The organism is Odoribacter lunatus, assembly GCF_943193135.1.
In the GTDB taxonomy this organism is placed as follows: Bacteria; Bacteroidota; Bacteroidia; order Bacteroidales; family Marinifilaceae; genus Culturomica; species Culturomica lunata.
This window is the reverse complement of record NZ_CALPCZ010000007.1, coordinates 1-96482: the sequence shown is the minus strand read 5'-3', so window position 1 is coordinate 96482 and position 96482 is coordinate 1. Positions and strand designations below refer to the sequence as shown.

At 43.3% G+C, this 96482-nt stretch carries 76 protein-coding genes and 2 tRNA genes; 40 read left to right on the top strand and 38 right to left on the bottom strand.

Translation table 11 applies throughout. The features are described from left to right. The 7 genes from NFR61_RS04815 to tsaD form a co-directional block, all read right to left on the bottom strand. A partial coding sequence (locus NFR61_RS04815) for a hypothetical protein (RefSeq protein WP_251621140.1) occupies positions 1-188 on the bottom strand: 188 nt, incomplete at its 3' end. A gap of 274 nt (positions 189-462) precedes the next feature. After that, positions 463-1323, bottom strand: coding sequence for a hypothetical protein (locus NFR61_RS04810; protein ID WP_251621138.1), 861 nt, complete (start codon positions 1321-1323; stop codon positions 463-465). Between the two features lie 81 nt (positions 1324-1404). After that, on the bottom strand, positions 1405-2628 hold the full coding sequence (locus NFR61_RS04805; protein ID WP_251621130.1) for a site-specific integrase: 1224 nt from the start codon (positions 2626-2628) through the stop codon (positions 1405-1407). Between the two features lie 264 nt (positions 2629-2892). Continuing rightward, positions 2893-2965, bottom strand: a tRNA-Gly gene (locus NFR61_RS04800). A 7-nt stretch (positions 2966-2972) separates the two neighbouring features. After that, a tRNA-Tyr gene (locus NFR61_RS04795) sits at positions 2973-3058 on the bottom strand. A gap of 99 nt (positions 3059-3157) precedes the next feature. Further along, positions 3158-4087: an NAD(P)-dependent oxidoreductase gene (locus NFR61_RS04790; RefSeq protein WP_251621128.1), complete on the bottom strand. Its 930-nt coding sequence runs from the start codon at positions 4085-4087 to the stop codon at positions 3158-3160. 10 nt (positions 4088-4097) lie between these two features. After that, on the bottom strand, positions 4098-5117 hold the full coding sequence (gene tsaD / locus NFR61_RS04785; protein ID WP_251621126.1) for a tRNA (adenosine(37)-N6)-threonylcarbamoyltransferase complex transferase subunit TsaD: 1020 nt from the start codon (positions 5115-5117) through the stop codon (positions 4098-4100). Between the two features lie 211 nt (positions 5118-5328). Between tsaD and NFR61_RS04780 the strand changes: the two genes are divergently transcribed. Beyond that, complete coding sequence (locus NFR61_RS04780) at positions 5329-9690, top strand: translocation/assembly module TamB domain-containing protein (RefSeq protein WP_251621124.1); 4362 nt, start codon at positions 5329-5331, stop codon at positions 9688-9690. A 1-nt stretch (position 9691) separates the two neighbouring features. On the opposite strand, the gene NFR61_RS04775 is transcribed toward NFR61_RS04780, so the two are convergent. The 3 genes from NFR61_RS04775 to NFR61_RS04765 form a co-directional block, all read right to left on the bottom strand. Beyond that, positions 9692-11356, bottom strand: a complete 1665-nt coding sequence (locus NFR61_RS04775; protein ID WP_251621123.1) for a nucleoside kinase — start codon at positions 11354-11356, stop codon at positions 9692-9694. A gap of 15 nt (positions 11357-11371) precedes the next feature. Continuing rightward, complete coding sequence (locus tag NFR61_RS04770) at positions 11372-12310, bottom strand: lytic transglycosylase domain-containing protein (RefSeq protein ID WP_251621122.1); 939 nt, start codon at positions 12308-12310, stop codon at positions 11372-11374. 571 nt (positions 12311-12881) lie between these two features. Next, positions 12882-15788, bottom strand: coding sequence for a glycine-rich protein (locus NFR61_RS04765; protein WP_251621121.1), 2907 nt, complete (start codon positions 15786-15788; stop codon positions 12882-12884). Between the two features lie 513 nt (positions 15789-16301). Here NFR61_RS04765 and NFR61_RS04760 point away from each other — a divergent pair. Continuing rightward, on the top strand, positions 16302-16751 hold the full coding sequence (locus NFR61_RS04760; protein WP_251621120.1) for a GatB/YqeY domain-containing protein: 450 nt from the start codon (positions 16302-16304) through the stop codon (positions 16749-16751). 17 nt (positions 16752-16768) lie between these two features. Here NFR61_RS04760 and NFR61_RS04755 read toward each other — a convergent pair whose 3' ends face one another. The 4 genes from NFR61_RS04755 to NFR61_RS04740 form a co-directional block, all read right to left on the bottom strand. Next, entirely contained in the window at positions 16769-18118 is a 1350-nt protein-coding gene (locus NFR61_RS04755; RefSeq protein WP_251621118.1) for a deoxyguanosinetriphosphate triphosphohydrolase, read from the bottom strand. 141 nt (positions 18119-18259) lie between these two features. Next, positions 18260-19567: an acetyl-CoA hydrolase/transferase family protein gene (locus NFR61_RS04750; RefSeq protein WP_251621116.1), complete on the bottom strand. Its 1308-nt coding sequence runs from the start codon at positions 19565-19567 to the stop codon at positions 18260-18262. Positions 19568-19666: 99 nt separating this feature from the next. Then, positions 19667-20119, bottom strand: a complete 453-nt coding sequence (gene smpB / locus NFR61_RS04745; protein WP_251621114.1) for an SsrA-binding protein SmpB — start codon at positions 20117-20119, stop codon at positions 19667-19669. A gap of 4 nt (positions 20120-20123) precedes the next feature. Then, complete coding sequence (locus NFR61_RS04740; RefSeq protein ID WP_251621107.1) at positions 20124-20705, bottom strand: hypothetical protein; 582 nt, start codon at positions 20703-20705, stop codon at positions 20124-20126. Positions 20706-20931: 226 nt separating this feature from the next. Between NFR61_RS04740 and NFR61_RS04735 the strand changes: the two genes are divergently transcribed. The 16 genes from NFR61_RS04735 (at position 20932) to NFR61_RS04660 (ending at position 40430) form a co-directional block, all read left to right on the top strand. Next, positions 20932-21387, top strand: a complete 456-nt coding sequence (locus NFR61_RS04735; RefSeq protein WP_277613054.1) for a division/cell wall cluster transcriptional repressor MraZ — start codon at positions 20932-20934, stop codon at positions 21385-21387. A gap of 9 nt (positions 21388-21396) precedes the next feature. Next, the gene (rsmH, locus tag NFR61_RS04730; protein WP_251621103.1) at positions 21397-22305 is read left to right on the top strand and encodes a 16S rRNA (cytosine(1402)-N(4))-methyltransferase RsmH; all 909 of its coding nucleotides are present in this window, start codon (positions 21397-21399) and stop codon (positions 22303-22305) included. A gap of 11 nt (positions 22306-22316) precedes the next feature. After that, positions 22317-22691, top strand: coding sequence for an FtsL-like putative cell division protein (locus NFR61_RS04725; RefSeq protein WP_251621101.1), 375 nt, complete (start codon positions 22317-22319; stop codon positions 22689-22691). 4 nt (positions 22692-22695) lie between these two features. Continuing rightward, on the top strand, positions 22696-24801 hold the full coding sequence (locus NFR61_RS04720) for a penicillin-binding protein (protein WP_251621099.1): 2106 nt from the start codon (positions 22696-22698) through the stop codon (positions 24799-24801). Positions 24802-24804: 3 nt separating this feature from the next. Continuing rightward, on the top strand, positions 24805-26265 hold the full coding sequence (locus tag NFR61_RS04715; RefSeq protein WP_277613053.1) for a UDP-N-acetylmuramoyl-L-alanyl-D-glutamate--2,6-diaminopimelate ligase: 1461 nt from the start codon (positions 24805-24807) through the stop codon (positions 26263-26265). 5 nt (positions 26266-26270) lie between these two features. Then, positions 26271-27521, top strand: a complete 1251-nt coding sequence (gene mraY / locus NFR61_RS04710) for a phospho-N-acetylmuramoyl-pentapeptide-transferase (RefSeq protein WP_251621097.1) — start codon at positions 26271-26273, stop codon at positions 27519-27521. Positions 27522-27538: 17 nt separating this feature from the next. After that, positions 27539-28879 carry a UDP-N-acetylmuramoyl-L-alanine--D-glutamate ligase gene (gene murD / locus NFR61_RS04705; protein WP_251621095.1) on the top strand — a complete coding sequence of 447 codons (1341 nt, stop codon included), beginning with the start codon at positions 27539-27541 and terminating at the stop codon, positions 28877-28879. A 16-nt stretch (positions 28880-28895) separates the two neighbouring features. Continuing rightward, entirely contained in the window at positions 28896-30131 is a 1236-nt protein-coding gene (locus NFR61_RS04700; protein ID WP_251621094.1) for an FtsW/RodA/SpoVE family cell cycle protein, read from the top strand. A 13-nt stretch (positions 30132-30144) separates the two neighbouring features. Then, the gene (gene murG, locus NFR61_RS04695; RefSeq protein ID WP_251621092.1) at positions 30145-31257 is read left to right on the top strand and encodes an undecaprenyldiphospho-muramoylpentapeptide beta-N-acetylglucosaminyltransferase; all 1113 of its coding nucleotides are present in this window, start codon (positions 30145-30147) and stop codon (positions 31255-31257) included. Then, positions 31242-32630 (top strand): UDP-N-acetylmuramate--L-alanine ligase, encoded by a 1389-nt coding sequence (gene murC / locus NFR61_RS04690; protein ID WP_251621090.1) that lies wholly within the window; start codon positions 31242-31244, stop codon positions 32628-32630. Before murG ends, murC begins: the two co-directional genes overlap by 16 nt. Before the next feature lie 6 nt (positions 32631-32636). Beyond that, a complete protein-coding gene (locus NFR61_RS04685) occupies positions 32637-33362 on the top strand; it encodes a cell division protein FtsQ/DivIB (RefSeq protein WP_251621088.1) in 726 nt (241 codons plus the stop codon). A gap of 16 nt (positions 33363-33378) precedes the next feature. Then, a complete protein-coding gene (locus NFR61_RS04680) occupies positions 33379-34539 on the top strand; it encodes a cell division FtsA domain-containing protein (protein ID WP_251621086.1) in 1161 nt (386 codons plus the stop codon). Positions 34540-34563: 24 nt separating this feature from the next. Continuing rightward, entirely contained in the window at positions 34564-35850 is a 1287-nt protein-coding gene (ftsZ, locus tag NFR61_RS04675; protein WP_251621084.1) for a cell division protein FtsZ, read from the top strand. 24 nt (positions 35851-35874) lie between these two features. Further along, positions 35875-37008 (top strand): cell division protein FtsZ, encoded by a 1134-nt coding sequence (ftsZ, locus tag NFR61_RS04670; RefSeq protein WP_251621082.1) that lies wholly within the window; start codon positions 35875-35877, stop codon positions 37006-37008. A gap of 9 nt (positions 37009-37017) precedes the next feature. Then, on the top strand, positions 37018-38808 hold the full coding sequence (locus NFR61_RS04665; protein ID WP_251621080.1) for a DEAD/DEAH box helicase: 1791 nt from the start codon (positions 37018-37020) through the stop codon (positions 38806-38808). Positions 38809-38912: 104 nt separating this feature from the next. Beyond that, positions 38913-40430: a lipopolysaccharide biosynthesis protein gene (locus tag NFR61_RS04660; RefSeq protein WP_251621078.1), complete on the top strand. Its 1518-nt coding sequence runs from the start codon at positions 38913-38915 to the stop codon at positions 40428-40430. A gap of 119 nt (positions 40431-40549) precedes the next feature. Here NFR61_RS04660 and NFR61_RS04655 read toward each other — a convergent pair whose 3' ends face one another. Next, positions 40550-41500: a glycosyltransferase gene (locus NFR61_RS04655; RefSeq protein ID WP_251621076.1), complete on the bottom strand. Its 951-nt coding sequence runs from the start codon at positions 41498-41500 to the stop codon at positions 40550-40552. Between the two features lie 121 nt (positions 41501-41621). Here NFR61_RS04655 and NFR61_RS04650 point away from each other — a divergent pair, with 121 nt between their 5' ends. Genes NFR61_RS04650 through NFR61_RS04625 form a run of 6 tightly spaced genes read left to right on the top strand, consistent with a single transcriptional unit; the run spans position 41622 to position 47790 of the window. Beyond that, on the top strand, positions 41622-42977 hold the full coding sequence (locus NFR61_RS04650) for a bifunctional cytidylyltransferase/SDR family oxidoreductase (protein ID WP_251621074.1): 1356 nt from the start codon (positions 41622-41624) through the stop codon (positions 42975-42977). Positions 42978-42981: 4 nt separating this feature from the next. Further along, positions 42982-43797: a LicD family protein gene (locus NFR61_RS04645; protein ID WP_251621072.1), complete on the top strand. Its 816-nt coding sequence runs from the start codon at positions 42982-42984 to the stop codon at positions 43795-43797. Then, the gene (locus tag NFR61_RS04640) at positions 43787-44761 is read left to right on the top strand and encodes a nucleotide-diphospho-sugar transferase (protein ID WP_251621063.1); all 975 of its coding nucleotides are present in this window, start codon (positions 43787-43789) and stop codon (positions 44759-44761) included. The genes NFR61_RS04645 and NFR61_RS04640 overlap by 11 nt, the downstream gene beginning before the upstream one ends. After that, positions 44761-46029, top strand: a complete 1269-nt coding sequence (locus tag NFR61_RS04635) for a glycosyltransferase family 4 protein (RefSeq protein WP_251621061.1) — start codon at positions 44761-44763, stop codon at positions 46027-46029. Before NFR61_RS04640 ends, NFR61_RS04635 begins: the two co-directional genes overlap by 1 nt. Next, positions 46026-46778: a glycosyltransferase family 2 protein gene (locus NFR61_RS04630; protein ID WP_251621059.1), complete on the top strand. Its 753-nt coding sequence runs from the start codon at positions 46026-46028 to the stop codon at positions 46776-46778. Before NFR61_RS04635 ends, NFR61_RS04630 begins: the two co-directional genes overlap by 4 nt. Before the next feature lie 13 nt (positions 46779-46791). Beyond that, on the top strand, positions 46792-47790 hold the full coding sequence (locus NFR61_RS04625) for a glycosyltransferase (RefSeq protein WP_251621057.1): 999 nt from the start codon (positions 46792-46794) through the stop codon (positions 47788-47790). 23 nt (positions 47791-47813) lie between these two features. Here the strand turns inward: NFR61_RS04625 and NFR61_RS04620 are convergent, their stop codons facing one another. From NFR61_RS04620 to topA, 4 genes are all read right to left on the bottom strand, one after another. Beyond that, the gene (locus NFR61_RS04620) at positions 47814-48749 is read right to left on the bottom strand and encodes a UDP-glucuronic acid decarboxylase family protein (RefSeq protein ID WP_251621055.1); all 936 of its coding nucleotides are present in this window, start codon (positions 48747-48749) and stop codon (positions 47814-47816) included. Continuing rightward, positions 48746-51178, bottom strand: a complete 2433-nt coding sequence (locus NFR61_RS04615; protein WP_251621053.1) for a YfhO family protein — start codon at positions 51176-51178, stop codon at positions 48746-48748. The genes NFR61_RS04620 and NFR61_RS04615 overlap by 4 nt, the downstream gene beginning before the upstream one ends. 79 nt (positions 51179-51257) lie before the next feature. Further along, on the bottom strand, positions 51258-53369 hold the full coding sequence (locus NFR61_RS04610; protein WP_251621052.1) for a peptidylprolyl isomerase: 2112 nt from the start codon (positions 53367-53369) through the stop codon (positions 51258-51260). Between the two features lie 122 nt (positions 53370-53491). Beyond that, a complete protein-coding gene (gene topA / locus NFR61_RS04605; protein WP_251621050.1) occupies positions 53492-55801 on the bottom strand; it encodes a type I DNA topoisomerase in 2310 nt (769 codons plus the stop codon). Between the two features lie 199 nt (positions 55802-56000). On the opposite strand from topA, the gene NFR61_RS04600 reads away from it, so the two are divergent. Next, positions 56001-56615, top strand: coding sequence for a hypothetical protein (locus NFR61_RS04600; protein ID WP_251621048.1), 615 nt, complete (start codon positions 56001-56003; stop codon positions 56613-56615). 22 nt (positions 56616-56637) lie between these two features. Continuing rightward, positions 56638-57330, top strand: a complete 693-nt coding sequence (locus tag NFR61_RS04595) for a hypothetical protein (protein WP_251621047.1) — start codon at positions 56638-56640, stop codon at positions 57328-57330. Positions 57331-57447: 117 nt separating this feature from the next. On the opposite strand, the gene NFR61_RS04590 is transcribed toward NFR61_RS04595, so the two are convergent. The 9 genes from NFR61_RS04590 to NFR61_RS04550 all read right to left on the bottom strand — a co-directional run bounded on the left by NFR61_RS04590 (position 57448) and on the right by NFR61_RS04550 (position 67935). Continuing rightward, the gene (locus NFR61_RS04590) at positions 57448-58065 is read right to left on the bottom strand and encodes a lipoprotein signal peptidase (RefSeq protein ID WP_251621046.1); all 618 of its coding nucleotides are present in this window, start codon (positions 58063-58065) and stop codon (positions 57448-57450) included. Further along, a complete protein-coding gene (locus NFR61_RS04585) occupies positions 58062-58442 on the bottom strand; it encodes a TraR/DksA family transcriptional regulator (protein WP_251621045.1) in 381 nt (126 codons plus the stop codon). The genes NFR61_RS04590 and NFR61_RS04585 overlap by 4 nt, the downstream gene beginning before the upstream one ends. A gap of 53 nt (positions 58443-58495) precedes the next feature. Then, complete coding sequence (gene ileS / locus NFR61_RS04580) at positions 58496-61921, bottom strand: isoleucine--tRNA ligase (protein ID WP_251621044.1); 3426 nt, start codon at positions 61919-61921, stop codon at positions 58496-58498. A gap of 87 nt (positions 61922-62008) precedes the next feature. Further along, positions 62009-62467: a helix-turn-helix domain-containing protein gene (locus NFR61_RS11225; RefSeq protein WP_420910100.1), complete on the bottom strand. Its 459-nt coding sequence runs from the start codon at positions 62465-62467 to the stop codon at positions 62009-62011. Positions 62468-62683: 216 nt separating this feature from the next. Continuing rightward, on the bottom strand, positions 62684-63952 hold the full coding sequence (locus tag NFR61_RS04570; protein ID WP_251621042.1) for an aspartate kinase: 1269 nt from the start codon (positions 63950-63952) through the stop codon (positions 62684-62686). Between the two features lie 11 nt (positions 63953-63963). Next, complete coding sequence (gene cbiB / locus NFR61_RS04565) at positions 63964-64914, bottom strand: adenosylcobinamide-phosphate synthase CbiB (RefSeq protein ID WP_251621040.1); 951 nt, start codon at positions 64912-64914, stop codon at positions 63964-63966. Next, positions 64904-65914: a pyridoxal phosphate-dependent aminotransferase gene (locus NFR61_RS04560; protein ID WP_251621038.1), complete on the bottom strand. Its 1011-nt coding sequence runs from the start codon at positions 65912-65914 to the stop codon at positions 64904-64906. Before NFR61_RS04560 ends, cbiB begins: the two co-directional genes overlap by 11 nt. 10 nt (positions 65915-65924) lie before the next feature. After that, entirely contained in the window at positions 65925-67403 is a 1479-nt protein-coding gene (locus NFR61_RS04555) for a cobyric acid synthase (protein WP_251621036.1), read from the bottom strand. Between the two features lie 10 nt (positions 67404-67413). Further along, positions 67414-67935 carry a histidine phosphatase family protein gene (locus NFR61_RS04550; RefSeq protein WP_251621034.1) on the bottom strand — a complete coding sequence of 174 codons (522 nt, stop codon included), beginning with the start codon at positions 67933-67935 and terminating at the stop codon, positions 67414-67416. Between the two features lie 84 nt (positions 67936-68019). On the opposite strand from NFR61_RS04550, the gene cobU reads away from it, so the two are divergent. From cobU to cobC, 4 genes are read left to right on the top strand one after another with little or no spacing between them, the layout of a single operon-like run. Beyond that, positions 68020-68538 carry a bifunctional adenosylcobinamide kinase/adenosylcobinamide-phosphate guanylyltransferase gene (cobU, locus tag NFR61_RS04545; protein ID WP_251621032.1) on the top strand — a complete coding sequence of 173 codons (519 nt, stop codon included), beginning with the start codon at positions 68020-68022 and terminating at the stop codon, positions 68536-68538. A gap of 20 nt (positions 68539-68558) precedes the next feature. Continuing rightward, entirely contained in the window at positions 68559-69599 is a 1041-nt protein-coding gene (gene cobT, locus NFR61_RS04540) for a nicotinate-nucleotide--dimethylbenzimidazole phosphoribosyltransferase (protein ID WP_251621030.1), read from the top strand. Between the two features lie 2 nt (positions 69600-69601). Further along, the gene (gene cobS / locus NFR61_RS04535) at positions 69602-70348 is read left to right on the top strand and encodes an adenosylcobinamide-GDP ribazoletransferase (RefSeq protein WP_251621154.1); all 747 of its coding nucleotides are present in this window, start codon (positions 69602-69604) and stop codon (positions 70346-70348) included. 2 nt (positions 70349-70350) lie between these two features. Beyond that, positions 70351-70896 carry an alpha-ribazole phosphatase family protein gene (gene cobC / locus NFR61_RS04530; protein WP_251621152.1) on the top strand — a complete coding sequence of 182 codons (546 nt, stop codon included), beginning with the start codon at positions 70351-70353 and terminating at the stop codon, positions 70894-70896. Here the strand turns inward: cobC and NFR61_RS04525 are convergent. Together NFR61_RS04525 and NFR61_RS04520 are read right to left on the bottom strand one after the other, a co-directional pair. Then, the gene (locus NFR61_RS04525) at positions 70868-71464 is read right to left on the bottom strand and encodes a flavodoxin (RefSeq protein WP_251621029.1); all 597 of its coding nucleotides are present in this window, start codon (positions 71462-71464) and stop codon (positions 70868-70870) included. The genes cobC and NFR61_RS04525 overlap by 29 nt on opposite strands. 67 nt (positions 71465-71531) lie before the next feature. After that, positions 71532-71693 (bottom strand): hypothetical protein, encoded by a 162-nt coding sequence (locus tag NFR61_RS04520; RefSeq protein WP_251621027.1) that lies wholly within the window; start codon positions 71691-71693, stop codon positions 71532-71534. Between the two features lie 81 nt (positions 71694-71774). Here NFR61_RS04520 and NFR61_RS04515 point away from each other — a divergent pair, with 81 nt between their 5' ends. The 5 genes from NFR61_RS04515 (at position 71775) to NFR61_RS04495 (ending at position 78022) form a co-directional block, all read left to right on the top strand. After that, positions 71775-73022 (top strand): Nramp family divalent metal transporter, encoded by a 1248-nt coding sequence (locus NFR61_RS04515; RefSeq protein ID WP_251621026.1) that lies wholly within the window; start codon positions 71775-71777, stop codon positions 73020-73022. 102 nt (positions 73023-73124) lie between these two features. Further along, positions 73125-73700 (top strand): 30S ribosomal protein S16, encoded by a 576-nt coding sequence (locus NFR61_RS04510; protein ID WP_251621025.1) that lies wholly within the window; start codon positions 73125-73127, stop codon positions 73698-73700. Continuing rightward, positions 73585-74250, top strand: coding sequence for a ribosome maturation factor RimM (gene rimM, locus NFR61_RS04505; protein ID WP_251621150.1), 666 nt, complete (start codon positions 73585-73587; stop codon positions 74248-74250). Before NFR61_RS04510 ends, rimM begins: the two co-directional genes overlap by 116 nt. A gap of 254 nt (positions 74251-74504) precedes the next feature. Further along, on the top strand, positions 74505-77042 hold the full coding sequence (locus tag NFR61_RS04500) for an adenosylcobalamin-dependent ribonucleoside-diphosphate reductase (RefSeq protein WP_251621024.1): 2538 nt from the start codon (positions 74505-74507) through the stop codon (positions 77040-77042). 44 nt (positions 77043-77086) lie between these two features. Continuing rightward, entirely contained in the window at positions 77087-78022 is a 936-nt protein-coding gene (locus NFR61_RS04495; RefSeq protein WP_251621023.1) for a bifunctional riboflavin kinase/FAD synthetase, read from the top strand. On the opposite strand, the gene NFR61_RS04490 is transcribed toward NFR61_RS04495, so the two are convergent. The 8 genes from NFR61_RS04490 to NFR61_RS04455 form a co-directional block, all read right to left on the bottom strand. Further along, positions 78023-79264, bottom strand: coding sequence for a DcaP family trimeric outer membrane transporter (locus NFR61_RS04490; protein ID WP_251621022.1), 1242 nt, complete (start codon positions 79262-79264; stop codon positions 78023-78025). Positions 79265-79736: 472 nt separating this feature from the next. Then, on the bottom strand, positions 79737-82562 hold the full coding sequence (locus NFR61_RS04485) for a glycine rich domain-containing protein (RefSeq protein WP_251621021.1): 2826 nt from the start codon (positions 82560-82562) through the stop codon (positions 79737-79739). 566 nt (positions 82563-83128) lie between these two features. Then, a complete protein-coding gene (locus NFR61_RS04480) occupies positions 83129-84679 on the bottom strand; it encodes a glycine--tRNA ligase (protein WP_251621020.1) in 1551 nt (516 codons plus the stop codon). A 17-nt stretch (positions 84680-84696) separates the two neighbouring features. Continuing rightward, positions 84697-86460: a Na/Pi cotransporter family protein gene (locus tag NFR61_RS04475; RefSeq protein ID WP_251621018.1), complete on the bottom strand. Its 1764-nt coding sequence runs from the start codon at positions 86458-86460 to the stop codon at positions 84697-84699. A 117-nt stretch (positions 86461-86577) separates the two neighbouring features. Further along, on the bottom strand, positions 86578-87657 hold the full coding sequence (mnmA, locus tag NFR61_RS04470) for a tRNA 2-thiouridine(34) synthase MnmA (protein WP_251621016.1): 1080 nt from the start codon (positions 87655-87657) through the stop codon (positions 86578-86580). Further along, positions 87654-88409, bottom strand: coding sequence for a tRNA (guanosine(46)-N7)-methyltransferase TrmB (trmB, locus tag NFR61_RS04465; protein ID WP_251621015.1), 756 nt, complete (start codon positions 88407-88409; stop codon positions 87654-87656). The genes mnmA and trmB overlap by 4 nt, the downstream gene beginning before the upstream one ends. Before the next feature lie 9 nt (positions 88410-88418). Continuing rightward, positions 88419-88871 (bottom strand): gliding motility lipoprotein GldH, encoded by a 453-nt coding sequence (locus tag NFR61_RS04460; RefSeq protein ID WP_251621013.1) that lies wholly within the window; start codon positions 88869-88871, stop codon positions 88419-88421. An 11-nt stretch (positions 88872-88882) separates the two neighbouring features. After that, positions 88883-89773: a S66 peptidase family protein gene (locus tag NFR61_RS04455; RefSeq protein ID WP_251621011.1), complete on the bottom strand. Its 891-nt coding sequence runs from the start codon at positions 89771-89773 to the stop codon at positions 88883-88885. 79 nt (positions 89774-89852) lie between these two features. Between NFR61_RS04455 and metG the strand changes: the two genes are divergently transcribed. The 5 genes from metG (at position 89853) to fmt (ending at position 96174) form a co-directional block, all read left to right on the top strand. Further along, positions 89853-91886, top strand: a complete 2034-nt coding sequence (metG, locus tag NFR61_RS04450) for a methionine--tRNA ligase (RefSeq protein ID WP_251621147.1) — start codon at positions 89853-89855, stop codon at positions 91884-91886. 18 nt (positions 91887-91904) lie between these two features. Further along, complete coding sequence (locus NFR61_RS04445) at positions 91905-93218, top strand: YihY/virulence factor BrkB family protein (RefSeq protein WP_251621010.1); 1314 nt, start codon at positions 91905-91907, stop codon at positions 93216-93218. A gap of 61 nt (positions 93219-93279) precedes the next feature. After that, entirely contained in the window at positions 93280-93657 is a 378-nt protein-coding gene (locus NFR61_RS04440) for an START-like domain-containing protein (protein WP_251621009.1), read from the top strand. A 128-nt stretch (positions 93658-93785) separates the two neighbouring features. After that, the gene (locus NFR61_RS04435) at positions 93786-95219 is read left to right on the top strand and encodes an LptF/LptG family permease (RefSeq protein ID WP_251621008.1); all 1434 of its coding nucleotides are present in this window, start codon (positions 93786-93788) and stop codon (positions 95217-95219) included. Then, positions 95206-96174: a methionyl-tRNA formyltransferase gene (gene fmt / locus NFR61_RS04430; protein ID WP_251621007.1), complete on the top strand. Its 969-nt coding sequence runs from the start codon at positions 95206-95208 to the stop codon at positions 96172-96174. The genes NFR61_RS04435 and fmt overlap by 14 nt, the downstream gene beginning before the upstream one ends. The last annotated feature ends 308 nt before the right edge of the window (positions 96175-96482 follow it).

The window sequence follows — 96482 nt, the reverse complement described above, 5'->3', positions numbered from 1 at the left end:
GCGAGTTTGTATTTTACAATCTCGTTACTTCCTGCCAACTGGAAAGACTGTACGCCTTTCTCCGGCTGGATTAATTTAGCTTTCTCTATCGGCGTTTCTGCCAGTTGGGCTATATGTTCTTTTAGCCCCTTGATGATACTCTCTTGGGAGAGAATATCCATCGGCTTGCTTGCAGGCTTGGATTTCAAACGTGCAAGTTTGTTTTCTGCATTGATTAATTTTTTTCTAATTCTTTCATGCTTAGCATGTTGTTCAATTCATTAGTAATTTTTTTCATATACTAATTTTATTAATTAACTCTTATTTCAGTTAAGAGCTTACTGACAATCCACTTTACTTAGGATTGCGTTACAAAAATCAAATAAATAAATGGGGGGTATATGTAACAAAAAACATGACAGGAGTTGTTCCCATTACAGAGTATGGGAATTGTAGAGGAGCAAATATTGGGGTATGGTATGATTAATAATAAAGGCTTACACTGTCAGGCTCATAATCCTTGTACCGTTTCCATATAGCTTTAAAATAGTCGTTTGAATATAGGATGTTCTCATTGGAAACAATGCCGGTGAAGTACCAAAAATGGGCAATAAGTTCTTTCTGCTTTTCAGATACCTTTGCCCCTTGCCTTTTACCCATTGGGAGTATCTTGAAAAAATCAATAAACATTTTTGCAGAAACAAAAGCCCAAATACCATTGGATGTTGTTTGTGTTTCTTCTGTTACTGGGCAGGCATGGAGTTCACGGCAGTTGTAGTTCGCTTTATAATTATCCCATAATTGAGCTAATAATTCTATGGCAAGTTGATTGTCAATAACATATTGTTTCTTATTTGCATAAAGTACAAGCCGCTGTTTTGTTTCAGAATCTGACCTGACAGCCTCGCTGAAAGAGGTAAGTTGTTCCATACAGCTTGGGGTTACTTTTATACCATTCATACATTCTCCCCAAGTATAATCATATATAAATCTTAATAGATGCCAAAATTTTTCAGAATCCAAGTTGATTTTCTTGTCCCTAAGTAATTCTTGCATTTCTTTATTCTTTTGATAGGCTGCATAGGTAAATGAGCCTTTCAAAGAGAGGCTTTGTTTGTATTGTTTAAAAGTCTTGCCTTCAGGAATGATAAGATTCTTATACTTATCACGAAATTCTTCTTCTTCCATTTCACTATGATTATAGTGTTTTAGGTACACTTCCGGAATATCGGAGGGATATTGTATCGCTTCTCCGGTTTCTTCATCTATTTCAAATGAATTTAAATATTTAAAACAATACAGTTTTACGTACTCTAAACATTCATCATCTATCTCTAATATCATGATATTAAATTTAAAGAGACAATAAAGGTAAAAAAAATCCCCCCTCACTCCAATTTTAAGGAAGTGAGAGGGGAATAAACATTAATTAGTTGTTTGTTCTAACTGTGTGGATAATTTTAGCATATGATTACTTACGTTTTTATTAATGACTTGGGCGTATGATTTTTGTGTAATACTGATGTTGGCGTGACCAAGTAATTTGCTTACTATCTCAATAGGAACATCATTATAAAGTAAAATGGTTGAAGCAAATGTTTTGCGTGCCGTATGGTGTGTTAGATGTTTTTTTATACCAACAATATCGGCTATCTCTTTTAGATAACTGTTCATCTTCTGATTACTCATTGTTGGTAAAATATACTCTTGTTCGTTTGACAAACGGTATTTTTCAATAATTCGTTTAGCTTGTGGCAGTAATGGTATATTGATTTCTCGTTGTGTCTTTTGGCGTATCATCTTAATCCAATCCTGACCGTCAAATCCTTTTATAATATGTTCAGGCTTTAGATTGAATGCTTCATTGTAGGCAAGTCCTGTATAAACGGAAAACATATAATAGTCACGTACTTTTTCAAGTCTCTGTTGTGCAAATTCATAGTTTTCAAGGTGTTTTACTTCCTCTTCTGTCAGGAATACCAATTGTTTTACTTCCTTTAGCGGTTTATAACCTTTAAAGGGATGTTCTGCAATGTACTTGTATTTTACAGCCAGTAATACTATTTGATTTACACGTTGCACAATTTTATTGACTGTAATAGGTTTGTGTTTTTTGTGAATCAATAGATATTCTTGGAAGTCTTGGATAAATTTAAAGTCTAATCTTTTAAATGGAATATCCTGTGCATTGTAGTTGTGTTTGATGTAATCTTGTGTATGTTGGCACACTTCTTTAAATTTCCTGAATGTTCGTATGGTGTATTCACTGCCTACAAGTTTTTCCATTTTGCTAAGTCGTTCTTTGAATAGTTTTAGTAAGGTGGGTGAATTGTCTGCATACTGTCCTGTAAAAATTAGGTAGATGTCGTTTAATGTATAGTTGTCTTGAGATTCAATGATTAGTTTTGTTTCTGCATTGAATAATTTACTGCGTATTTGCTCTAAATGTGTATTGATTGATTCTGATTCAGAGGTTTTCCCTTTTGCTTTCTGTTTGGTTTTATCCCAATCTTTGGGGAGAACATATAAGCCTGTTGAGAATTGTTTTATGTTTTTGGCAATAGCAATTCTACAATAGATAGGTGCTTCTCCTTTATTAGTCAATTTAGAGTTCATAGAATAAAAGGATACTTGCAATTTTTTAATCATTTTTAGTATAGTGTAATTCGCTGATAGCTAATAGAAAAGTGCCAAATTTGCAAGAAATAATTATGTTAATCAATTTCTTGCAGTGCTACCACTTGAAATAAGCTAAAATACCCTCTATTTTGTCCTTTTTACTACTGTATTACAAACAACAAAATACATCTATTAGAAAGATGGTAAAATTATATATATCTAATATTCAGATTGTTGTAGTAAGTAAAGGACAAACAAAAAAGGCAGTTGCTTTTGTAACTGCCTTTTTCGGAGAGCGGAAAACGGGACTCAAACCCGCGACCCCCAGCTTGGAAGGCTAGTGCTCTATCGACTGAGCTATTTCCGCATAAGTTTGGTGGGGAGAGCAGGATTCGAACCTACGAAGACATAAGTCAGCAGAGTTACAGTCTGCCCCAGTTGGCCGCTTTGGTATCTCCCCAATGTTAAAAAGAACTCTTGTTTTTTAACGGGGACAAATATAGAGCATATTCTCTAATCCACCAAAAAAATAGAATAATTTTTTTATTTTTTTGTGGTACTAATTGACGATGTTCGTCGGGTGTCCTGCGAGGAAGTTACGGATGTTTTGTAGGGCTTCCGCTCCGGTGGCTATCCGGCAGTCGATGGTTGCCGTTCCTACATGCGGAAGGAGGATGACGTTATCAAGGTGATAAAGTGTTTCTGTGATATGCGGTTCCTGTTCAAATACATCCAGTGCGGCTCCTTTGATTTGTTGCTGCTGCAAGCATTCGGCTAAAGCTGCCTCGTCGATTACTCCGCCTCGGGCGGTGTTGATTAAAAAGGCGGAAGGTTTCATGAGGGTTAATTCTTTTCTGCCGATGAGGTGCCTGGAGTCTTCGTTCAGGGGTGTGTGTATGGAAATGAAATCCGATTCCTGCAACAATGTGTTCAATTCTACCCGCCGATAGCCGGGGACTTCCGTATGGCGATTGTAATATATGATATTCATTCCGAAGGCGCTTGCTTTTTGTGCCACGTTTTGTCCGATGCGTCCCATGCCGATGATGCCGAGTGTTTTGCCTTCCAATCCGGTACCTAAGTTTTTCATGGCACCCCACAGGCTTTCTTTTTCTAGCCGGACGCGGCGGTCAAGTTCCGCAATTTTGCGGGCGGCGCCGAGCAGTAGTGCCATACATAGTTCTGCGGTGGGATTGCAGACGGATTGGGGAGTGTTGCATACGGAGATTCCCTTTTCCCGGGCATATCGAATATCCACGTTGTTGTAGCCTACGCCATAGTTACTGATCAATTGTAATCTTTTTCCGGCATCGATGATGTCCTTATCAATGGGACGACAGAAAATGCTTAGTAAAATATCGTAGTCGGGAAGAAGCCGTATGATTTCTTCTTTGCTCATTTCGTCGCCTTGCGGAAAGGTGACATCCCAGTTTTCGGGGAGGTGGGCGAAAGGTTCGCGCGGGATGTTGTAAGTGACCAGTATTTTCATGTTTTGTTGTTTAATCTAAACTTGTGCGGGCAAATGGAACGGCGTCCAGTTGGATAAATTGTCCGGCAAGATATTTGTAATAACCGGAGACGGCGACCATGCCGGCGTTGTCAAGCGAAAAGCCCAATCGGGGGATGAAAACTTCCCAACCGGCTTTTTCGGCTTCTTGGTGTACGGCGTGTTGTAGTCCGGAGTTGGCGGAAACGCCCCCGCCGATGGCGATTTGTTTTATGCCGGTCTGTTTGGCTGCTTTTTTCAATTTGGACATGAGGATGTCAATGATTGTTTTTTGCAGGGAGGCGCATAAATCCGGCAGGTTTTGTGTTATAAATTCGGGATTTTTTTTCAGTTCATCCCGGATAAAGTACAGGAAGGAGGTTTTTAAACCGCTGAAGCTATAATCCAGCCCGGGTATTTGAGGCTTGTTGAAGCTGAAGCGGTCGGGGTTGCCTGTTTGTGCCAGTTTGTCGATAACAGGGCCTCCCGGGTAGCCCAGTCCCATGACTTTGGCACATTTGTCGAAAGCTTCACCGGCGGCATCGTCAATGGTTTGCCCTATCATTTCCATCTTCAGATAGTCGTGTACGACGATTAGCTGGGAATTACCGCCGGAGACCAGCAAGGTTAAGAATGGAAAAGAGGGATGCCGGCTTTCTACGCCGGGTTCTTTGATGAAATTGGCCAGGATGTGGGCTTGCAGGTGATTGACTTCAATCATCGGAAGTTGCCGTGCGATGGCAAAACCTTTGGCAAAAGAGGTACCGACTAACAGAGAACCCAGCAGACCGGGACCGCGGGTGAAAGCGACGGCATCGATTTCTTCCGGGGAGACGTTTGCTTTTTTCAAAGCCTGGTCTACGACCGGGATAATGTTTTGCTGGTGTGCTCTGGAAGCAAGCTCCGGAACGACGCCCCCGTAGGCTTCGTGGACTTTTTGGCTGGCAATGATGTTGCTTAGTATGACTCCGTCTTTGAGGATGGCTGCCGAGGTGTCGTCACAAGAGGATTCGATTCCGAGAATGATGGTCATAATTTTTTGGTTTTGAATGTCGAAAGAGGGTAATCTTTAACTCTCAATCTCTTTCAAATATGGTGCAATATTAATATTTTTGTGAGCAAACTAAAACTGTGCGGATATAAAAAAGTTTTTTCGGATATTATCTTTTTGGCTGGCGGGGACGTTGGGTATCCTTCTTTTGGTGTATGCCTTGTTGCATACTTCTGTCGTACAGACTTATCTAGTGAAGTATTTTACCGCGCAACTTGAATACAGGACGGGTGTGAAGATTCGTGTCGGAGGTGTGGATTTTCGTCCGATGAGTTCTTTGTTGCTGAAAGACATGTTATTGACGGATTACCGCAATGATACGTTGTTATATTGTGACCGGGTGGAGGTGAAGGTGGAATCGTTTAATTTGGCTTCCCGGAGTTTTACGGTAAAGGAGCTTGTTTTAAGACAGGCTTATTTTAATTTGTGGATAGAACGGGGAGAGGAGCGGGCTATTATGAATCTGGATGTGTTTTTGGATGCTTTGCAGGAAGGGAAAGGAGAAACGCCGGCTTTGGGAAATAACTCGCCGGAGTGGATTGTGGATGTGGAGCGTATAAAGATACGGGATTCCCGCTTTGTTTATAAAGAGGAGCAGTATGTGCCGTTGGAGTATGGGATAAACTGGACGGATGTTGCGTGTTCTCATGTGAATGCCGATATTACGGAATTGGATTTTTCGGAGGATAAATTGCGGGCGAAAGTGACGGGATTGGGATTGACGGAGAAGTCCGGTTTTGTCCTGAAGGAATTAAATGCCCGCATGGAGATTGCTGATTCTACCCTGTTGATTACCGAAGGGGAGATTATGACGGAGAGAAGCCGTTTGGTGCTGGAGCGACTGGCTTATAACTGGGTGCCCGGGCGTCGGGACTGGAAGTATTTTACAACTCGGATGCAGCAATATTATAAATTGGGCTTTTCTTCGGTGAGCTTTATAGATTTGGCCTATTTTAATGAGAAATTGCGCGGAATAGAGAATACGGTGAGTTGTACGGGTGTGGTTACGAATACCGTTAATCGTTTGGAGGGGCGGGATTTGTGTATAGCTTTCGGGGAGAGTAGCGTGGTGTATGGGATGTTTAAATCTCATGGTTTGCCGGACTTTTGGCATACGGTGTTTGAAATAGATTTCCGGAAAGCTTCATTGACTCCGAAAGATTTGGAAACTATTTATCTGCCGTGGTTAGGACATGCGATTTCCGTGCCGGAGCCGTTGCATCATTTTAAAGAGTTTGAGGTTGAAGGGAAGTTGAAGGGAACGGTAGAAGATTTTATTTTAAATGTGAAGAGTAATACGCCGGGAATGCGGGGGGATGTGGAATTGGTTTACTCTCCTTGCGAAAAAATGGAGAATGGTGATTGTTCCCTGTTGGCGGGGAATTTTAGTTTTCCGGTGGTGAATTTCGGGAGATTGAGCGGGCTTTCGCTGTTCGGCCTGGGGGCGATGTCGGGTAATTATAGCGGGCGAAGCGATTCCGCCGGTATGAAAATGAATGTGAAGAGCGATATTCATCATGTAAACGTCAATAAAGGGAAATGTGAGGGGATAGATGTGTTTTTGACGTATGAAGATGAGCAACTGAATCTGATGTCTTCTGTCCGGAATGAGGGGGTGGATATAGGGGTGATTTTGAGTTGTGATACCCGAGACAGTGTTTCTTTTTTAAGTTCCAAAGGACATTTTTTTGTAGATAGCCTGAACCGTTTCGGTTGGTCGCTTACGGGGCAGGAAGAGCGGTTTCGTACATTGTTTGATTTGGTATATGCCCGAAAATCGGAGCAGGAGAATTTTTCTCATTTGAATCTGACAGATTTATTTTATGCAACACTGTCAGACAGTTTTGCCATAGAACGAGTGAGTTTTGAAAACCGGGGGGTATCCGATTATTATGTAACCAACCTGTTGTCGGACGTCATGGATATGCAGATAGAGGGGCATTATGCTTCTATTCGGCCGCTTGATTTCACGCTGGATTTGTTGAAGGAATATTTGCCGGCTTATGCTTCGGAACGGACAAGGAGTGGGAGGCAACAGGAGGAGGAAATGGATTTCCGGTATACGATTGATACAAAAGATTTGAACCGGGTGTTGCGGGTATTATATCCGGACGTATACGTCGCGGATGGGACGCGGATTTATTCGGATTTTGACAAGGACCGGAATGAAATTTATTTGTCGGTCACTTCGGATAGTTTGCATTACGGCATGTTTGGTTTGCGGAATACCAAAATGGAGTTAAAAGGAGGGGAAGGTGAATTGGCGATGGTGTGGAAGTCCGACCAATTGAGTTATACGAATTGGAGCCGGATTTACAACATGAGGAATGAATGTTTGCTGAGCAATAATAAAATCCGCACTAAATTGCAATGGTGCAACTGGCAGGCACAGACGTATAGCGGTGAGCTGGCCGCCGATGTGGAACTGAAGGCGGTATCGAGAGACTTGTACAGAGCGGAGGCGAAAATTCATCCGGGGGTGATTGTCATTTCGGACAGTATCTGGAATGTGGCGGCTTCCGAAATAGTTTGGGAGGGAAAAGAGTTTGTGATAGATAATTTTCTTTTAAAAAGTGGGGAACAGTATTTTTCCGTGAACGGGCGAATTTCCGAAAAACCGTCGGATAGCTTAACTATACGGTTGAATGAGTTTAATCTGGCGGAGTTAAATCGGCTTGTATTGGAGAGCGGCGTGAATCTGTTTGGGGTGATAGACGGGCAGGTGGTTATGCAGGATTATTACAAGGATAAACTTTTGTATTCTGATATAGCTGTCCGGGATTGGGGGTTCAACCGGGATACGCTGGGAAGCTTGGAATTGATGTCATTTTGGGATGCGGACAGCAGCCGGATGGTTATCCGGGCGGAAAACAGGGTGAAAGACGAGGTGCCGATGAGGATAGCGGGTATTTATGAGCCGGTATCGGATAGTATAGATGTAAGACTTGTATTGGATAAATTGGGATTGGAGCGTGTCGGAAAATATGCGAATGAATATTTCAAGTATAGCAAGGGAAATCTGAACGGGGACATGCGTATTACGGGGACTGTTGCCGTACCTGAGATAACCGGACATCTGTATTTCGATTCATTGTCTTTGTTCAGCCGGGATTTTAATACGAGTTTTACCGTGAACGACAGTATTTATGTAGAGCATAATCGTGTTTATCTGAAAGATTTTGTCATTTGGGATGCCGAAAATAATCGGGCGGAGTGTTCCGGTTATTATTTATTAACGGATAAAAGTTATGATTTGAATGTTTCGTTCCGGAATTTTTTGCTGATGAATACCGGATATGAGAACAGTGAAGTATTGTACGGACGTATTTACAGTAGCGGGTATGCGCGAGTGCAGGGAAAAAACGGGGTTATGGAGGTAATGGCGAATGCCCGTCCGGAAGGAAATTCGGAATTATACATACCGTTGGCTTCCGCCGTGTCGGAAGAGGACGGTGCGTTCTTGCATTTTGTAAACCGGAATCAACCGGAAGATTCCCGCAGGAAAGTGCCTGCAACCAAGAGCAGTATATTGTTGAACGCCAATCTGGAGTTGAATGATAATCTGAAAGTGCAAATCGTATTTGACCCGACAATCGGGGATGTTTTGAAGACAACGGGTGAGGGGAATATCAAAATAGACCTGGACCAGGACGGCGAGATTAATATGCTGGGGGAATACCGTATTACGAAAGGAAGTTATTTATTTACGCTGGGAGGTGTTTTTAATAAGAACTTTCAGTTGCGTCAGGGGGGGAGTATCAAATGGAACGGTTCTCCGTATGATGCCACAATAGATATTAATGCGGTATACAATCTGAAAACTTCTTTGAACGAATTGCTCGCCAGTACGAACTCACTGATGGACCGTTCGACAAAAGTGCCGGTAGAGTGTATCTTGAATCTGAGTGACAACATTACAAATCCGCTGGTAAAGTTCGATATTAATTTCCCTTCATTGGACAGCCAGACAAAGAGTTTCATTCAGAGTCTTTTTTCCAGTCAGGATGAAATCAATAAGCAGATTTTCTCATTGTTGATGTTGAATAAGTTTTATAAGCCGGATTATATGAACAGTACGGATTTGGAGGAAAGAAACATGGGCTATCAGGCGGGAGTAACCACGGCAACGGAAATGGTATCGCGGCAATTGTCCAGATGGCTGTCGAAAATCAGTAATAATTTTGATATTGATTTCTCTTATCGTCCGGGTGACAATATTACTTCCGATGAGATAGAATTGGCGTTGTCTACGCAATTGCTGAATGATCGGGTCACACTGACCGCTAACGGCAACATGGATGTCGGCAATACAAAGGGTGTGGGGACTAATTCGGGGAATAGTAACAATATTGCCGGCGATTTTGACGTAGACGTGAAACTGAATAAGCAGGGTACATTGAAATTAAAGGCTTATTCTCATACGGACGAGAAGATTATATACAAGAATAACACTGAGACAATTCAAGGTGTCGGTATTTCCTACCAGGAAACCTTTGATACATTTAAGGAGTTGGTTAATAAATATTTCGGCTTTTTGAAAAGACGAAAACAGTAATTTAATATTTAAAACTGCTTCCTCCTAAAAACTCCCTCAGAATAGACGTATTAGGTATATCTTTGGAAGAAATAGCTTTGATGTACGAAAGGAATTTCAGCAACCGCAATGCTTTGGAATGTTCCGGATATTGCTCCATGACTTCTCTTAAAAGCGGTTCCGCCTGTGCTTTAAGTGCGCCTAATTCATAAATCAGGGCGGAATTGAACATGATATCGGCTTCTTCCTGGTAGGGAACGATGTGTTCCTCTTCGCCTTTCAGGACACTTTCCCACCGTTTCAGCGTTTCCAGGGCGGAATAATTCCGGTATTTGTAATCTCTCACCATACGACGCAGTAACCGGTTGTCCGCCGGTTTGATGATATTGTGGTTGTCTATCGAAATCGAAGTGAGGGCGGAAACAAATATCTTAAACAGGTTTTCTGCCGGCAGCAGTTGGGTAAGCTGGGGATTCAATCCGTGAATACCTTCAATGACAAGCACATGTTCCCGGTCGATTTTTACTTTCTCCCCGTCATAGTAGCGTAATCCGGTGTCAAAAGAAAATTTGGGGATTTCAACCTCTTCTCCTTTCAGCAGTCGGAGTATATTGTCCGTAAATGTGCGTATGTCGAGGGCATTTATGGATTCAAAATCGTATTCTCCGTTCTCATCGCGGGGGGTATCTTCCCGATTGACAAAATAATTATCCAAAGAGAGGGTGACGGGTTTCAAACCGTTTACCATTAACTGTGTACCCAGCCGTTTGCTGAATGTGGTCTTGCCGGAAGAAGACGGACCGGCAATCAGGATGACTTTTATCTTTTCTCTGCGGGCATGGATGGTGTCGGCAATAAAAGAGATTTTCTTTTCATGCAGCGCTTCGCTGATTCTGATAATATCCCCGGAATATTTGTTATCAACAATGTTGTTTAACGTGCCGATGTCATTGACTTTTAAAATCTTGCCCCAGCGTTTGTGTTCGTCGAATATTTGCAGCAATTTATCCTGTCGGACAAAAGGACGCACTTGTGCCGGATTTTTACGGTCGGGCAGGCATAGCAGCATACCGTCATGGTATGGTTGTAAATCGAATGTTTTCAGGCAACCGGTAGAAGGAGCGAGGGTTCCGTAAAAATAGGCAGGGGTATCCTCGATATAATATACGGATGTATACAGCCGCCCGCGGGTTTCCAGCAATTCGCTTTTGTCTTTCAGTCCCGATTCTTGAAAGAGTGAAATAGCCTTTGCCGTCGGCAGTTCTTTTCGTATAATCGGGCAATCCCGGGCGATGATTTCCCGCATAGCCTGTCGGATATTGTCAATCGTTGATGCAGAGGAAGCCTCCGTTTGGTCTGCGATGCGGCAAAAAATGCCGTTGGATATATAATACTCCGCCACGAAAGTTTTGTGCGGAAACAACCGGTTAATAGCTTTATAAAGCACGAAAAGCAACGAACGGGTGTAAATGCTGTAACCGTCGAGACTCGTGACATCAATAAAATTTACCTGTTTGGGCATCAGGATGATATATTGCAAATCCTGTACTTCATTATTCACGAGAGCTCCCAATATATTTTGGTGATTTTGAGGAAAAATGACCTTTTTAGCGTCATACAGCGTGCTGCCCACTTCAATCTGATAACTTTTTCCTGTATTTTCACAAAAGATTTCTACTTGTTTCATGGTATTCCTTTCTGTTTATCTGTAACGTTCGGTATGAACGGGAATAGCAACTTCGTAAGTCTTGTGTTTCGGGTTCAGTAAATCGGATTTACGGAGCCAGGGATTAAAACGTTTTAATGTTTTATAGGAAATATGATGTTTTTTGGCGAATTCCGTCCATTCATTTACCGGCCCGGAAACCTTTACCGTTTTTATCTCTTCGGTAGGGTAGGGTGTCACGTTCTCAAAATGATATAACTCCGGGTGACTCATAATCTGTTTGAGAGCCAATATCCGGAAAACGTACCGTTCCGTTTCCTCGCCTAAAAGCAGGTTGTAATAATCGGCCTCTTTTTGGATAGTCATTTGAGTTTGCAACATATTGCAGCCGGCATTATACGAAGCGGCAGCCAGTGTCCATGAGCCGAAGCGGTCATAGGCCTTTTGCAAATAGCGTGTAGCCGCTTCCGTTGATTTCCGGACATGATAGCGTTCATCGACCTCCCGGTTGATTTCCAGACCGTACTCCTTGCCGGTACCTTCCATAAATTGCCATAAACCGACTGCTTTTGCCGGAGAAACGGCGGAAGGATTCAGGGTACTTTCAATAACGGCGAGGTATTTGAAATCATCCGGAATACCTGCTTTTTTCAATATAGGTTCGATAATTGCAAACATGCGGGGGGCATTCTTTAGCAATTGGATGGTATGTGAATGCAGATAAGTATTGACAATCAATTCCTTTCGCAGAGCCTCCTGCACATCGGTGCGGTACAGGGGCACCTCCTCTCCGGCAAAACTCATACCGGTAGGTACGACCACATCGGTAGTCGTGGTTTCCGGCAGGGAAATAACCTCCTCTTGTTTGGCTTGAGCCTGGCAGGAAATTTTGGTACGGGAGAAAAATAAAAAAGCGGTCAGATTAAGAACGAATAAAACGAATAGTAGATAAAGAAGTGTTACAGGTTGCTTCATTTCCGAATTATTTATACCTCACCCAAAGATACGATAAAAATTGAGAAAATGAGCACGATATTGATAATTGCTACCATTTTTTAACCTCTTTGATTTTTCATCATGAAATCACATATCTTTTCGGCTAAAAATATCCCTTTTCAGAAAACCTATCATTTTCATGTTAAAAACCTATCGTTTTTGAGGTAAAAATGATAGGTTTTTAAAAATGGGTTTGGTCATTAAGCCGGATGTATCTGAATTTAACTATATGGAAAACTGGTAATATTTTTAATATCAGATACTTATTTGTTTTTTTACAGGCGTTAATTGAAAATGGATACTCCCTTTGAAAAAAAGAGGCTTTTTTTAGTACAAAAAGAGGCTCTTTTTGCATCAAAAACATACTCTTTTTTAGTAGAAAACATATCCTTTATTTTTTTGAGTAAAAAAATTGGCAAAAATAGAACAGTGGAAAAAGCATTTTTCCACTGTTCTATTTTTTGATTTTTCCACTTTTAGTACAACGGCGTAATCCGTACTTGGCCGTTTCTTGAGTACACTCCGTTTTTCCCGCCAACAATGGCTTAAATCAAGGAACAACCGGACTGATTCGTGCCTTTCCTTCTTCACTATTTATGCCATTGCTCATGGAGCAATTGGTGAAAATATAACCGGAATAATGGTTGGGGGAACCGGTATGGCTTCCGCTTGCATTCACCGCATTGCATCCCGACATGCCGGATACAAATCCCGAACCGCCACTACCTCCCGCATCACTACTCACTCCTGTACTTCCGTAAATTCGACCTCCGTAGTATCCACCGCCTCCGCCCCCATTCCCTTCACAACTTCCTGCACCGGGACAGGTGGAATTTCGTCCTTTTCGTCCCGTTCCGAATGAATAACCTGCTGTTTGCGTTGCTCCTGAAACAGTTGTACCATTATTAGCTCTTGCATCTCCTCCGTAAAGACCTCCTCCAGTACCACCACCTTGTCCAGCCTTATAAGATCCGTTTCCGGCATAGTGCTGTCCGCCACCGCCTCCCCCGGCTACCATGATTCGGGAACGCAAGCCGGTTGCATCACTCCAGCTGCTGTTTACCGTACGAATGTCAGTTGCTCCTCCACCTTGGCCACCGTTACCCCAACCTTTGTTACTTACTCCACCGCCACCTCCGCCGCCATAGGTTGTTGCAGTTGCGATTTTTCCCTTTTGGCCGACATGGATATAAAATGTTTCCCCACTATTTAGAGTTAATTCCCCTTTGGCATATCCTCCGTATCCGCCTGTATTATATCCTCCTCCGCCTCTTGCTCCCCAGCATTCCATTTTATATTGACCTGCCGCCAGAGTAATAGATTGCTGATATCCTGTGTAGGCAAATTCTCTTCTTATTTCCAGCTTCTTTGTCCACGACTGTCCCGGACATTTATCCGATGAAACCGTCACATCCGCCCAAAATACGGAATTGGAAGTCAAGCCGGACACCACGCCTTTGTCGGCTGCAATAGAAATTCCTGCGGGAGCATTATCCAGTTTCCAATGTGCCTGCGGCATGTTTCCCCAGGTTGAATTTACGGTAAAAGAGGGGTAAACATTGGTATACGTGTCCAATGAAATTGTCCACGGTTTGGGAGCGATGTACACATTGGTCACCGTTTCCGCCATGCCTACAGCACAAATGCCTGTCCGTTTAAATTGGTATGTCACAAAAGAGCTTCCGGTATTTACAAAATTATTGTACACCAATGACTCCCCGGTGGCATCGGGAATTATATCAAATTTCGCTTCTCCGGGCTTTTTTACATACCAATTGTATTGGAAACGCATATCGGGGAAATCCGGACAGGAAGGCAATTGTATATTGACAATATGCAATTCATTTCCGGGACAGGTTGTATCGCCCTGAATTTTTCCGCCTTTGATTTCGATTCCCGAAAGGTTATACACACCCCGGAAGCCCACCGTACTGTCACGCTGCGTAACGCTTGTAAAGTAGTTCATTGCCTCCGTCCGATCCGAAGTCCGCAACAATTCATCCGCACTATTAAAACCGCCGCCCCGTACACCGTAGTAGTGGGTAGAGGTATACCAAAGAGAGGAATTGTATACACCTGCACCACAGCTACCGCCGTCGAGGTTGGTATAATTCACATTCGCGCATAGTTCTTTTAAATTCCCGCTCATTTCCATGACTGCCCAATATGTCGCTCCTGCTTGTGTTTGGTTGGTAGCTGATGTTGCAAACAGTCCGCATCGCACGGGGCCATTGATGCTGTTACTTGTTCCGCTGTTTACGTTCTTCAAGTAACTCAATGCCTGCTCCCGCTGGTCGCCACGGTAGTTTAAGTCGCTTAATCCATTTAAGCGGTTAATACCGTTATTGGTATTCCACGCATACTCTCCTTCATCGGGCTCTTGGGGATAAAACCGCCGGCAGGCCTTTTCATACTCCAGTTCACTCATCGGACGTAAGCCGCTCCAACTGCAATAGGCAATCATATCTTCCACACTCATATAGTTGCAGGCCAATGTCTGCCCGTCATCTGCGGAAAACAAATCATTTGCCGAATTCAGATTATTACCGAATACGGCAGGCGTATTCGGTTGCCGCTGTTCGATAAACACAATACCGTTCCGGCAACTTGGTGTCTTTAAATCCCCGAAAACGTAATCTCCCCGTTGCATATTGGCAAAATCATTATTCTCAACTCTCGCCTTTTGCTGTGCCAACGTCAAAGAGTTCAAAAACTCCGCGTACTGCTCCTGGCTGGTTTCGTATTTCATGATATAGAAGCCTGCATACCCTTTTGGATAAGAAGCCGATAATGACACATTCGACATGCCGTTTTTGGCGGAAAGTGTCAAAGCACTTTCGGAATCAATCACTACGGCCTCCGTACCACCCACGGCAAAGCTCTTGTTGGAATAGGCATCGCCCAGGTAATACGAACCGTATGGAACATACACCATTTCGATGGCGTGAACGGCAACGTAGATTTCATTTAGCGCTTCGCCGAAGTCGCTTTTGCTTAACCCCGTACCCGCCAATGGCCATTTCGCTTGCAGCCGCACACTCACATTTCCTTCCGAAATGTTCTCGCGCATGATATACAGCCCGTTTACTTTGCCGGCGTTAGAGCCGACCATGTACGCGTATCCGCCGGCCTCATTGCCAGCCGCCGGGCTCAACACATGCCCCGATAGAGCTAAATACGCATGTTGCCACGGATTCTCCAACCCCCGCTTTTTAAATTTAAAGAATACCCATGCAGCATCCCAGTTGAAATCATCCCGCCAGGAATTGTCCCAGCGGAGATACACCTCAATAACCGCCGTATCGCCTGAAAAGCCGATAACACGCGTTTTACCGTCCATTCGGATGTTATTCCCTGAAACAGGCGGGGAAAAGACACTGAAAAGAACCATTACGGAAAGGAATACCCATGACCTCCGTAAATACCGCCATCCGGCATACCTGATAAATTTTTTCATATCAAGAAATTACTTAGCACCTTGAAAGTCCCCGGAAAGGTGGGTTAATGATAAAAAGAAAGCGTGGGAACTTTAGTTTATCTAAATAGAGGTACGGCCAAGCACCCACACCAAAATAAACAGTTACCCACGCTTGACCGAGTATATAATATGTATATACGGCAAGCATGAACGTTTACTGTGTTTATCCCTTGGTGTTGAAAATTGGCCGTTTTCTATTTAAGGATAAAACCAAACGCTTCAAAATAATATTTCAATTATGGCAGTTCTCTCTGCCACAACAGGACAAATATAAGGAAAAAGTTTAATATCACTTTTTGATTCTTTCACTTTTCGATTTCAATTGTCAGAACATTCGCTGGAGATTCATAGGGTTTAATGTGTATTCCAAACGACGCAGTTCCGTATCAACTCTATTCCCTGCGTATTTAATTTTATCCATGAGTTTTATTTTTGAGGAGAAAGTATTAATTTCGACGAATCAGTAAATGACTTATTATTAAAAAGAAAAATATGACAATCGAAGAACAAGTAAACCAAGGGATTAAAGAGTCTATGAAGGCTCATGACAAAGTTAGTTTGGAGGCTTATCGGAATATAAAGAAAGTGATTCTGGAAGCGAAAACCAAGCCCGGTGCAGGAGAAGGTATTGATGATGCCGAATGTCTGAAGATTATTCAGAAGTTGGCGAAGCAGAGTACGGAATCGGCAGCTATTTATAAAGAGCAGGGACGGATGGATTTGTATGAGGAGGAAAACGGGCAATTGCAGGTGTTGAATTCTTTTCTGCCGAAGCCTTTGACGGATGAGGAGCTGACTGCCGCATTAAAAGAGATTATCGCATCGGTAGGGGCCACTTCTGCCAAAGATATGGGAAAAGTCATGGGCGTGGCTACCAAACAGTTGTCCGGTAAAGCGGACGGTAAAGTGATTTCCGAGAAAGTAAAAAGTCTCTTGGCTTAAAAGAGGCAAAAATTTTCTTACTTAATCTCCGGCACTTCGATACCTTTGATTTTTCGGTAAAGGTTTAGTGCGTAGGAGTCGGTCATACCGGAAACATAGTCAATGACGGTTTGTATTTTGGTATACATGGAGTCCTCTTTGCTGACCTGATACTGTTCCGGCATAATGGATAGAATATTACGGGCGTAATACGTCTCCGGCTTTAAGATGGCGTCCGTATATTCTTTCAGAATAGTGCCTAAAATCTTAAAACCCGCAATTTGTATCTGCGTTACGATGTTTGTGTGGTAAATGCGTTCGTAGGCGAGGGCGGTGCATGCGTCGTAGGCTTTTCGGTTTGTGCCGCTTAATTTCTTGATAAGGGTGCTTTGAAATTCACCTTCCATGATAGCGTAGTAATTGTTGCAGAATATTTCCGCACACGCATTGATAAGTTTATTGATGATGCCTGCCCGAAGGAATGCGATTCTTTCATTTTTGTCCGTTACTACTTTAAAGGTACGGGCAATGACTTTTAAATCTTCTTTGTCTTCGTTTTTGTCATAGAAGTTTTCAAGGATGCTTGTCGTCTCATCGTAAGAGAGGATGCGCAGTTTATGCGAATCTTCTATGTCCATGATTTGGTAACAGATGTCGTCGGCGGCTTCTACTAAATAAACCAACGGGTGCCGGACGTATTGCAACGGGTTGGTACCGCACTGTTTGAGCTCCAATTCTTCCGCTACTTGTTTGTAAATCTCTTTTTCGCTTTGGAAGAAGCCGTATTTGTAACCTTTGGCGGAGGCTTTGGATTCAAAAGGGTATTTGACGATGGAAGCCAGGGTCGTGTAAGTCATGGTATAACCGCCCGGACGGCGCCCTTTGAAACTGTGGGTCAGCAGACGGAACGTGTTGGCATTTCCTTCAAAATGGCTTAAATCCATCCACTCTTCGTCTGAAAGAAGTTTTTTTAGATACAAGCCTTCACCTTCGCTGAAAAAGTAGGAAATGGCTTCTTCACCGGAATGTCCGAATGGTGGATTGCCTAAATCGTGAGCCAGACAGGCGGTACTGACAATTGTACCGATTTCTTCCGCCAATTCGGGGTTGTTCAGTTCAATATGGTTTTGTTTGAGAAATTGGCTGATTTTATTTCCTAAAGAACGGCCGACACTGGCAACTTCAAGGCTATGTGTAAGCCGGTTATGTACAAATATATTGCCGGGCAAGGGGAATACTTGTGTTTTATTCTGCAAGCGGCGAAAGGGAGAAGAAAAAATTAACCGGTCGTAATCCCGTTGAAATTGCGAGCGGTCGTGTGAATGAAATAGGGATGTGGTGGCTCCCGGATGATAACGTCGTGCAGATAAAAGTTTATTCCAATCCATGTTGAAAGGTAAGTTTATAGATTACATGATTTACTTTGTGCGAAAATACAACTAAAATGCCGAAAGTCAAAGTTTCGCCGGACGGAAGGAAATAAAAAACCTCTCCCGGTCGGGGAGAGGTCTGTATGAAAGTAATTCCGTTTATTTGGTTACGAAATGAAAGTGGCTTCCGAAGCGTTCAAAAGCGGCTTTGTCCAATTCTTCCTGATGGTCGGGATGTGCAATGGAAATTAAGGCTTTTGCACGGTCTTGCATGGTTTTCCCGTAAAGGTCTACCGCACCGAATTCCGTTACGACATAGTGAACATCGAAACGGGTAGTTACTACTCCGGCTCCGTTTAATAAGGTAGGACTGATTTTACTCATACCTTTGGCCGTTACAGAAGGCATGGCGATAATGGGTTTCCCGCCTTCGCTGGCAGCTGCTCCACGGATGAAATCCAATTGGCCTCCGCAGCCACTGTAGAATTTGCAGCCCAGTGAATCCGCATTTACCTGTCCTGTGATGTCGATGGACAGTGCAGAGTTGATGGCTGTCATTTTGGGTTGCTGTGCGATGATACACGGGTCATTGGTATAGCCTACGTCCATCATGGCAACAGCGGGGTTATCGTCGATGAAGTCATATACTTCTTTGGAACCCATTAAGAAGGTGGATACGATTTTCCCTTTGTCGTATTTTTTATTCAGGTTGTTGATAACACCTTTATAATACAGGGGAAGTACGCCGTCGGCGAACATTTCAGTGTGAATACCCAAATTTTTGTGGTTGCCCAATTGGGAAAGAACAGCGTTCGGAATGGCACCGATACCCATTTGCAGACAAGCTCCGTCTTCAATCAATGCGGCGCAATTCTGTCCGATTTTTATATCCTGTTCGGAAGGAGTGGTCGGTTTAGCTTCAATCAGCGGCGTATTGTCTTCGCAGAAAATATCAATATCCGACAGTTTGATGATGGCGTCACCGAAGGCTCTCGGAACATTCGGGTTGATAACGGCGATAACTGTTTTGGCATTTTCCACGGCAGCCAACGTGGCATCAACGGATGTACCCATAGATACATATCCGTGTTTGTCCGGAGGGCATACCTGTATCATGGCAACATCTACCGGCGTATAACCCATACGGATTAATTTTTGGGTTTCGCTCAAATGTACGGGAATATAATCCGCCCATCCGTCTTGGGTTGCTTTACGGACATTGTGTCCGACAAAGAAAGATTCCAGGGAGAAAATTCCCTCGAATTCCTGTTCCGCATACGGGGCGCAACCTTCTGTGTGAAGATGTTGAAGTTTAATATTTTTCAACTCGCCTGCACGGCCTCTGGCGCATAAAGCCTGAATTAATCCCTGTGGGGCGCATGCAACACTGTGTACGTGAATGCGGTCGCCCGATTTCACAACTTTTACAGCCTCTTCAAATGATACTGTCTTTATACTTTGATACATGATACTGGTATTTAGATTATGATTTTATATTACAAATCATGCGAAGGTAACGATTTAAAAATAAAAAGAGAAGAATCGGTGGTACTTTCTTGATGCGTTTTAGTGTTTCATGGCGCGGTCCATGTCTTTTTTGGCATCTTTCAGTTTTAGGGATTCCCGTTTGTCGTATTCTTTTTTACCTTTTGCAAGGGCTATCCGTAATTTTGCCCAGCCCCGATCTGTCAGGAACATTTTGGTGGGGACGATGGTAAGTCCCGCTTCTTTTACGTTGCGTTCCAGTTTACGCAGTTCTTTGCGGGTGAGCAGTAATTTCCGTTCGCGTTTTTCTTCGTGGTTGTAGTAGGTGCCCAACCGGTATTCGGCGATGTGTATGCCTTTTACCCATAGTTCGCCTTTGTGAAAATAACAATAGGAGTCCACAAGGCTTGCTTTGCCTGCCCTGACGGATTTTATTTCGGTGCCGGTAAGGATAATGCCGGCGTTGTATTCTTCGACGAATTCGTAATCGAAGGAGGCACGGCGGTTTTTTATATTGATGTTGTTTTGTGTCATGGTTTTATAAATTGAATGCCGGCAAGTGAAATAAAATGGTCAGCAGTTTATGAATAATAACCGGAATAAAAATGATGGCTAAACCGGTAACGATAAATAAGTTCGTTTTTTGTACGGTTGTCAGCTCAATAGTTTGATTGATGCCGGTATAAAGTGTCCTTAGAAATAGTAAACTTATCAGATTCAGCAGTTGTCCGATGAAGTTGCCTCCGAAAGTAAAGGACAGATTGTGGAATAGCAGGAATATGACCGAACTGTACACAATAAGAGATAAGGTCGTATTGACAGGAATTTGTTCTTTTCCGATCAGGTATTCCCGAATTAACAGATAAACTAAGTATATGCCGAAAAAATCGGATGCGAAAGCGATGAGTCCGTATATGATTGCATGTAAAAAATTCAGTCTAATGAGGCTGAATAATAATACGATAAAAGAAATAGCGATACAAAATGACAGGAAACGTTTGGAAAAAAGAGCATTGTTTCCGGAAAAATTTTCCGGAATATGATTCCATGCTTCTGTTGGATGAAGTAAGAATCGGCGGATGGTTTGAAACCAGAATTTTATGTCATTTCCGTTCTGCATGGTACAAAAATACGATTTAATTTTAAAATTATAATCGGCCGCAATAAAGTATTCGGACGGGAATTTTGTGTTAAAGTTAGGGGTGCGGTGTAAAAAAGTGGGAGAAAGTGGTAGAAGATGGGAATATTTTATTTAATTTTACCTTTTGAAAGTATGGTGTTGTTGGAAGATGTTTATGTTTTTTAAGTGATTGAATTTTTGTTTGTTAAGTTGAATAAAAAGAGTTATGGCTTCGTTTATAGGGGATTATTCATGTAAGGCAGACAGTAAATATAGAGTTATGATACCCGCGGCCTTCCGGAAAGTGATGGCGGAGCTGGGGCAGACGGTTTTTGTCGTTCGGCGGAATGTATTTGAGGCTTCGTTGGATATGTATCCGTATAAGGAGTGGGAGGCTTTGGTGAGTGGCGTGCAGGCTAAATTGAATCTTTTTAATCCTCGGCATGCAGCTTTTATGCGGGAATTATACCGAGGGGTACAGGAAGTGGAAATGGATGCTAGCGGGCGGGTTTTGCTTTCAAAGAAAATATTGGAAGAAGTGGGGATTGACAAAGAATTGGTTTTGGCGGGACAGGATTCCAAAATAGGTGTATGGGAACCGCAGCATTATGAAGCTGTAAGAGTGGATGGAGAGGATTTTGCCCGATTGACACAAGAGGTTTTTGACGAACAGAATAAATAGGCGTTTTCAATGGCGGAATATCATGTGCCGGTATTATTGCGGGAGTCCGTGGACGGTTTGGATATTAAACCGGATGGGGATTATCTTGATTTGACGTTCGGGGGCGGAGGACATTCGCGGGAAATTTTACGGCGATTGGGAGCAGGACGGTTGATGGGTTTCGATCAAGATGAGGATGTGTTGCCGAATATTCCGGAGGATGAACGTTTTGTTTTTGTCAATCATAATTTCAGGTATTTGCAAAATTTTGTGCGTTATTACGGTTGGGGACAGGTGGATGGTATTTTGGCGGACCTGGGGGTTTCTTCGCATGAATTTGATGAGGCGGAAAGAGGATTTTCGTTTCGCTTTGATGCGGAACTGGATATGCGGATGAATCGTCGGAGCGTATTGAAGGCTTCGGATGTGCTGAATGATTATCCGGAAGAACAGCTTTTGAGTATATTCCGGAATTACGGGGAGGTGGAAAATGCCGGCAGGCTGGTCGCGGCGTTATTGAAGGCTCGACAGGAGAAAGCTATCGTATCATCCGATGATTTGTATCGGGCTATATTGCCCTGTGTGCCTAAGATGAAGGAAAAGAAATATCTGGCAAAAGTATATCAGGCGTTGCGGATTGAAGTGAACGGGGAATTGGATGCCTTGAAAGAGATGTTGGTGCAGACGGCGAAAGTATTGAAGCCGGGGGGACGGTTGGTTGTTATTACTTATCACTCGCTGGAGGACAGGATTGTGAAGAACTTTTTCAAGACGGGTAATGTCGAAGGAAAAGAGGAAAAAGATTTGTTGTACGGGCGGGTGAATAATGCTTTTGAGCTGGTGAACCGAAAGATTATAGTGCCGTCGGAGGAAGAGATTGCAAGTAATCCAAGAGCGAGAAGCGCGAAATTGCGGATTGCCCGAAAAGTGGAAGAATAGAGAAATGAGTTATGGGATTGTTTGATAAGACGAAAGATTTTATTTCACCCAACGAGGAGTTGAAAGAGACGGTAGGCACGTCTGTAAAGGAGTTGCTGGACGGACGTATTTTGGCGGATAAGGTTATCCGGCGAAATATGGCGTTTATTTTGTTTTTGACGTTTTTGGGTATTGTTTATATAGCCAACGGTTACGGTACGGAGAGACTTTATAAAAGAAAAGTGGCCATGGAACGGGAAGTGAGAGATTTGCGTTTCAAGTCGATTACGACAGCAGCGGATTTGATGTTTATAAGCAAACAGTCGGAGGTAAAGAAAAGAGTGAATAAAGAAGGTCTTGAATTGCAAGAGAGTAAGGAACCTCCCATAAAGATATATAAGAAGTAGGTTTATGTCAATGAAGAGCGAAATAGTATGGCGTGTCGGGATAGTGTATATCCTGATGACGATACTTGCCGTCTTGATTGTGATGAAGGCTCTTCATGTACAGATGTGGGAAGGGAAAGAGTGGAGAGATAAAGCGGGGTCGGTACGGGTCCGGGATTTTGAGGTGGCTCCGAACCGGGGGGATATATGTGCTACCGACGGCAGGATATTAGCGAGCTCGGTGCCTTATTACGAATTGCATGTCGATTGGAAGGTGGTGTCGGAAGAAGTTTTCCGTACAGGTGTGGACAGTCTGGCTTTGTGTTTGTCGAACTTTTTTAAGGATGAGAGTGTGGCTTCTTACAAGAAGCGTTTGAAAATAGCCAAGAATCCGAGGAACCGTTATTATTTGTTGAATAAACGCAAGGTTTCGTACAATGAATTACAGGAAATCAAGAAGTTTCCGATATTTCGGTTGGGCAAGAACAAGGGGGGCTTGATAGAAGTGATGAATAGCGACCGATTGCAGCCTCATAAGGATTTGGCAACCCGTACTATCGGTTACTTGAATAACACGGAAAGCAGTGGCCGGGAGGGAAGGGTCGGTATTGAAGGTGCTTTTGAAAATGAATTGAAAGGGATTCCGGGACGAAGCGTGAAACAGATGATGTCCGGTACGTGGGTACCGGTAACTGTAGAGGAACCGGAGGATGGAAATGATGTGATTACGACCATAGATGTCGATTATCAGGATATTGTGCAGCATGCTTTGTTGCGACAGTTGGAGAAATTTGAGGCACAAAAAGGTACGGCGGTGTTGATGGAGGTGAAAACGGGAGATGTGAAGGCTATTGCTAATTTGTCGCGTACGCCTGACGGGAGGTATCGGGAAGATATGAATTATGCAATCAGTGATGCGGGTGAACCCGGTTCGGTGATTAAGGCGGCGACGATGATTGCTTTGTTGGAAGACGGATTCGTGGAACCGGAGGATACGGTGAATTTGGGAGGTTCGGGAAAGTATCAGTTTTATAAGAATTATCTGACAGAATCGGATAATAAGAAGCCTGGTAAAATTACGGTGCAGCATATTTTTGAGACGTCGTCTAATGGTATCGCCAAACTTGTGTATGATTATTATAATAAGCAGCCGGAGCGTTTTGTGAACCGTTGGTGCGGATTGGATTTGGATAAGAAGTTGGGTGTAAGGCTGCGGGGTGAGGGCGAGCCTTATATAAAGCATCCGGGGGATAAAGAATGGACGGGTATTACGCTGCCGTGGATGAGTATTGGGTACGAGTTGAAGATTACGCCTTTGCAGGTATTGGCTTTTTATAATGCCATTGCGAATGACGGACAGCGTATGCGTCCCCGTTTTGTGAAGGAAATTCGGAATCGGGGAAAGGTGGTGAAGGTTTTCGAGCCGGAAGAAGTGGGTGGAAGGATATGTAGCCGAAATACGCTGGTTAAAATACGGGAGATGCTGAAAGGTGTGGTGGAGAATGGTACGGCAAAAAATATCCGGACAGATAAGTATGCTATTGCGGGAAAGACGGGAACAGCGCGTATCGCAACGGGAACGAAAGGATATGGAGATAAGAAATACCGGGCAAGTTTTGTGGGATTTTTTCCGGCGGATAATCCGCTTTATTCTTGTATTGTGGTGATAGATGGCCCTTCTTTGTCGAAAGGGTATTATGCGGCACAGGTTTCGAGTCCGGCATTTAGGGAGATTGCCGATAAGGTATACGCCATTGCTTATATGCATTATGGAGAACAGCAGGTATTGGCAGAAAGTACGTTGCCTGTCAGTAAAAATGGTTTGAAAAAGGATTTTCAACAGGTGTTTGATATGTTGGGTATGGAGTGGGAAGGACAAGAAGAGGTGGTAGAGAATGATTGGGTGATTACTTCCAGCGGGGAGAGTGAGCATATCGTATTGAAGCCCCGGCGGATTACAAATGCTGTGGTGCCGAATGTAAAGGGAATGGGATTGCGGGATGCGTTGTTTGTGTTGGAAAATGCGGGATTGAAAGTGGGGGTGACCGGTTCGGGAATGGTGCAGAAACAGTCGTTGGCTCCGGGGAAGGAAATAAAGGAAGGTGCGTTTATTCAAATAGAATTAAGATAAGGCATGGAAAGATTGCAGGATTTATTAATGGATGTGGTTTATGAGGAGATACGCGGAGGGGAGGAATGTTTGGTAAATGGTATTCATTTTGATTCCCGAAAAATCAGGAAGGGGGATGTGTTTGTGGCGCAACGGGGTGTGAGTGCGGATGGACATGCTTTTATAGCGAAAGCGGTGGAGGCGGGAGCTGTGGCAGTGGTCTGCGAGGAGTTGCCGGAGGATTTGGCAAAGGGCGTGTGTTATGTGCAGGTTGCGGATTCTTCGGAAGCGTTGGGAAAAATGGTTGCCAATTATTACGGGAATCCTTCCCGGAAAATGAAATTGGTAGGCGTGACGGGTACGAATGGAAAGACGACAACGGCAACGCTGTTGTATGAACTGCTTCGTCTTACGGGTAAGAAGGCGGGATTGCTTTCTACGGTTTGTAATTATGTAGATGATGAGAAATTCCCTTCTACTCATACGACGCCCGATGCAGTGGAGTTGAACGGTTTGTTGAAAAAGATGGTGGATGCAGGATGTGAATATTGCTTTATGGAAGTAAGTTCGCATGCAATTCATCAGAAAAGGATTGCAGGACTGGATTTTGACGGTGCTATATTTTCAAATATCACGCACGATCATTTGGATTACCATAAAACTTTCCGGGCTTATATTGAGGCGAAGAAAGGTTTTTTTGACGGGTTAAAAAAAGAGGCTTTCGCTTTGACCAACGCGGATGACAAGAACGGGGCGGTGATGTTGCAGAATACGGTTGCCCGGCGTTACAGTTATTCCTGCCGTACGCTGGCGGATTTTAATGCCAAGGCGGTGGAAAGACGTTTGGACGGTACATTATTGCGTTTGGACGGTCAGGAAGTATGGGTGAAATTTACGGGTGATTTTAATGTATATAATTTGTTGGCGGTTTATGCGTCGGCTTGTCTGTTGGGTCTGGAGAAAGAGCAGGTGTTGCGTGCAATGAGTATGTTGGTGCCCGTTTCCGGTCGTTTTGAGACGATTTTATCTAAAGAAGGAGTGATGGCGGTTGTAGATTATGCCCATACTCCTGATGCACTGGAGAATGTACTTTCGACCATAAACGGCTTGAAAGGAAAAGGGGCGGTTGTTTATACGGTGGTAGGTGCCGGTGGAGATCGGGATAAGACGAAGCGTCCGGAAATGGCGGATGCTGCTTGCCGATACAGCGATTTTGTCGTCTTAACTTCAGATAATCCCAGAAGTGAGGAACCCGAAGCGATTATTGCGGATATGATGGCAGGGGTGAAAGAAGAGTATGCGGATAAGGTACAAACAGAGACAGACAGGAAAGAGGCTATCCGGAAAGCATTGACGGTGGCTGTAAAGGGGGATATTGTATTGATAGCCGGTAAAGGGCATGAAGATTATCAGGAGATAAAAGGTGTGAAGCATCATTTTGATGATAAAGAAGTGGTAAAAGAAATTTTTAATATTCAATTTTAGTCGGTATGTTGTATTATCTTTTTAAGTATTTGGATGAGTTGGACTTCCCGGGAGCGGGCATGTTTCATTACATTACTTTCCGTTCGGCTTGTGCGATTATTTGTTCATTGTTTTTGTCAACGGTTATCGGTAAGCGGGTAATCCGGATTTTACAGAAACAGCAGATAGGAGAGGAAATCCGCGATTTGGGGCTGGAAGGGCAAATGCAGAAAAAGGGTACACCGACGATGGGGGGAATTATTATTTTGCTGTCGATATTAGTGCCGGTGTTGTTGTTTGCCCGTTTGGGAAATGTATATATCCAACTGATGATTATTTCAACAATTTGGTTGGGAGCTATCGGATTTTTGGATGATTATATTAAGGTATTTCGTAAACACAAGGAAGGCTTAAAGGGGCGTTTTAAAGTAATCGGCCAGGTAGGCTTGGGATTGATTGTGGGGATTACATTGTATGCCAATGAGGATGTGGTGATTCGGGAGCGGGTGAGCATATCCGAAATCGGTCACGTGGCAACTGTTGTGGATGAAGGTTTTGTGGGGGAAGGTGTGCAGAAGGCTTTGACAAAGGATGTAAAATCGACGAAGACAACGATTCCTTTTTTTAAAAATAATGAGTTTGATTACGCTTGGTTTACATCATGGGCCGGTCGGTATTCGGAAGAGTTTGGGTGGGTATTATTTGTCATTATTACGATTTTAATTGTAACAGCCGTTTCAAACGGTGCAAATCTGACGGACGGTTTGGATGGGTTGGCGACGGGAACCTCTGCGTTGGCGGGAGTTACCTTGGGTATCTTGGCTTATGTGTCAGGAAATATGATGTATGCAGATTATTTGAATATCATGTATATACCTCATTCGGGGGAATTGGTGGTATTCGGTGCGGCGTTTATCGGAGCAACGGTCGGTTTTTTGTGGTATAACTCATATCCTGCTCAAGTTTTTATGGGCGATACGGGAAGTTTGGCATTGGGGGGTATTATTGCGGTATTTGCGATTATGATTCATAAGGAGTTGTTGATACCTATTTTGTGCGGCATTTTCTTAATGGAGAATTTGTCGGTTGTCATGCAGGTAAGTTATTTCAAGTATACAAAAAAGAAATACGGGGAAGGAAAACGAATTTTCTTGATGGCTCCTTTACATCATCATTTTCAAAAGAAAGGAATTCCGGAACCGAAGATTGTAAACCGTTTTTGGATTGTAGGGATTATTTTGGCGGTGCTTACGATTGTAACGTTGAAAATAAGATAATTGATTAAGGCTATAAGATGAAACGTTTGGTTGTTTTAGGGGGAAAAGAGAGCGGCACGGGAGCTGCCTTGTTGGGGAAGAAGCAAGGATATGATGTGTTTCTTTCCGATATGGGGCGGATAGAAGAGAAATATAAGGCGATTTTACAGAAAGAGAAAATTGTTTTTGAGGAAGGGGGACATTCTGTCGAGCGGATTCTGGAAGCGGATGTAGTGGTGAAAAGTCCCGGTATTCCTGATTCGGCGCCTTTGGTGGTTCGTTTGCGGGAGAAAGGGGTAGAGGTGATTTCTGAGATTGAGTTTGCAGGAAGGTATACCGACTCCCGAATGATTTGTATTACGGGAAGTAACGGCAAGACGACAACAACGTTGCTCATTCATCATATTTTGACGCAAGCGGGTGTGGATGCCGGTTTGGCGGGGAATGTCGGGAAAAGTTTGGCATTGCAGGTGGCGCAGGATGCTCATCCGGTATATGTGGTGGAATTATCAAGTTTTCAATTGGACGGGATGTTTCGTTTTAAGGCGGATGTTGCGGTATTGACTAATATAACTCCGGATCATTTGGATCGGTATGACCATAAATTTGAGAACTATGTTGATTCCAAGTTCCGGATTTTACAGAATATGGATACATCGGGATTGTTTATTTACGGTAAGGATTGCGATGTGGTGAAGGAGAGAGTGGAAGGAATGAAGCTAATTCCGGCTTGTGCCGGATTTACGTATGGAACGGAGGTAGAGAGAAACGGTGCTTACATGGACGGCAATCATGTGGTTGTACAGTGGGAGAATCGGCGTTTTTCGGTAGATAAGGCTGATATTAGCATTCAAGGCAGGCATAATGTATATAATGCGATGGCTGCCATTCTGGCGTGTATCCGCATGGGATTGACAGATGAGGCTATTCGGCTCGGTTTGAAGAGTTTTCCCCAGGTGGAACATCGTTTGGAGACGGTAGCGGTAAAGGGGGGGATAACTTATATCAATGATTCAAAAGCGACCAACGTGGATTCCGCTTGGTATGCTTTGGATAGCATGACGGCTCCGGTGGTTTGGATTGCCGGAGGAACAGATAAAGGAAATGATTATGAGGTGCTTTTACCTTTGGTGAAAGAGAAAGTGAAAGTGTTGATTTGTATGGGCGTGGATAATAAAAAATTGATAAACAGTTTTTCGCCTGTTTGTGAGGTGGTGGATACGCATAGTCTGGAAGAGACGATGATTGAAGCACGCAAGCGAGCTCGGCAAGGTGATGTAGTATTGCTTTCACCGTGTTGTGCCAGTTTTGATTTGTTTAAAAATTACGAGCAACGGGGGGAATTGTTTAAAAAGCAAGTGAAAGCTATTCCGGATTGATTTTAAGATATGGTATATGTTTAATTGGCAGAATAAGATAAGTTTTAAGGGAGATAAAGTACTTTGGTATGTGATTATCGGGTTGATGATTGCTTCCGTGATGGTGGTGTATTCGTCCACCGGTCGGTTGGCATACAGCGTGAAACATGGGAATACGAGTTTTTACCTGATAAAGCAACTTATCTTGATGGTGGTGTGCTTTGTGCTTATCTTGGGATTGCAGTCGGTTCATTACAGGTATTTGTTTAGATTTTCCAAGATTATTTTGGGCATGTCATTCATATTCCTTTTATGGGCGAAATTTGCGGGGACGAATCTGAATGATGCTGATCGCTGGATTACAATCCCGGGTATCGGATTTACTTTTCAGCCTTCGGAATTGGCAAAAATCGGGGTTATTTTGTATGTAGCCCGGATTATTACTTATTATCAGACGGAGAGAGGCTGTAGTGATGAAGCGTTGAAAAGTGTTTTGCTCTATGTAGGTCCGGTAATATTTCTGATATTTCTGGATAACTTTTCAACCTCTTTTTTATTGGGGCTTATTTGTATGACCATGTTGTTTGTGGGGCGTTTGAGGTTGCGTTTGATGTTTATGTCAATAGGAGCATTGCTTGGAACGGTCGGATTGATTTTATTATTGGCATTTACCGTGCCGCAGTTTGAAAAAATCGGACGTGTGGCGACAATAAAAGCTCGGATAATGGCTTTTTTTAAAGGTGGTCAGAAAGAGGGATATGATTATCAGGCAGAGCAAGCTAAAATTGCTGTGGCGAAAGGCGGTTTTTTAGGAGTTGGACCCGGTAACAGCGAGCAGCGTAATTTTCTGCCGCACCCTTATTCCGATTTTATTTTTGCCATTATTATAGAGGAGTATGGCTTGGTGGGAGGAGGCGCAATTATGCTATTTTATTTGATTGTATTATTTCGGGTGGGGGTGATTGTAAGAAAGTGTACACGTACTTTCCCGGCATTGTTGGTAACGGGGTTGGGGTTGAGTATCGTTTTTCAGGCTTTTGTGAATATGGGGGTTTGTGTGGGAGTTTTTCCGGTGACGGGACAGCCGTTGCCATTGGTCAGTATGGGAGGAACGTCGTTATTGTTTACAAGTGCTGCTTTGGGAATGATATTGAGTGTCAGTCACACATTTATGGATGAAGAGAAGGTTTTGAATGAGAATACAGAGGAGGGGGAAGAGGAGAATAAAGAAGAAATAGTTGGGGTAGAGAGTGAAATTCCCGGATATGAATAATTAAAAAAGTTGTATGAAACGAATTATTGTAAGCGGAGGTGGAACCGGAGGACATATTTTCCCGGCGTTGTCAATAGCCAATGCGTTGAAGCATATGGACAAAGAGGTGGATATTTTGTTTGTGGGTGCGGAGGGAAAGATGGAGATGGAAAAAGTGCCGGAAGCGGGGTTCCGGATTGTGGGTCTACCTGTGAGGGGATTGAAAAGAAAGTTGTCATGGGAGAACGTGAAGGTGCTGATTAATTTGTGGAAGAGCTTACAGAAAGCAAAGAAGATTGTAAAAGAATTTCATCCCGATGCAGTGGTCGGGGTCGGAGGTTATGCCAGCGGTCCGATCGGACGGGTGGCTGCCAAAGCGGGGATCCCGTTGGTGTTGCAGGAACAGAATTCGTATGCCGGTGTGACGAATAAATTGTTAGGAAAGAAAGCTGCTAAAGTGTGCGTGGCTTACGAGGGGATGGAGCGTTTCTTTGAACCGTCGAAGATTATTTTTACCGGAAATCCTGTACGAAAAGATTTAATGAATGAGGAAGGGAAACGTCAGGAAGGCTATATTTATTACGGGTTGAATCCGGAGAGAAAAACGGTTTTGATTACGGGCGGCAGTTTGGGGGCCGGTACGTTGAATAAAATGGTAAAGGAACATTTGCAGGAGTTGGGAATATGGGAGGATGTGCAGATTTTGTGGCAGTGTGGTGGATATTATTATGAGAAATTGAAAGAGGAATTGGCTGGGCTGTTACCTGAACAGATAAAATTGACTGCTTTTTTGAAGCGAATGGATTTGGCCTATGCGTGTGCGGATATTGTTGTTGCCAGAGCGGGCGCCGGTACGATTTCGGAACTGTGCTTGCTTAAAAAGACGGTAATATTGATTCCTTCTCCGAATGTAGCCGAGGATCATCAGACGAAAAATGCGATGGCGTTGGTGAATAAACAAGCTGCTTTAATGATAAAGGATGCAGAGGCTGTCGGGCAATTTGTTCCGGTTTTGTCCGGATTGCTTCAAAATGAAAAACAATGCCGGATGTTATCCGAAAATATAGGTCGATTGGCCATTCAGAATTCGGATGAGAAGATTGCTTCTGAGGTTCTAAAGTTGATAGATAGATGCAAAGAGAGATGAAAAGCATATCGGAACAGATTACTCATGTCTATTTTGTGGGGATAGGCGGTATCGGCATGAGTGCATTGGCTCGTTATTTTAAAGCGAACGGCTATCAGGTCGCAGGGTATGACCGTACTCCTTCGGATTTGACGAAAGAGTTGGATGAGAAAGAACATATTGCCGTTACTTACCGTGATGCGGAGGATGCAATCGGTGTGGAATACCGCGATAAGGCGAACACATTGGTAGTATATACGCCTGCCGTTCCGAAAGATAATAAGTTGTTGCTGTTTTTTGAGAAAGAGGGTTTTGTATTATATAAACGTTCGGAGGTTTTGGGGTGGTTGTCAGAGAAAGGTAAGGCATTGTGTATTGCGGGTACGCATGGGAAGACAACGACTTCAACATTGCTGGCTTATTTGCTGTATAACTCGTCGGTGGGGTGTAATGCTTTTTTAGGCGGAATCTCAATGAATTTCGGCACTAACTTGTTATTGGATATCTCCTCTCCTTATATAGTAGTGGAAGCGGATGAGTTTGACCGTTCTTTTTTACGGCTGACTCCGGAAATTGCCGCTATTACGGCGATGGATGAAGATCATTTGGATATTTATGGTAATCGGGAGAATTTAGTGGCGGCTTTTGAGGAATTTGCCTGTAAGGTGAGGAAGGGAGGAAAAGTATTTTTGAAAGAGGGGTTGAATTTAAGGAAAAGTAAGGTATCAGGATATTATGGTGTCGAGACACCTGTAGATTGTTATTCAGATCGGTTGAGAATAGACGGGGTGTATTCCGTATTCGATTATCACGGAATGAAGGCCGAGATAAAGGATTTAAGACTGGGAGTCCCCGGCCGAATGAATGTGGAGAATGCAACATTGGCAATTACGTTGGCATTGGAGGTTGGTGTGAAACCGGAGGAAATAAAAGAGGCATTGCCTGGTTTCAGGGGGGTATTGCGGCGGTTTAATATCCATACTTCAGGGCAGGTGATTTATGTAGATGATTATGCACATCATCCGAGGGAGATAGAGGCTGTATTAGGAGCTATTCGGGAAGTGTGGCCAGAGAAAAAATTGACAGTGGCTTTTCAGCCGCATTTGTATTCCCGGACAGCGGATTTGCATGATTGGTTTGCCCGGAGTTTGAATATGGCAGACGAGGTGATATTGCTGGATATTTATCCGGCTCGGGAATTGCCAATGCCGGGCGTTACTTCCGAATTAATCCGTAAGGATGTAACGAAACCTTCTACGGTTCTTACTAAAGAAGAGTTTTTTAACTTCGTGGAGGAGCATGTCAAGGAGGGAGTTTTTGTAACGTTGGGAGCCGGGGATATAGACCGTTTTGTTCCGATGTTATCGGAATTTTTTAGAAAAGAGAGAAATTAGCTGTATATGTATAAAGCAGGCCCTTACATATTATTTATCGGATTATTTGTATACCTGGTAATTGTGTTTACCTTTGTTTCCGCCAAGCGGGGGGAAATAAAGTGTAAGGGAATGCGGGTAATGGTACAGGATACGGTGATAAATGCTTTTGTGGATGAGGGGGATGTGATGAGGATTGTGAGGAAAAAGTATGGTGAGATTGTAGGGAGAAGCATAACGAAAGTAGATAAGGACAGCATCGAGCGGCTGCTTACCGGAAATTCGGTTATAAAATCGGCTCAGGTTTACTACAGTTTAGACGGTTATTTCCATGTAGAAATCAAACAACGTAGACCTGTACTTCGGGTACTGAACAAAGAGGGTTACTATGTTGATGAGGATGGGAAAATAATGCCGTTGTCACGTAAATATACTTCTCGTGTAGTGGTTGCAACCGGGAATATATCCAAGGAATTTGCTTGTGAAGAGTTATATCCTTTTGTAATGGCGTTGAGGAAAGATAAATTGTGGGATGCGTATGTGGAGCAAATTATAGTGAATGACAAGAGGGAAGTAACATTGATTCCTAAAGTTGGAAACTTTAAAATTGTTTTGGGTGCTTTGGAGGGGTATGAGGAAAAAATGGAGAAGTTGCGGTTGTTTTTGAAAGAGGGAATAGCCCGCAAAGGGTGGAATTTGTATAAGGAAATCAATTTGAAATTTGACAAGCAGGTTGTTTGTGTAAAAAAATAAATTAATTACAGATATTATGGGTTTGACGGCATCTTTGGATATTGGTTCGGATAAAATGGTCATGGCTGTTGCGGGGACGGATGGTCGGGAGGAATGTCGGTTGTCTGGTATCAAAATGATTGCTTTGCAAGGAGTGAAGGACGGCGTGATTGTAGATAAGGCAAAGGTAAAATCGTATATTCAATATTTGTTGAAGGAATTGGTAAAAGACAAACCGGTGGATGTGTTTAATATGTCTTTGGCGGGGAAAGCTGTCCGGGTCAGTGAGCATAAAGTCAGTGTATCAGTGCAGCGCAAGACAGTAAGGGAATCGGATTTGGGACGAGCGGAAAATGCATGCAGGGAACTAGTGACGTCCAAAGGAGGGGAAGTTGTGGATATGATACCGATTGCCTATTCGACAGACCGGGGTGAGTATACGGATAATCCTTTGGGACGGACGGCACGTACGCTGGAAGTTCGTTTTAGAGTATACGTTTCCGACTCGCTTTATTTGAAAGAAGTACGGCAGCTGCTGGAGGAGTGTGGTATACGGAATGTGCATTTCTTCTCAGTGGCAAGGGCCTATATGGAAGCGTTGGATGTGCATGAGTCAAAGGCGCGTTTTGCATTGTTGGATTTGGGTGCGGCTCATGTGGGTGTCATGTTGTTTCGGAATGGAATGTTGGAGCATGAGGTATTATTGCCTTTGGGATGCAATACAATAGAGGGGGATATTAAGAGCGCTTTTCGTTTGGGGGAATTATCTCAGGCGAAAAAGATGAAACAGCTTTACGGAGGGGCATTGCGGTCTGTTTGTAAAAGTGGTAAAGTGCAGATTCCCGATACAAATAAGCAGGTAGACAGACGGGATTTGGTCAAAGTGATACAGTGCCGTTTAGAAGAGTTGCTGGAGGGCGCTTTGTATCAGTTGCAGCAATGGCGTTTTACGGAAAATGATAAAGAAATATTGCTTACCGGTGGCGGATGTCGGATGTCAGGGACGGATGCATTGTTGTCGAAATTATCCGGACAAAAAGTAGGATATGCGAAAGCGAAGAGGATAACGGCTATCGGAGAGGAAATTTTGCAGGCACCGGCTTGTCTGGTTGTGTTGGGATTGCTTTTGTGTGAGCATTTGGAACCTGTGGAAGAAAAAAGCGGGATAACGGGATGGTTGTCCAATTTGTTTAAGTGATGAGTTTAATGGTAAATATAATTTATGGATAATAATGATGAGTTGTTGGCATTGAAGTTGCCCGAACAGAAGGAGTCTATTATAAAGGTGATAGGTGTCGGCGGGGGAGGAAGCAATGCGGTAAACCATATGTGCCGTCAAGGAATTCATGGGGTGGAATTTGTTGTGTGCAATACGGATATTCAGGCCTTGCGTTTAAGTCCGGTGAAGAATAAAATACAACTTGGCAAGGAATTGACAGAAGGACGAGGAGCAGGGTGTGTGCCGGAGCGGGGGCGTCAGTCAGCGGTAGAGAGTATGGATTTTGTGCGGGGATTATTGGCTCACAAGACGAAGATGGTGTTCATTACGGCAGGTATGGGCGGAGGTACCGGAACGGGTGCGGCGCCGGAAATTGCCAAACAAGCAAAGGAGTTGGGGATATTGACGATAGGGATTGTGACATTGCCTTTTAGTTTTGAGGGACGGCGGAAGATGGAACAGGCCATGGATGGTATTGATGAATTGGAGCAATACGTGGATGCTTTGTTGATTATCAAGAATGACCGCTTGAAGGATATTTATGGGGACTTGAAGTTATCGGAGGCTTTTGCGATGGCGGATAATGTATTGACAATAGCAGCCAAGAGTATAGCCGAGATTATAACATTTAAAGGATATGTGAATGTGGATTTTGCGGATGTGGACGGTGTGATGCGTAATAGCGGCGTTGCTCTGATGGGGGCGGCGGAGGCTACGGGAGAGGACCGGGCGATGAAAGCGTTGGAGGAAGCATTGATTTCTCCGCTATTGAATAGTCATGATATTCGCGGGGCTTCCAATATTTTATTGAATATGCTTTATGGAGAAAAGGAAGTGACAATGGATGAGATTACCCTTATTACTGAAAATTTGCAGGAGCGGGTTGGTGGAGACGTGAATGTGATTTGGGGAGCGGGGAAGGATGAAACATTGGGGGATGCGTTGCGGGTTGCTGTGATTGCCGTCGGTTTCAATCGTAATGGGAATGTCGGGGTGAATGTGGGAAGTACAGCGTTTGTTGCTCCGAGAGTACAGAAACCGGAGGTTGTATTTAAGGTAGAGGAATTGCCGGAAGAATTGGAAATGGTGACGATGACAGCGGCTGAACTGGAAGAGCAGGCGCGGCAAAAGAGACAGAAACAAGAGGAACAGAAGATAAAAAAGCAGCAACACCAGCGGGAGGAAAAGCAGCGTAAGGGGGTAAACGATATGCCCGATACGGATAATTGGTTTAAGCGTAAATTCGGGAACATTTTTAATGAAGATTCGTGGGATACGGAGATGAAGTAGTGTGAATAAAAAGAAAAGTCGATTATGATAGACGGATTGGTAAATTTTAATTTGGATGAAGTGTCTCCGACGATTATCAAGGTAATCGGTGTCGGCGGGGGAGGAGGCAATGCCGTAGAATATATGTATTCCAAAGGAATATGCGACGTGGATTTTGTGGTGTGTAATACGGATGCGCAGGCTTTGGAAAATAGTCCGGTGCCGATAAAGATTCAGTTGGGGGTGGAATTGACAGGGGGACATGGTGCGGGGAATAAGCCGGAGATTGGAGAAAAATCGGCGGAGGAAAGTTTGGAGGAGATTACCCGTATGTTAAAGAAAAACACCCGAATGGCTTTTATTACGGCAGCAATGGGAGGTGGAACGGGTACAGGAGCTGCACCGGTGATTGCCAGGTTGGCAAAGGATATGGGAATACTGACGGTTGGAATTGTGTCTATTCCTGCCCGCTTTGAGGGACCGAAGCGTTTGAATCAGGCGCGGGAGGGATTGAGGCGATTGAAAGACCATGTGGATTGCTTGATAGTTATAGATAACGAGAAGATTAAACGGATATATGGCTCACAGACTATTACGGCGGCTTTTGCCAAGGCGAATGACGTGTTGAATATTGCGGCGAAAGGTATTGCCGAGGTAATAACGTTGCCGGGATATATTAATGTGGATTTCGCGGATGTGAAAACGGTTATGACAGATAGCGGTGTGGCTATTATGGGGGCGGCACAGGCTTCCGGGGAAGACCGGGCTAAGCGGGCTATTACGGAAGCGTTGGATAGTCCGTTATTGAATAATAATGATATTCGCGGGGCGAAGAATATTTTGTTGAATATTACATCGGGTACGAATGAGATAACGATGAATGAAATGACGGAGATAACGTCTATTATTATTCATCGGGTAGGGGATACTGCTGCGGTAATTTGGGGTGTAGGAACGGATGAAGAATTAGGTGATGCGATTTCGGTGACAATTATTGCTACGGGCTTTCCGAAAGATGATATCGAGATTTTAGACCAGCCTGCGGTGCGGCACGAAGAAAACGGGTTACTGCTGAGTCCGGAGGAAGTAGTACTGAAGCCGGATTTGGAACCGGAAGAGATTGAGGAATTATTTACAACACCGGCATACGAAAGAAGACGGAATGTCCGGATTATTTAATCATATTGAATGGAAAAATTTAGAGAATTAGGTTTAGACGGGGAGATTCTGAAAGGAATTGCTGATTTAGGGTTTGAGACTCCGAGTCCGATACAGGAGAAAGTAATTCCTGTTATTTTAAGTGAAGAGCGAGACTTGGTCGCTTTGGCGCAAACAGGAACGGGAAAGACGGCGGCTTTCGGCTTGCCTTTGTTGCAAAAGTTGGAGGTTGAGAAAAAGAATATACAAGTACTGATATTGAGTCCGACACGGGAATTGTGTGTGCAGATTGGGAATGATTTGAAGAATTATTCCAAATATTGTCCTGGCGTGCAGATTGTTTGTGTTTACGGCGGAACGGATATCCGGAGACAGATTCGGGATGTAAGTAAAGGTGTGCATATATTAGTGGCAACTCCGGGACGTTTATGTGACTTGATAAAGAGAGGGGCAGTGGATATTGATGCGGTAAAAGCAGTGGTATTGGATGAAGCGGATGAAATGTTGAACATGGGATTCAAGGAGGACTTGAATTTTATTCTGGATGAGACTCCGGAAATGCGTAAAACGTATCTGTTTTCAGCAACGATGCCTCGGGAAGTGGAGCGCATTGCACGGAATTATCTGCATTCTCCGCTGGAAATTTCCGTAGGTAAGAAGAATCAGGGAGCAGATACGGTGCGTCATGAGTATTACCAAGTAAAGGCGAAAGATTGTTATGAGACACTGCATCGGGTGATTGATTGTGCTCCCGATATGTATGCGATTATTTTTACACGTACCAAGATAGATGCTCGGGATATTGCCCATAAGTTGCAGAAAGACGGTATCGACTGTGACGCACTGCACGGAGATTTGAGCCAGACGCAACGCGATGAGGTGATGGCACGTTTCCGGTCTAAACGTTTGAAAGTATTGGTGGCGACGGATGTGGCGGCACGTGGGTTGGATGTGGATAATCTGACGCATGTGATTAATTTTAATTTGCCGGAAGATGTAGAGAGTTATACGCATCGGAGCGGGCGTACGGGACGTGCTGGCCGGGAAGGAATTTCGGTGGCGATAGTTCATTCCAAAGAAAAAGGAAAATTGCGTCGCATCGAAGGAGTACTTAAGAAGAAATTTGAATACAAGGAAGTGCCGGGAGGAGATGAAGTGTGTCGGGCGCAGTTATTGTATTACGCAGATAAAATATTGGCGGCGGAACCGAAAGAGACATTGGTAAATTACCAGCAGGAATTGTTTGAGAAATTTGCGGAATTGAGCAAAGAAGAGTTGATACAGAAAATTGTTGCTTATGAGTTCGGCAAATTGTTGAAAAAATATGCCGGAGTAGAAGACCTTAACCTTTCGGAGTCTGAACGACAGGGAGGTAGAGAAAGGCGTCGCGGAGGTCGCTTGGAGGAATCGGCTCGTGAATTTACAACATTTAGCGTCAATGTAGGGAAAGAGGACGGATTTACGCCCCGCGATTTGATGGCGATTATTAATGAAAATGCACCTCGCAAGGGCCTGGAGATAGGAAGTATACGAATATTTGAAGGCAATACGAAATTTGAGGTGGACATTCGCGGGATAAACGGTTTTGCAGCTTGTTTCCGGAATGTCAATTTTAATGGATTACCGTTTACATTGACGGAAGTGAAAGACCGTTATGGCCGAGACCGAGACCGCGGAAAAGACGGTGGACGGCGCAATGGACGCGATTTTGGGGGCAAGAAGCGTAACTCCACAGCTAATAATAAATGGCGTAAGAATGAAAGTCGTTTTGGAGATAAAAGGAAAAGTTCCGGAGCTAAGAAACGTAAAAAATCCACTTGAAAGAGTGGATTTTTTGATGTTTCCGTGAATTTTATGATATTTTTAGCCGAATAGTGTATTTATGGGGAGGAATATTTACTTTTGTTAATCTGAAAACAATTCACATGGGAGTAATCATTCGGCAGAGCATTAAGGCGACGGTTTTTAATTACATAGGTGCCTTTATAGGTTTCTTGACGACTTTTTTTATTTTGACGAAATATGTAGAGCCGGAGGTTATTGGATTGACAAAAGTGATGTATGAAGTGGCGGCATTGGTGGCCGGTTTTGCGCAATTGGGTACTTCTGCTTCGGCCATGCGTTTTTTCCCTTATTTTCGGAATCCGGAAAATAATCATAACGGATTTTTCTTTTATTTGATGTTGATGCCGGCAATAGGGTCTGCAGTGTTTATCGGGTTATTTTTTCTTTTGAAGGGACTCATTATTGACTTTTTTGCCAAAAAGTCGCCTCTGTTTGTCGAATATTCCTCGTGGGTAGTTCCTTTGACTCTTTTTTTGCTTTTCTGGACAGTGCTGGAGGTTTATTCTAATTTGCTGATGCGGATAGTGGTTCCTAAGTTTATTCGTGAGGTAGGTGTACGGGTGATGTTATTGGTGGTGTATATGTTTTATGCTTTCCGATTGCTGGATTTGGCAGGTTTGGTTACGGGTTGTGTGTGCGTGTACGGAATGGCAATGTTGTGTACCTTTGTGTATGTATCGCACATTGGAACCATTTCAATGAAGCATAATTTTGCTTTTATCGATAGGGATTTGCGGAAAAAGATACTGTATTATACGTTATTTCTGATTGTCGGGGCTTTTGGGGGTAGTATTATGGCTCAATTGGATTTATTTATGGTTAGTTCCAAGATGGGCTTGGATTATGCAGGTGTCTATACAGTGGCTTTTTATATGGCAGCGGTTATTGAGATGCCGGCTCGTTCAATCCTTGCCATATCTTCTCCTTTGGCTGCAGCAGCATTGAAAGAGGGGGATTTTGTAAAAGCCAATGAGTTATACAAGAAAGTTTCTTTGCATCAGTTGATCGCCGGGAGTTCGCTGTTCTTGATGATATGGATTAATATTGATAACATTTTTGATATTATTCCCAATGGAGATGTGTATGAGACGGGGAAGTGGGTGGTATTCTTTATCGGCTTAAGCAAATTAGTTGCTATTACGCTGAATTTCGGAGGGACGTTGATTTCTTTTTCGCGTTATTACTATTGGGGATTGTATTTCACGTTCTTCTTGACTGCTTTAACGATTTACACAAACTATTTATTGATTCCTCGTTTTGGAATTACAGGTGCGGCGGTAGCTTCGTTTATTACGTGCTTGATCAGCTATTTGTGGCAACAATGGATTGTATTGAAGAAAGTGAAAGGTAATCCCTATGATGTGGCCATGCTGAAACAAATAGGGATGGTGGTATTGTTGTTTGGGGTGAACCATATTTTACCGGTATGGAAGATTTCACCTATCTTGGATGGTTGTTACCGTTCTTTGGTTATCGGAGCATTTTGGTCGGTTTTGATTCATCGTTTGCGTGTATCAGAAGAATTGAACCGTTTGATTGGTAAGATCAGGAATCGAGTTTGGCGCATATTTGATGCACCTTCTGACCCAATAGATTGATTTTATAAATATTTTGATATTTTCTGTGCGTAAAACAACTTTCATTCACATCTCATATTCAGCCCATTGGGGGAGGAAAATGGTATGTGAATGGAAGGAAATGTAATTAAATATCTTGATTAGAATGAACAAAAATCCCAATGATGGTGGTATGCGTAGATGAATGGAAAAAAGAAAGCTCGAAAGTAAGATAGAGGACCTTTAGAAGATTGAGGATAGATAAGATTTTTATAAATGAGACATAAATAACATAGGTGAAAAAGGGCAAATATATTGTTTTTCATCAGATACTTATACAAACTTTGTGTAAGTTGTAATGAAGATTGCTGAGATTGGTTGTAAATATAGGAAAGGAAATAATGCCAGTTTTCATTATGTCGCAGTTTATTTAAGTAAATAATACCCTGAAAATAAGGAGTAAAAAAGTTTGGAGTGTTGTGTTTTTGATTGATAAGAGCTGTTGCTGATAATTTATGTAGCCGACGCCAATTTAAGGGTTCGTCTATTTGGATAATACCGTGGTGAAAATGGGCGCAAATAGCTAACCAGTAATCGTAACAAACAGGAGCGGGGAGATTTACTTTCTGTATCAGATCCTTTCGGATAAGCATGGTGTGACCGGCAATATAATTTCCGAAGATTTGGCTTTCTATGTTATAGATAGGTATTCTTATTTGTTTTAAATTGTCAGAGTATACATCATCAACGTAATAGGCCGAAAAACAGATATCATGTTTTCCAATGTGTTCAATTTGTTTTTCGAGCTTATTTGCAAGCCATATATCGTCTTGGTCAGAAATGGCAATATATTCCCCCGTAGCGCGCTCCATGGCGGAAAAAAAGTTTTGGTTGATGCCTAAATGCTTTTCGTTTTGGAATAGTTGGATATAGGGGTATCGGGATTGAAAACGGTGAATGGTTTCTATTGTGCTATCCGTTGATCCATCGTCTTGGATAATGAGTTCATGAATAGGATAAGTCTGTGTTACTATGCTGTTTAATTGTTGTTCGATATATGGTATTCCGTTATATGTACACATAATAACGGATATTTTTTTGAAAATATCCATAAAATGTTATTATAAATTTTGAACAAAAGTAGAAAATATGGCTAATAACTAAAGTCATTGCCTTATAAATATATTTTGTTACTTTTGTAATTATCTTTTGGGTTATCGAAAATAGGAGTAAATGAACGTTGCAGTAATATTAGCGGGGGGAGTAGGAAGCCGTTTGGGATTTTCTACGCCAAAGCAGTTTTTTAAGGTGGCGGGTAAAATGGTGATTGAACATACGGTGGATGTGTTTGAACACAATAGTCATATTGATGAGATTGCCATTGTATCCAATCCTTTTTATATCGCTGAAATTGAATCATTGGTGCTTCGGAATGGTTGGAAGAAAGTGAAAAAGATTCTGAGAGGGGGGAAAGAACGCTACGATTCGAGTTTATCGGCGATACAGGCTTATGATGCTCCGGGGATTAATCTTATTTTCCATGATGCGGTGCGTCCTTTGGTGAGTCATCGTATTATTGACGATGTGGTCCAGGCTTTGGAAACCTATCGGGCAGTTGACGTGGCTTTGCCTTCTGCCGATACGATTGTTGAGGTGGAGGGTGATTTTATCGAGACGATTCCCGACCGTTCCCGTCTCCGGCGCGGACAGACGCCGCAGGCTTTTCGATTGGAAACGATTCGGGAGGCTTATCGGATTGCTTTGCAAGATCCTGCCTTTAAAGTGACTGACGATTGCGGGGTGGTGAAAAAATATCTTCCGGAAGAAAAGATTTATGTGGTTGCCGGCGAAGAAGCCAATATGAAGCTGACGTACAAGGAAGATACCTATTTGCTGGATAAATTCTTTCAATTGAAGAAAAGCGAATGGGGTGATTTTAAACTCGAAAGAGAGCAATTCCGGGGAAAAGTGGCTGTTGTCTTCGGAGGGCATTACGGAATAGGGGAATGTATCGTGGATCTATTGAAAGAATACGGAGCCAACGTGTATGTCTTTTCACGCAGATTAAATCAGACGGATGTCGCAGAGCGCGGACAAGTGCATAAGGCCTTGGAGGAGGTGGCTAAGCAAGAGAATGCGATAGATTTTGTCATTAATACGGCAGGGGTTTTGAATAAAGAACCGCTTGCAAATATGGATTATGAAACCCTCCGAAAAGCGATAGATGTGAATTATCTGGGTGTGGTGAACGTGGCGCTAGAGTCGTTGGAATATTTGAAAAAGACACAAGGGCAATTGCTCTTTTTCACCTCCAGTTCTTATACACGCGGGCGTGCATTCTATAGCATTTATTCTTCTACGAAAGCAGCCGTGGTGAACTTTGTACAGGCTATTGCCCAAGAATGGGATGCGTGGGGAATCAAGGTCAATTGCATTAATCCGGAACGTACGAAAACACCTATGCGCATACAGAACTTCGGAAATGAACCGGAAGATACCCTATTATTACCGGAGAAGGTGGCAGAGGCATCTTTGCAAACTTTGGCTTCTGATTTTACAGGACAAGTGATAGACGTGAAATTACAGTGAAAGAATGGGGAACGGGAATACTTATCTTCAGAAAAGCGTTGAGGCTAATTTAAGGGCTACCCAATTAAAGATATTGGATATTTTATTGTTGTTTGACGGTATCTGCCGGAAATATGGATTAAGGTATTGGCTGGATGGGGGGACATTGTTGGGAGCTGTAAGGCATCAGGGATTTATTCCTTGGGATGATGATTTGGATATCGGTATGCCATCAGAGGATTTAAGGCGTTTTTTAGAAGTGGCTTCCCAGGAAATACCGACTCATATTGAATTACAAACGCGTAAAAATGCAGGAGGGTATTTTTATTGTGTGCGATTGTATGATAAAAATTCATTCCTTTTAGGCAAAGACGGGATTCATGATGTTGCTTTTAGCGGGGTATGTTTGGAGATATTTGAATTTATTTCCTATCCTTCTTTTGCGTTGAAGTTAGTGAAGCACATAACCCGTAAGATTTGTATCAGTAAAATTTATTTTAACGCCTTGCATCGGATTACAGGAAGCTCGTGTGTGAAATATTTCTTTTTCCGCATTCGTTATGGGGAGTATTGGCTTATTTGGTGGATTTTGACATTTTTACGGGGGGGAAAATATATATCCAATGTGCCTTATAATAATGTTTACGGGATTGTTCATCGGGTGCGAGACATTTATCCGTTGTCGGAAATAGGATTTGAAGGGCATACGTTTAATTGCCCGGCTAATCCTGATGGATATTTGACGGATTTGTATCGTAATTACATGCAATTACCCCCAGAAGAAAAGCAAAAGCCGACTCATACGTTATACGTTAATCCTTCTTTAAGTGATGAAAAATGAGTTTGATACACCGGTATTATTGATTCTGTTCAATCGTTTGGATACAACACAACGGGTTTTTAATCAAATTCGGAAAGTACGTCCCAAATATCTTTATGTGTCGGCTGATGCCCCACGTCCTAATCATCCGGATGATATTGAGAAATGCCGTGCGACGCGTGATATAATCAAACAGATTGATTGGGATTGTGAGTTGCATACTTGTTTCAGAACAGAGAATCTGGGATGTGGCAAAGGCGTAGTTGCAGCTATCTCGTGGTTTTTTGAACAGGTTGAACAAGGAATTATATTGGAAGACGATATTTTTCCTTCAGAAGATTTTTTTTACTATTGTGATGAATTGTTGCGTAGATATAAGGACACGTACGAGGTGGCTTTAATTAGTGGGAATAATTATAGCGGCAAATGTTTTGGAGAGGCGTCTTATTATTTCTCTTGTTATCCGCATACTTGGGGGTGGGCAACGTGGCGATGGACATGGGAAGGTTTTGATTTGTTCCTTGATGATTATTCCTTAAAAGAATTCAAGCAGGTATTGAAGTGGTGTGATTTTCGATGGAATGATCGTCAAATGCAATTGGATCGTTTTAAGATCATGAAGAAGCGGGGAACCGACGGTTGGGACTGGCAGTTTATGTTTCATATTTGGCGAAATCGGCAGTTGTCAATAATTCCTAATGTTGCCTTGATTCAAAATATTGGTTTTGGAGAAGATGCTACACATTTTAAGGTGAAATGTGCTACTAAGTCGATGATACAAAACAAATTGGAGGGGGCGATATTGCCACTGACACATCCGCAGATGGTAGAACGTCATACAGAAGCAGACACTCAATATTTGCCTTATGTTCAAATTGTCTTACCTTATTTTCATCGTTTGGTGAAGATTCGCAAGTCTTTTTTGTGGTGGGGATGGAGATGGTTCAGAAGACAAGTGTTGGTTAAACCGAAATTACAGAGGTAATGAAAGTACTTTTAGTGAATACATCTGAACGAAGAGGGGGAGCGGCTGTTGCTTGTAATCGGCTGATGAGAGCTCTAAATAAATTGGATGGGGTGGAAGCGAATATGTTGGTGCGGGATAGAGATACGGCAGATCCTCATGTTTTTAGTGTAAATACTTCTTGTTATAATCGTTTATTAAATTACGGGCGTTTTTGTTGGGAGCGTTTGAAGATATTCCTTTGTAATGGTTTTTCTCGAAAAACACTTTTTGCAGTTTCGACGGCTGCCACCGGAATCAATATCAGCACTCATCAGAAGCTACAGGAAGCGGATATTATTCATTTGCATTGGATAAATCAAGGCATGCTTTCCTTAAAAGGTATACGGGAATTATTAAAATCGGGTAAGCCTATTGTATGGACGATGCATGATATGTGGCCTTGTACGGCGATATGTCATTATTCGTGGGAATGTATGAACTTTTATGAAGAATGCGGGAAATGTCCCTTTTTGAATTCAGACAGACAAAATGATTTATCTAATCAAGTATGGAAGAATAAATGTTATATAAAGACATCAAATATTCACTTGGTAACGGTTAGTTCTTGGTTGGCAGAACAGACTAGAATGAGTTCTTTGACAAAGAATCTGAAAGTGACAGTTATTCCTAATGTCATAGATACATCTATTTTTCGACCTCAGGAAAAAATGACAATTCGAAGAAAATATTCTTTTCCTATAGATAAGAAGATTGTATTGATGGGAGCTGTTTGTTTAGACAATTCGATAAAAGGTTTTCAATTTTTAAATGAAGCATTAAATATGTTGTCACAAAAACGTAATGATCTTCTTTTGTTTCTGTTTGGGACAATAAAAAATAAGGATCTCCTTTTAAAGAATTTGCGTGTACCTTATGTGTCATTTGGTTTATTGAATGATAATAGGCAGATTGCGGAATTGTATGCAATTGCAGATGTGACAGTTGTTCCTTCTTATTACGAAACATTTGGACAAACAATAATAGAGGCAATGGCATGTGGTTGTCCTGTCGTAAGTTTTAACAATAGCGGTCAGACTGATATTATAGATCATAAGGTAAATGGATATTTGGCAGAGTATAAGAATCCGGATGATCTTGCCAATGGAATTCAATGGGTGTTAGATAATGAGGATTCACCTATTCTTTCTTATGCTTGTATAAAAAAAGTTTTTGAGAATTATACAGAAGAGATAATTGTTCAAAAATATTACAGCTTGTATAATCAATTATTAAACGCAAAAGAATGAGCTTGAGATTCTCCATAATAACAGTGACATATAATGCAGCAGAGGTATTGGAACGCACGATTCAGAGTGTGGAAAGGCAGGAGAATGCAAATATTGAATATTTGATTATTGACGGGAAGTCTACGGATGCAACTTTGGATATTGTTCAAAAGTATGAGAATTGCGTAAATTGTTGTATCAGCGAGCCGGATGAGGGGTTGTATGATGCCATGAATAAAGGATTGAAACAGGCGACGGGGGATTATCTCCTTTTTCTGAATGCAGGAGATACATTGCAGGGGAATGATGCCATTGCTAAAATCACACAAGTGGCTGAAAGGGAGAATATTCCTGATATTCTTTATGGAGAGACGGATTTAGTGGATAACAACGGGCAATTTATAGCTCATCGGCGTTTAAGAACTCCGGAACGTTTGACGTGGAAAAGTTTTCGTATGGGCATGCTGGTTTGTCACCAGGCTTTTATTGTTAAACGAACATTGGCACCGGAATATGATTTAAGCTATCGTTATTCTGCAGATTATGACTGGTGCATTCGTTGTATGAAAGTAGCGGAAGGGATTGTAAATACTCGTTTGCGTTTTATTAATTATTTAAATGAGGGACTTACGACGGCAAATCGTAGAGCGTCATTGAAGGAACGTTATCGTATTATGCGGAATTATTATGGCAAGTTTCCTGTTTTTTTGTTGCATATTTGGTTTGCGGTCCGTTTTTGTTGGGCGCAATTCATTAAAGGAGTGGTTTGAATTAATTTAAGATATGGCATATTTCTCGATTATTATTCCTGTCTACAATCGTCCACAGGAAGTAAAGGAATTATTAGAAAGTCTTTCTCAACAAACGAATAAAGATTTTGAGGTAGTTATTGTGGAAGATGGTTCTACATTGAGATGTGAGGAAGTAGTCCATGAATATACAGGGCTATTGAATATAAAGTATTATTATAAATCGAATTCCGGGCGAAGTCAGTCCAGAAATTATGGAATGGAGCGGGCTACGGGAGAATATTTGGTCTTTTTTGATTCTGATTGTATTATTCCTGAAGAGTATTTTGGTCGGGTGAAGAAATATCTCGAAACAGCTTGGGAGGATTGTTACGGAGGACCGGATGCTGCACATGCTTCTTTTTCCAATTTGCAGAAAGCTGTCAATTATTCGATGACTTCGTTTTTTACAACGGGAGGTATACGCGGTGGCAGGAAAGGATTGGAGAAATTTGTACCGCGTACGTTTAATATGGGGTTTTCGATGGAGGTGTACAGAAAAGTCGGAGGATTCAAGGATATGTTCGGGGAAGATATAGATTTGAGTACCCGGATTGCCGATGCTGGATTTTCAACGGCGCTTTATCAGGACGCTTATGTATATCACAAAAGGAGAGTTAGTCTGAAATCCTTTTATAAACAGGTCTATGTGTTCGGAATGGCGCGTATTGACTTGTATCAATTGCATTCGCAATCCTTGAAACTGGTGCATTGTTTTCCGGCGGCCTTCGTGATAGGGAGCATCTTGTTGCTTCTTCTTTGTTTTCTTAGCTTCTGGATGCTTCTGCCTTTGGGGGTATACGTGATGGCTGTTTTTATCGGCGCATTTTGTAAAAACGGTTCGCTTTCTATCGCATTATTGGCCGTATGTGCCGCTTTTGTCCAGTTATTTGGCTACGGCAACGGATTCCTCTCTGCTTTTTGGAAAAAAGTCATATTGCGGAGAGAAGTGGATAAAGAAGAAGAATTGGAGAAACATTATAAAAAGAAATGACGTTTCGATAAGCATCATTTTCTTTATAGAATACCTTTGAAATACCGGATGGTTTCTTTCAATCCGTCCTCCAGACTGATAAGAGGCTCCCAGTTTAATTTTTCCCGAGCCAGAGAAATATCCGGTTTGCGTTGTGTCGGATCATCCGAAGGGAGGGGAAGATATATGATTTTTGACTTGGAACCGGTCAGGCGGATAATATGTTCTGCCAGTTCCCAAATGGTAAATTCCCCGGGATTCCCGATATTGACAGGACCGATAAATTCCTCTCCGGTAGCCATCATACGGGTCATGCCTTTTATCAGGTCGTCAATGTATTGAAAACTACGGGTTTGATTTCCTGTTCCGTAGATGGTAATGTCTTTATTCTGCAGTGCCTGTACGATAAAATTGGAGACAACACGCCCGTCTTGGGGGTGCATGTTGGGACCGTAGGTGTTGAATATCCGTATGATTTTTATTTTTACCTGATATTGCCGGTGGTAATCCATAAAAATAGTCTCGGCACAGCGTTTCCCTTCGTCATAGCAAGAGCGGATACCGATAGGATTCACATTACCCCAGTAACTTTCTGTCTGAGGATGAATCTTTGGGTCTCCGTACACCTCGCTTGTAGATGCCTGCAGTACTTTCGCTTTTACTTGATTGGCCAGATTTAGTACGTTAATGGCTCCCATGACTGAAACATTAATTGTCTTGATCGGGTCATATTGGTAATGAATCGGAGAAGCCGGACAAGCCAGATTGTATATTTCGTCCACCTCGGCATGATAGGGATTCATGATATCGTGCCGAATAAGCTCAAAGTAAGGACTTTTAAGTAAAGGAAGAACGTTATCTTTACTTCCTGTAAAATAATTGTCCAAACAAAGCACTTCATGACCTTGTTCCAATAAATATTTGCATAAATGTGAACCGATGAATCCGGCACCTCCTGTGACTAATATTCTTTTTTTCATGATTTGCAATTCCTTCTTTTAAGTGTAAAAACATAGAAAACGGTCAATCCTAATAATAAAAACATACCGCAATAAGCAATAATCTGAGTAATGCCAATACTTGCAGGTTTAAAGGTCATGACAATTTCATGTTCCCCTCCAGGAATATATATTCCTCTCAATACATAATTTGCACGTATGATTGGGACTTCTTTCCCGTCAATAGTTGCTTTCCAGCCATGTGGATAATAGATTTCAGAGAAAATACCTAAGCCTCCTGTGGTAGAAGTGGCTTTATAATGAAGTTCATTCGGAAGATAATGAGTTAATAAAATACTTGATATTGAATCTTTAGTTGTTTGTTTATCTTTTAATACAGGTTTAAATCTTTTGTCAATAATAGCACTTGTTGCAGGTGATAAATTTGTTAATGCACTGATTTCTTCGTCCGCATTGTCAACCCATTGAATGTTTTCAACAAACCATGCATTTCCCAAGGCATTAGGATTGGATACAGCTTGTATATGATTATTATTTGCTACAATAAAATACTTGGTATTGAGCATATCGAATACATTTGCATGACCTTTGGCTAAATGATGATCAATCAATTCTTGGTAACGACGTAATTTGGCTGCGTGATAACCACCTATTGATTTATGATAGAACGAAGTGTTACTTTCATTAAAAGCATTGCCGGTTGTATTGAATACTCTAAAATTAGGGTCTTTGTCTTTCAGTATTTCAACATCTGCAGAGTTCTTGGTAAAGAAAGAACTGATATTTTGGGCCTTTTGTTGTGGAATAAATGAACTGGCATTCAGATAGCGTTTATCAACACTCCATAAATCAATAAGACAAAGAGCAATTAATGCTCCGACAAATAAATTCGGTTTTAATTGTTTTTTAGAATATAGCCATAACAGAATACCGCCGATGCCTATGATAATCACAGATCTCCAGGCATCACTTTGAAAAATATTCATTCGTACTTTTTCCAAGGCGTCAATTACTGCCCCGATTTGAGGATTTTGTGAGGCTTGTGGCAGAAAGTTTCCGGCTTCTATTTCACTTAAGAAATTAAAGAAAACTCTGGGTATGAGGGCAAATAGAAGAGCTACACCTCCTGTCAAAGCAAAACTGATATATATATATTTCTTTTTATTTTTTAAAATGGATGGATTTTTGATAAGTTCAATAACCATTAAACTGCCCAATAAAGGTATGATAAGTTCTGCTATGACCAGAATAGAAGATACTGACCGGAATTTGGAATACATTGGGAAATAATCTGCGAATAAATTGGTAAATGCCATGAAATTCTTTCCCCATGATAAAAATAAGGTAATGATGAATGTTCCGAGTAAATACCATTTTAGCTTGCTATTTAGTAAGAACAATGCCATAAAAAACAATGTCATGAAAAAAGCTCCGGCATATACGGGACCTGATGTAAATGGTTGATTCCCCCAATAGTGATTTTGTTGTGCGATGGTTTGTCGGAATAGAGGTTCTACTTTATTTATGGCTTTATTGTTGCCGATGTATCCTGTTGCTCCTCCTTTGGTATTGGGGATAAGTAATGTCCAACTTTCTCCAATGCCATAACTCCATTGTACCATATAATCCCGATTCAATCCATTGCTGGTTTTATTGGCGGCATCATGCGTAAGTTCCGATTTGCCTCTGATAGTTTCTTTGCTGTATTCCCAGGTGTGGTATAAATTAGGAAGATTAATCATGATAGCGATTAGCGTGGCGATACAAAACATGCCTGTTGCCTTGAAAAAATCGGGTAACGAATGTTGTTTCCAATTGTCGACTAATACGAAGAGCATATAGGCGCCGACAATAAACATGGAATAGTAAGTCATCTGTACATGATTGGAGGAAATCTGAAAAGTCATGAACAAAGCTGTGAGGACTCCTCCTAACAGATATCTCTTCTGATAGGTCAGCACAATTCCTGCTATTGTAGGAGGGATGTAAGCAAGGGTGAGAACTTTCCAGATATGCCCGGCTTCAATGATAATAAAGAAGTAGGAAGAAAAAGCATAACCGATAGCACCCAATATGGCAATGTTGCTTCTTGCTCCAAAGACGATAAGCAAAATATAAAATCCAATCATCAGTATAAATACAAAACTGACAGGATCGGGCAAATATAATTTATAGAGTTTCTTCAGTTGTATAATGATGTTGTTGGAAGTGTAGCTGGGAGCCATCTGATAAGTCGGCATTCCGGAAAATTGCGAATTGGTCCAACGGGAAATCTCTCCAGTTTGTTGTTGATATTCTGTAATCTCCTGTCCGGCTCCACCACGACTGTCGCCCCCTAATACCGTTTTCCTCTCAAAAATTTCCGGAGAGAAATATAGAACAGAAATCAATAAAAATATAACAACGGCTCTTACGTGGGGGAGGATTAACTGGAGATTTACATTTTTCATATTTGAAAATTTGTCATTCTATTAAAATGAAACAGGAGGAATTGCATACTCCTCCTGTTTGTTTTTGTTATGTAATGGTTTAATAAAACTTATACCTCAGGTCTTTAACTTCTGCATTTTTCAAGAGAGCTTGAACGGCTTGGTAAGTAGCACGATATTTATTGGATTGGTCGATACCTGTTTTGGCTTGTTCCACTGTTTCGGGTGTCGTTTCTTCGACAATTTTATTATTTATCATGATGATATAGATACCTTGATTCCCGGCGATTGGTTTGGAAATTTGTCCTTGTTCAAGCTGACTTGCCAAAGCGATAACGTTGGGTTCAATTCCGGCTCCAGGAACTTGGAATGAGTTAAAAGATATTTCAGAAGCATCTTTAATTTCTAATCCTGCCTTTTGTGCAATGGATAATAAACTTTCACTACCGTCAATAGCAGCTTGTAATTCTTTTTCTAATATTTCTGCTTTCTTCTTCCGAATAAGTTCACGTTTTATTGTATTTGCAATATTGTTTACAGGAGCAATACCTTCTTCTTGAATGTCAGTAAGAACAGCAACGGTAAATTTGTTACCTGCATCAAAGATATTGGTACCTTCATTGCTGATAAGCACTTTACCGGGAGTGTTTGCAAGGTAAGCTTGTCTTATAACTTCTCGCGCATTTTCCATTCCTGCAATATTCTTATCATTTTTATTAAGTGAAGCGATACGTTTGTTTAGATTGAATTCTGTCACTTTTTTATCAAAAGTTGTTAGGTCATTTACCTTGTCTGCAAAACTACGAGCTTCATTATATACTTTATTAATAGTAGTCTGTGAAGGAATAATTTCTTTCTCTACAGTTGCAATCTGTATTTTTTCAACGGGTTTAGCTCGGTCTGTTACTTGCACAATGTGAGCACCGAATTGTGTTAAAACTACCTTAATTTCTCTTGCTTTAGAAAAGAATACAGTATCGCTGAAAGGTTGAACCATCATTCTTGGTCCAAACCATCCGAGGTCACCACCATTAACAGCAGAGTTTTGGTCAGTAGAGAATTTTTTAGCTAAAGTTTCAAAATCAGCACCTTTTTTCAATAATTCGGTCAAACTGTCTGCAACGGCTTTAGCTTGGGCATAATTATTGTTTTCTGGTGCAATCAGTATGTGGCGGGCCCTAACAGAGTCTGGTAACATCTTGCGATCAGCTACACGACTAATACGATAGGAATTATTTTCAATGTACGGACCGTAGACATTATTTTTTCTGTTAAAAAGGAAATCAGCTAAACTGTCATTATTAATTTCAGATTTTTTGTAATAAAAAGCATCGAATTTTTGATCAGATGATAAATCAACAAATTCTTGTGGATTTTCTGTTTCAGCAAATTCGGGGATTAATTTTTCTACCCATTTTTCTGTTTCAGCATAATCCGTTCCAGATGGTTCTACATCAAAATTAACATAGACAATTTTTCTTGATTCAGGTTGTTCAAATAACTTTTTATGAGAATCGTAATAATTCTTAATTTCACTGTTACTAACTTGAATTGTAGAATCTTCAATTGAAGTATAATTCTTTACAATATAGCTGATATCAGCTTTTGCAGCACTATTTGTTGCCATTTCTTCTGCTTCTGCAGCGGTCGTATACAATGCTTTGGCAATAAGATTATTGTATTTGGCTTGTTTGCGTGTTGTGATAATTTGTTCTTCCAAATTCAGCCAATAAGCTTTTTGAGGATTATTAGCTGGCAACTCCATTAAGCTTTTTACATAAGACCTAATTTGATTGGGGTCAGCATTACCGAACATTTGGCGGATAGAAGGATTCATATTATCCCCTAATAACATATCATAAAGTTCATCACCGCTCACGTTAATACCTAACTCATCATATTCTTGGTTCATAACAATGTCCATGACCATTTGTTGCCATGTATTTTCACGCAACATGGTTTGTTGTTCATCATTAAGAGCGGAAGTTCCGTTCATCATTTTAACCATTTCCTCATTTCTGGTTATCTTATTCTGATAATCCATGATGGAAATACTTTCGCCTGCAATTTCACCCACTTCATTTCTGGAACTGTTAAAAATACTGGCTCCCGAACTTAAAGCATCTCCGACAATAAATGCTACAAGAGCTAAACCGATAACAATACTGACAAGTAATCCTCCACGGTTTCTGATTGTTTGTAAAGTTGCCATTTATGATAAAAATTTTAATGTTTCTTAGTTGAAAATTTGAGTGTACGAAGATAGGGAATGCTATACTGTTTTGCAAATATTTGCGTTTAATTCTCAAGAGAGTTTCCTGCTCCCATATTCTCTTAACTCTTTTTTGTTGTTTTCTTAGTTGTTTTTTTCTTTGAATCTTCTTTTTCAATAATAATCATACACGCTTCCAAAGTCAATTCTTCTGCCTTTTGTGTCTTAGGGATTTTGAAGTTTTTTTTATTGTAAGCGATATAAGGGCCAAAACGTCCGTTAAGTACTTGAATTCCGTTATCAAAAGACTTAATCAATTTATTTCGGTCGCTTTCTCGTTTTTCTTCAATTCTCAAGATGGCTGTCTCCAACGTAATTGTTCCCGGTTCATCTTCTCCTTTTTTCAGAGAAACGAAACTATTATTGTGTTTGATATATGGCCCGAAACGTCCGATACCTACGCTAACTTCTTTGTCTTCGTAAGTACCCAATTTTCTAGGGAATTTAAATAATTCCAAAGTTTCTTCCAACGTAATGGTCTCCATCAACTGACCTTTGCGTAATCCTGCGTAACGGGCAGTTTCTCCTTCTCCGATTTGTGCCATGGGGCCAAAACGTCCGATGCGGACACTTACTTTTTCTCCTGATTTGGGATCTTCTCCTAAAATACGTTCTCCGCTATTCCTTTCGGAATTTTTTAGAGTAAGTTCCACATTTTCATGGAAAGGTTGATAGAATTGTCCAATCATCTTTTGCCATTCGATATCTCCCTCGGCAATATTATCCAATGCTTCTTCCGCTTTAGCTGTGAAATTATAATCCATTATATTGGTAAAATGGGCGGATAAAAAATCAGTAACAACCATACCCATATCCGAAGGAAATAATTTTTTCTTTTCAGCACCAAAGTTCTTTTTTAAAAAAGAAGATTTTATATCATTGCCTTTTAACTCAACGACCTCAGTCTTTCTTTCAACTCCTTCACGAGATTCCTTTAAAATATATCCTCTGTTTTGAATTGTTGTAATTGTGGGGGCATATGTAGAAGGACGACCGATACCTAATGTCTCCATTTTCTTTACAAGGCTTGCTTCCGTGTAGCGAGGGGGATGCAATGTATATTGTTCTGTGGCCAAAATGCGTTTCCTTTTTACTTGGTCATTCTTTTGTATCGGAGGAAGCAAATCGGCATTCTCGTCATCGTGTTCATCGTCGTGCGATTCTTTATATACTTTTAGAAAACCGTCAAAAATGATAATTTCTCCTGTTGCGACAAAAGAAATGGAAGAACCGGAAACATCAATTGTAATACTGGTCTTCTCCAATTCTGCATCCGACATTTGTGAAGCCAACGTCCGTTTATAAATCAAATCATATAGTAATTTTTCATTCCGGTCGCCTTCAATATCAGTCTTATCCATATACGTCGGTCGGATAGCTTCATGGGCTTCTTGTGCACCTTTGGTGTGGGTGGTAAAATTGCGTGATTTGGAATATTTTTCCCCTAGCGTTTGACAGATAACGGCCTTTGCACTTTTCACGGCCAATGCGGATAAATTTACAGAATCCGTTCTCATATAAGTAATATGTCCGTGTTCATATAACTTTTGTGCTACTGACATTGTTTGGGAAACAGAGAAACCCAGTTTGCGTGAAGCCTCTTGTTGAAGTGTTGATGTTGTAAAAGGAGGTGCAGGTTTGCGCACAACAGGTTTTTTCTCAATATTGCTGATTGTGAACGTTGCGTTTTTACAAATCTCAAGAAATTGCAACATGGTTGCTTTATCAGTAAATCTTTCTTCTACTTCTGCCTTGAATCCGGCTTTTTCTTGAAGAGTTTCAAAGTGTCCGACAACCTTATAATATAGTTGTTCCTTAAAAGCATTTATTTCCCGTTCTCTTTCAACAATTAGTTTAACGGCAACAGATTGTACTCGACCGGCGGAAAGTGCAGGTTTTACTTTCTTCCATAATACCGGAGAAACTTCAAAACCGACCAAACGGTCTAATACTCGACGAGCTTGTTGGGCATTTACGAGATTTTGGTCAATTGTCCGGGGATTCTTGATAGCATTTAAGATAGCGTCTTTTGTAATTTCGTGGAATACAATACGCTTTGTATTTTCCGCTTTCAAATTCAATACTTCAAAAAGATGCCATGCGATTGCTTCTCCTTCCCGGTCCTCATCGGATGCGAGCCATACCATTTTTGCTTCCTTTGCTAATGCTTTCAGCTCCTTCACTACGGCTTTCTTATCGGAGGAAATTTCATATTTAGGTTGGAAATTATGCTCAATATCGATACCGAGATCTTTTTTCTCCAAATCTCGAATGTGTCCGAAACTAGATTTAACTGTATAATCTTTACCCAAAAAACGTTCGATTGTTTTGGCTTTTGCCGGAGACTCTACGATTACTAAGTTCTCTATCATTATATTTTTATCAAAATCAGGGTGCAAACCTACGAAAAAAACTTTAAACTTTTATCATAGGTTGGATTTTCACTTTTTTATTTGGCAGATGAAGGCTTATAAAGACATTGAAAATAAAAGGGGAATGATGAAAAAACAATAAAAACGGATGTTTTTGGGAGTAAATTTTTATTTTTGAAAATATTTTATTGAACGTTAAATGAAGTTTATATTCTTAATTTTACTGTGTGTCGTGATGTATCCGGTGCGGGCAACTTCCTTGGTTGAAGGAGTCATTTATTTGAAAAATGGGAGAACTGTCGAATTTAAAGGACGCGATAGGCTTGATATCCCTCGGAAACATCGGGATATAAAAGGGATGCGTGATGCCTTTGCCAAAACAAAACAGAAAGAAGTGTATCCGATCGAAGAAGTAGATTCGGTCATTTGTTGGCATGCACGGACGCCGGAATATCGACGGAAATTTCTTCCTACCTCTTCGGTCGGGTGGATGTGGATCTATTTTGAAACACCATATATTGCTGCCTATATATATTCTAAAAAGGGCTATGGTGTAGCTACGAACGGAGGGATTAATATCTATCAGAGACGTGGTATTTTCAGTCGGTCGAAAGTCAAATATTATTTACGGAAGCAGGGAGAAAATGAATATTATTTTCTTGGGAAGACCAAATCCAGGACGGGAAAAACTTTTCGCGAGAAACTTTGTTACTATGTTTCTGATGATGCGGAATTGTGTGAGAGTATTCGCCGTTCCGATACATGGCAGGGAAAAACTGTTTTGTTATTGAGGGAGTATAGACCACGGAATTAATTAATCATTTAAATATATAACGATGAAAAGTGTTTTATTTTGGAGTGTGCTTGCCTTGAGTATATTGGGTGGAACGCGTCAGGCTGATGCTCAAAAAACGAAAGACCAGGAATATCGGCATGTTATTGTAACATTGACTTCAGGTGAGAAAGTCGAAGGATACGTGAAAAGAGGATGGCATGCTGAATCTTCCCATTTCAAAAAGAGTAATTATTCATTTAAGATGACTCCCACTCCAGATGCCAAAGAGACGTTGAAATATACGGCCGATGATGTGCAAAGTATCGACTATACGGAAAAATACGAGGATAATCCGGACGGTATCCGCTGGGAAGCGCATCAACTTGCTTTGCCCTCTATCGCAAATCGTTACAATACGGTTCGGCGCTTGATGTGTGTGGAAAAAGTAGGAGAAAACGCCACCGTATATTGGTGGAAAGCCTGGGATGTCACCACAGACGGAAGAGGAACTCGGCGTACGTTAAGAACTTATTATGGAATCCGTTTCCATGATGAAGGAGAAGAGGGAGATATTGTATATACTTATATGCTGGTAAACAGTGTCTTGTTGAAAGACAAAAAGCCGGGCTTGAAAGAGTATTATAAAAATTGGTTTAAAGGAGTGGAAGGCAAGGAGCATAAAAAAGAAGCCAAAACAGATGTGGCTTGGATACTGGATATGTATGATGCTTATTTGAAATCACTCGCGGGGTAATTTTTTCCCGTAATGAGGACAAACACGGAATGCGGTGGCGTTGCGGGATGGTATCATGGAAGCAGAAATAATACCTGTATTAATTTATTCCAGGCAGACCGGATGTTACGGAATATCTCATACCTCTTTTTTATCGGAAAAGAAACTTCTGTGAAAGAGGATAAGTAATATTACGCCGATGGTAATATATGAATCGGCGAGGTTGAATACAGGACGAAAAAATTCACAGTACTCTCCTCCCCAAATGGGAACCCAGTCCGGCATGAATCCCGTAAAGAGGGGAAAGTAGAGCATATCTACAACTTTGCCTTGCAGAAAAGGGGCATATCCGCCGTCTTCGGGGAGAAATGTGGCAATTTGCATATTGCTGTCGTTGAAAAGAAGTCCGTAAAACATACTGTCGAAGATATTCCCGATAGCGCCGCAAAAGATGAGCGCAAAGGAGAAAATAACTCCGACAGGGGCTTTATCTTTCAGGAGTTTAGAGATGTACCAGCCGATGGCGGCGACAGCTCCGATGCGAAAGACGCTGAGCAGGATTTTTCCGAATTTCCCGTTTTCGGACCCCATGCCGAAAGCCATGCCGTTGTTTTCAATGAAATGGATTTTAAACCAATCACCCAACACATTGATTTCGTCTCCAATCATCATGTGTGTCTTTATCCAAATTTTAACGACTTGGTCGAGGATGAGTAGACCGAGGATAAAAAAGCACAGTTTATTCCGTAAGCTCATGCGTTATTTCCTTCTTTTGCTTCCATACTGAGGGTTGCGTGGGGAACGGCACGCAATCTCTCTTTGGAGATAAGTTTTCCCGTTGCCCGGCATATCCCGTAGGTTTTATTTTCCACTCTGACCAATGCAGCTTCCAAGTGTGAAATAAATTTAGCTTGTCTTTGTGCCAGACGTCCCGCTTCTTCTTTAGAGAGGACGGAAGCTCCTTCTTCCAGTACTTTGAACGTGGGAGACGTGTCTGCGATGTCGTTTCCGTCGCTTCCGGAGAGAGTCGCTTTCAACGTATCGTAGTCTCTTCTGGCTTTTTCGAGCTTTTCAAGAATCAATTCTTTGAATTCCTGAAGCTCTTCATCTGAATATCTTGTTTTTTCTGACATAGTTTTTAGTGTATTGTTGATGTGTAACTCATACTCTTTTTGGCATGGCTAAGTTACAGTTTTTCAATTTTTATTAGGGTTTTGATTTCATCAATTTCCACTTCTTTCCCGTTTTCGATACGGTCGGCCAATTCGATATTTTCCGCGAGTACCTGGCTGGCAATGTAAGCGGAGAAGTGTTCAATGGCTTCGTCGATCTCCGGATGTCTGCCGATATAGAGATTGATTTTATCGGTAACGTCGAAATCGCTTTCCTTCCGCAGGTTTTGGATGCGGTTGATAAATTCCCGTGCGATACCTTCTTCTTTTAACTCCTGGGTGATGTTAATATCGAGGGCAACGGTTACTTTGCCTTCGTTAGCAACTAACCAGCCGGGAATATCTTCCGATATGATTTCGGCGTCTTCAAGCCCTAAAGTAATGGTTTCTTCTCCGAGATTAATGATGTATTCTCCGTTTTTCTCGAATTGGAAGATGTCCGTTTGGTTCATTTCCGAGAAAGCGGTGGAAATTTGCTTCATGTATTTCCCGTATAGGGGTCCCAGAGTTTTGAAATTAGGTTTAATCTTCTTAATCAGCACGCCCGTGGTATCGGTGATGTATTCGATTTCTTTTACATTGATTTCCGACAGGATGATATTTTTAACGGCTTCAATCTGTTCCTTAAGCTGGTCGTTCATCAGCGGAATCATGATTTTGCTGAGCGGCTGGCGTACGCGGATTTGCACTTTTCTTCGCAAGCCCAATACCATGGAAGAGATTTGTTGTGCCAATTGCATCTTTTCTTCCAATTGTTTATTTATCATCTTTTCGTCGGCGATGGGGAATGTGGCAAGATGAACGCTTCCCTGATGTTTGCCGGAGACGCTGTTCAGATCGCAGAAGAGCTGTTCCATGTAGAAAGGTGCTATCGGTGCGGATAACAGGGCAACCGTTTCAAGACAGGTGTAAAGTGTCTGGTAAGCGGATATTTTGTCCTGTGAGTAGTCTCCTCCCCAGTATCTTTTACGGGAAAGGCGTACGTACCAATTGGACAGGTTTTCGATAACGAAATCCTGAATGGCGCGTCCTGCACGGGTAGGCTCGTATTTTTCGTATGCTTCGGTAACCTCTATGATTAATGAGTTTAACAGGGATAGAATCCAGCGGTCTATTTCCGGTCGGTCTTCGATGGCTACTTCTTTTTCGGAGTAGCGGAAGTTGTCTACGTTAGCGTAGAGGGCGAAGAATCCGTATGTATTGTATAGGGTTCCGAAGAATTTGCGTTTTACTTCGTCTACGCCGGCGACGTCGAATTTGAGGTTATCCCACGGTTGCGCGTTGGTAATCATGTACCACCGCAAAGGGTCGGAGCCGAACTCTTCAATAGTAGCGAAGGGGTCTACGGCATTACCCAGGCGTTTGGACATTTTGTTTCCTTTGGCATCCAGTACGAGGCCGTTGGAGATGATATTTTTGAAGGCAACTGAGTCGAATGCCATGGTGGCGATAGCGTGGAGGGTGAAGAACCATCCGCGTGTTTGGTCGACGCCTTCGGCGATAAAGTCAGCAGGGAAGCGGTGGTGCGCTTCGATGTCTTCTTTGTGCTCGAACGGGTAGTGGAGCTGTGCGTAGGGCATGGCTCCGGAGTCAAACCATACGTCGATAAGGTCTTTTTCGCGTATCATTTTTTCGCCTTTGGAGGAGACGAGGATGATGTCGTCTACATAAGGGCGATGCAGGTCGATTCGGTCGTAATTTTCTTTGGAGTTGTCGCCGACGGTAAAGTTTTTGTACGGATTTTCTTTCATGAATCCGGCTTGTACCGATTTTTCGATTTCCTGAATCAGTTCGGCGACGGAACCGATGCACTTTTGTTCGCTGCCGTCTTCACTAATCCAGATTGGCAGTGGTGTCCCCCAGTAGCGGGAACGCGAGAGGTTCCAGTCTACGAGGTTTTCGAGCCATTTGCCGAAGCGTCCTTCACCGGTGCTGGTGGGTTTCCAGTTAATAGTTTTATTGAGTTCAATCATCCGGTCGCGCACGGCAGTGGTTTTGATAAACCAGGAGTCGAGCGGATAGTATAGGACGGGTTTGTCCGTACGCCAGCAGTGCGGGTAATTGTGGACGTGTTTTTCGACTTTGAAGGCTTTGTTTTCTTTTTTGAGCATGACGGAGAGGTCTACGTCGAGCGTGGCATCCTCTTCGGTCAGCGTCGGGTCGTAAGCGTTTTTGACAAATCGCCCGGCGTATTCTTTATATAGGTCTGTGTTTACATGTGTGCGCACAAATTCGGGGTCGAGGTCTTCTAGGCGGAAGAGGCGTCCTTGTTTGTCTACCATCGGCTGTCTGTTTCCGTCTTTATCGGTCAGAAGCATGGGAGCGATGCCGGCTATTTTGGCTACGCGGTCGTCGTCGGCTCCGAAGGTGGGAGCGATGTGTACGATTCCGGTTCCGTCTTCCGTGCTTACGTAGTCTCCGAGGATAACGCGGAAGGCGTTGCCGTCCACTTTCATCCAGGGCAGGAGTTGCTCATAGCTGATTCCTTCGAGTTCCGTGCCTTTGAATTCACCTACTTTTACGTAGGGGATGAGTTTGTCGCCTTCTTTGTAATCCGCTAGCGCGATGCCTTCGGCTTTCGGGTTGAAATAGGCGGTGAAGCGGTCTTTTGCCAGAATGACGGTGACGGGCTGATAGGTATAAGGATTGTAGGTTTTTACAACGTAGTATGTGATGTTGGGACCTACTGCGAGCGCGGTATTGGAAGGCAGAGTCCACGGGGTAGTCGTCCAGGCGATGAAGTAAACGTCGTCGTTGTCGGCGAAGAGCTTTTCGGATTTTTCGTCGCGGATGACTTTGAATTGGGCAACGCACGTGGTGTCTTTTACGTCACGGTAGCAGCCCGGCTGATTCAGTTCGTGGGTACTTAAACCGGTTCCGGCTGCCGGTGAGTAGGGTTGTATGGTGTAACCTTTGTAAAGAAATCCGTTGTCGTATAGTTTTTTCAACAGGAACCAAAGGGTTTCGATGTAGCGATTGTCGTATGTGATGTAAGGGTTTTGCATATCAACCCAGTATCCCATTTTTTTAGTGAGGTCTTCCCATTCTTTGGTGAATTTCATGACGTCGGAGCGGCATTCTTTGTTGTAATCGGCGACACTGATGGTCTTGCCGATGGCTTCTTTGGTAATGCCGAGTTTTTTCTCAACGCCGAGTTCGACAGGCAGCCCGTGGGTGTCCCATCCGGCTTTGCGTTCTACCTGAAATCCCTGCAAGGTTTTGTAGCGGCAGATGACATCTTTGAGCGTACGAGCCATGACGTGGTGTATGCCGGGCATCCCGTTGGCGGAAGGCGGTCCTTCAAAGAAGATGAAGGCGGGGTGGCCTTCGCGGGTTTTCAAACTCATCTCGAAAGTATTGTTCTGCTCCCAGACTTTGAGGATGTCTTTGTTGATTTGGGATAGGTTTAAACCTTTGTATTCGGGAAATTTGTTGCTCATACGATTTTCGCTTTTATTTTTTATAGAGTGCAAATATATGTTTTTTGGCGGAATTTTTATCAAGCGCGGGAGGTTGTCATAATTTTATTATGGGTGGGCGGGACGCTTTCGGGAATTGTGCCGGAGCTGCGAAGGTGTCTGCCTGCATACTCGTTGGAGGAATTGGCTGAGTTCGCTTGGGCGGGGAAATCCGGCACGGTGGGCTATTTCACTGATGTTATCATCGGTCTGGGAGAGAAGGTCGGTGATGAAAAGCAAGAGGTACTTGTCTATGAAGGCAGAGCAGGGGAGGCCGGTAAGGGTTGTGATGGTGGGGCCGAAATACTGGGTGTGCAGGCCGAGCCTGCGGGCGTACCATTGCGGATAATGGTGGCCGTGGGAGTTCAGGTCTTTGATGAATCTGTCGAGCAGTTCGATACCGGTTTGCCGGGATTGTATCTCGCAGTAAACGGTTTTGTGGGGGATGACGAGGTCGGGACCTTTGAATACGATGCCGGCGTAGATGTCTTCCGGAGGGAATTGTTTAAATACGGGTTGTTTTTCCATGTTCTTTATAGTTTATGACGTGCCGCTTTTTGTCTGCACGTCATCTATAGCTGGTTATGACGTGTTGCTTTTTGTCCGCACGTCATTTGTAACTGTTTCTTAACGTGCCTCGATTTTATGGCACGTCAAATATAGTAATTTATAACGTGCGGCAAAATAACCGAACGTTATTTCCTGTTGGGCATGACGTGCGGACAAGAAATGGCACGTTTTTATTTATTTTTCTTCTTTTTCCGATACGACGAAACGGGCCGTGAGACGGCTGCGCTGCTCGACGAGAATATTTTTGTCTTGCGTCAGCTGGCGGACGATGTCTTCGTCGTAGTGCCGGATGGTGATTAAACGTGCATCCTTATTATAAAGGATTTCATACTCTGCTTTCAGTTCGTTGATGAAGTTTTGGAAGACGGCTTCGTTGTGGTCGATGCAAAAGGAGAAGCTGATAGCCGAGTTCTGCATCAGATTCAGTTTCAGCCGGTATTTCGCGAGCGTGGCGAATATGGCGCTTAGTTTTTCTTCGGCGATAAAGGAGAAGTCCCGCGGAGTAAGCGTGAGCAGAAGCTGGTCATTTTTGTCTATATAAATAGGTGGCAGCTTCAGTTTTTCGTCAAATTCCCTGATGACGGACCCCGGTGCTTCCGGATGCAAAAAAGATTTTACATATAAAGGTATCTTTTTATTCTGAATCGGTTTTATCGTTTTGGGGTGTATGACTTTGGCTCCGCAGTGCGAAAGCTCGATGGCTTCTTTGTAAGACAGTCTGGATATGATTTTCGTGTCTTGGTATATTTTCGGGTCGGCGCTCATGATGCCCGGAACGTCTTTCCAGATGGTCACGTTTTCAGCGTCGAGAAGATTGGCGAGGAGGGCTGCCGTGTAGTCGGAACCTTCGCGTCCGAGCGTGGTCGTTTGGTTGGTGGAGGTACCGGCAATGAATCCCTGCGTGATATACATGAATGTGTCCTGGAATGTGAATGTCTTTTGGCAGAGTTGAGCGGACAGTGTCAAATCCACGTTAGCGTTGCGGTAATTCTGGTCTGTTTTGAGGCATTTTCGGATGTCGATGAATTTTGCCTTTCTGCCTTGCTTTTCCAGATAACAGCCTATAATAGTAGTAGAGAGAAGTTCTCCGAAACTGATGATGCGGTCGTATTCATAATCGTAACACAGGGAGGGCTCTGTGTTGAGGATTGCCTGGAGGTTATCGAAGAGTGCGTTTACTTTTGTAAGTACGGTGTCGTTATTCTCACCGAAAAGTTCTCCGATGATGTGGAAATGAAAATCTTTTATGTGTTGTAGGGCTTGTTGCAGGTCGCTCGTTTTATAAAAGTAGCTGTTGCAAAGAGCCTCCAGGGCATCCGTCATTTTTCCCATGGCGGAAACGACGATGATAAGATTGTTCTTTTGGCTGTTGAGAATGTTGAGGATGTTTTTAATGCTTTGGGCGTCCCGTACGGATGCCCCGCCGAATTTGTATATGTTCATAAGGATTTATTTTACGCTGCGAAATTAATAATAATTCCGAGAAGGGTAATGAGTGTGACGCTTAAAAAAGTGACGCGTTGATTGATGCGGGCTGCGTGTTGGAAGTCTCGGAAGCAGAGCGGGCGGTCGTCGGTGCCGATATAAGGTTTTTCTACGGGTTGGCCGTGGTACAGGTGGGTGCCTCCGAAACGGCAGTGAAGGATGCCGGCAAGGGCTGCTTCGGGATAACCTGAATTGGGGCTGGCGTGCCTGCGTCCGTTTTTACAGATGAAAGACAGGAGCCCGCGGCGGTAACTGACGATTGCCATGAGCAGGGCTGTGAGACGGGCGGGAATGAAGTTGAGGAGGTCGTCGAGACGGGCGGCGCAGCAGCCGAACAGGCGGTAGCGTTCGCTTTTGTACCCGATCATGGAGTCTAAGGTATTGACCATTTTGTATGCCATCATAGCGGGGATGCCTCCGAGGGCATAGTAAAAGAGGGGTGCGACGACTCCATCGCTGAGGTTTTCCGACATGGTTTCGAGGACGGCGGTGTAAATTTCATGGGGAGACAGGTCGGCGGTGTCTCTTCCTACAATCCAGGAGAGGCGTTTCCTGCCAGCTTCGACATCTTGGTGTTCGAGGGTTTGAATGACTTCCCGGCTTTCTTGAATGAGACTGTGGTTAGCAAGTCCGTAAAAGACAAAAAGGGAGGCGACGACGTAGTAGCATGCCGGATGGAGGATGAACGCGCCTTTTAGGATGACCCAGCAGGTGAGGGTGACGATGGTGGGATAGAGGAAGGCGATAAGGCGGCCTTTTAATCGGCGGTGTGTGCCGTTGTTCCATTGTTTTTCGGCAAAAGCGATGAGGTGGCCGAAGGCGACGATGGGGTGTGGGAGGCGGCGGGGGTCTCCGAACAGAAGGTCGGCGACGTAGCCGACAAGAAGGGGCACTATGAAGAGGAGGAGGTTATTCCACATAGTTTTTCAGAGCGTTGATTAAGCGTCCGTTTTTCTCGTCGGTGAGCGTGTTTATCCGAAAATAGTGCCGGTCGAGGCTTTTGAAATTGGAGGCGTCCCGGATGAGAATGCCGTCATTTTCCAATAAGTGCTGTTTCAGGCGAGGAACGTCGAATATTGTTTTAACCAAAAAGAAGGTGGTTGATGAAGACAGGGGCGTGAAGCCGGGTATTTGGGCGATTTGCCGGGCGAAATTTTGTTGTCGCCGGAGCAGCATTCGTGCATCGGGTAGGAGTTCGTCTGCCATGTTGAGCAATTCCTTACCTATTTCTATGGCAAGGGCATTGATTGTCCACGGCTGTTTGTACCGGACAAGTGTGTCGATGGTTTCGGGATTCCCCAGCATGTAACCCAGTCGTAGTCCGGGGATGGCGAAGTCTTTCGTCATGGAGCGGATGATAAGCAGGCGGGGGTATTCTTTTTGCAGGGGGATGGCGGTTTGAATATCGGGAGCGAAGTGTATGAATGACTCGTCGATGACGAGGGTCATATCGGGATGTGCTTCTAGCAGGGAGCGGATTTGTTGTTCCTGCCGGATGTTGCCATCGGGATTGTTGGGGTTACAAAGGAACATGAGGCGGGTATCCGCCGGAATGTCTAAGGCGTTACCGGAAATGTAGCGGATGTGGTGGTGATGCAGCCGGCAGGCGTCTTCGTATTCCCGGAAGGAGGGGATGGGAATGGCGGTATCTGCACCGGCAAAGGCGTGGGCGACGAGGTAGAACAGTTCGGTGGCACCGTTCCCGATAATGATGTTTTCGGGAGAGAGACCGTGGTAGCGGGCAAGGGCTTTTTTGAGCGAGCCGGCGTCCGGTTCCGGATAGTGGAAGATTTTATCGGCATGACGGTTTAGCAGGGACTGGAGCAGATTGCTGTCTGCTCCGTACCATACGTTCGTCGAGAAATTTGCCGTAATCTCTTTTCCCGTTTTATAAAGGTCGTCTCCGTGTCCGTGTATCATATAAGGTGTGTCAGTAGAGTTCGGGATACATAGAAGCGTAGATGTAGCTGAGGTCTACGGCTTCCCGCACGCGTTCCGCCAACAGGTCGTATTGCTGTTCTTTGAATGCGATGTAGTCGAATGCCGGCACGTCGGGGGTGTTGAATCCGGCGGCGAGGTCGTCGCGTACGACAGTGTTGTCGAGGATGCCGTGCATGTAGGTGCCCCACAAGTTCTCGTTTGCCCGGTAGCCTTCTTTTTCTCCATTTTCCAATGTATTGAGTGGCTGTTCCGGTGTATTCGGCAAAAGGGTGGTTTGTCCCATGTGGATTTCGTAGCCCCGGCAGTTCTCTTCCGTGTTATTGAATTTGAAATACCGTTGTTCGGTGGTTTTTTCGCATGTGAGTGTTGTTATTAGCGGAAGAAGTCCGAGTCCGGCGATGTTTTCCAGATTGCCTTCGATGTGTTGCGGGTCGTCGATGCGTGTACCGAGCATTTGGTATCCTCCGCAGATGCCGATGATTTTTTTGCCGTTGTGTGCGGCTTGTATAATGGCTTCAGCGATGCCGGTCTCGCGCAGTTTTTGCATGTCGTCGAGGGTGTTTTTACTTCCCGGCAGGATGATGATGTCGGCTTTATTAAGTTCGTCGATGTCGTTGGTGTAATAAGGGTGGAAGCGTTTGTCTTTTTCCAGTACATCGAAGTCGGTGAAATTGGATAAATGCTTGAGCAGGAGGATGGCAATGTTTATTTTGCCTTGTGCGGCTGTGGTGGCTTTGGTGTCCAGTGCGACGGAGTCTTCTTGTTCAATTTGAATATCGGTAAAGTAAGGAATGACGCCGACAACGGGGATGCCCGTCAGTTTTTGCAACATTTCCCTGCCTTCTTTGAAAAGGTTGATGTCTCCCCGGAATTTGTTGATGATAATACCTTTTATAAGGTCTCTTTCGCGGAATGGAAGCAGTTCGATAGAGCCGTAGACGGAGGCGAATACGCCGCCGCGGTCGATGTCCGCTACCAGATAGGTGGCTGCGTCTGCTTCTTCTGCCATGCGCATATTGGTAATGTCCCGGTCTTTGAGGTTTAATTCCGAGATACTGCCGGCTCCTTCAAGGACAATGGGATTGTAGTTGGCGGCTAGACGTTGAAAGGAGGCAATGGCTTTGGGAAACAGGGACGTGTTGTGGGTCGCGAAATATTCTTGGGCACTCATGTTGCCGATGGGATGTCCGTTTACTATCACTTGTGAATTTATATAGGAATTCGGTTTAAGCAGGACGGGATTCATGTCGGTGTGCGGTGCTATCCCACAGGCTTCCGCCTGTACGGCTTGTGCCCGTCCGATTTCCCCGCCTTCGGGTGTGCAGTAGGAATTGAGGGACATGTTTTGGGCTTTGAAAGGTGCGGGCGTGTACCCGTCCTGGCGGAAGATACGGCAGAAGGCAGTGCTGAGGATACTTTTTCCGGCGTCAGAACAGGTGCCGACAAACATGATAGGTTTTAGTTTCATGGAGTAGGTTTTACAGGTTTAAAGTAACGAAAGAGGTATTTTTCATGATGGGCATGTCTGCCATTTCTGGGGCGCTTTTTCCTTCGCAGAAAGCGATGATTGCCCGGTCAATGGCTCCGTGGCCTATGGCGAGAATGCGCTGGCCGGAGTATTCTTGCTTTACCCATTGGATGAACGTTTGCGCGCGTTGGAATAGGTTTTCGAGGGTTTCGCAACCTTCCGGGAGCTGTTTCCAGTTAATGGAAGAAAGTTTACCGCCGGTATGGGGTCCCCAGTCGATTTCTCTCAAAAGGGGAGTGGGGCGGGGAGTCAGTTGTTTTAGCTTCCCGATAATGCGGGCGGTATCCAAACTGCGGGCGAGGTCGCTGGATACGATAGCATCTATTCTTTGAGGCTCGAGTAACTTCCCGAGTTCTTCGGCTTGCCGGATTCCTGCCGGAGACAGAGTGCCGGGTATATGTCCCTGCATAATATCCTGCTTGTTTTCGAGGGTTTCTCCGTGTCGGGTAAGGAGTAATTCGGTATGTGCCATGCGTTTGTTTTTTTGATTCGCAGGAACAAAGGTAACAAAGATTAGAAAAAGCGTTGTATCTTTACGGATTGAAATCGTTGTGCGATGAAGAAGAGAATTATTTTAGTTACCGGAGGACAGCGTTCCGGAAAGAGCGGATATGCCCAGCGTCTGGCGTTGGAATTGTCAGATAATCCCGTGTATATGGCTACGGCGAGGGTATGGGATGAGGAGTTTCGGGAGCGGGTGAGGAGGCATCAGGCAGTCCGCGGTGCGCAGTGGACAAATATAGAGGAGGAAAAGCGGTTGAGCCGTCATGATGTCCGGGGACGGGTTGTTGTGGTAGATTGCCTGACATTGTGGAGTACGAATTTCTTTTTTGAGCATGACGGGCAGGTAGATATTTCTTTGGCGGAGCTGAAAGAGGAGTTTGAGCGTTTTACGGCACAGGAGGCCGTTTTTATTTTGGTCACGAATGAAATAGGTATGGGAGGGGTTTCGGAAAATGCGCTCCAGCGGCGTTTTACGGATTTACAGGGGTGGATGAATCAGTATGTGGCGGACAGGGCGGACGAAGTGGTGTGGATGGTATCGGGAATCCCGGTGAAGATTAAGGAAAAGTAATTAAGTTTTATATATAAATCATGCGTGCATTTCATATTCAGTCGCCGGATGGAGCTATTGTGCCGGCCTTGGTGGATAAGATTAATAATTTGACGAAACCCAAAGGGTCTTTGGGACGCCTGGAGGAGTTGGCTGTACAAATCGGAAGTATTCAGCAGACATTGAGTCCGCAATTGTGTTGTCCGCAGAATATTATTTTTGCGGCAGACCACGGGATTGTGAAAGAGGGGGTGAGTTTTTCGGCTCCGGAAGTGACGGCGCAGGCTATCCCTAATTTTCTGAAAGGGGGAGCGGGTGTCAATATGTTTTGTCGGCAACATCATTTCAAATTGAAAGTGGTGGATTGCGGGGTAAATTTTGATTTTGCTGGACTGGAAGGATTGATTGACCGGAAAATCAGGATGGGAACGCGGAATTATCTGTATGAGGCGGCGATGACGGAGGAGGAATTTGACCGGGCAATTGCGATTGGTGAGGAAATGGTGGAGGAGGCACATAACGAGGGGACGAATGTAATAAGTTTCGGGGAAATGGGGGTAACGAATACTTCTTCCTCTTCGCTTTGGATGACATATTTGACGGGGATTTCTCTTGACAGATGCGTAGGAGCGGGAAGCGGTTGGGATGATGAGGGGGTACGGCGCAAATATGATGTATTGAAGCGGGCAATGGAAAATTACAAAGGGGATGCGTCTGTAAAAGATGTATTGCGTTATTTCGGCGGATACGAAATGGTGGCGGCGGTCGGCGCGATGTTGCGGGCTGCGGAGTTGAAAATGGTGATACTTATCGACGGATTTATCATGACAAATTGTTTGTTGGCGGCGTGGAAACTTTATCCGGAAGTAAAAGAGTATTGCATTTTCGGGCACCAGGGGGATGAGTCGGGGCATAAATTGGTGTTGGATTACTTGGGCGCGAAAGCCTTGCTTCAGTTGGATTTGCGGTTGGGAGAGGGAACGGGTGCTATTTGTGCATATCCTATTATAGATTCGGCCGTCCGGATGATTAATGAGATGAATGATTTCAAAAAAGCGGCGGTAACTAAGTATTTTGATTAGTGATGAAAGGTTTTTTGGCGGCGCTCATGATGCTGACCCGTATCCCTTTGTGGCGGGTCGTTACGTTGGATAAGCGTTATTTTTCGGATGTTTTGGTATACTGGCCATTGGTCGGATATTTGACGGGTTTGGCTACTGCTTTGACGCTGTGGGGAGCGTCGGTGATAATGCCTCCCTTTCCGGCTTGCGTTTTGGCGGTTGCGGTGCGTTTGCTGCTCACGGGAGCCATACATGAGGACGGCTTTGCGGATTTTTGGGATGGCTTTGGCGGTGGGAGGACAAAAGAGCGGATTTTGACTATCATGAAAGACTCCCATATCGGAAGTTATGGGACAATCGGGCTGGTGGTTTATTTTATGCTGTATGTTTCTCTTCTGTTCAGCCTGGATATGCCGGAGGCGTTTCCGTTGATTATTTGCGTGGATGTGTTTTCCAAGTTTTGCACGTCTGTTATGATTAATACGTTGCCTTATGCGCGGGAGGAGGAAGAAGCGAAAACGAAAGTGGTGTATCGGCGTAATCGCTTGTGGGTATTTGGTGTGGTAGCGCTTTTCGTATTTGCGTCTTTTGTTTTTGTCGGAGACTGGCGTTATCTGTGGGCTTTGTTGCTGCCGGTACTTTTCTCTGTTTTTTTGCGGGGATATATGAAAAGGAAAATCGGGGGCTATACGGGAGATTGTTGTGGAGCGTGTTTCTTGATGACGGAAGTTGTGTGTTATTTGGGAGTGGTTGTTGTTTATTGTTGGTAATGATGAAGATTACATTGATACGTCATACGAGTGTAGCCGTGGATGCAGGTGTTGTATATGGTTTTACGGATGTGGAGACGGCTTCGTCTTTTCCGGAAGAGGCGGCATCAGCGGCGCAGCGCATTGCGGGAGAGGTTTTTGACGGGGTATTTTGCAGCCCCTTGTCCCGTTGCCGGCGGCTGGCGGCGGCATGCGGTTTCCCGGATGCGGTGCCCGATGCTCGGTTGAAAGAGTTGAATTTCGGAAAGTGGGAAATGCAGCGTTGGGATTCAATTGACGATCCGTTACTGGAAAAATGGTATATGGATTGGATGAACATTCCGGCGGGTGGTGGCGAAAGTTTTCGTGACCAATTGGAGCGGGTCTCGGATTTTTTGGAAGAGTTGAAAAGAGGGGCCTATCGGCATGTCTGCCTTTTTGTGCATAGCGGTGTCATCCGGTGCGTGCTGGTGTATGCCGGAGTGTGCGCACCGGATGAGATTTTTACGATGGATATTCCTTTTGGAAGCCGTACGGATATTACCCTTCCATCTCAGGTAAAATCATAGAAAGCCATTTTTCAATGCGGGCATCGGTCTTGTCCGCCTCGTTGTCTTCGTCGATGGGAAGCCCGACAAACATATTGTCTTTTACGGCTTGCGAAGATGTGAATGAATAGTCGTCGGCAGGAGTGGCACCGATGAGGGTGGCGCCTCTTTCTTTAAAAGTATTGGCCAGGCTGCGTAAGCCGTCGGCGAAATTACCGGGGTAGAGTACATAATTGCCAAGTCCTACCAAGGCGATGAGGTGGCCGTTTAATGACAGTTTCCGGATTTCGGGCATGAAAGCCGCCCATTCGTCTTTCCCCTTGTTTTGCCAGGCATCTTGTCCCAGTGTGGAGGAAACAATAATAATATATTTGTAGTGTAGGAATTGTTCGGCTTTGACATCCTGGAGGTATCGCATGTCCACTTTCCGGTTCTTGATTTTTTGTTTGATGCGTTTGGCGACTTTGTGTACACTGCCACCCGTCGGGGCGTAAAACAGACCGATTGCTTTTTCATCGGCGCCTTTTTCTTCTATGAGATAGTTGCCTTCCAAATCGGCGGTTAATTGAGGATGTTCTTTGTTTTCCATATGAATCGTATTAATGTGAGTGTGAGTATTTGATTATAATACGAGTCCGTATGGAAAAGGTTGATGGTTATTTGTCAATGGATTCTACTGGAGGGGTAAAGAACCGTTGAAATCCTTTTTGTATACCGTTTTTTACTCTCCCGGAGGTTAGTAAAATTAAAATCAGCAGAATCCCGATGGCAATCAGCATTGCCCGTTCTTGTTTGGTGTAATCTTTCCATTTTTTCATAGCCATTTTTTTGAATAGGTCGTATTAAATAGGGATGAGCAAATATAAGTTTTAATTTTGTTAGGAAATAAAAGAAATTTAATGAAAAAAACGAAGAAGAATATACACCATCCGCGTTTGAGCGGATTGGAGATACTGAAATATATCGGTCCCGGACTTTTGGTGACGGTGGGATTCATAGACCCCGGGAATTGGGCTTCAAACTTGGCGGCAGGTGCGGATTACGGATATGCGCTGTTGTGGATGGTATCTTTGTCTACGGTCATGTTGATAATTCTTCAGCATAATGTCGCTCATTTGGGAATCGTGACGGGATTGTGTCTGTCGGAAGCCGCGACCGCCTATCTGAAACCCTTTTATGCCAGACTGGCTTTGTATTCGGCCATGGGGGCATCTGTTTCGACTTCTTTGGCTGAAATATTGGGAGGTGCTATCGCTTTGGAGATGCTGTTTCATATTCCGGTAAGAATAGGCGCGGTATTGGTATCGATATTTGTGGTAATCATGCTTTTTACCAATACTTACCGGGTTATTGAGCGTTGGATTATAGCTTTTGTCTCGATTATAGGGCTTTCCTTTATTTATGAATTATCCTTGGTGCATATCGATTGGCAGGAGGCTGCCTGGGCTTGGGTGGCGCCTTCTTTCCCGAAAGGGTCGATGGTTGTTATCATGAGCGTACTGGGGGCGGTTGTTATGCCTCACAATCTTTTTTTACATTCGGAAATTATTCAGAGCCGGCAATGGAATCTCGAAGACGATACGGTCATAAAAAAACAGTTAAGGTATGAGTTTTGGGATACATTTTTATCCATGATGATAGGTTGGGCAATAAACAGTGCCATGATTTTACTGGCGGCGGCTACGTTTTTTGCACATGGGACTTCGGTCAGTCAGTTACAGGATGCCAGCATTTTATTGCAGCCCCTTTTGGGAAACAATGCGGCGGTGATTTTTGCCGTCGCCCTGCTTTTTGCGGGGATAGCCTCGACGATAACTTCCGGCATGGCGGCAGGCTCTATTTTTGCCGGAATTTACAAAGAGCCTTACGACATAAAGGACAGTCATTCCCGGCGGGGGGTATTGCTGTCGCTGGTTATCGCACTATTGATAATCATGCTGGTATCTGATCCCTTTATGGGATTGATTTACTCGCAGATGGTATTGAGCATTCAGTTGCCGGTAACCATTTTTTTGCAGGTTTATTTGACCTCGTCCGAGAAAGTCATGGGCAAATACAAAAACTGCCCTTCCACCCGTTGGATTCTGTATATATTGGGAGGTGTTGTCACTTTCCTGAACGTTATGTTGGTCGCCAGTATGTTTTGAAAAATAATAAATTACATCCTGATTGCTTTTTATTTTGAGGTTTTTGTATATCTTTGCGCCGCCTATCGAGAATAGGAAAGTACTAATTTTAAAAAATTAAAAATGGCAACAAAAATCAGATTGTCTAGACACGGACGCAAAGGCCGTCCTTTCTACCATGTAGTGGTAGCAGATAGTAGAGCGCCGCGCGACGGACGCTATATCGAGAAAGTGGGAACGTATGATCCGAATACGAATCCGGCTACTATCGAACTTAAGTTTGAAAGAGCATTGTATTGGTTGCAAGTGGGGGCACAACCTACTGATACGGCTAAAAGAATCCTTTCTTACAAAGGTGTTTTGATGAAAAAACATTTATTGGAAGGAGTTAAAAAAGGTGCTTTTGATGAAGCTACGGCAGAAGCGAAGTTTGAGGCTTGGATGAAAGAAAAAGATGCTAAGGTTCAGGCTAAGATAGCTAAATTGGCACAGGATGGCAATGCTGCCGCCAAAGTACGCTTGGAAGCAGAAGCCAAGGTAAGAGCTGCCAAAGAAGAAGCCGTTGCGAAAAAACGTGCGGAAGCTGAAGCCGCTGCTGCTGCAAAACAGGCGGAAGAAGCTGCGGAAGCACAGGAAGAAGCTCCGGTGGCAGAAGAAACAGCTCCTGCTGCTGAAACGGAAACTCCTGCTGCGGAATAATCAAACCGTGATGATTACCGGAAAAGACTGTATCGTCATAGGAGAAGTAACGAAAACTCACGGTTTACAGGGTAACGTCGTTATAACTTCCGATACGGATTTTCTGGAAGAATTTATTGATGAACCGGTGTTCCTCCTTTTGGATGGAGCGCCGGTTCCTTTTTTTATAGCAGACAATGGATTGTCTGTACGAAACCACAAATCTTACATCGTTAAATTTGATTACGTGGATACCAAAGAGCAGGCGGAACGTCTGGCAGGGGCTGCGGTAATGATTGAAAAAAGCCTTTTGCAGGACGAAGGTGAGGAAGAATGGGCGGAAGAAGAGGATATTTACCGCTTGGACGGATTTACGGTGGAAGAACAGGAGACCGGAGAACACGGAGAAGTAATTGATGTGGCGGACTATTCCGGAAACGTGGTTCTGACTCTTCAAATTTTCGGCAAGGAAATCTTACTGCCGGTGTCCGAAGAATACATCAAAGAGGTAAATGCGGAAGAAAAAAAACTGCTCGTTTCCATACCTCAAGAACTAATCGATTTGTATTAATTACTATTCCTTTTTTTATTTCCCAGGTGAAATAAATTGTCGTTATGATTGGGTTTTATTGGTTGTAAAAATATTTTTTTGGAAAACTTTTCTCTGTTTTTGAAATCTTAAATTATTAATAATCAGTGTATGTTTGTTTGAAAATGGAAAACTTTTCAAAAAAAAGAATATACAGAGTGGTACTGTATGGTTCTTTTTTATACATTTGCATTGTTTGATTTTTGCTGAAAATAATACTAAATAACAGAGACCTGATGAATGAATTATCAACTGTAAATGGGAAAACTTACACTCAGGAGGAGGCTTTTCAAAGTTCATTGGACTATTTCAAAGGAGATGAACTGGCAGCTCGCGTGTGGGTAAACAAGTATGCATTAAAAGATTCGTACGGAAATATTTATGAATTAAATCCGAACGATATGCATCGGCGTTTGGCAAGAGAGATTGCCAGAATAGAAAAAACATATCCGAATCCGTTATCCGAAGATGAAATATTTGAAGTATTGCGTGACTTCCGGTATATCGTACCTCAGGGTGGTCCCATGACGGGGATAGGCAATGACTATCAGATAGCTTCCTTATCCAATTGCTTTGTTATCGGGCATGACGGGCCTTCCGATTCATACGGCGGGGTCATGAAGATAGACCAGGAGCAGGTACAGTTGATGAAAAGAAGAGGAGGTGTGGGACATGATTTATCGCATATTCGTCCTAAAGGGTCTCCGGTGAAAAACTCCGCACTGACTTCTACGGGAATCGTGCCGTTTATGGAGCGTTATTCCAATTCTACGCGTGAAGTAGCGCAGGATGGACGGCGGGGAGCCTTAATGTTGAGCGTCTCTATCAACCATCCCGACTCGGAAAGTTTTATCGATGCGAAAATGACAGAGGGGAAAGTGACGGGAGCCAATGTTTCGGTAAAAATCGACGACCAGTTCATGCAGGCAGTTGTAGACGGAACGGACTATGTACAGAAATATCCGGTATATTCCAATGCGCCGAAATACGATAAGACCATTAATGCTCGTCAGTTATGGAGTAAAATTGTTCACAATGCGTGGAAATCCGCAGAGCCGGGAATCTTATTCTGGGACACCATCATTCGCGAGAGCGTACCGGATTGTTACGCTGACTTGGGATACCGTACGGTATCTACCAACCCTTGCGGGGAAATTCCTTTGTGTCCGTATGACTCCTGCCGTCTGCTGGCGTTGAATCTCTACTCTTACGTACAGCATCCGTTCACGAAAGAGGCTTATTTCGACTTCGAGCTGTTTAAAAAGCATGTAGCCATAGCGCAGCGGATTATGGACGACATCATTGATTTGGAATTGGAAAAAATCGATACCATTTTGGAAAAAATCGAAACCGATCCCGAAGACGAAGAAATAAAAGGTGTAGAAATCCGCCTGTGGCAAAAAATAAAGAGAAAAGCAAAAGAAGGACGCCGTACCGGTGTCGGTATCACGGCGGAAGGCGATATGTTGGCGGCACTGGGCTTGCGTTACGGTAGCGAAGATGCTGTTGCGTTTGCTGTGAAAGTGCAGAAATCACTGGCAATCGGAGCTTACCACTCATCGGTACTTTTGGCAAAAGACCGGGGCAGCTTTAAAATTTATGACGCCAAGCGGGAGGAAAACAATCCGTTTATCCTTCGCTTGAAAGAAGCAGATCCGGATATGTATGCCGATATGGTAAAATTCGGGCGTCGTAATATCGCCTGCCTGACCATTGCCCCGACGGGAACTACGAGCCTGATGACCCAGACAACTTCCGGTATTGAGCCTGTATTTATGCCTGTATACAAGAGACGGAGAAAAGTAAATCCGAACGATGTAAACGTACGGGTGGACTTTGTGGACGAATCGGGTGACAGTTTTGAAGAGTTTATCGTATTTCACCACAAATTTGCGGAGTGGATGCGCATTAACGGTTACGATGCGACCAAACATTACACGGACGAAGAAATCGATGATTTGGTTGCCAAATCACCTTACTATAAAGCAACCTCCAACGACATCGACTGGGTAGCTAAAGTAAAAATGCAGGGCATGATACAGAAATGGGTAGACCATTCTATCAGCGTTACGGTAAACTTGCCTGCGGATGTATCGGAAGAGCTGGTCGGACAATTGTACGTGGAAGCTTGGAAATGCGGATGCAAAGGATGTACCGTATACCGTGACGGCTCCAGAGCGGGCGTATTGGTGTCTACCAAAGAAAAGAAAGCGCCGTCCGAATTCAAGATGCCGGCAAAACGTCCGATGGAACTTGATGCGGATGTTGTTCGTTTTCAGAACAACAAAGAAAAATGGATTGCCTTTGTCGGACTGTATGAAGGGCGTCCTTACGAAATCTTTACCGGTATTGCCGATGATGAAGAGGGAATCATGTTGCCGAAAGCAGTTACCAGCGGTAAAATCGTAAAACATTATGACGAAGAGGGTAATTCCCGGTATGACTTCCAGTTCCAGAATAAACGCGGATTCAAAACCACCGTGGAAGGCTTGTCTTATAAGTTCAACAAAGAATACTGGAACTATGCCAAACTGATTTCCGGTGTCTTGCGCCACGGCATGCCGATACATCATATCATCGGTTTAATTGGTACGATGGAGTTTGACAACGAAAACATCAATACCTGGAAAAACGGTGTGGAAAGAGCCTTGAAAAAATATGTACCGGACGGAACTGAAGCTGCCGGCGAAGTATGTGAAAACTGCGGTTCTCCCGTTGTATACCAGGAAGGCTGCCTGATTTGCAAAACGTGCGGAACCTCTAAATGCGGATAACGGACGCCGGGCGTTTCCGGAACCGAAATTGAAACGATAGCGTGATGCAGGTACATTACGGAGCGGATAATTTACATATAGAAAATCCCGTAGTCACGATAGGGAGCTTTGACGGTGTCCATAAAGGACACCTCAAAGTTATTGAGGGGTTGAAGAAATATGCTGGGGACTGGCGGGGAGAATCTGTTATTGTCACATTCGACCCGCACCCGCGTGAAATACTTTATCCGTTGGAAAAACGCCCTGGCATTCTGACAACGCTGGATGAAAAAATCGCCATCATGGAGGCTTGCGGGGTGCAGCACCTGGTTATCATCCGGTTTAACGAAGAGTTGGCGGCATTGTCTTATCATGAATTTGTTCGGAGCATATTAGTTGATAAAATAGGTATCAAAGGCTTGGTAGTGGGATATGACCACCGTTTCGGAAAAAACCGGGAAGGTAATTTTGACACTTTGAAAGAACTTGCCGAAAAGTACGGTTTCCATATAGAACAGGAAGAAGCCTTTGTGACAAATGCGGTAAATGTGAGTTCTACCAAAATACGGACAGCGCTTGAATTGGGAGACATGGCGCAGGTAAACGACTTTTTAGGGTATCCTTACCGTATATCGGGCAAAATCGTACACGGAGATAAAATAGGGCGGACCATCGGTTTCCCGACTGCCAACCTGCAAACGGATGACGTGCGGAAGCTCCTGCCTGCTGCCGGAGTTTATGCCGTGACCGTCACATGGCAGGGAAAAGAATATATAGGTATGTTGAATGTGGGGATACGTCCGACCGTTAGCAATTCGGGTGAAATCCGTTTGGAAACGCATATATTCGGCTTTGAAGGCAATTTGTATGGGCAGAAACTGACCCTTTCCCTGATTCGCCGGGTGAGGGGGGAACGCAAGTTTGATACTTTGCAGGAACTTTCCGCCCAACTGTCCCGTGATAAAAAAGACGTCGAAGCTATTTTTGCCGCCCGGATTTAATCAAAAACTATACTTCACCATAACATTAATCCGGTTGGCATTGCCGTATGTTTGGTTGAAATTATTGCGCCGTCCGAAAACATATTCGACACCCGTACTTCCGTATTCGGAGAAATTCCATAAAAGATTGACGGCGGCATATTGGGCATATTTATAATTATCGGCGGGCATTGTGCCGATATTCTCCATACGGGCATAACTGTAAATCAGTGAAGAATACAGATTGCGCATCCAATTCTTTTGTATGGCGGCAAACATGCCCCACATGGCAGACGCTTTCAGGCGTCCGTTTGTCGGTTGGGGTACCAGGTCATATCCCAGTGAGGAAATATCCTGGATATAATTGGCGAGACCTTTTCCGTACACCCCTTGAAACAGGAACTTTGTTGCAGGTGTTACCTTTACATTGCCGCTCAGATTCACGCCCCAGCCGGTAACACGTTTATCCTTGTCCGTGATATTATTCTTGTAATAGAGATTGCGGAGAATAGCAGCCGCCTGCAAATGACTCTTATTGGGAGCGGTATAGCGGATAGCCAAAGGAATATCGGGAATCCGCTGGCGTATACTTTCCGTATACCCGTTGGTCTGGTTCGTATAGTCCGGCACGGCATACTCAAGAGCCAGCATAGCCTGCCAGTTGGAATCCAACGGATACGTATAACGGATTTGAGGTTGTCTGACAGCGACGGCACTTGAGGGACCTTCTTGGTCAATGGTTGTCGGAACGGCGGTCATATCGCAAAACGTACTCCAGGTCTTACCGAATGTGAACCCTTTCAATTGTATAAAAGCCTGATTCAGCACCGGATTATTATTCGGGCCGTCCAGCTCGAGTTCGATATACGAAACGACCCGTCCCAGCTTCGTATCGCCCAGTAGCTTGAGGAACAGGCGGGACTGTCCCACCGAAATCCCGTAACTGGAGCCTTTTTGATGTCCTTTGGGAGCAATCGTCGAAGTCGTGAAATTGTCATAACTTTCCACGCCGTTGAAATCATAAACCCCGGCAACCTGGACATACCCGCCGATACCGAAAATAAAGCGCTTGTCCGTATCGAAAAAAATGAACCGGGGAGACGTCGGGTCATTAAAAGCTAGGGGAAACGCTTCCTTCATCATCGTATAGAAATTGTGGAGGTCGTTCTCCTCCGAGACGGAAACAACATTTATCTTCTGTGCTTCTCCAGACAGAGACAGGCAGCCTAAAAACAAGAGAAAAAGGAAGGTGTATTTTTTCATAGTTATCGTATATAGTCTGTATAAACATGGGTTATATACGGGAAGCAATAGGAAAAGTTATTTTTCATGAAACCGAGTATCTTTTTCGGCTATAAATACCCCTTTTTGGAAAACCTATTGTTTTCATGTTAAAAACCTATCGTTTTTGCCTCAAAAACGATAGGTTTTCGGTAGCAAAACGATAGGTTTAAAAATAACGGGTTTGGTTATTAAGCCGGATGTATCTAAACGTGATTGCTAATATTTTCAATATCAGGCATTTATTTATTATTTTGGAGATATTCATTGAAAATGGATACTCCCTTTGAAAAAAAGAGGCTCTTTTTAGTACAAAAAAAGGCTCTTTTTGCATCAAAAACATACTCTTTTTGAATAGAAAACCTATCGTTTTTTTTTGAGTAAAAAAATTGGTAGAAAATGGAACAGTGGAAAAAACAATTTTCCACTGTTCTATTGTCCTATTTTTCCACTTTTAGTTCAACGGTGTAATCTCTACTTTTCCACTACCGACTTGGACACTGTTGGACATGGAGGAGTCTTTGAAAATATCGGTATTGACGTAGCCGGATCCTCCTCCCCCACCTGCTGCGTTTTTAGCATTTCCACTTAAACCTCCGCGGCCTCCATAGTAACCTCCGCCTCCTCCGCCTCCTCCAACTTTGCCACTCCCTCCATAGTATCCTGTATCTCCATAACCAATTGCCCAGCCGGAATTTTGCGTACCCGGAGACGTAGCTGCTGAAGTCGAATAGTTTCGGCCGTATCCACCACTATCACCACCTCCACTACCACCGATTCCATAACCTCCGGCACCCCCTCCACCGCCACCGGCAACAATAATCCGGTCAGACCAAGATTGTCCTCCTATTCGTATATCCGTGCCGCCTCCACCGCCTCCGCCACAGTCGTCATCTGAATCTCCTCCTCCGGTAGCACCACCGTTCCAACCTCCGCTCCCTCCGTAAGTTTTCTCGCTTGAACCACCTCGTCCTCCGACATAGACATAATAGGTGGTAACAGCATTCAGGGTAGTAGTTCCCTGAGCATATCCTCCATATCCTCCTCGAGTGACGGGTCCGTTAATATTTCTATAATCTACATATCCTGTTCCTCCTTGTGCTCCCCAGCACTCCATTTTGTATGTACCTGCCGGCAGGGTGATGCTGTCCATGTGGCCCCGGTAGGGAACGATGTTGCTGATTTTGATTGTGGCGGAAAATTCTTCTGCGGGGCATTGTGCAAGGCGGGCTTTCAGCGTAAATTCTTCATTAATCAGTCCGCCTGCAATAGTCAGGGAGCTGGATGCCGTGCCATGTATGTATGCCCATGTCGGTGCTCCCTCCAGTTGCCATGTTGCAGAGGGAGTTGTACCCCAATATTGTGTCACCTCAACAGAACTTCCCGCATCGAAATTATACTCAGGCTGGGGGAAAGGCTTAGGTAATATTTTTATAGTAAGGGTGTTACTTTCGGCGATTCCCAGCGAAGAGATGCCGACCCGCTTGAATTGGTAGGTTTGGGTATAGGTAGTGGTGTTTGTCAGCGGGGCATTTTTTAAAGATGCGTCGGTGGCATGTTCAAGCAGTTCAAATTTTGCTTCTCCCGGCTTTTTCACATACCAATTGTATTGAAAACGTACATTGGGGAAGTCGGGACAAAATGCCTCCTGTATGTTGTCAATGTCTGTTCCTCCCCAGCATCCTGTGTCCGGAGCGCTGATTTCTCCGCCGTCTATTTCAATGCCCGACAGGCTGTACACGCTCCGGAATCCCACGGTACTGTCGCGTTGGGTGGTAGCCGTAAAGTAATTCATTACCTCCGTGCGGTCGGAAGTACGCAATAAATCGTCCGTACTGTTAAAGCCACCGCCCCGCACGCCGTAGTAGGATGTGGAGGTGTACCAGAGGTTGGGATTGTATACACCCGCGCCGCAACTGCCGCCGTTAAGGTTGTTGTAATTTACATTGACGCACAGTTCCTTTAAATTCCCGCTCATTTCCATGACTGCCCAGTAGGTAGCGCCTGCCTGCATCTGGTTCGTGGCGGCGGTGGCGAACATTCCGCAACGGACGGGACCATCGATGTGTCCGCCGCTGTTTACATTCTTTGAATAACTTAGAGCCTGTTCCCGTTCATCGCCCCGGTAGTTTAACTCGCCCAAAGAAGAAATACTGTTCACTCCGCTGTTCATATTCCAAGCGTATTCACCCTTATCGGGTACTTGTGGGTAAAATCGCCGGCAGGCTTTTTCATACTCCAGTTCACTCATGGGGCGCAGGCCGCTCCAGCTGCAATAAGCTAGCATATCCTCCACGCTCATGTAATTACACGCCAGTGTCTGACCGTCATCTGCGGAAAACAAATCATTCGCCGGATTCAGGTTGTTACCGAATACTACGGGCGTGTTGGGTTTGCGTTGCTCGATAAACACAATGCCATTGCGGCAACTCGGTGTCTTTAGATTCCCGAAAACGTAGTTTCCCCGTTGCATATTGGCGAAATCATTATTTGTCACACGAGACTTTTGTTGGTCAAGGGTGAGGGAGTTCAAGAATTCCACATACTGCTCCTGGCTGGTCTCGTATTTCATGATATAGAAGCCGGCGTACCCTTTGGGATAAGAAGCTGCCAACCAAACATTCGACATCCCGTCTTTGGCAGAAAGCGTAAATGCCTCTTCCGAATCAATGATGACGGCTGCCGTGTCACCGATTGCAAAGCTCTTGTAGGAATGGGCATCACCTAAGTAATATGCACCGTAAGGGACGTATACCATTTCGATGCCGTGTACGCCGATGTATATTTTGTTTAAGTCATCGCCGAAATCACTTTTGCTTAACCCGGTGCCTGCCAATGGCCATTTTGCTTGCAGCCGTACCCGGACATTCCCCTCTGAAATACCGTTTCGTATGACATACAGGCCGTTTACTTTTCCATTGCTGGCGCCTATCATATAGGCGTAATCACCCCCTTCGTTTCCTGCTGACGGGTTTAATATATGTCCGGAATAACTTAAGTACGCATGCTGCCACGTGTTTTCCAGACCCCGTTTTTTGAATTTAAAGAACACCCACGCGGCGTCCCAGTTGAAATCATCCCGCCAGGAATTATCCCAACGGAGATTTACTTCGATAATTGCCGTGTCGCTTATGATGTTTATGACACGGGGTTTACCGTCCACCCGGATATTGTTTCCGAAAACGGGCGGAGAAAACAATCCGGAAAGAGTCACGACAAACAGCAACCCCAACGACATCCGTAGACGCCGCATTCCGGCACACCTGATTAGTTTTTTCATATCAAGAAATACTTATCACCTTGAAAGCTCCCGGAAAGGTGGGTTTATAATAAAAAGGAAGCGTGGGAACTGTTTTGTTTATCTGTTCTAAGGCATCGCCAAACGCCCACGAGAAAATAAACCAACAAGTACCCCACGCCTAACCGGTATATAACATAGAGGTATATATACGGCAAGCGAGCGTCAGTGTTGTTTATCCTTTCTCGTTAAAAATTGGCGATTTTTAGAACAAGGATAAAGCAAAAACGCTTCAAAATAATATTTCAATTACGGCAGGTCTCTCTGCCACAATGCCACAAATATAAGGAAAAAGTGAGAAACTTTTCTCTGCCCGGTCAATCTTTCAAACAACTGTCTGAATAATCCGCAATATAGGTGACAAGAATGAGTTAATGACAAAAGAAAAGCGTGGGAATGTTTATCTGTTCTAAGACATCGCCAAATGCCTACACCGAAATAAACAGCTACCCACGCTTGACCGGTATGAACGCTTCAAAAATACGTCTGTTATTTTAGCTTTTATTAGATGGGATAAAAATAAATGCCGCCGGATGGCGGCATCTATTTTAAAGTATTTGCCGGAGTAAATTCCGCATGTCTGTTTTTTCTTTCAGGATGTCGAATAACCGGTCGATGGCGATGCGTTCCTGTTCCATGGTGTCGCGGTAACGGATGGTGACGGCATTGTCTTCCAGCGTCTGATGGTCAATCGTGATGCAGAAAGGTGTACCGATGGCATCCTGCCGGCGATAGCGCTTGCCGATGGAGTCTTTTTCGTCGTATTGGCAGTTGAAATCGTATTTCAGCATGTTCATGATTTCTTGTGCCTTTTCCGGAAGTCCGTCTTTTTTAACCAAAGGCATGACGGCCAGTTTGACGGGTGCAAGGGCTGCGGGGAGTTTCAATACGACTCGGGAGTCTTGTCTTCCGTCTTTACTTAGGTCTTCTTCACAGTAAGCGGCGGAAATCACTTGCAGGAACATGCGGTCTACGCCGATGGAAGTTTCGATGACGTACGGAACGTAGGATTCGTTGAGTTCGGTATCGAAGTACTGAATTTTTTTGCCTGAGTATTTCTGATGTTGCGACAGGTCGAAATCGGTCCGCGAGTGGATGCCTTCCACTTCCTTGAATCCGAACGGGAACCGGTATTCGATGTCAGTAGCGGCATTGGCGTAATGCGCCAGCTTCTCGTGGTCGTGGAAGCGATAGTTTTCCGCACCGAAGCCTAACAGCTGGTGCCATTTCATGCGGGTTTCCTTCCATTTCTTGAACCATTCCAGTTCGCTGCCGGGACGCACGAAGAATTGCATTTCCATTTGTTCAAACTCACGCATACGGAAAATGAACTGGCGGGCTACAATTTCGTTCCGGAATGCCTTACCGATTTGGGCGATACCGAACGGGATTTTCATTCTTCCCGTCTTTTGCACGTTGAGGAAATTGACGAATATGCCCTGTGCCGTTTCGGGACGCAAATATATTTTGCTGGCGCCTTCGGCGGTAGAGCCCATTTCCGTGGAGAACATCAGATTGAACTGCCGAACCTCCGTCCAGTTGCAGGTACCCGAAATGGGGCATACGATTTTTTCGTCGAGGATAATCTGCCGCACTTCGTTTAGGTCGTTTGCGTTCAGGGCTGCCGACATCCGCTCTTGCAAAGCGTCTCTTTTTCGGATGTGTTCCAGTATCTGCGGATTGGTTTGCCGGAAAAGGGTTTCGTCGAATTTTTCCCCGAAGCGTTTCCGTGCTTTCTCTACGTCTTTTTCGATTTTTTCGTCATACTTGGCGATTTGGTCTTCGATAAGTACGTCGGCGCGGTATCTTTTCTTTGAATCTTTGTTGTCTATCAGGGGGTCGTTGAAAGCATCCACGTGTCCGGAGGCTTTCCAGATAGTCGGGTGCATGAAAATGGCGGAATCGATGCCCACGATGTTTTCATGGAGCCGTACCATGGATTCCCACCAGTATCTCTTGATATTGTTTTTTAGTTCCACTCCGTATTGCCCGTAGTCGTAAACGGCTCCCAGACCGTCGTATATATCGGAAGAGGGAAATACGTAACCATATTCTTTACAATGAGCGACTAATTTTTTAAATACGTCTTCTTGTGCCATAATTATAATAGAAAAATTTATTCGTGTCCGATTTCTTTCATTGCTTGGGTGACATTAATGGTGTAGTCACCGATTTTTTCACATTCGGAGAAAAGGTCGTTGTACAGGATTCCTGTAGAGTAGTCATAACGTTTCTCTTCGATGGCTTGCAGGTGTTCTTGTTTTAAAATAGTTCGTAAATCGTTGATAGACCGTTCGATTTCGTAGGCTTTTTTGGCGCTTACGGCTGTGTATTCCATGTTTAGGTTGGTGCACATGGTGGTAATGGATTCTTCAACGAGCGTGAACATCTGTTTTATTTTGCGGGTCAGTTCTTCCGGGAACGTGACTCCCTGTTCGTTGCGCCGGAAAGTAGCTTTCGCTACGTTTAGGATGGAGTCGGCGACACTTTCTATTTCGCTGACCATTTTAAACATGGCGCGGACACGTTGGGAGTTTTCGGGAGAGAGCCGGGATTCGGAAACTTTTGTCAGGTAATCGGCAATATCTACTTCCACTTGGTCGCTTTCATCTTCCATTTTCTGGAGCTGGTCGAATTCTTTCTCAAATTCCCCCCGGGGTTTATCAAATGCCGCTATCGTTTTACGGAACATTTCAAGCGTGTTTTGTCCGTAATGGGATATTTCCTGTTTAGCCTGAAACAGGGAGGCGTCCGGTGTGGATAACATACCTGTCTTGATGTGCTTGAGTTTGAATGTATCGTCTCCGGTTTTGGGCGGAATAATCCGGCTGACCAGCGTAGCAAGGAATCTTGTGAACCAAATGAGTATGCTTACATTGATACCTTTCGCTAGGGTGTTGAACAAGGACAGTACCAAGGGCATTGCCGTGTTGATAGAGGCGATTACGCCGGCTCTGGCTTCGGGCGAGAAGGTCGCCTGCAATAACCGGGGATCGGAATAAATGGGATTGTATTTTGAAATATGCAGGGTGACACACAAATCACCGATAAAGTGCAGGAAGGGCACAAATATGGTAAAGAGCCAGATAACGCCGAATACATTAATGATGAAGTGGGCGAGTGCGGCCCGTTTGGCCTGGACGTTTGCAACGGCTGCCGCAATGTTTGCCGTGATGGTGGTTCCGATGTTTTCACCCATAATCATGGCTGCCGCGTCTTCATAGCCTATCCAGCCTTTGGAACATATAACTAAGGTCAGGGCTACCGTAGCGGAAGAGGATTGAAACAGGATGGTCAGGACGGCTCCGATGAGCAGGAATATCATCCATGACCGGAAACCTAAAAAGCTGATTTTTTGAATGAATTCTCCAACACCGGGATAGTCGTGAAGGTTGGTCGGCATGCTTTCTTGCAAGAACCGAAGGGCCAGGAAAAGGAGACCGAATCCGACAAACATTTCACCCCAGTTTTTGCGGGAACGTTTTTTGGAAAATAGCAGCGGAAGGGCGCAGCCGATGATGGGCAGTGCCAAATCGCTCATACTGAATTTGCCCAGTCCCAATACGGCAACCAACCAGCTGGTGATAGTTGTTCCGATGTTGGCCCCTAGAATGACACCGATAGAGCCGACAAGGTCTAATAATCCTGCGTTTACGAAGCTGACAACCATAACGGTGGTTGCCGAAGAGCTTTGTATTAAGGTTGTGATAAATAGGCCGGTGAGGACACCCGTTACCCTATTGGAAGTCATTGCTGTTAGGATTTGCCGCATTTTGTTGCCGGCGAGTTTTTGGAGGGATTCGCTCATTAGTTTCATTCCGTACAGGAATAGGGCTAATGATCCGATGAGCTTCAGCAATTCAAAGATTCCATGATCCATTGGAATTATTTTTTAATTCAACTTTTAGCGCCGATAAAAGTAAAAAACTCCATTTGATTACAAAAATATTAAGGAGCAATAATTTAAGATTTTTTTAATTCTGTGTTAATTTTTCCTTTATTCGATGATGCCGCCTCCGATGATGTCGTCGTTTTCATAGAAAACGGCGCTTTGCCCCGGTGTGATGGAGTCAATGGGTTCCTGAAAGACAACGCGCAGCCTGTCGCCTTCCGTATAGAGGTTTGCCGTTCCTCCCTGACTGCGGTAGCGGATTTTGGCGGATACTTCAATGCCGTCAGGTATTTGGGCGTATTTCATCAGATTGAGTTGTCGGACATAAAGGGTTTGGCCTTGCAGTTCTTCTCGGGTGCCCAATACGACTTTGTTTTCTTTGGCCGAAATGGAGACAACGAACATGGGTTGCCCCAAGGCGATGCCCAAGCCTTTGCGTTGGCCGATGGTATAATTGGGAAAACCTTGGTGGCGTCCCAGTATTTTTCCTTGCGTATCGACAAAGTTTCCCGGTCCGTATTTCTCTGTGAAATTTTCGACGTGTTCGTGTAAGAAGGCCCGGTAATCGTTGTCGGGAATGAAACAGATTTCCTGGCTTTCCCTTTTTCGGGAGAGTTTTTCGTAACCGTGCTCCAGTGCAATTTTACGGACTTCAGGTTTGGTTAGATTTCCTAACGGGAATAGAGTCCGGGAAAGATTGTCTTGTGTAAGTGTCCATAAAAAATAGGTTTGGTCTTTGGCTTCATCCCGGCCTTTTTGCAGAAAATACCTGCCTGCTTTTTGGCAGATGCGTGCGTAGTGTCCCGTTGCGATATATTGGCAGCCGAATTGATCGGCGGTTTCAAGCAGTTTGCCCCATTTTATGGTTGAATTGCACACGACACAAGGGTTTGGTGTGCGTCCTTGAAGGTATTCATCGATAAAGTTACGGATGACCTGTTCTTTGAATGTTTGCCGAATGTCCAGGATATGATGTTCAAAGTCTAAATCCTGTGCCATTTTTTGAGCTTCAAACAGAGCGTCTACACTGCAACAGCCTTTTTCTTTTTCCATACATCCCTGTGATATGGAATCGAATGTCCGGAATGTGACTCCGACGAGTTCATATCCTTGTTCTTTCAGTAACATGGCGGCTACCGTGCTGTCGATACCGCCGCTCATGGCCATGAGTACTTTTGCTTTCATAATGTTGCCGGTCTGTTCGGATTCATGTAGCGGGCTTCGCTGTGATAATCGTCTTTCTCGAGTTCGATATCGGGTTCGAGCAAAGGATTTTCAGATAGGGAAAACCGGATATATTTTATCTGTTTTCCCCTCGATAGCCATTGGAGTTCATAAAAGGTCTTGATACCTAAAATTTTATCTTCGATTTCGCTTTCATACAAATTGTCTGTTTGAATGTAGCAGGGTAATCGGTTGTTTTGGATGAGTGCGGAGGTATAGGCGAACAGAAAAGGACTGTCGGTTTTCAGATGAATTAGTCCGTTGGGTTTTAGAAATTTTTTATATAAAGAAAGAAACCGACTTCCGGTCAAGCGTTTGCGTGCTTTTGCCATTTGGGGGTCGGGAAATGTAATCCAGATTTCCGATATTTCATTCGGGGCAAATACGGAATCCAGCATTTCTGCATAAATACGGAGGAAAATGGCATTGGAAATGTGTTCTTCCAAGGCGGCTTTTGCTCCATGCCACATGCGCGCGCCTTTGATGTCAATACCGATAAAGTTTTTTTCGGGATATAGTTTCCCAAGTCCTACGGTATATTCTCCCTTTCCGCAGCCTATTTCCAGAACGATGGGGTGATTGTTGTGAAAAACCTGTTTTCCCCATTTCCCTTTCAGAGGGTGGTCGGTACGAAATATTTCCGCATGTTTTGGTTGGAAAACATTTTCCAGGTTTTCCATTTCGGCGAATTTGGCTAATTTGTTTTTTGGCATGGGGATGGTTTATTGTTCAGCTTTTTTAATGATAAGTCCGATGTCTTTCACTCCTTTTAAACAATGCATGCGCATGCCTTGTTCTATTTCGCAGGTGTATTCTCCCTGGGGTAAAGAGGAAATTTTCTTTATTTTCTCTTCTTTGGTTTTTATGGTGTATCCGCTCCCTAACCAATGGCCGTCCGGTTCAGCCAATTTTATATTTAAAGTATCCCGTACAAGGACGTGGGTTGAGTCGCTTATTTTTATGAAACACCATAAGTTCCCCATTTCATAATCCATTGTGTGACGGATGCCTGCGTATAAATTGTAGTCGGCTGAGTCTTGAATGGAAAAATGAAAGCGGACGATGTTATGAATGCACCATTCTTCATCAGGAATGGAGTTGTATTTTTCAAAGATATAAGAGGGCTGACAACTGAAATATGAGATGCTGATAAGTAATAGGATGTATTTTTTCATAGAAATCCGATTTATAAAAATGTAATTTCAACATTGTTTTCTTCTACGGATAATTCAATAGAAGCGCCTAAAATCAGGGGATAATTATTGGATATATGACCGGCAGGAAAATTGAAACATACGGGATAGTTGTATTCGTCTACGGTTTCGCGAATGATTTCGTAGGCGCTTTTCCCGAAGTTTTCGCCTTTCATGTCACTGAATCCGCCTACAATGAGTCCCTGGAGATTTTTGAGACGTCCGGATAATTTGAGACTTTGCATCATTCTGTCTATGGCGTAAAGATTTTCACCTACGTCTTCAATGAAGAGAATGTTATCTTCCGGAGGATATTCTATTACGGAAGAACGCAGGCAGTGAAGCAGACACAGGTTGCCTCCGGTTAAATCTGCTCTGGCGATGCCTTCCCGGTTGAAGGGATGGGAGGGCAGCTTGTAGGAAGTGATATGGCCGAACAGGTATTGTTTTAAATGTTCTAATGCCTGTTTGTCTGTCTTGGGATAGCTCTTGGGCATAGGGGCATGTAAGCTTTCGATTCCCAATGAGGTTAATTTTGTGTGTAAGACGGTAATGTCGCTGAATCCGACTAGCCATTTAGGGTTTCCTTGAAAACAGGAGTAGTCGGCTTCCTCTACGATTCGCATACAACCATATCCTCCCCGGGTACAAAAAATAGCATGTATGTCTTCCGCATCCAAAGCCCATTGCAAGTCTTCCAGTCTCTCTTTGTCTGTTCCGGCGAAGTAGCCGTATTGGGATGTGATGTGTTTGCCCGGAACAGGAATAAGTCCCCAGGATTGTAACAATTCGGTGGCATGATTTACGGTTTCGGGTTGAATGATTCCAGCCGGAGATATGAGAGCGACTTTGTCGCCTGCTTGTAAATAACTTGGACGTAGCATAATGTTGAGTTAATCATGCGAAAATACGATTTTTTTATAAATTTGCGCTTCAATAAGAAAGCAAAACATTAAAAGGGATATTATGAGTCAGTTCAAAAGGAGTTTGGTGACGACTGCTTTGCCGTATGCCAATGGTCCGGTACATATTGGGCATTTGGCAGGAGTGTATGTGCCTGCGGATATTTATGTGAGATATTTAAGAGCTAAAGGACGGGAGGTTGTGTTTATTGGTGGTTCGGATGAGCATGGGGTGCCTATTACGATAAAGGCACAGAAAGAGGGGGTTACTCCGCAAGACATTGTAGATCGTTATCATAATCTGATAAAGAAGTCGTTTGAGGAATTTGGTATTTCTTTTGATATATATTCCCGTACGAGTTCTAAAACGCATCATGAATTATCGTCGGCTTTTTTTGAAAAACTTTATAAGGAAGGAAAGTTTATAGAAAAAACTTCCATGCAATATTATGATGAAAAAGCCGGGCAGTTTTTGGCGGATCGTTATATTGTGGGGAAATGCCCTCATTGTGGGAATGAAAGGGCTTATGGGGATCAGTGCGAGGCTTGCGGTACCAGTCTGAATGCCACGGATTTGATAAATCCGGTGTCGGCTATTACAGGAAATACGCCGCAGTTGAAAGAAACCAAGCATTGGTATTTGCCGCTGGATCAGTATGAGGGATGGTTGAAAGAGTGGATTCTGGAAGGACACAAAGAGTGGAAAAGTAATGTCTACGGGCAGTGTAAATCTTGGCTGGACAATGGTTTGCAACCGCGTGCGGTAACCCGGGATTTGGATTGGGGTGTACCTGTTCCCATTGAGGGGGTAAAAGGAAAGGTTTTGTATGTGTGGTTTGATGCCCCGATAGGTTATATTTCTGCTACAAAGGATTTGACTCCCGATTGGGAAAAGTACTGGAAAGACAAAGATACCCGCATGATTCATTTTATCGGAAAGGATAATATTGTTTTTCACTGTATTATTTTTCCGGCCATGTTGAAAGCGGAAGGAAGTTATATTTTACCGGATAATGTTCCGGCTAATGAGTTCTTGAATCTGGAAGGAGATAAAATTTCCACTTCTCGTAATTGGGCTGTGTGGTTACATGAGTATTTGGAAGATTTCAAAGGGAAGCAGGATGTGTTGCGTTATGTCTTAACGGCCAATGCTCCGGAGACAAAGGATAATGATTTTACATGGAAAGATTTTCAGACGCGTAATAACAGTGAGTTGGTGGCGATATACGGGAATTTTGTGAATCGTGCGCTGGTTTTAACTCACAAGTATTTTGAAGGGAAGGTACCGAAAGCAGGAGAATTGGCCCCATATGATAAAGAAGTGCTTGCTGAGATTCCTTGTATTATAGAGCGGGTGGAAAAGAATCTGGAGAGCTTCCATTTCCGTGAAGCGTTGAAAGAGTGTATGAATTTGGCGCGTTTGGGTAATAAGTATTTGGCAGATACGGAACCGTGGAAGTTGATTAAGACGGATGAGGAGAGAGTGAAAACAATCCTCAATATCTGTTTGCAAATAACGGCGGATTTGGCGATATTATCGGAACCTTTTATGCCTTTTAGCGCTAAAAAGTTGAGAGGTTATTTGAATAAGGATTCTTTGAATTGGGATGAGATGGGGGCAGATGTGTTACCGGAAGGACATCAGCTTAATGAAGCAGGGTTGTTGTTTGATAAGATTGAGGACGAAGAAATACAACGGCAATTGGATCGGTTGCAGGCAACGAAGAAAGCGAATGAAATGAATAATGTGAAAGTAGCTCCTGCAAAGCCTAATATTTCTTTTGAAGATTTCCAGAAATTGGATATACGTGCCGGGAAAATTATGGCAGCGGAAAAGGTTGCGAAGACAAAGAAATTGATGAAATTAACTATAGATACCGGTATAGACCAGCGGGTGGTAGTTTCGGGAATTGCAGAGTATTATACTCCGGAGGAAATTATCGGGAAGCGGGTAAGTATTTTGGTAAATCTTGAGCCGCGTAATTTAAAGGGTATTGAATCGCAAGGGATGATTTTGATGGTAGAGGATGCCGATGGCTCGCTTGCATTTGTGGCCCCCGAAAAAGAAGTAAAAGCAGGTTCTGAAATACGGTAATTTCTGATATGGTTTATCATGTTTAAATTGACCAGATTTAAAAAGATTATTTCATTAGATTATTATTATGCCATTCTTCGGAAGGATTGGCATAAGTCATCGTTGGCACCGGGGTTGCTGTTGAGAGGGGTGGCAATGCTTGTGATTTCGATTGATCGCTTTATTAAGGATGCCTGTATGGTATCGGCGTCTGCATTGACATTTTATTCCGTTTTATCTTTTATTCCTATTGTTGCATTGGCATTGGGGATTGCGAAAGGATTCGGCTTGGGAAAGGTGTTGGAGCAGCAGATGTTGGAGCAAACTTTTACGGACTCACAAATTATGGCGTTTGTCGTACAGTTCGCAAATCATGCGTTGGAGAATACGAAAGGAGGGTTGATTACCGGCTTGGGAATAGTTATTTTGCTTTGGTCGGTGATAAAAGTACTTGGGAGTACGGAGTTGGCAATGAACAGGATTTGGGGAATAAAAAAGGGTAGAAAACTTACCCGTAAGTTTTCGGATTATCTTTCCGTCATGTTTATAGTTCCGATACTGTTGATTCTGATTAGCGGTGTGAATGTGTTTTTGACTTCCAATTTACAAACGATAGCCGTAGAAGAGGGATTTTTACGTTATGCCAGTTCGGTAATTATATCCTTAGTCAATCTGATACCTTATTTTTTAGTTTGGTTTTTGTTTATCTTCCTTTATATGTATATGCCGGCAACTCCGGTAAAATTTAAACATGCGGTTGTCTCCGGTATTATCGCAGGTACGGTTTATCAGGTGGTTCAATGGTTTTATATTCGCTTTCAGATAGGGGTAAGTTCCTATAATGCGATTTATGGCAGTTTGGCTGCTTTGCCGCTTTTGCTGGTATGGCTTCAGTTAAGCTGGAGTATTGTATTGTGGGGGACTGAATTGTGTTATATCATCAGAAATCGTCATTTTATGTATCGTAATTCAATGGAGCGGGGCAATTATTGGGTGGAAAATGTTGATCAGGCGGTACGAATATTGAAGTATGTAGCTTGTGAATATCTTCAGAATAACGGAGCTTTGACGTTGGGAAAGTTAAGTAGACGATTGAAAATAAGTGCAAGTAAGTTACAGGTTGTTATTCAGGAGTTGGTGGATGATGCGATATTGGCGGAAGTGAAGCAGGAGGATGACATGGCTTATTTACCGGCCGTTGACTTGTATCAGTTTTCAATGGCGGATGTGATTAGTCGCTTGGCCAATATAGAACAGAAAGATAAGGGGTGGGAAAAACGTTTTCTTAAAGCAGTGGAACAGGAGTTTGGTTCGGATAAATTTGCTCCGATTGCTCAAATGGATATGGAATAAAAGGGAGGGGATTTTTGGAGGTTAGAAATAATATCTGTATATTGTGCAAAATTTGTATGATATGCGGAAAAAAATAGAATTAGAGTATCTTTTTTCATCATCAGTGAAAGTCCTTTTTTCCCGATTGAGTACACCCGCCGGGTTATCAGAATGGTTTGCAGAGAATGTGTTTCAAAAAGAAAATCAGTTTACATTTGTGTGGAATGGGATGGAGCATGTTGCGACCTTAATAGATTGTAGGCCCAATTCTTTAGTTCGTTTTCGTTGGAATGATGCGGATAATGAGGAAGAATATTTTGGATTTGATATTCATGTGGAATCATTGACGCACGAAGTCGCATTAATTATTACGGATTTTGTGGATGAGGACGAGGAGGCGGATGCTGTCGATTTATGGAACAAGCAGATTACTATGTTGCATAGGAATTTGGGTGCTTGACCCTAAGGAATATTGAACTATGGTGTCATTCGTTGGAATGATTATCGCTTTTTGACTTTATAGACTTTTTACCTACTTTTGAGGCATAGAATAATGATGGTTTGCAGATGAAGAAACTATATGTTTTTATGTTGAAAAGTTTCGCGGGGCCTTTCATCGCTACGTTTTTCATTAGCATGTTTGTATTGCTTATGCAAATGTTGTGGCGTTATATTGATGAATTAGTGGGGAAAGGGCTTGATTTTTCCGTTATTGTGGAATTATTATTCTATTTTTCTCTTTCGTTGGTACCGATGGCTCTTCCTTTGGCTGTATTGCTTTCTTCGATTATGACTTTTGGTACGTTGGGAGAGAATTATGAATTGATAGCATTGAAATCGGCAGGAATTTCGTTGTATCGTATAATGTATCCTTTGATAATATTGATACTGTGTTTATGCGTGTTTACTTTTTTCTTTTCTAATAATATATTACCGATAGCCAATATGCGGGCGGGTAATTTATTATATGATATAAAAAAACATAAACCGGAGTTGTCTTTCAAAGAAGGTGTATTTACAAATGATTTGGAAGGATATAGCATAAAAATAGACAAGATTAACAAGAATACCGGAATGATGTATAATATGTTGATTTATAACCATAGGGATGTTCCGGGGAATTATGAGGTCACCCGTGCGGATTCCGGGATGATGGTTAATGATTCGCATAGTACACATATGGAGTTGGTTTTATTCCATGGTAATACTTATACGGATGAAAGTATGAAACCGAATGGGAGAAAAACTTTTCCTTTTAGAAGACTAAGTTTTGAAAAACAGTCCGTGTTAATAGAGTTGCCAGGAAATGAATTTAAAAGACGGGATGAAGATTTTATAACGGCTGTAATGTTAAATTTAAAACAATTGGAGTATACTATAGATTCTCTTCAAAATAGATTGGATTCTCGTAAAAAAGAAGAAACAACACGGATGTTGAAGGCAAATTATGAGAAAAATCGAAATGCTAATAATCAACGGGACAGTATCTTGCGACAAGAAACGGCCATGCTTACAGGAGATGCAGATTCCTTATATAAGGAATTAGATCCTGATGAAAGAAAAAGGGCGATGGAGAATGCGTTGCAATATGCCCGGGATGTGAATACAAATGCGATGAAAGATGTGAGTTTTTATAAAAGGCAAGAAGACCAGATTCGTAAGAATCAGATTGAATGGCATAAGAAATTTACATTACCTTTTGCCTGTTTGATTTTCTTTTTCATAGGGGCACCTTTGGGAGGAATTATTAGGAAAGGAGGATTGGGGATGCCGGTTGTAATATCGGTACTGTTATTTATTATATACTATGTCATATCTATGATGGGACAACGGGCAGCGAAAGAAGCTGTACTTTCAATGTGGTTTGGAAGTTGGTTGTCTTCGTTGGTGTTGTTGCCTTTAGGTGTGCTTTTGACTTATAAGTCTGTTACCGATTCTGAGATTATGAATGGAGAGTCGTATATTAATTTTTTCAAGAAAATAACTTATTGGCTAAAAAAAGGAAGAAATGCAAAAGCATAGTTTGAGAATTGTATATATGGGGACGCCTGATTTTGCTGTACTTCCATTGAAAAAAATCATAGAAGCCGGATTTGAGGTCGTGGGGGTCGTAACGAATCCGGATAAGCCTTCGGGAAGAGGACAGAGAATACAAGAATCGGCAGTGAAAAAATATGCAGTGGAGCAGGGAATACCATTTTTACAACCGGAAAGATTTAGAGACGAGGGATTTTTGCATGAGTTAGCTGCATGGAAAGCTGATTTGCAGTTAGTAGTAGCTTTTAAAATGTTGCCGGAAGTGGTTTGGAATATGCCTCCTTTAGGTACCGTGAACTTACATGCTTCTCTTTTACCGGATTATCGTGGTGCGGCTCCAATTAATTGGGCAATTATGAATGGGGAGACTTGTACAGGAGTTTCTACTTTTTTATTGAGTCATGAAATTGATACGGGTAAAATCATTTTTCAAGAAAAGGTTGCTATCAAGGAGGATATGACGGCAGGAGATTTGCATGATATTCTTATGGAGAAAGGGGCGGATTTGTTGGTGAAGACGGTGGAAGCGATAGAGCAAAAACAATGTTTGTTAATAGATCAGAATCATTTGTTAGATGGGAGGGAACCTAAGTTAGCACCCAAGATTTTTAAAGAGAATAGGAAAATCGATTGGACAGCGGATGTAGAGACTGTATACAATCATGTTCGCGGATTGTCACCTTATCCTGCAGCCTGGACGGAAATTCGGCATAAGGTATCAGGAGAGATAATACAAATGAAAGTAGTGTCAGTACGAATGGAGAAGGGAGAGACAGAAAAGAGGCCAGGGGAAATGTATACGGATGGCAAGAAAAGATGGGAAGTAATAGTTTCAAATGGTCGAATTTTTTTGGAAGAAATACAACTTGCCGGTAGACGGTGTATGAAAGTATCCGAGTTGTTGAGAGGATTTAAGTTAGATGATTATATACTTTCTTGATATGTCTTATCTTTTATGTGCTTGGTTAGTAGTTTATTGAGAGGTGTAATGGAAAAAACATAAAAAAAGTTGCAAAAAAATTTGGAGAGTAAGTATAGTAGTATTACTTTTGTCGTCGCTTTCCTCTTGAAGGGGGGAGAAAAAGAGTTCTTAGAAAAATTGTAGTGACGAGACAGCAAGTGCGACCCGGATATAGATGATATTTGGGACATATGACTGAGCACATGGAAAAAATAAAGAATTGATATTAATACAATGAAGAGTTTGATCCTGGCTCAGGATGAACGCTAGCGACAGGCTTAACACAT

Coding starts and splice junctions, on each gene's coding strand:
- NFR61_RS04810 (WP_251621138.1), bottom strand. CDS start 1,323: ATGATATTAGAGATAGATGATGAATGTTTAGAGTACGTAAAACTGTAT.
- NFR61_RS04805 (WP_251621130.1), bottom strand. CDS start 2,628: ATGATTAAAAAATTGCAAGTATCCTTTTATTCTATGAACTCTAAATTG.
- NFR61_RS04790 (WP_251621128.1), bottom strand. CDS start 4,087: ATGAAAATACTGGTCACTTACAACATCCCGCGCGAACCTTTCGCCCAC.
- tsaD (WP_251621126.1), bottom strand. CDS start 5,117: ATGACCATCATTCTCGGAATCGAATCCTCTTGTGACGACACCTCGGCA.
- NFR61_RS04775 (WP_251621123.1), bottom strand. CDS start 11,356: ATGAAACAAGTAGAAATCTTTTGTGAAAATACAGGAAAAAGTTATCAG.
- NFR61_RS04770 (WP_251621122.1), bottom strand. CDS start 12,310: ATGAAGCAACCTGTAACACTTCTTTATCTACTATTCGTTTTATTCGTT.
- NFR61_RS04765 (WP_251621121.1), bottom strand. CDS start 15,788: ATGAAAAAATTTATCAGGTATGCCGGATGGCGGTATTTACGGAGGTCA.
- NFR61_RS04760 (WP_251621120.1), top strand. CDS start 16,302: ATGACAATCGAAGAACAAGTAAACCAAGGGATTAAAGAGTCTATGAAG.
- NFR61_RS04755 (WP_251621118.1), bottom strand. CDS start 18,118: ATGGATTGGAATAAACTTTTATCTGCACGACGTTATCATCCGGGAGCC.
- NFR61_RS04750 (WP_251621116.1), bottom strand. CDS start 19,567: ATGTATCAAAGTATAAAGACAGTATCATTTGAAGAGGCTGTAAAAGTT.
- smpB (WP_251621114.1), bottom strand. CDS start 20,119: ATGACACAAAACAACATCAATATAAAAAACCGCCGTGCCTCCTTCGAT.
- NFR61_RS04740 (WP_251621107.1), bottom strand. CDS start 20,705: ATGCAGAACGGAAATGACATAAAATTCTGGTTTCAAACCATCCGCCGA.
- NFR61_RS04735 (WP_277613054.1), top strand. CDS start 20,932: ATGGCTTCGTTTATAGGGGATTATTCATGTAAGGCAGACAGTAAATAT.
- rsmH (WP_251621103.1), top strand. CDS start 21,397: ATGGCGGAATATCATGTGCCGGTATTATTGCGGGAGTCCGTGGACGGT.
- NFR61_RS04725 (WP_251621101.1), top strand. CDS start 22,317: ATGGGATTGTTTGATAAGACGAAAGATTTTATTTCACCCAACGAGGAG.
- NFR61_RS04720 (WP_251621099.1), top strand. CDS start 22,696: ATGTCAATGAAGAGCGAAATAGTATGGCGTGTCGGGATAGTGTATATC.
- NFR61_RS04715 (WP_277613053.1), top strand. CDS start 24,805: ATGGAAAGATTGCAGGATTTATTAATGGATGTGGTTTATGAGGAGATA.
- mraY (WP_251621097.1), top strand. CDS start 26,271: ATGTTGTATTATCTTTTTAAGTATTTGGATGAGTTGGACTTCCCGGGA.
- murD (WP_251621095.1), top strand. CDS start 27,539: ATGAAACGTTTGGTTGTTTTAGGGGGAAAAGAGAGCGGCACGGGAGCT.
- NFR61_RS04700 (WP_251621094.1), top strand. CDS start 28,896: ATGTTTAATTGGCAGAATAAGATAAGTTTTAAGGGAGATAAAGTACTT.
- murG (WP_251621092.1), top strand. CDS start 30,145: ATGAAACGAATTATTGTAAGCGGAGGTGGAACCGGAGGACATATTTTC.
- murC (WP_251621090.1), top strand. CDS start 31,242: ATGCAAAGAGAGATGAAAAGCATATCGGAACAGATTACTCATGTCTAT.
- NFR61_RS04685 (WP_251621088.1), top strand. CDS start 32,637: ATGTATAAAGCAGGCCCTTACATATTATTTATCGGATTATTTGTATAC.
- NFR61_RS04680 (WP_251621086.1), top strand. CDS start 33,379: ATGGGTTTGACGGCATCTTTGGATATTGGTTCGGATAAAATGGTCATG.
- ftsZ (WP_251621084.1), top strand. CDS start 34,564: ATGGATAATAATGATGAGTTGTTGGCATTGAAGTTGCCCGAACAGAAG.
- ftsZ (WP_251621082.1), top strand. CDS start 35,875: ATGATAGACGGATTGGTAAATTTTAATTTGGATGAAGTGTCTCCGACG.
- NFR61_RS04665 (WP_251621080.1), top strand. CDS start 37,018: ATGGAAAAATTTAGAGAATTAGGTTTAGACGGGGAGATTCTGAAAGGA.
- NFR61_RS04660 (WP_251621078.1), top strand. CDS start 38,913: ATGGGAGTAATCATTCGGCAGAGCATTAAGGCGACGGTTTTTAATTAC.
- NFR61_RS04655 (WP_251621076.1), bottom strand. CDS start 41,500: ATGGATATTTTCAAAAAAATATCCGTTATTATGTGTACATATAACGGA.
- NFR61_RS04650 (WP_251621074.1), top strand. CDS start 41,622: ATGAACGTTGCAGTAATATTAGCGGGGGGAGTAGGAAGCCGTTTGGGA.
- NFR61_RS04645 (WP_251621072.1), top strand. CDS start 42,982: ATGGGGAACGGGAATACTTATCTTCAGAAAAGCGTTGAGGCTAATTTA.
- NFR61_RS04640 (WP_251621063.1), top strand. CDS start 43,787: ATGAAAAATGAGTTTGATACACCGGTATTATTGATTCTGTTCAATCGT.
- NFR61_RS04635 (WP_251621061.1), top strand. CDS start 44,761: ATGAAAGTACTTTTAGTGAATACATCTGAACGAAGAGGGGGAGCGGCT.
- NFR61_RS04630 (WP_251621059.1), top strand. CDS start 46,026: ATGAGCTTGAGATTCTCCATAATAACAGTGACATATAATGCAGCAGAG.
- NFR61_RS04625 (WP_251621057.1), top strand. CDS start 46,792: ATGGCATATTTCTCGATTATTATTCCTGTCTACAATCGTCCACAGGAA.
- NFR61_RS04620 (WP_251621055.1), bottom strand. CDS start 48,749: ATGAAAAAAAGAATATTAGTCACAGGAGGTGCCGGATTCATCGGTTCA.
- NFR61_RS04615 (WP_251621053.1), bottom strand. CDS start 51,178: ATGAAAAATGTAAATCTCCAGTTAATCCTCCCCCACGTAAGAGCCGTT.
- NFR61_RS04610 (WP_251621052.1), bottom strand. CDS start 53,369: ATGGCAACTTTACAAACAATCAGAAACCGTGGAGGATTACTTGTCAGT.
- topA (WP_251621050.1), bottom strand. CDS start 55,801: ATGATAGAGAACTTAGTAATCGTAGAGTCTCCGGCAAAAGCCAAAACA.
- NFR61_RS04600 (WP_251621048.1), top strand. CDS start 56,001: ATGAAGTTTATATTCTTAATTTTACTGTGTGTCGTGATGTATCCGGTG.
- NFR61_RS04595 (WP_251621047.1), top strand. CDS start 56,638: ATGAAAAGTGTTTTATTTTGGAGTGTGCTTGCCTTGAGTATATTGGGT.
- NFR61_RS04590 (WP_251621046.1), bottom strand. CDS start 58,065: ATGAGCTTACGGAATAAACTGTGCTTTTTTATCCTCGGTCTACTCATC.
- NFR61_RS04585 (WP_251621045.1), bottom strand. CDS start 58,442: ATGTCAGAAAAAACAAGATATTCAGATGAAGAGCTTCAGGAATTCAAA.
- ileS (WP_251621044.1), bottom strand. CDS start 61,921: ATGAGCAACAAATTTCCCGAATACAAAGGTTTAAACCTATCCCAAATC.
- NFR61_RS11225 (WP_420910100.1), bottom strand. CDS start 62,467: ATGGAAAAACAACCCGTATTTAAACAATTCCCTCCGGAAGACATCTAC.
- NFR61_RS04570 (WP_251621042.1), bottom strand. CDS start 63,952: ATGAACATATACAAATTCGGCGGGGCATCCGTACGGGACGCCCAAAGC.
- cbiB (WP_251621040.1), bottom strand. CDS start 64,914: ATGTGGAATAACCTCCTCCTCTTCATAGTGCCCCTTCTTGTCGGCTAC.
- NFR61_RS04560 (WP_251621038.1), bottom strand. CDS start 65,914: ATGATACACGGACACGGAGACGACCTTTATAAAACGGGAAAAGAGATT.
- NFR61_RS04555 (WP_251621036.1), bottom strand. CDS start 67,403: ATGAAACTAAAACCTATCATGTTTGTCGGCACCTGTTCTGACGCCGGA.
- NFR61_RS04550 (WP_251621034.1), bottom strand. CDS start 67,935: ATGGCACATACCGAATTACTCCTTACCCGACACGGAGAAACCCTCGAA.
- cobU (WP_251621032.1), top strand. CDS start 68,020: ATGAAGAAGAGAATTATTTTAGTTACCGGAGGACAGCGTTCCGGAAAG.
- cobT (WP_251621030.1), top strand. CDS start 68,559: ATGCGTGCATTTCATATTCAGTCGCCGGATGGAGCTATTGTGCCGGCC.
- cobS (WP_251621154.1), top strand. CDS start 69,602: ATGAAAGGTTTTTTGGCGGCGCTCATGATGCTGACCCGTATCCCTTTG.
- cobC (WP_251621152.1), top strand. CDS start 70,351: ATGAAGATTACATTGATACGTCATACGAGTGTAGCCGTGGATGCAGGT.
- NFR61_RS04525 (WP_251621029.1), bottom strand. CDS start 71,464: ATGGAAAACAAAGAACATCCTCAATTAACCGCCGATTTGGAAGGCAAC.
- NFR61_RS04520 (WP_251621027.1), bottom strand. CDS start 71,693: ATGAAAAAATGGAAAGATTACACCAAACAAGAACGGGCAATGCTGATT.
- NFR61_RS04515 (WP_251621026.1), top strand. CDS start 71,775: ATGAAAAAAACGAAGAAGAATATACACCATCCGCGTTTGAGCGGATTG.
- NFR61_RS04510 (WP_251621025.1), top strand. CDS start 73,125: ATGGCAACAAAAATCAGATTGTCTAGACACGGACGCAAAGGCCGTCCT.
- NFR61_RS04500 (WP_251621024.1), top strand. CDS start 74,505: ATGAATGAATTATCAACTGTAAATGGGAAAACTTACACTCAGGAGGAG.
- NFR61_RS04495 (WP_251621023.1), top strand. CDS start 77,087: ATGCAGGTACATTACGGAGCGGATAATTTACATATAGAAAATCCCGTA.
- NFR61_RS04490 (WP_251621022.1), bottom strand. CDS start 79,264: ATGAAAAAATACACCTTCCTTTTTCTCTTGTTTTTAGGCTGCCTGTCT.
- NFR61_RS04485 (WP_251621021.1), bottom strand. CDS start 82,562: ATGAAAAAACTAATCAGGTGTGCCGGAATGCGGCGTCTACGGATGTCG.
- NFR61_RS04480 (WP_251621020.1), bottom strand. CDS start 84,679: ATGGCACAAGAAGACGTATTTAAAAAATTAGTCGCTCATTGTAAAGAA.
- NFR61_RS04475 (WP_251621018.1), bottom strand. CDS start 86,460: ATGGATCATGGAATCTTTGAATTGCTGAAGCTCATCGGATCATTAGCC.
- mnmA (WP_251621016.1), bottom strand. CDS start 87,657: ATGAAAGCAAAAGTACTCATGGCCATGAGCGGCGGTATCGACAGCACG.
- trmB (WP_251621015.1), bottom strand. CDS start 88,409: ATGCCAAAAAACAAATTAGCCAAATTCGCCGAAATGGAAAACCTGGAA.
- NFR61_RS04460 (WP_251621013.1), bottom strand. CDS start 88,871: ATGAAAAAATACATCCTATTACTTATCAGCATCTCATATTTCAGTTGT.
- NFR61_RS04455 (WP_251621011.1), bottom strand. CDS start 89,773: ATGCTACGTCCAAGTTATTTACAAGCAGGCGACAAAGTCGCTCTCATA.
- NFR61_RS04445 (WP_251621010.1), top strand. CDS start 91,905: ATGTTTAAATTGACCAGATTTAAAAAGATTATTTCATTAGATTATTAT.
- NFR61_RS04440 (WP_251621009.1), top strand. CDS start 93,280: ATGCGGAAAAAAATAGAATTAGAGTATCTTTTTTCATCATCAGTGAAA.
- NFR61_RS04435 (WP_251621008.1), top strand. CDS start 93,786: ATGTTGAAAAGTTTCGCGGGGCCTTTCATCGCTACGTTTTTCATTAGC.
- fmt (WP_251621007.1), top strand. CDS start 95,206: ATGCAAAAGCATAGTTTGAGAATTGTATATATGGGGACGCCTGATTTT.